Consider the following 115,343-nt stretch of genomic DNA (forward strand, 5'->3'; position numbering starts at 1 on the left):
GCTCGTGCGCGCGACCGTCAATCCGCATGCGAAGGTACGCGTCGCCGGCCATGTGCTGCGCGTGGGCCCGCGCGGCGGGATCGTATTCGGCGTCGGACGCGACGAGCAGGGGCCCGTCACGATCGAGGTCACCGAACGCGACGGCCAGCGCGAGCGCATCGCCATCCCGGTGACGCCACGCGACTGGCCGATCGAGCGCATCGAAGGCGTGCCGCCAAAGACGGTCGAGCCACCACCGGAGATCGCCGCGCGCATCCAGCGCGAACAGGCGCGGGTGGTCGCCGCGCGCCGGCGCGACGATGCGCGCGAGGACTACGCGCAAGCGTTCACGTGGCCCGTCGAAGGACGCATCAGCGGCCGCTTCGGCAACCAGCGCGTCTACGTCGTCGACGGCAAGGACGTGCCCAAGTCGCCGCATTCGGGCATGGACATCGCCGTGCCGCAAGGCACGCCGGTGAAAGCGCCCGCCGCCGGCGTCGTCACCTTCGCCGACCCCGACCTCTATCTCACCGGCGGCACCGTCCTGATCGACCACGGCCACGGCGTGAGCTCGAACTTCCTGCACCTCTCGCGCATCGACGTGAAGGTCGGCCAGCGCATCGCGCAAGGCGACGTCATCGGCGCCGCCGGCATGACCGGCCGTGCGACCGGACCGCACGTGCACTGGGGCATGAACTGGTTCGACGTGCGCGTCGACCCGCTGCTCCTGCTGGAGCCGCACGAGCCCTGAGCCGGAGGCTCGCCCGAACCGCAGCGCGACGCCCCGCTTCCGTTCGCGGTAGCCCGACATGACCGGTCGCACGCAGGGTGCGCTCCCATCTGCCGCGGCATGGTGCCCGTACCGGGCTACGCCTCAGCGCAGCGCTTGCACGAGCAGCCCCGCGCCGACGCCGACAAGCGCGATGCCCACGCCCTTTCGGGCCTGCGCCGCGCACGGCGCGAGCCGCTCGGCCGTGATCGCCGCGGTCACGAGTAGCATCGCCCGCAGATCCATCAGCCCGAACACGAGCAGCACCGCGGTGAGGTTCGCACACGCGGCATTGCAATGGAGCCCGAGTCGCACGCCGCTGCGCCAGGCATCGAGCACGCGCACGACGCAATCGTCCGGCGTGAACGCAGCCGTGCACCACGCGAGGTGACGCTGCTTCCATCCGCTGAACTGTGCCACGCCGGCGAGCAGCACCACGGCGCCGCCCACGACGGGCATCGCGCCCGACCACGCGGGACGCCGCAACAGCGCGGCGCCCGCGGCGTCGCCGAGCACGCCCAATGCGATGCCGACGAGCAGCCACGTCGCGAAGTAGCCCGCGGCAGCGACCGCGACGCGGCGATCCGCATGGCGCACGCGTGCGCAATCGAGCATCGAACGGTAGCGCCACAGCGTCGGCGCGAGCGACGGCAGCATCATCGCGACCATCATCGCGAGCCACATCACGGCGAACGCGTGCACGGCGCCGGGCACGCCCTGCCCGCACATCGGCATCGCCGCCGTCGACAGCGCCCAGCCGCCCGGCATCGGCTGGGCCTGCGCGGCCATCGCCGCGCAGCCCAGCACCGTCACCGCGACGGCCGCCGCGAACAGCAGTGCGATGCCGGCGGCGAACCGCATTCCGGCGCGACCGGGATGCGCGCACTGCGGTGCATCCCGGTCGGCGCCGGCGATCGCGCGCGTCAGCCGCAGCACGTCGCCGCCTGCGCCGGAGCGGGCGCGCCATACGCGTCGCGATGGCGCCACCACATGCCCGACTCGTTGCGTCCCTTCGGCGCACGGTCGAGCCACTGGTACGCACCCCAGAGGCCATCGAGGCCGCGCGCGTAGGTCGAATACGTGTGATACACGACGCCATCCTCGAGCACGAACGCGCTCATGCCCGGGCGTTCGCGCGTGAACGTCGCGGCATCGGTGCCGGTCGACGCGGCCACCTGCCCGACCACGCCGCCCTCGCCACGCGCCGACGGCGGCAGCGGCGCTTCGCGCCGCCAGTTGTACTCGATGCCGCCATCGCGTTGTTGCTGCTCGGTGAACAGCACGCCGAAGTCGGCGTTGAAATCACTACCGGACGACGACGCCCACGGAAAGCGCCAGCCCATGCGGCGCTTGAACGCCTGCAACTTCGCCAGCGGTGCGCGCGACACCGCCCACAGCATCGTGTCGTGGTGCGCGAGATGCACCGCGAAACCGTCGAAGCCGTCGGCGATCATCGAACACGACGGGCAACCCACGTCGTAGTCGGGGCCGAACATGAAGTGATAGGCGAGCAATTGCGAACGCCCCTCGAACAGCGCGGCGAGCGGCACCTTGCCCGCGTCGGTTTCGAGCGTGTACGCCTTGTCGAGGCGCACCCACGGCAGCGCCTGGCGCCGTAGCGCGAGTTCGTCGCTGCGGCGCGTGTGTTCCTTCTCGGCGGCGAGCAGGTCGAGGCGTGCGGCGAGCCACTGTTCGCGCGTGCCGATCGTGTGCATCGGGCTCATGGTCCATCTCCTCCATTCCGGCTCGCCACGACGGCTGCCGTTCGTGCGGTAGATTGGACGCGGCGACGGCGAGGCAGGGAGTGACAATCGTGGCGGGATTCGGATGGATTCGCTGATCACGGCGGCGGCGCGCTCGCTCGCGTCCGGTGATCCACTCGGCGCGCTCAAGCGCGTCGCGCTGCGCGATGATGCGCACGCGCTCGCGCTGCGCGGCCTCGCGCTCGCGCAGCTCGGCGATTTCCCGCGGGCGAAGGCGCTGCTGCGCGCGGCGCACCGCGCATTCGGGCCGCGCGAAGCGGTCGCGCGGGCGCGCTGCGTCGTCGCCGAAGCGGAGATCGCACTCGTCTCGCGTGATCTCGGCGGCGACACGAAGACGCTCGACGTCGCGCGTGCGGTGCTCGAGCGCCACGGCGACCGCGCCAACGCCGCGCACGCGCATCATCTGGCGATCCGCCGCCTCGTCCTGCTCGGTCGCGTCGACGAAGCGGAACGCCGCCTCGACGCCGTCGATTCCGACGCGCTCACGCCGGCGCTGCGCGCGGCCCACGAACACGTCGTCGCCGGCATCGCGTTGCGGTGCGTGCGCACCGGGGTAGCGCGCGCGGCGCTCGCGCGCGCGGCGGCCGCGGCGCGCGAGGCGCGCATCGCTGCGCTCGTGGCCGAGATCGACGCGACCGCGCGCCTGCTCGACGAACCCGCCGCGCGCCTCGTCGCGAACGGCAACGAACGCGTCCTGCGGCTCGCCGAAGTCGAGGCGCTGCAGGCGTCGGACGCCTTCGTCGTCGACGCCTGCCGCCACGTCGTGCGCGCAGCACCGACCCGCGTGCCGCTCGCGACGCGGCCGGTGCTGTTCGCGCTCGCACGCGAACTCGCTCAAGCCTGGCCCGGCGACGTCGCACGGACCGCGCTGATCGAACGCGTGTTCCGCACGCGCCATGGCGACGAGTCGCACCGCGCACGCTTGCGCGTCGAGATCGGGCGGTTGCGCGCGGCACTGCGCGGCCTCGCCGACATCACGGCGACGAAGGGCGGTTTCGCGCTCGTGCCGTCGCGCGCTCGCGCCGTCGTGGTGCTGCTGCCGCCGCTCGACCTCGCGCACGCGGACGTGCTCGCCCTGCTCGCCGACGGCGAGGCCTGGTCGAGCTCGGCGCTCGCGCTCGCACTCGGCGTGAGCGCGCGCACCGTGCAACGCGCGCTCGATACGCTCGCTGCCGATCGCCATGTGCAACCGGTCGGCCACGGCCGCGCGCGGCGCTGGATGACGCCGCCGGTACCGGGATTCCCGACACTGTTGTTACTCACGGCGGCGCCTGGCGGCGACTAGCATCCATCCGCATCGCTCGCTTGGCGTGTGGGCTCGCTTCGTGAATGGCGACAGGTACGGTTTTCCAGCAACCCCCATCCGGAGATGAACATGAAGAAGGCGCGGGCCGAAGTCATCCGCGAGTACGGACCCTTCCCCGGCGTAAAGAACGTCGGCGGCGTCAGCTACGACGGCGAGCGTGTCTGGCTCGCCGGCGGCGGGCAGCTGCGCGCATTCGATCCCGCCAGTGGCGAAACGGTGCGCTCGATCGACGTCGCCGCCCATGCGGGCACCGCGTTCGACGGGCGCCATCTCTACCAGATCGCCGAAGCGGTGATCCGCAAGATCGACCCGCACAGCGGCGACGTGCTCGCGACGATCCCGGCGCCCGCCGGCGGCGGCGACTCCGGGCTTGCCTGGGCCGAAGGCTCGCTCTGGGTCGGCGACTACCGCGGGCGGCGCATCCACCAGATCGACCCGGATACCGGCGCCGTGCTGCGCACGATCGAATCGAACCGCTTCGTCACCGGCGTCACCTGGGTCGACGGCGACCTCTGGCATGCGACCTGGGAGGGCGATGAAAGCGAGCTGCGCCATCTGGACGCCGCCACCGGAGAAGTCGTGGAAAGCCTCGCGCTGCCGCCCGGCGTGCTCGTCTCCGGGCTGGAGTACGACGGCAACGACCGCTTCTACTGCGGCGGCGGCGACAGCGGCAAGGTGCGCGCGGTGCGCCGCCTGAAGCCGCGCTGATCCGCCAGCACGCGGCGCCACCGCGCGCGCACGCGGCGACGCAGCGACCCGCGCGCGCGTCCTCATGCAGAACGCATCGGATCGTGATCGAACGCGCATGCGCGCGCATGGTCGCACGCGCACGCTCGAGGCTCGTCGATCCGATGCCTGAACGGAGATGCGAACGTGCTGCGACCCTTGCTTCCCTACGCCGCCGTACTGGCGACGAGCTTCACCCTCCCCTGCTTCGCCGCCGATGGCGACCCCGACCCCGGCTTCGGCAGCGGCGGCGTCTCCTACGTCGCCGTCGACGACGTCGCCGCGCGCGAAATCTATCCGCGCGAATCGATCGCGTTACCCGACGGCAAACTGCTGTTCGCCGGCGCGCGCAACAAGATCATCCCGCCCGCGCCGTTCTTCGAGCCGCAGATCCGCGGCATGCTGCTGCGCCTCAATGCGGACGGCAGCCCCGACGCCGGTTTCGGCAACACCGCCATCCCCGGACTCGTCGAGCTGCCCGATCTCGCGGCGGGCCAGCGCATGCAGGGGATCGAGTCGATCGCGCGCTTTGCCGACGGCTCCTATGTCGCGGTCGGCACCGCGATGGTCAACGGCCCGCTGATGGGTTACGTCGTCAAGCTCACCGCGAGCGGCGATCTCGACGGCAGCTTCGGTGGCGGCGGCATCGTGCTGCTGCCGTCGCATTACCTGCATGTGGTCAGGCTCGACAGCCAGCAGCGCGTCGTCGTCGGCGGCGAACATTTCGACGGCGGCACGTTCGTCTCGACGAGCACGATCGTGCGCTTCGACGGCACCGGCGCGTACGACGCCACGTTCGGCGACGCGGGCGTCGCCCCGATCGCGTGGACGGACGCCGCCTCGTCCGGCTACGTGCACGACCTTGCGATCGTCGAGGGCGACAAGATCGTCGTCGGTGGCGGCTTCGAGGCGAACGGATCGGGCCTCGGCACCGACTATGCGCTCGCGCGCCTCGACGCGGATGGCAGTTTCGACACGTCCTTCGCATCGGTCGGCTGGCGCGTGTTCCACGATCCGTCCGAGACGTCGATCGTCAACGCGGTCGAGCGCCTCGCGCCACTCGCCGACGGCCGCATCGCGTTCGCGGGCTACCACAACACCGGCGAGAACATCACGGGGCTCGTACTCGGCCGCGTCGCCACCGATGGTTCCACCGATGCCACCTTCGGCGACATCGCCAACCCCGGCTACTTCAAGCCATCGATCCTGCCCGCCGCGGAGACCGCGAACGTGACCGGCCTGGTCATGCAGTCCGATGGCAAGCTCGTCGCGTCGGTCGCCTACTACACGAGCGGCAAGGAGAACTTCTTCGCCGTACGCAGCACCGCCGACGGTGCGCTCGACACCCATTTCGCAGCGGCCGGCATCTACGACGCCGACCTCGCGCCCGACGGCCCGTACAGCGAGATCGGCACGCTGTTGCTGCAGCCCGACGGCAACATCGTCGCCGGCGGGCGTGCGCAACGGACGAGTGCGTCGCCACTCGTCGACTTCGCCGCGACGCGCCTGCTGGTGACTGCCGACGTCATCTTTGCCGACGGGTTCGATTGATTGCGCGAGGGCGACGCTGCGCCGCGATGCTTGGTCTGAGGGCTGAGGGCTGAAGAGCATCGCGGGTTCCGTCGCTCCCACACACGCGCGGCGCACGCACGTGCAGGAGCGCACCCCGCGCGCGACCGTCGCGCCTCGGAGCAGCGCCGTGCGAGGGAGAGCATCGCGGTTTCAGCCGCGACGCTGCTCGAGGCATTACTCGGGCAGGTGCGCGCGGATCAGCGCTGCGGTCTGCGCCATCTGCGCAGCGGAAACGCGGACCCGCTCGCGGCGCGCCGCGTCGCCGCCCGGATCGTGCGCCGTGCCGCGTTCGCGTCCGGCGCCGTCGAACGTCGCGAGTTGCGGCGGGCCGATGCCCCAGTCGCTGCCCTTCTGGCGCGGTACGACGTGGAAATGGAAATGCGGCGTCTCCTGCCCGCTGTAGACGCCGTTGTTCTGGAACGTGAGGATGCCGAGTGGCTGGTACGCATGCGCGAGCGCATGTGCGACACGCTGGGCGTGGAGCATGATGGCCACGCATTCATCGCGCGAAAGATCGAGCAAGGTCGCGACGTGCCGGCGCGTGATGACGCAGCACTGGCCGGTTTCGAACTGCCATGGATTGAGCACGGTCAGCGTGTGCTCGCCTTCGTCGATGACGGCCCATCGTTCTTCGCGGCCAGCCATGCCTTCGCAGAGGTCGCATGGGTCCCGCACCGGAAGTTCGATCACGTGCCATCCCCGATATGCCCGTGGTTCGGCGAACCCCGGGCCACCACGTCGTCATTCCCGCGAAAGCGGGAATCCATTCTGCTCTCCACGGCACCGTAGCGACCGAGCATGCACCGGGTAGGATGCGTACGCACGCCGCTCCGGTCAACCGCGGGCCGGCGAACTCATCTCGATGCCAGATCGGCATCGCCGCTACGCCTTGCCAGCAGCGCCGACAATGTCTCGGGCGCACCCGGGATGCGTTCGAGATGCGGATATCGATGTCCCGTCCTCGCGTCGATGTCGGCAGCGAACTCGCCGCCGTCGAAGGTGATGCCCATGCGCAACCGCATACGCGATGCGATCGCCTGGTCGAGCGCTTCCGGCGTGAACGGCGCGCCGTCGATGGTCTTCACGCGTGCGCCGGGGACGATCCCTGCGGCGAAGGCGGCGCCGTTCCAGGCGACGGATTTCACCTGGCCCGAGGGCGTGATCGTGAGGCCGATCGACCAGGTGAGGTCGCGCACGCCGTCGGCCGCTTCGGCGAGGCGGAAATACGCGCTCGGCGTATCGCGAAACACGAGGCGCCAGCCATGCGCGGCGAGGCCGTCGAGCACGCCCTCGTCATCGTGCGCATCGAGCTTGCGGTGCAGGATCGCCGACCAGTCCGCCGCGCAGAGGCCGTCGAGTGTGGCGACGACGTCGCGTTCGGTGTAGGTGCGGTATCGCTCGCCGTGTTCGCGGTTCGCGGCGCTGAAGAACGCAGCGGCGAAATCGTCGATGCCTTTCGCGCCGTCACTGCAGCGGCGCAGGCGTGCGTCGATGTCGAGCCAGAACAGCACGCCTTCGACGTAGTAGTCCTCGCGTCGCTGCCAGTCGCGCCAGTCGGCGCGACCGCTCTGGATCAACGGGTCGTTGCTGCTGTCGGCGAGCGATTTCCAGCGGCGGCCTGCGCGTGAGTGCACGACGGCGGCGTCGAGTGCGAGTGCGTCGAGCGTCTGCTGCACGCTGCGCAGGCCCGCACGCGCGGCGACGATGCGCGACCAGAACTCGGTCTGTCCCTCGTAGAGCCAGAGCAGCGTGCCCGTGGCCGGCTCGTTCGGCGTCGCCGTCGCCATGTCGGCGGGAACGCGCCAGAGGCCGTTCCAGGCGTGGATGAATTCGTGCGGGATCACGTCGATCCACGGTACCGCAGCGTCGCGGTGCGCGAGGAAATCCGTCGGCAGGAACACTTCGCCGGAGTCCGCATGCTCGATGCCGCCGGGGCCCGGCAGGCGATCGTCGAGCCCGAACAGGAAGTCGTAATGCGCGAACGGCGACGGGCCGAACAGCGCGCCGACTTCGTCGACGACCGCGCGCAGCGGCCGGTCGAGCTCGGCCGCGCGTTCGACCGACGCGGCGTCCACGGCGATCCACTGCGCGCGGACGGGCGCGGCGCCGCCGGCGATCGCGCGCGTCTGCACATGGCGCGACGCGAATACCGGAGAGTCGATCAGGCGATCGAGCGACACGGGCGCGAACCGCACGGCCGAACCCTCGCGCCCGCCTTGCAGCGTCGTCGCCGCCGACATGCCTTCGGGCAGCGTGATCGTTGCCTGCACCGGGATCTGCCGTGCGGGCCAGCCGTCCGGATAGACCAGCACGCGGTTCCACGACAGCCCGATGAAACCGTCGAACACGGTCGCCGAAGCCTCGTGGCCGAGCGGCGCGAGGTACTGGAAGCGCGCCTCGAGTTCCTTCGCGCCGGCCGGCACGTCGATCTCGAACGCATGCACGCGCGCAGGATCGCGCCGCCACGTCAGCGCCACGCCGTCGGCGCTGACCGCGAGCCCGGCGAGGCGATGCGCGGAGATCGATGGCGCATGGCTCGCGGCGTCCCATTGGGGATAGAACAGCACGGTCCTTCCGGCATGCTGCACGGGCATGCGCTCGCGCACCGCGACGATGCGCCGACGCATGTCGGTGAGGTCGACATCGAGCGCGATCGTGCCGCGGAAGGCGGCCGCAGGCGCGGCCTGCGCGGGCGAACGATTGCGCGTCGCGGCACACGCGGCGGTGGCGGCGAACGCCACTGCGACGAGGACGTGCGCGATCGCGCGTGGGGTATCGCGGAAAAATGCAGGCATGGACACATCCGGTCGCGAAGGCTGTCGACCGGATGCTACGCGAGGCGCCGCGGTCATGTGCACCGGCGCAGGCCTCGCCAGGGAAGCTCGCCTGCGGGGCTTCCCTGGCGGCGCGCGGTGGCTTCAGCCCTTGATGAACTCGAGCAGGTCCGCGTTGACGCGCTCCTTGAGCGTCGTGCACATGCCGTGCGGGGCGCCCTTGTACAACTTCAGGGTGGCGTTCCTGATGATCCTGGCGGACAGCACGGCGGAGTCGGCGTACGGCACGATCTGGTCGTCGTCGCCGTGCAATATCAACGTCGGCACGTCGACCTTCTTCAGGTCCTCCGTCAGGTCGGTCTCCGAAAACGCCTTGATGCAGAAGTACGAAGCGGGGAATCCGGCCATCATGCCCTGGCGCCAGAAGGATTCGCGCACGCCCTCCGAGGCCTTCGTGCCTGGACGGTTGTAACCGTAGAATGGAATGCTCAGGTCCTTCCAGAATTGCGAGCGATCGGCCAACACGTTCGCGCGGATCTGGTCGAAGACCTCGATCGGCAGGCCGCCGGGATTGGATCCGGACCTCACCATCACGGGCGGGATCGCGCCGATCAGCACGGCCTTCGCCACGCGCTGCGTGCCGTGGCGGGCCATGTAGCGCACGACTTCGCCGCCGCCGGTCGAATGCCCGACGTGGATTACCTTGTCGAGATCGAGTGCGTTCACGAGCTCGGCGAGATCGTCGGCGTAGGTATCCAGATCGTTGCCGTCCCAGGGCTGCGACGAGCGGCCGTGCCCGCGGCGATCATGGGCGATGCAGCGGTAACCATGCGAGGCGAGGAAGAACATCTGGTCCTCGAACGCGTCGGCGCTGAGCGGCCAGCCATGGCTGAAGACGATGGGCTGCCCCGCCCCCCAATCCTTGTAGTAGATCCGCGTGCCGTCGTTGGTGGTGATCGTGTTCATGGGTGCTCCGTCGTGCGAATGCGTGGAAGGTCGTGGCCGCATGGCCGCTGTCGCCACGTCTCAGTGGCCTTCAACCGCGAACAGGATGTCGGCGAAACCGGCCGTGGTCGCTGCCCGATTCCAGTCGCGCTGCAGCTCGCAGATGAGCTGCACCCAGCCGATCGGCTTGGCGCCGGCCTGGACCAGCCGCTGCACGGCAAGTGCATGCGCTTCCGGCGATGTCCCGCCGACGCAGTCGATCACCGCGTGCACGTCGAAGCCGTCCCGCAATGCATCGAGCGCCGGGTGCACGAGGCACACTTCCGTCCAGAGCGCGGCCATGACGAGCTTGCGGCGGTCCGTAGCCTTCACCGCGCGCACGAAGTCCTCGTCTTCCCAGGCATTGATCGACGTGCGATCGATCGGCTGGACATCCGCCAGCACGTCGGTGATCTGGTGGATGGTCGGCTGGTTGCGTCCGGTGCCCACGTTGACCGTGGAGAGCACCACCGGCAATCCGTACAGCTTGCCGATGCGCGCGAGTGCCGTGATGTTCGCGACGAGCTCGCGCTTGGAACGCGACTGGATCGATGCGACCTGCACGGGCTGGAAATCGATGATCACGAGCGCGGCGTTCTGCGGCGTGAGGAGATGGTCGGCGACGGGGTCGCGGATGGCCTTGTACGACGTCATGGCTGCGCCTCCCCGGCGATCGCGGCGACATCCCTGGAGTAGCGCGTATCGGTCGGTCCGACGCCGGTGATGTAGACGACGGTCGGCAGGTCGCCGGTGTAGGCGAAATGCGCCTGCCCCGCGGGCTCGGTGTAGAAGCTGCCCGGACCCAGCGTCCGCGCGGTCGCCGCGCCGGCCTGGTCGCCATAACCGAAATGCCATTCGCCGGAAACGACGAGCGCGGTCCGATCGTCGCGGTGGCTGTGCGCGGCGATGCGCTGGTGCGGCGGAACGCGGATCTCGATGGCATAGGGACCCGCGCCTGCAGGATCGCCGGACAGCACGGTGGTCTGGATGCCCTCGAGCCCGGAGGTGCCGGCCCCGGCGCCGCCGCGGGCATGGCGTTCCACCTCGTCGGCCGTCAGTCGCGTCGGCGCGAGTGGCGCCGTCGCATCGAGGAATGCGCGGATCGCGGCGACGGTCGCCGCGGGTTGTTCCTCCATGAGCCAGTGGCCGGCACCGCTGATCACCGCCTGGCGTACGTCGTCCGCGGCGAAACGCATCACGAACGCCATCGTCGCGCCGAACGAATGATCGCCACCGACGGCCAGCAGCGGCATCTGCAGGCGCCCGTTCGCCAATGCCGCGCGATTGTCGATCGCGTCCTGGTCGAACGCGGCGAACTGGCGGAAGCCGGCGTGCATGCGGCCCGGCTGCGCGTACAGCGTTGCGTAGTGGCGACGCGCCGCCTCGGGGAAGTGCGCCGGATCGGCCGAGAATTCGTTCCAGAAGCGATCGAGGTAGATGCGCTCGCGCCCGGCCACCAGGCGCTCCATGTCGGGACCGCCGAAGCGGAAGTGCCACAGCAGCGGATTCTTCAGGATCTCGTCCCACGGGCCCACGCCGGGCACGGGCGCATCCATCACCACGAGGCGCGCGGTGCGTCCCGGATGACTCATCGCGAACGCGAACGCGACCATGTTGCCGATGTCGTGCGCGACGACATCGGCGCGATCGACATGCAAGGCGTCCATCACGCCGGCGATGTCCTCGGCCTGGTTCTTCTTGCCGAAGCCGTCCAGCGCGGTCGCGGAGAGCCCCATGCCGCGCAGATCCGGTACCAGCACGGTGTGGTCGCGCGCGAGTTCCGCGGCGAGCGGCGCCCACATGTCGCCGGTTTCGCCATAGCCGTGCAGCAGCACGACCGCCGGGCCCGAGCCGCCGACGCGCACATGCAGGGTCGTTCCATTGCTGGCGATGTCCTGCGTGCGAAAGCCGGCGGGAAACTCGAACGTACCCGCCCATGAAGGTGCGGCGGACGCGACGACCGCGCCGACGAGCCAAATGAATCCACACAGCGAATTGCGAATGCCCATGACGCCTGCTCCTCTGGCCAGTGACGTGCGCTGCGCGCGAAGCGGAACGTCGCGCGAAGCTCGTCGCAGAGGGTAGGAAGACGGCCGCGACGGCGCGCCCTGCATCGCAAGGAGTGGCGACCTGCAGTTTTCTACAGGGACGCGCGGTGCATCACTCGTGACGGGCGTCGCGACCCCGAAGGCGCCGCCACCTGCCGCGCAGGCCGCGCGGTCGCGCGCCGCTGCCGCGGTAGGCCGCCGCAGCGGGAACGACGAGCGTCACCTCGGTTCCCACCGCCGCCGCGCGCTCGATCCGCAGCTGCGCGCCGATCCGCGCCGCGCGTTCGCGCATGCCTTCGACGCCGAAATGGCCCGGGCGGCTCACCGGATCGAAGCCGATGCCGTCGTCGCGCACGACGATGCGCAGGTCGCCCGGATAGGCGAGGCCGACGTCGAGCTGCGTGCCCCGCGAATGCGCGCACGCGTTGCGGATGGCTTCATAGCCGATGCGATAGATCTCGTCGCGCACGATCGGGTGCATCTCCCGTGGCGCGCCCAGCACCTCGAAGCGCAATTGCATGCCTGCGCGCGCGCAGCATTCGTCGGCGGCGCGACGCAGGCTCGCGGCGAGGTCGTTGGTCTGCGTCGTCGAAGCACGCAGCGTGTGCAGCGCCTCGCGCCCTTCCCTCACGGCAGCACCGAGCCACTCCGACAGGCGCCCCATCGCGTGTGCCATGCGCTCCTTGTCGTCGACGTGGTCGAGGGCATCGTCAGCGACCATCTTGCTGCTCTGGATCGTCTGCAGCAGCGTGTCGTGCAGTTCGCGCGCGAGGCGCGTGCGCTCGGCGAGGCGTTCGTCGAAACGCGCCTTGAGCGCGGTGGCGACCCGGCGCACGCGCATGCGATAGAGCGCCGCGAGGATGGCCATGCCGGCCAGCACGCCGAGCAGTCGCACCTGCGGCATCTGGTGCCACGTCGCATCGACGCGCAACGACAGCGGTTCGGCCTCGGTCCACGACACGCCATCGCTGCTCGCGGCGACACGAAACCGGTACGTCGCCGGCGGCAGGTCGCTGTAGAACGCCTGGCGCCGCGCGCCGGCCTCGTTCCAGTCGTCGTCGCGCCCTTCGAGCCGATAGCGGAAGCGCGCACGCTGCGGCACGCCGAGGCCCGCCGCGGTGTAGTCGATCCGCACCTCGCGCGGATTGGGCGGAAGCGCGATATCCAGGCCGCTGCCGAAATCGCGTCGATCGGCGCCCGTGTTCTCTATCAGCACCTGCATGGCGGGCGCCGGGGTGCGCCGGAGTTCCGCCGGATCGAGCATTTGCAGGTTCACCGAATTGCCGAGCCAGAGCCTGCCGTCCGGCGCGAGCGACAACGCGCGAAACGCGGGCCGGCCGACGCGGACGCCGTCGAGCGCATCGAGGACGCGCGGCGTCACGACGGTGCTGCCGTCCGCCCACCAGCGATCGAGGTCGGCTGCCGCGATGCGCAGCAGGCCGCACTCGGTGAATACCCACAGATCGCCGGCGTCGTCGAACGCCAGTTCCGTGGAGAACTCGCACGGCAGGCCGTTCTGCGCACCGAGCACGCGCTGCCTGCCGTCATGCCAGCCGAATACGCCGGCATCGGTGGCGAACAGCAAGGCGCCGCTGCCACTCGTGACGGCCTGGCGCATGCGATGGGCCTTGCGTGCGAGCGTGAACCGGTCGACCGTGCCGTCGTGGAAATGCGCGAGCGCGCCGTCCGCGGAAGCGGCCCATACGCCGGCGATCCGGTCCGCCGTGAGCGTGGCGGCGCCGACCGCGAATTCCTCCTGCACGCGGCGGTCGCGGATGCGCACGAGCTTCTTCTGGAAGCGCGCCCAGACATTTCCCTGCCGATCCTCGGCGAGCGACGCGATCGGTCCCATCGGTTGGCCATCCGCCGCATTCACGGGCGTGAAGCGACCGTCGTCGAACACGGTCAGGCCGGCGTCGATGCCGATCCATACCTGGCCCACGTGGTCTTCGAGCATCGACGTCACCTGGTGTCCGGGCAGGCCCGCGCCGGCCTTGTACGACGTGAACACGCCGTGGTCGAGGATGTCGAGTGCATTGCTGGAGCCGGCCCATACACGCCCGTCACGCGTGGCGAGGACCGAGTCGGCTTCATCGGAACTGCGCCCTTCGCGCTTGGAGAACGTCGACACCGGCAGGTCGCGGAAGCGGTCGACACCCTCCGAGGTCGATACCCACAGGTCGCCGGCGGCGTCTTCGAAAAACCAGTAGATGCAATCGCTGGACAATCCATCCACCGCGCGGATGTGATCCACCTTGTCGCCGCGAATGCGATAGATGCCGTCGTCCAGCGTGCCGACCCAGAGCACGCCGGCGCGATCCGCGAACAAGGCCTGTACGGAGACCTCCGAACCCCGCAACGGTACCTCCACGGGCTTGACGGCATCGCCCTCCACCCGCTGCAGGCCGAGTCCTTGCCCGCGCGCGTCGACGCCGACCCATGGCGTGCCGCCGGCCATGGCGAAGACGATGCGGCCCGGTGTCGCGGCTTCGATCTTCGCCGGGACGGGCAAGACCTGCGCTTGCGTTCCCTTCCGCCAGCGCGCGACCGACCATTCGGTCGCGAACCAGAACGCGCCTGCGGCGTCCTCGTACAACGAGCCGGCGCCGACTTCGCCATGGCTGAAAACGATGCCGTCCTCGCGCGCGAAACACCGCGCGGAATCCGCCTCGACGGAACACAACGACAGGTGCCGCGAACCGTCGCGGTTTCCCTCGATCGTGGCCCATATCGTCCCGCTACGGTCTTCGAGCAGCGAGCTCGGTGCACCCATGCCGGGAATGGTCGTGAGCACATTGCCGTGCCAGTGGCTGAGTCCCTGCGTGCTGGCGATCCACAAGCTGCCATCGCGCACTCCGTGCAGCGCCGTGATGAACTTCGCCGGCAACGGCGTGGTGGAGAGGCGATCGAGCGGGGTGAAGCGCACGCCGTCGAAACGCAGCACGCCCGCCTGCGTTCCGATCCACAGGTAACCGTCGCGGGTCTGCGCGATCGGGTAGGCCGGGGCCGGCAGCTCGCCATCGCGCAGGCGCCAGGCCACATGGCCGTACTGGGACAACAGGCGCTCGGGGTCGAGTGCCCACGCGTTCGATGAAGGCGTGAGTTGCGCGACGGCGAGCATCACCACCAGGCTTGCGGCGCGACACGCGCGTTCCCGGCCCCGGAATCTTCGCCCACGTGTCCGATCCATCCGATGGCTCCGTACGTATGGCGACCGAGGCACGCCTACAGTTCGATGAGTCCGCGCTTGAGCGCGATGACGACCGCGTGCGTGCGATCGTTCGCCTGCAGCTTGTCGAGCAGGTTCCGGATGTGGAAGTTGATCGTGGTTTCGGAAATGGCGAGGCGATCGGCGATCTGCTTGTTGCGCAAGCCGCCGCCGATCAGCTGCAACACTTCGAATTCGCGCGGAGTCAGGTCGTCGTCGCCGAGGTGCTCCGCCAGCCGCGCGGCCACCTCCGCGGGGACGCGCTTCTTGCCGTCGTGCACGCAGCGGATGATTTCGAGCAATTCGTTCCTCGGCATGCTCTTGAGCACGTACGCCGCGGCGCCGGCGCGCAACGCGCGCTGGATCTCGCCGTCGGAGTCCGACGTGGTGAGCATGATGATGCGTGCATCGGGGAATTCACCCCTGATGGCGACCAGCGCATCGATGCCGTTGACGCCCGGCAGGCGCACGTCCATCAGCGTCACGTCCGGTCGGTGGGTGCGATAGCCGGCGATCGCTTCGGCCGCGTTCGCGGCCTGCGCAACGATGCGCATGTCCGGCAGCGCGTCGATGATCATGGCGAGGCCTTCCCGGAAAACGGGGTGGTCCTCGACGCTCAGGATGTGGATCACTGACGTACGCCCCTGCAACGCGCGGCGCGCCGGAACCGGCGTACGTTACCATTACGCGCGGTGGTACGGATGCCCCGCGCTGATCGACACCGCGCGATACAACTGCTCGACGACGACGAGTCGCACGAGCATGTGCGGCAGGGTGAGCGGGCCGAGCGACCAGGCCTGGTTCGCGCGCGCGAGCACGTCGGCGGCGTGGCCGTCGGGACCGCCGATGAGCAGGGCGAGGTCGCGGCCATGCATGCGCCAGGCGTCGAGTTGCTGCGCGAGCTGTTCGCTCGTCCACGGCTTGCCGCGACCGTCGAGGGCGACCACGTGCGCGTCCTTCGGCAGCGCGGCGAGCACGGCGGCGCCTTCGTCGGCGATCGCGCGCGCGGGGTCGCGGCCCTTGCCGCGGTTGCCGAGCTCGATCTCGACGAGTTCGAGCGGCAGGTCACGCGAAAGGCGCTTGCGGTATTCCGCGACGCCGTCGGCGACCCAGGCGGGCATGCGTTCGCCGACGGAGATGAGGCGGGCTTTCATCGCTGGACGAAGGCGTGTGGCCGTTGGCGGTGGAGCATCGCGGCCGAAGCCGCTCCTGCACAGTGATGATGCCCCTGCCAGGATCAGCCCGCGAGCATTTCCGGTTGGCTGTCGCCGACGGTCCACAGTCGCTCGAGGCCGTAGAACTCGCGCGTGCGCGGCAGCATCACGTGCACGATCACGTCGCCGAGGTCGACCAGCACCCATTCGGCTTCGCGCTGGCCTTCGACGCCGATCGGCGGGTTGCCGGCCTGCTTGGCCTTCTTCACGACTTCGTCGGCAATCGACTTCACATGGCGCGACGAGGTGCCGCTCGCGATCACGAGCAGGTCGGTGACGCCGCTCTTGCCGCGCACGTCGATTTCGGCGATGTCCTTCGCCTTGAGGTCGTCGAGCGCATCGAGCACGACCTTGCGCAGGCGCGCGGCCGCATCGAGCACCTTGGCGACTTTCGGCTTCGCCGCCTTGCCCGGGCCCGCCTTGGCGGCGGCTTTCGCGCTCGGCAGCCGGGGCGTTGCAGCCCGTTTCGTCGCAGCGGCCTTCTTCGGCGGCGACTTCTTCGCGGGAGCCTTCTTTGCCGGGCCCTTGGTGGCGGGCGCCTTCTTCGCCGGCGACTTCGTCGCGGCGGCGGACTTGCTGCGCGATGCAGGGGCCTTGGCGGCCTTGGGGGTTCCGGCCTTGCGCGGCCGGGCGCGCGTTTCCGACGTAGCCAAGTGGACGTGACCTCTTCGTGATCCGGGCGCCACCAGCGGCGCGGCCGCAGTATAGGCGCAATCAGTCGCAGGCGCCTGCGCAACCGGTTGGGGGGCGCCCGCATGTGACGGTCGAGCCGGCGCCTGCAGGCACGAATCCGAGGCGCGTTCATCCGGCGCCCAGGTACGCGAGCCAGCTCATGCGTGCCGCGCGGGCAGCGAACACGGTGCGGTACACTAAGCCGCCCCCTCCTCGCGGCGCGGCCGCTGCAAGCGCATGTCGAACGCCGACCGCGAAACCACCACTACGCCTCCCCCGTTCCGCGACCTCGGCCTGGCCGCGCCGCTGCTTGCCGCGCTCGACGAGGTTGGTTACGAAACGCCGTCGCCGATCCAGGCCGCGACGATCCCGCCGCTGCTCGAAGGCCGCGACGTGCTCGGCCAGGCACAGACCGGCACCGGCAAGACGGCCGCGTTCGCGCTGCCGGTGCTCTCGCGCATCGACCTTGCGAAGACCAGGCCGCAGGCGCTCGTGCTCGCGCCGACGCGCGAACTCGCGATCCAGGTCGCCGAGGCGTTCCAGCGCTACGCGGCGCAGTTGCCCGGCTTCCACGTGCTGCCGATCTACGGCGGGCAGAGCTACGGCCCGCAGCTCGGCGGGCTCAAGCGCGGGGTGCACGTCGTCGTCGGCACGCCGGGACGCGTGATCGACCATCTCGAGCGCGGTTCGCTCGACCTGTCGCAGCTCACCACGCTCGTGCTCGACGAAGCGGACGAGATGCTGCGCATGGGCTTCATCGACGACGTCGAGAAGGTGCTGCAGAAGACGCCCGAGACGCGCCAGGTCGCGCTGTTCTCGGCGACGATGCCGCCGCCGATCCGGCGCATCGCCCAGACCTACCTGCGCGAGCCGGTCGAAGTGCGCATCGCCGCGAAGACGACCACCGCGGCGAACATCCGCCAGCGCTACTGGTACGTGAGCGGCGTGCAGAAACTCGACGCGCTCACGCGCATCCTCGAGGCCGAGCCGTTCGAGGCGATGATCATCTTCGCGCGCACCAAGTCCGCGACGGAGGAACTCGCCGGCAAGCTCAAGGCGCGCGGTTTCGACGCGGCCGCGATCAACGGCGACGTCGTCCAGGCGCAACGCGAGCGGCTGATCCAGCAGCTCAAGGACGGCAAGCTCGACATCCTCGTCGCGACCGACGTCGCCGCGCGCGGCCTCGACGTCGAGCGCATCAGCCACGTGCTCAACTACGACATCCCGACCGACACCGAAGCCTACGTGCACCGCATCGGCCGCACCGGCCGCGCCGGGCGCAGCGGCGAGGCGATCCTGTTCGTCGCGCCGCGCGAGAAGCGCATGCTGATGGCGATCGAGCGCGCCACGCGCCAGCCGATCGCCGAGATGCAGTTGCCGAGCGTCGAGGCGGTCAACGACCAGCGCATCACCAAGTTCAAGCAGCGCATCGCCGACGCGCTCGGCAGCGACGACCTCGGCGTGTTCCGCCAGCTGGTCGAGGCGTTCGAGCAGGAGCACAACGTGCCTGCGGTCGAGATTGCGGCCGCGCTCGCGCGGCTCGTGCAGGGCGACCAGCCGTTGCTGCTGGCGCCGCCGCCGCGGATGGAGCGCGCGTTCGAACGCGGCAGCCGCGAACGCGCGCCGCGCGACGCGCGTTCCGAACGCGAGCATCGCCGCGATGGGGAGTCGACGAAACCGCGCGCGGGCGCATTGCGTCCCGGCGACGATCGTGCAGCACCGCGCGACACGCGCGAGCATCGCCGGCACGACGAGCGGCCGGCGCGCGACCATGGCGACGCGCACGCGCCGCGTGAAGCGCGCGGCGAGCGCCCTGCACCACGCGCGGAACGCGAGGCCGCGCCCCGCCGCGCGCCGCGTGAAGCCGGCTCGCACGTGCCCGAGGAAGGGTTCGAGACGTTCCGCATCGAGGTCGGCCACGACCACGGCGTGAAGCCGGGCAACATCGTCGGCGCGATCGCCAACGAGGCCGGTCTCGACAGCAAGCACATCGGCCGCGTCGACATCCACGACGACCACAGCTTCGTCGACCTGCCCGCGGGCATGCCCGCGGAGATATTCAGGCATCTCAAGAAGGTGTGGGTGTCCGGGCAGCAGCTGCGCATCACGCGTGGCGGCGAGGGCGACGGCGAACACGCGCGCAAGCCGAAGCCACGCAAGCCGCCGTCGTTCGGGCGCAGCGGCTTCGCGCCACCGAAGCGCCACGACGCGCACAGGGGCCACGATGCGAAGCGGCGGCCCAAGTGAGCCTCCGGCCGCCGCGCTGATCCGCCGCGCGACGCGCGCCGATGCGGCGGCAATCGCGGCGGTCTACGACCACTACGTGCGCTCGACCCACGTCACGTTCGAAGAAGCGGGCGTCGACGCGCACGAGATGGAAAGGCGCATCGCCGACGTCGAAGCGCGCGGCCTGCCCTGGCTCGTCAGCGAGTGCGATGGCGAGGTCGCCGGCTATGCGTACGCGGGGCCATGGAAGGCACGCAGCGCGTACCGCCACACGGTCGAAAGCACGATCTACCTCGCGCACGGGCGCACCGGGCGCGGCCTCGGCCTGCCGCTCTGCCGCGCGCTCATCGAGGCACTGCACGCGTGCGGCGCGCACGCCGTCATCGGCGGCATCGCGTTGCCGAACGCGGCCAGCATCGCGCTGCACGAAAAGGCCGGGTTCCATGCGATCGGCCGCTTCGCCGAGGTGGGTCGCAAGTTCGACCGCTGGATCGACGTCGGCTACTGGCAGCGCCTGTTGTAAAGGGATGGCGCCGCTGCAACCGGGCGCCGCGCACGCGGTACCCACTCCACGATGGTTCCCCGCTTCGTGGAGACAGCCATGCGCAACATTCCCGGCCGCGGCCTCGCGTGCCTGCTCCTGCTGACCGCCCTGCCCGCGACCGCGACCGAGCACCACGTGAGCGTCGGCGGGCAGTCCTACAGCAACGGCTACTACTACGCCGACCTCAGCTTCAGTCCGCGCCAGCTCACGATCCGGGCCGGCGACACGATCGTCTTCGACAATCTCGGGGGCGCGCACAACGTCGCCGCGGATGATGGTTCGTTCCGCTGCGCGCAGGGCTGCGACGGCAGCGGCGGTAACGGCAATCCGAGCAATGCCCAATGGCATGCGTCGGTACGCTTCGATACGCCGGGCACGTACGGCTACCACTGCGAAGTCCATCAAGGCATGGGCATGACCGGCACGATCACCGTCGAAGGCACGGCGCCGCCCGCGTTCCCGATGAACCAGCACGGCATCGCCGGTTCCTGGGCCAATGCCGCGACCGAGTCGCAGGGCGTCGTCATGGACGTCTTCCCCGACTTCTACGCCGCCGGCACCGGCCTGCTCTTCGGCGGCTGGTTCACCTTCGACACCACTGCCGCCGGCGGCCTGCGCTGGTACACCGTCCAGGGCCAGGTCGGCAACGACGACTCCGCCACCATGGCCGTCTACCAGACCCTCGGCGGCAGCTTCGATTCCGCCCAGGCCACCACCACCCACCCGGTCGGCGAAGTCACCTTCCACTTCGACGACTGCGACCACGCAAGCCTCGACTACAGCTTCACCGACGGCTCCGGCCGCCACGGCACGATCCCGCTCACCCGCCTGCTCGGCAACCTCGCCTGCACGCCCAGAGGCAGCACGCCCGGCAACCCCGGCAACTACCTGCTCGGCGGCACCTGGTACGACCCGGCCAGCAGCGGCCAGGGCCTCGTCTTCGACGTCAACGCCACCCAGGGCGTCCTGTTCGCCGCCTGGTACACCTACCTGCCGAACGCCGCCGCCGATGCGGGGGCGCCCGCGCAGAGCTGGTACACCCTCCAGGCCGCGGTCAGCCCCGGCTTCACCCACGTCGAGGACGTCGGCATCTATGAGTCCACCGGCGGCCTGTTCGACCAGCACGCCGACACCACCACGACGCGCGTCGGCACGGCCAGCCTCGTCTTCAACAGCTGCACGTCGTTGACGATGGACTACACCTTTACCGCCGGCCCGCATGCCGGCCTCTCCGGCACGCTCGACCTCGCGCGCCTCGCCCCGGTCCCGGCCGGCTGCACGCTCTGACGGCCACGCCGGCGCGCGCCGGTGCGGACGACGCTCGGCCAGCGGTGTCAGCGCTGGCGATACGGCGCGAGCAGGCGCGAGTCGGCGAACAGCGCGTCGGGAACGAGCCAGCGCGGATCGCGCCCCGCTGCGAGCAGCGCGCGGACCTGGCTCGCGGAAATCTCCAGTGGGGTCACCGCGATCGGCAGCACGCGCCCGGCCGGCGACTCGCGCAGGCTCGCCGCGTCGGCGCAGCGGCGCGAGGCGATCTTGGTGCGCAGCTCGGTCGGCAAAGTGCCGCCTTCGTGGCCAGGCCGCGTCAGCACGCCGATGTGCGCGAAGTCGAACAGTTCACGCCAGCGATGCCAGTCGGCGAAGCCGGCGAATGCATCGGCGCCGACGAGCAGGACGAGTGGCCGTTCGGCGCCGATCTCCGCGCGCACTTCGGCCAGCGTGTCGATGGTGTACGAAGGCCCCTCGCGCTGCAGTTCGCGCGCGTCGAGCACGAGCCGCTGCTGCCCGGCGAGCGCGGCGCGCACGAGCGCCGCGCGCTGCTCCGCGCTCGCGCGCGGCTGGTCGCGGTGCGGCGGCACGCTCGCCGGCAGCAGGCGCACGTCGGCGTCGAGCAGTTCGGAGGCTTCCCAGGCCACGCGCAGGTGCGCATTGTGGATCGGATCGAAGGTGCCGCCGAAAAGCGCGAGCGGTCGCATCAGGGCCCCTCCGCTCCGCGATGCCGCTCGATGGGTCGCACGGTCATGCGCGTTCGAGCAGGAAGGCGGCGCGCCGCGTGCCGGCGATCGCGGCGACCAGGCGCTCGAGTTCGCGCCAGCCGTTCGCCTCGCGCCAGGCGGTGAGGTCGGGCAGCTTGCCTAGGGCGGCGTAGATCGGCTGCAGTTCGTCACGGCCTTTGACGATGCGGTCGATGCGCCCGGCCTGCTCGAGGCAACGTTCCCAGTGCGAGCGGTCGGAATTCTTCAGCGCGCGGCGGAACACGCCTTCGCGCGCCTGCGGCCAGATGCGCTCGCTGCGCAGCGCGGCATCGACGTTGGGCGCGGACGCGAGGCGCAGCAGGATGCGCAGCTGCGTGAGCAGCCAGCCGAGCAATGGAACGAGTTCCTCGCCCTCGGCGCGCAGGCCCGCGACGATGTGCAGCGCGCGCGCGGCGTCGCCGGCGATCGCCGCATCGGCGAGGCGGAACACGTCGTAGCGCGCGTCGTCGGCGACGCTCGCCTCGAGCGTGTCGGCGTCGACCGCCTGCCCCGCGTGCAACAGGGCCAGCTTGTCGATCTCCTGCGCGGCGGCGAGCAGGTTGCCTTCGACGCGATCGGCGAGCAGCGCGATCGCGTCGATCGACAGGCGCAGGCCGCGTGACGCGGCGCGTGCGCCGATCCAGTCCGGCAGCTCCTCGCGCTTGAGCGGCCACACCGCGACCAGCACGCCCGCGCGCTCGACCGCCGCCGTCCAAGCACCTTCGTGCTTGCGGCTCCAGTCGTTCGCGGTGACCAGCAACACGGTGTCGGGTGGCGGTGCCGCGCAGTAGTCGACGAGCGCCGCGGCACCGTCCTTGCCGGGACGGCCGCTCGGCAGGCGCAGGTCGATCAGGCGGCGGCTCGCGAACAGCGACATCGAACGCGCCGCGTCACCGAGCCGGTTCCAGTCGAAACCCGCCTCGACGTCGAGCACTTCGCGCTCGAGATAGCCGAGTTCCTTCGCGCGCGCGCGCAGCGCATCGGCCGCCTCGATCACGAGCAACGGTTCGGCGCCGGCGATGAGGTAGACGGGTTTGAGTCCGGGGCCGGCCAACTGGCGGCGCAGGGCGGCGAGCGTCGTCGACATGGGTCGATTCTACATGCCCCGATCCGCGGGCGAGCGCACGGACTTCATCCGTGGGAGCGGCGCAAGCCGCGATGCCCGTAGGGCGGTACGCGCGCAGCGCGTGCCGCCGATCAATCACCCCACTCCCGGAAAAGCATCGCGCCTTCCGGCCTCCGACAGCGGCGTCAGTGCGCCGCCTGCGTGCGCGCCTCGAGGCGGCGCAGCACGGTCTGCACCATGTCCTGCTGCAGCTCCTTCGTGAGCAGGTCGGTCTGCGCGGCGACGCCGAGTGCCTGGCTTGCATCGAAGGTGAAATCGCGGCTGAGTTCGATCGTCTGCTTCGGGACGATCACGCTGCCCGTGCCATCGAGCACCTCGAATTCGACGTGGTAGCGCAACGCGTATTCGGTCGCTCGCGCGTTGCCGCCGACCGAAAGCACGTCGGTCGAGAACGTGTTCGCATCGAAGCGCAGCGTGGCGACGTCGGGGCCCTCCGTATCGACGACTTCGCTGCCCGAGCGCGGCAATGCCTTGGCGAGGCCCTTCGCCAGCGCGCTCGACGCGTCGGCGATCCGGATGTGCACGCGCTTCATGCTCGGTGGCAGCTCGGCCTCGCGGCGAAGGTGGAAACCGCACGCGGCGAGCGGCAGGGCGAGCAGGGCGAGCAGGGCGACGAGGGCGAACGGCGTGCGACGCAGGGTCATGTGCGGGTTCCGGCGGCAATCGGAGGGCTGGCGACGAGCAGATCATACGGTGCGAGCCAGCCCGGCAGCGAGCGGATGCGCTCGAGCCAGGCGACCAGCGCGGGCCACGGCGCGAGGTCGACGCCGGCCTGGTCGGTCCAGAACAGGTAGCCGCAGCATGAGATGTCGGCGATCGTCGGCGCGTCGCCGGCGACGAACGGGCGCGCCTGCAGTTCCAGTTCGAGCCGGTCGAAATCCGCGTGCATGCGCTGCGCCCACCACGCCTCCAGCGCGGGGTCGGCGCGCGTGAAACGGCGCGAGAAACGCAGGTGCGGGAAGCTCATCGCGAGGCGGTTCGCCTCCCACGCGAGCCATTCGCGCACGCGCGTGCGCTGCGCGGGCGTGCGCCCGTCGAGCTTGCCGTAGCGGCGCGCGGCGTGGTCGAGGATCACGTTGGACTGGCACACCGCGAGGCCGTCCTCGTCGACGAGTACGGGCACTTCGCCGAACAGCGATACCGCTCGGAACGCTTCGTCGCGCTGCTCGCGCGGCGCATTGAGGTCGACCGCCCGCTGCTCGAACGGCACGGCCATGAGGCGCAGTGCCAGCGCGACCTTGTAGCTGTGGCCCGATTCACGATGGCAATGGAGGACGGGTACGGTCACGGCGGTTTCCTGTGCGAACGCCCGCTCCGCGTGGCAGGCACGAAGCGACGGCGACGCCCGCTCGCGCGGGCGTCGCCTCCGGTGATCGCGGGTCAGACGACGATGTTGACGATCTTGCCGGGCACGACGATGACCTTCTTCGGCGCCTGCCCCCCGGTGTACTCGGCGACCTTAGGCTCGGCCAGCGCGAGGCGCTCGATCTCGTCCTTGCCGGCCGACACCGCGACCTCGATCGTCGCGCGCAGCTTGCCGTTGACCTGCACCGCGAGCGTGACCGCATCGCGCACGAGCGCGGCCGGGTCGGCCTTCGGCCACGGCTGGTCCTCGATCAGCGTCTCGCCGTGGCCGAGCGCCTGCCACAGCGCATGCGAGACGTGCGGCGTGACGGGATTCATCAGCAGCACCATCGACTCGAGCGCCTCGTGGCGCACCGCGCGGCCCTGCCCGCTCGCGTCGTCGAACTTCGCGACCGCGTTGAGCAGCTCCATCAGGGCCGCGATCGCGGTGTTGAAGGAATAGCGGCGGCCGATGTCGTCGGACACCTTCTGGATCGCCTCGTGCACCTGCCGGCGCAACGTCTTCTGCCTCGCATCGAGCGCCGCGGGATCGAGCGCGGGCGCGGGGCCTTGCTGGACGTGCGAGACGACCTCGCGCCAGAAACGGCGCAGGAAGCGCGCCATGCCCTCGACGCCGGCCTCGTTCCACTCCAGCGACTGGTCCGGCGGGGCGGCGAACATCGAGAACAGGCGCACGGTGTCGGCGCCGTACTTGCCGACCATCGATTGCGGGTCGACGCCGTTGTTCTTCGACTTCGACATCTTCTCGGTGGCGCCGATCTTCACCGGCTGGCCATCGGCCTTCAGCAGCGCGCCGACCACGCGCGCGCGCTCGTCGCGCTGGATCTCGACGTCGGCGGGGTTGATCCACTCCCTGGAGCCGTCCGCGTTGTCGCGATAGAACGTCTCGGCGATGACCATGCCCTGGCAGAGGAGATTGGTCGCCGGTTCGTCCGAATGGACGAGGCCCGCGTCACGCAGCAGCTTGTGGTAGAAGCGGAAGTAGAGCAGGTGCAGGATCGCGTGCTCGATGCCGCCGATGTACTGGTCGACCGGCAGCCAGTGGTTCGCGCGCGCGTCGACCATGTCGGTCGCGCCCGGGCTCGTGTAGCGCGCGTAGTACCAGCTCGACTCCATGAACGTGTCGAACGTGTCGGTCTCGCGCTCGGCCGGGCCGCCGCACTGCGGACAGGTCGTCCGGCGCCATTCGGGATCGGCCTTGATCGGCGACTGCACGCCCATGAACTGCACGTCCTCGGGCAGCACGACCGGGAGCTGCTCTTCCGGCACCGGCACGGCGTCGCACTTGGGGCAGTAGATGATCGGGATCGGGCAGCCCCAGTAGCGCTGGCGCGAGACGCCCCAGTCGCGCAGGCGCCAGTTGACGCGGCGCGCGCCCCTGCCTTCGCGCTCGAAGCGCGCGGCGAGCGCGTCGAACGCGCCGCGGTAGTCGAGCCCGTCGTATTCGCCTGAATTCACCAGCGTGCCGTACCCGGTGTAGGCACCCTTCTCGATGATGTCGCGCTCGAACTGCTCGACGATGCTCTCCGCCGCGGCCGGCTCGTAGACGTCGATCGCGCGGCTCTCGCCGAGCGCGGCGGACATCGGGTCGGTGTTGCGTGCGGCGTCGTCACCGAGCGCGCGGATCGCGTCGCGCACCGCGTCGCTGACCACGACCATCTTGATCAGCAGGTCGTACTTGGTCGCGAATTCCCAGTCGCGCTGGTCGTGCGCAGGCACCGCCATGACCGCGCCGGTGCCGTAGCCCATCAGCACGAAATTGGCGATCCACACCGGCACGCGCTCGCCGGTCACCGGATGGATCGCGGTGAGGCCGGTGTCGATGCCCTTCTTCTCGGCGGTCTCGATGTCCGCCTCGGCGGTGCCGCCATGGCGGCAGTCCTCGATGAACGCGGCGACGAGCGGCTTGTGCTGCGCCGCCTTCAGCGCGAGCGGATGCTCGGCCGCGATCGCGAGGTAGGTCACGCCCATCAGCGTGTCCGGGCGCGTCGTGAACACGGTCAGCGGTTCTTCCTCGCCCTCGACCGCGAACGCGATCTCGAGGCCCTCGGAACGGCCGATCCAGTTGCGCTGCATGGTCTTGACCGCATCCGGCCAGCCCGGCAGGCGGTCGAGGCCGTCGAGCAGTTCCTGCGCGTAGTCGGTGATCTTGAGGAACCACTGCGGGATCTCGCGCTTCTCGACCAGCGCACCCGTGCGCCAGCCGCGGCCGTCGATGACCTGCTCGTTGGCGAGCACGGTCTGGTCGACCGGGTCCCAGTTGACGACCGACTGCCTGCGGTACGCGAGGCCCTTCTTGAACAGGCGCACGAACATGCGCTGCTCGTGCACGTAGTACTCGGGCCGGCAGGTCGCGAATTCACGCGACCAGTCGATCGCGTAGCCGAGCGTGGCGAGCTGGGCACGCATGTGCTCGATGTTGGCGTAGGTCCACTTCGCCGGCGCGGTGTTGTTCTTGATCGCGGCGTTCTCGGCCGGCAGCCCGAATGCGTCCCAACCCATCGGCTGCAGCACGTCGCGGCCGTTCATGCGCTGGTAGCGGCTGATCACGTCGCCGATCGTGTAATTGCGCACGTGGCCCATGTGCAGCGCGCCGGAAGGGTACGGCAGCATCGACAGGCAGAAGAACTTCGGCTTCGACGGATCTTCCTTGACCTCGAAGGCGCGCGTCGCGCTCCAGTAGGCCTGCGCGGCCGCTTCGACCGCCTTGGGTTCGTAGTTTTCCTGGATCGCCATGGATGCTCGCGCGGCGTCGTGCCGCTTCGGTTCGCGGATGAAAGGACGACGAGCCTAACGCAGCGCAGCAATCGAGGAAAGGCGCCGCCCGCCGGACTCGCTGGCGCCACCGATGGCGGCTCGCGCCGCCGGCCGGCGTAAGGGCAGACGGGGAACGACCCCTGATCATCCGCAGCGAGGAAAATCGTATGAACCGCTTGACGGTGTGCGTCGCGCTGGCCGTGGCGCTCGGAACGGGGATGGGCGCGTCGATCGCCCATGCGGACGGTTTCACCTACCACGGCAGCCTGCAGGATGCCGGGGAGCCCGCCAACGGCCGCTACGACCTGCAACTCACGCTCTATTCGGCGCAGGACGGCGGCCATGTGCTCGCAGGCCCGGTCACCCTCTACGGTGTCGACGTCAAGGATGGCAACTTCAGCACGAGCGTCGATTTCGGACCGATGAGCCTCGCCACGCAGGGCTGGGTCGGCGTCGCCGTGAAATCCGCGGGCGGCGGCTCGTTCGTCGCGCTCGATGCGCGATCGCCGGTCGCGCCGGATGGCGGTTGCCCCGGTTCGTGGGCACTCGACGGCAATGCCGGGAATCCGTCCGGCAGCTATCTCGGTACGTCGGATGCGACCGACCTCGTCGTGAAGTCCAACGGCGGCACCGTCGCGATCTTCGGCACGAATGGATCCAGCCGCCTTTCATTCCCGTACGCCGCAGTGGGCGCGTATTCCACCGCGATCGGCTACAACGCCGGCACGAACTTCGAGGGTTCGATCGTCACGGGCGGTCGCAACGACGCGACATTCGGCACCAACATCCGCGATACGGGCCCCAACCAGGTCATCCTCGTCGCGCAGAACGGCGTTGGCATCAATACCAGCCACGCACCCGACAACAACGCCCTGCGCGATGAACTGACGATCGCGCCTTCGGCGCACCTGCCGGGCGCCAATGCCGATCTCACGTTCGAGACCTCGACCACGGCGACCGGCTACAACGGGTTCAACTTCAGCGCGATCCCGGGCGGCTATTTCCAGTTGAACGGGCTGCACGACGACAACAACGTGCTCACTTACCACTCGCTGATGTACATCAACTACTCGACCGCGTTCGGCGGCTACGGCGTGTTCCAGTTCAACGGCGCGAACGGCCCGGGCGTCTTCAACGTGGGCCACAACGCCCAGACCGGCAACGGCGCCTATCTCACCGCCGGCGGCGTCTGGACCAATGCATCCAGCCGCAGCTTCAAGGAAGCGTTCCAGAAGGTGGACACCGTCGACGTGCTCGGCAAGCTCGTCGCGCTGCCGGTGCAGACGTGGTTCTACAAGGGATCGCACGGCGAAGGCCGGCACATGGGACCGGTGGCCGAGGAATTCGCGGCGGCCTTCGGCCTCGGCAATGACGAGACACACATCACCACGGTCGACGAGAGCGGCATCGCGTTCGCGGCGATCCAGGGCCTCAACAAGAAGGTCGAGCGCGAGAACGAAGTGCTGCGCCGCGAGAACGCGGACCTGCGCGGTTCGCTCGAGCGCATCGTCGCGCGCATCGAACGCCTCGAAGGCCGCAAGGGGGACTGACCATGGCCACCTCCACCCCGGTCATCCGTGGCGGGCCCGTGCTCGCCGCACTTGCACTGCTCGCCGTCGCATCGCCAGCGGGCGCCGGCGATGCGGCACGCCGCTACACGATGCATGCGAGCCTGCGCCCGGTCGTCACGAAAACCACCGCCCGCGGCGACGCCCTGTCCATGCAGGCGAGCCTGGTCGCGAGTCGATCGTACGTACCCGTGCAGGAAGGCGGCGACCTCGCCCTGATCGGCAAACTCGCGCACGTCGTGCTCGGCTGCGCGGACGACACGATCTTCGCCAACGGCTTCGACGGCCCCATCTGAGCGCGACGTGGCGCGGGTCCGCGATGCGGCGGATCCGCGCTGCGCGACGTTTCGATGCAGGGCGGCGTTCCAAACGCGCAGCCGCGCGCTAGGATCGCCCTTCCACATCGAAGCGAAGGGGTCATCATGGGCATGCGCGTACTGTCGCTCGCGGTTCTCGCCGTTCTCGCCTCGCCGGCGTTCGCCGCCGACGAACCGGTTGCGTCCGTCTTGCACTGCGGCCACCTCGTCGACACCGCCGCGGGCAAGGTGCTCGGCGAGACCAGCATCGTCGTCGACGGCAAGCGCATCCGCGAGGTGAAGCCCGGCCGCGTCGAGATCAGCGGCGCCACGACGATCGAACTCGGCGACGCGACCTGCCTGCCCGGCCTCATCGACAGCCACACCCACCTCACCGGCGAAACGAGCCCGACCGGCTACACCGACCAGTTCCGCTGGAACGTCGCCGACTACGCGATCCGCTCGACCGTCTACGCGCGGCGCACGCTCGAGGCGGGCTTCACGACGGTGCGCAACCTCGGCGACAACGAGGGCGAATCGGTCGCGCTGCGCAATGCGATCGACGCCGGCATCGTGCCCGGCCCGCGCATCTTCACCGCGGGCGTCGCGATCGGCTCGACCGGCGGCCATGCCGACGGGACCGACGGCTACCGCAAGGACCTCGCCGGCGATCCCGGCGCGAAGCAGGGCATCATCAACGGCGTCGACGACGCCTGGAAGGCGGTGCGCCAGCACTACAAGGACGGTGACGACCTCATCAAGATCATGCCCTCGGGCGGGGTGCTCGACGAGAGCAGCAGCGTCGACAACGCGCAGATGACGCTCGAGGAGGTGAAGGCGGTCGTCGCCGCCGCGCACGACTACGGCTTCACCGTCGCCGCGCATGCGCACGGCGCCGAAGGCATCCGCCGCGCGATCGTCGGCGGCGTCGATTCGATCGAGCACGGCACCTTCATGGACGATGCCGACATCAAGCTCATGAAGGAACACGGCACCTGGTACGTGCCGACGATCATCGCGGGCAAGTACGTCGAGGAGAAGGCGAACGTGCCCGGTTATTACCCGCCCCAGGTCGCCGCGAAGGCGAAGCAGGTCGGACCGCTGATCCAGCGGACCGCGGCGCGCGCATACAAGGCCGGCGTGAAGATCGCGTTCGGCACCGACGCGGCGGTCTATCCGCATGGACAGAACGCGAAGGAATTCCAGTACATGGTCGAGGCCGGCATGCCGGCGATGTTCGTGCTGCAGGCGGCGACGACGCACGCGGCCGAACTGCTGCACAAGACCAAGGACCTGGGCAGCGTCGAGGCCGGCAAGTTCGCCGACGTGATCGCCGTCGACGGCAGCCCGCTCGACGACATCATGCGCATGCAGAAGGTGACGTTCGTGATGAAGGAAGGAGTCGTCTACAAGGGCACGGGCGCGGCGGCGCCCTGATTCCGCTCATTCCGCGACCGTCGCAAACGTCCTGTGGGGGCAATTGCTTCGCTCGCCGACACACCATGAGGTCCGGTCGCGCTTCGACTCCGCCCCCTTCGCGGGCTGCGCCCGGCGCGAACGGAATTCTCGAAGTGTCGACCGGCGAAGACAGTTGCTCCCACGAGGCTGCCGCAGTCGCGCCTAGGACTCGCCCGCCCACTGGAACACCTCCTCGATCCGCACTTCCAGCGCATGCGCGATGCGGAACGCGAGTTCGAGCGACGGCGCGTAGCGGCCCGCTTCGAGCGCGATCACGGTCTGGCGCGTGACGCCGCAGGCGTCGGCGAGCGCCTGCTGGGTCATCTCGCCGCGCTCGAAGCGCAGGCGGCGGATCGCATTGGTGACCGGCGTGCCGTTGCCCATCGCTGTCAGCGCCGGTCGCGCCAGTAGCCGAGGCCGACGACGAGATACTCGAACGCGCACGACACGATCAGCGCGAGGACGAGCAGGTGGCCGAGCAGCGGCGGGACCGCCCATTCGAGCCGTTCCGTCGGCGAGAACGACAGCAGCAATGCGTAGCCGACGAGGATCACGACGAGCGCGAGGCGCGCCGCGCCCGCGCCGCGCGCCTCGATCTCGCGATCGCGTTCGTCCTGCCGCACGCCGCGGCGCCAACGCGCATCGAGCACGCGCGCGAGGAGCATCCAGGCGACGAGCAGCATGACGATGTTGCGACCGATGCGGTTCGCATCCGGGTTGTGCCACAGCGGTGGCCCGTGGAACACCGGCGCATGCACGATCGCGTACGCCGCGATCACGAGCGTGAAGGCGAGGCCGAGCCAGGCGCGCCATTCGCCCGGCGACATCGACTCGCCGATGCCCCCGTCGGGGATGCGCGAGATCGCGTGGAGCGAACCCCAACCGACCGCCATGAGCAGGACCATGCCAGCGTTGCCGGCTTCGATGCCGAACACGCGCGCCGGCCCCGCGAGCAGCAGCCAGGTCGCCAGTGCGGCGACGACGGCGAGACCGATGAAGCCGAGGCGAGGCAGCGACATGCGTCATCTCCAGCAGACATCATGTAACTTACACATTACATTTTCGTCAGGCGATGTCAAGTATTTTTTACCCCAACTTGCGATTCATGGCCGCTGGCACAATCTGCGACCGACCCGATCAGGAGCCACCGAATGTCCGCCACTGCGCCCTCTCCCTACGTGTTCGACGCGACCGAAGCCAACTTCCAGACCGAAGTGCTCGACGCGTCGTTCGATCAGCCGATCCTGGTCGACCTGTGGGCGACGTGGTGCGGCCCGTGCAAGGTGCTCGGCCCGCTGCTCGAAAAGGTCGTCGGCGAGTTCAACGGCGCCGTGCGCCTCGCCAAGATCGACTGCGACAAGGAACAGGCGCTCGCCGCGTCGTTCGGCGTGCGCAGCATCCCGACCGTCGTGCTGATCCGCGAGGGCCAGCTCGTCGACGCGTTCACCGGCGCGCTGCCCGAAGGCGCGATCCGCGAGTTCCTCGCGCGCCACGTGCAGCCGAACGAGGCTGCACCGGAAGGCGCCGCGGCGCCCGCGCGCGACGAAACGCCGGAACAGGCGATCGCGCGCATCCAGCAGGCGATCGCCGCCGAGCCCGACAAGGCCGAGCTCAAGCTCGAACTCGCCGTTGCGCAGATGCAGGTCGGCAACGCGGCCGCGGCCGAAGCCGAACTCGACAGCCTGCCCGCCAACCTCGCCAACGACGACCGCGCGCGGCGCCTGCGCGGCCAGCTCGAATTCGCCCGTTCGCTCGAAGGCGCGCCCGGCGCGGCCGAACTGCGCGCGCGCATCGAGCGCGATCCGAACGACCACGCCGCACGCGACCTGCTCGGCGTGCGCCTGCTCATCGACGGCGAAGCGGCCGCGGGACTCGACCAGTTCCTCGCGATCCTGCAGGCCGACCGCGGCTGGAACGATGGCCAGGCCAAGAAGCGCCTGGTCGCCGCATTCAGCGTGCTCGACGACGCCGACCTCGTCGGCACGTATCGCCGGCGCATGTCCTCGCTGCTGTTCTGACGCGTCGCACGTAGGGCGGTACGCGCGTAGGGCGGTACGCGCGCAGCGCGTGCCGCCGTCGACCAGGGTGCGCTCCCACAGCCGGTCCACGTACACCGTGTAGGCCGGTACGCGCGCAGGGCGGCGGAATAACCGCGATGCCCTTCAATTCGGCATTCAGCCCTCGGCCGTCCGTCGAATCAACGCCCGATACTCCCGCGGCGCGAACCCTGTCACCTGGCGGAACTGCCGCGACAGCGCGCTCTGGTCGGAAAACCCCGTCTGCTGCGCGATCGCCGCGATTGCCACCGTGCCTTCGGCGAGCAGGCGCGCCGCGTGGCCGATGCGCGTCTTGATGAGGTGCTGCGACGCGGACAGCTGGAAGATCTTCTTCATGCGCCTTTCGAACTGCGCCACCGACACCCCGGCGCGGCGCGCGAGCTGCTCGACACGCAGCGGCCGATCGTAGTGTTCGAGCATGAAGTCGACCGCATCGGCGAAACGGGCGTCGACGATGCCGCTGCGACTCGGCTCGGCGAGGTCCTTGGAGATGCAGGCGAGCCCGATCACCGCGCCCGAGCGGTCCCGCAGCGCTTCCTTCGTGGTCAGGCACCAGCCGGTGCTGCCGTCGCGATACACCGTCAGGTCGAGGTTGTCCGCGATCGGCCGGCCCGAGCGGAACACGCGGTCGTCCTGGCGTGCGTAGCGCTCCGCCATCGCGCGCGGGAACAGGTCGAAGGCGGTCTTGCCGATCGCGTCGCGCTTGCTCCTGAGCCCGCAACGCTGCACGCAGGCTTCGCTCATCAGCACGTAGCGGCCGTCGCGGTCCTTCATCGAGAACACGATGTCGGGCAGGCGGTCGAACAGTGCCTCGATGTAGTCCGGCGAGGCGATGCTGGCGAGGAAGCGGTCGCGCCAAGCCCCCCTGTCGATGCCCATCGCCCGGCCACCCCGCTGTATCGATTATGCAATTCCCGCGGCACGCGCGCGCCGATGTGACAAGACGGTGGCGCCCGGGCGTTCCTAGCATGCCTGCGTCGTCACCGCCTCCAGCGCCCCTTCGCGCCGGACGCGGCACGGCAGCCCCGCGCATCGAAGCACGCGCACGAACCGAGGAATCCAGCATGTCGCCATTCCATCGCCTGTTGCAAGCCAGTGCCGCGTCCGCCCTCTGCCTGTGGTGCGCGATCGCCCAGGCGGGCGCAGACCGCAACGCGGCGCTGCCGCCGCAAGGCAGTCCGCTCGCCGATGCTCGCGCGCCCCACGTGCAAGCCCGCCGCATCGATGCCGGCCACGTCGCGCCGATCCATCCGCTGCGCGAGCAGCGTTACGTCGATTACGACACGGGTGCATTCGACCGGCGCGCACCGCTCGGCGAGCCCTCGCGCCGTGCCGCCGGCGGTGGCTGTCCCGACTACGCGAACCTGGGCGGCGCGGCGCTGGTGGGTGCCGTCAAGGCCTCGGACCTCGCCGGCTGCCTGTATCCGCTGTTCGACCTGACCGGCACGGTGGCGGGCCAGACCTTCGACGAAGCCAAGATGGTCACGATCGCGAACGCGATACTCGCCGACGCTCCGGCCTATCCCGGCGACAACGGCGCGCGCATGCTGCAGCTCATCATGTTCCTGCGCGCCGGCTACTACGTGCAGTGGAACGATCCGGCGGCGGTCGGCGCGTACGGCACCGCGCTCGCCAACGCGATCCGCCCGGCGCTCGACGCGTTCGTCGCCAATCCCCACTTCGCCGACGTCGACGAGGACCACGGCGCGGTGCTCGCCGAATTCGTCACCCTGATCGACAGCGCGGGCGAGAACGCGCACCAGCTCCAGACCGGCGCGCTGCAGGGCATCCTCGAGCGCTACGACGGGCCGGCCATGGCCTCGATGTACTGGATGAAGGCCGCGACGTTCAACGTGTTCAACGTGTTGTTCCGCGGCCACGGCAACGACGATTTCCGCGCCTGGGTCGTCACCCAGGCAGGCAGCGCCATCACCGCCACCCTGCAGGGCTTCATCGCCGACAACAAGGCCAGCGACGTCGGCACCGATCGCGAATACCTGCTCGTCGACGCAGGCATGGAACTCGCGCGCTTCCTGCAGTACCCGAACGCCTCCGGCGGCTTCCAATTCCACGATGCGCTGCACCCGCGCGTGAAGTACGTGCTCGACGAATTCCCGCTGGCGAGCAGCGCGAGCCCGGGCGCGGCGATCTACGTCAACACCGCCTCGACCGCGGACTGGTTCGACCATGCGCACTGCAGCTACTTCGGCACCTGCGACCTCGCCGGCACGATCGAGCCGATCATCCTGCCGCCGGCGAACGCACGCGAGTGCAGCCCCACCCTGAAGGTGCGCAGCCAGGCCCTGACCTCGCAGCAGCTCGACTGGGTGTGCAACCGCGTCGGCGCCGAGGAGACGTACTTCCACGACACGCTGCCGGGCCAGACCGACACGCCGGTGCCGGACGACCACAACACGCAGCTCGAGATGGTCATCTTCCACTCGAGTGGCGACTACGGCACCTACTCCGGCGTCCTGTTCGGCAACGACACCAACAATGGCGGCATCTACCTCGAAGGCGACCCGTCCGATCCGTCGAACCAGCCGCGCTTCCTCTGCTACGAGGCCGAATGGCTGCGCCCCACGTTCGACGTGTGGAACCTCACCCACGAGTACATCCACTACCTCGACGGCCGCTACAACTGGTGGGGCGGATTCGGCGACCTGCCGCAGGCCGCGCCGGCATCGGCGATCTGGTACGTCGAAGGCTTCGCCGAATACGTGTCCTACACCTTCCGCGGGCTCGTGTACGGCAACGCGCTCGCCGACGCGCAAGGCACGCCTGACCGATGGGCGCTGTCGCAGCTGTTCGACACCGAATACAGCACCGACTACGACCGCACGTATGCCTGGGGCTACATGGCCGTGCGCTACATGTTCGAGCGCCATCCCGACGACATCACGACGTTGTACGCGACGGTGTCGCGTCCGGTCGACGCGTACGCCGGCTACCGGCCGTGGCTCGACGCGTTCCGCACGGCCTACGACGCGGACTTCCGCGCCTGGATCGATTGCTATGCGACGCACGATGGCGACACTTCGTCCTGCGGCGGCGCGCCGACGGACGCGATCTTCGCCAGCGGCTTCGACGGCGCGCCTTCGCAGCCGCCGACCGAATGCCCGATCGTCGGTGGCAGCGACCAGACCCTCGGCAACGGTTGCATCCGCAGCGGCATCGCGCAGGCGAATCCGGGCTGGTACCGCTACTACGCACTCGCCGTGCCGGCCGGCGCGAGCAACCTCGTCGTCACGACGAGCGGCGGCAGCGGCAATGCCGACCTGTTCGTCAGCGCCGGCAACTGGCCGAGCAGCAGCGACTACGACGTCGCCTCCACCCAGCCCGGCAACGAGGAAAGCGTGAGTGTCGCCACGCCGACGGCGGGCTGGTACTACATCGCGCTGCAGGCGACGCAACCGTTCAGCGACGTGGTGCTGCGGGCGCAGTACGACACGCACTGAGCGGCGTGCACCGGCGCGGCGATGTCGCCAGGCACTGGATCCCGGCTTTCGGCGGGATGACGGAGACAGGAATGCGGCGCGCCGACCACGGCGCGCCGCGAAGAGCCGGACGAGTGCCTCCGCTACACGGACGAGCCCCGCAGCATCACGCGCAGCAGCAGGCCGATCGCGATGAACAGCACCGCGGCACTCGCCGCGAGCGATCCGTGGATGCCGATGCTCGCGCCGGCGAGCCCGACCGTGATGCCGCTGAAGGTGCGCATGCCGAGCGCGAACATCGTGAACACGCCGATCGCGCGACCACGCATCTCCGGCGGTGCATCGAGCTGCACGAGCGTCTGCGCCATCGCGTTGAAGGACAGCTCGACGAAGCCCGCGACGAACAGCAGCGGGATCGCCAGCGTGTAGCTGCGCGTCAGCGCGAAGCAGCCGAGCGCGACGCACCAGGCCATCGCGAGCAGGCAGGCCGTGCGTGCGCGCGGCTGCAGCAGGCCGCGGCTTTCGAGCACGATGCCGGCGGTGAGCGCACCGGCCGCGTCGGCGCCGAGCAGCAGGCTGTAGTAGAAGTCCGCCTTGGCCTGGCCAAGGTCGTGCGCGAAGCCCGGCATCTGCGCCTGGTAGGCGTTGCCGACGAACAGCGAGGCAAGCCCGGCCAGCAGCGTCATCGCGAGGATCACGCGATGATGCGAGATCTCGCGCAGCGCACGCCCGATGTCGCCGAGCGTGCGCACCGCACGCGTCGCCACCGCGGCGCCGGCGGCGCGGAACTTCGGTCCGTAAGGCGCTGCCGCGAGCCAGGCGATGAACGGCAGGTAGAGCAGCGCATTGACGAGGATGCCGCGTTCGGGGCCGAGCCAGAGCAGCAGCGCGCCGCCGATGCCGGGGCCCATGAGCATGCCGAGCTGGCGCGCGGTCGCGTTGAGCCGCACCGCGCTCTGCAGGTGCTCGCGACCGACGATGTCGTGCAACAGCAACTGCGACGGCGGCCCCCACAGCACGCCTGCCATGCCGTGCACGACGAGCAGCGCGGCGGCATGCCAGACCTGCAGCGCCCCGGTCACGAACAGCACGCCCCAGGCGACCGACACGCCCGCGAACAGCGCCATGCCGAGCTGGATCATCCGGCGCGGATCGACGCGATCGGCGAGCGCACCCGAATACACCGACAGCAGCAGGAACGGCAGCCAATGCGAGACGACCGCGAAGCCTCCGAGCGCGGGCGAATCGAAGCGCTCGTGGATGACCCAGTAGCTGATCACGTGCTCGATGTTGTCGGCCATCATCGCGAGGGCCGACAACAGGAAGTACGCACGGAAACCGCGGTGCCGCAACGCGGCGAATGAAACCGGCACGGCCGGCGGAGGGGAAGCAGCGTTCATGGATGTCCTTGTGGATTTTCCGGTCAAGCGAAGGCGCCTCGTGTCCGCCTTCGGGCGGAACCACGATGAATCCGGCAACACCGGAGACGTTGGCGCGTTGATTGACGTGAACGCTTACGGCAGCCCGCAGCAGGAGCGCGGCGCGGATACTACGACGCGGGTACGCCCGCGGCAAGGAACTCGACGCGGAAGCAGGAGATGAAACGCGAAGAACAGCTTTCCTCCGGTATTCCGTGCACCCGGTGTTTCAAGCTCGGAGTCCTTGCTTGCTTCGCGTGAACCGTGTCCTTCGTGTTTCAATCTCTGGAACGCCCCTCGGGACCATCGCCCGCATGAAACCGACGACGATGACGCCGCGCGCGCTGCGCCTGGGCATGAACCTGTGGCCGCCGTTCCTGTTCGCGGGGATCCGCGTGCTCGACATCGGCGCGGACTGGCGCAGCGCGCGGGTGACGTTGCGCCTTCATTGGTACAACCGCAATGCGGTCGGCACGCAGTTCGGCGGCAGCCTGTTCGCGATGACCGATCCGTTCTGGATGATCCTCGTCATGCGCGGCCTCGGGCGCGACTACATCGTCTGGGACAAGGCGGCCGAGATCGAGTTCGTCGCGCCCGGGCGCGAGAGCGTGTACGCCGAGTTCCACGTCGACGACGCCCTGCTCGAGGAGATCCGCAGTGCGACGGCGGGTGGCGCGAAGTACCTGCGCTGGTGCGAGACCTCGGTGTGCACGGCCGATGGCGAGGTCGTCGCGCGCGTGCGCAAGCAGATCTACGTGCGGCGCAAGGCCGGGACCTGAGGCGGACCGCAAGCGGGGCGGCCCGGCATCGGCGAGGCCGAGGGGCGCGTAGCCGGCGTCCTCCGATGTAATCTTCAGCGACGGCGCGGCGCGGCGGAGATGCCCACCCGGCCGCACCGGGATCACGCTGCGTACCCAGGGAGGACGTCGCACCATGACCATCGACGAAGCGAACCCCACCTCTTCCGCGGCAGCCGAGCGCCGCTTCGAGTTCATCGTGCATTGGCCCCTCGTCGACGAGGACGCCAAGGTGGCGATCGCCGCGTTCTGGCGCCGCGAAGGCGCGCTCAACGACGACGCTGCGATCCAGCAGCGCCTCACGCAGGTGGTCATGCACGCGCGCACGCATGACGGCGAAGTCGCCGGCGTGTGCACCGCGGTGCCCGTGACGCCGCCACGCCTCGGCCAGCCGATGTACTACTGGCGCACGTTCGTCGGCGCACGCTGGCGCGCCAGCCCGCTCGTGATGTCGCTGCTCAAGCGCTCCTGCGTGCTGCTCGAGGAGCATGCGCGCGCGCACGACCATCCGTGCATCGGCGTGCTGCTCGAGCTCGAGAACGATCGTTTCCGCGAACGCGGCCGCATGGCGACGTGGTTCAATCCACGCTTCGTCTACCTCGGCCGCAGCGATCGCGGACTGGACCTGCGCGCGCTGTACTTCAAGGGCGCGCGCCTGAAGGATCCGCCGGCCAAGGCATGAGGGCGCGCAGCCCGCGCCGCGTGTGGCACGATCCCATCCCCGCAAACGCCGACCCGCCATGACCAGCTACGACACCCCCGCCGCCCACGCCGACGCCACGCCCGCGCCCTCCGTCGCCGAGGTGCTCGGCAGCGTGCACACGACGAACTTCCCGGACCTGCTGCGCCAGCTCGGCGGCTGCCTCGTGGTCAGCACCTACCAGGCCGGCAAGCTCGTGATCCTGCGGCCCGACGGCGCCAGCATCAACACGCATTTCCGCAACTTCGTGCGGCCGATGGGCATGGCCGCGGACAACCAGCGCCTCGCGCTCGGCACCGCGCTCGAGATCGCCGAGTTCCGCAACATGCCGGCGGTAGCCAGGCGCCTGCAGGACCCGCCGCGCCACGATGCCGTCTACATGGCGCGCCGCGTGCACCTCACCGGCGCGATCGACATCCACGAGATGGCCTGGGACAAGCACGGCGACCTCTGGTTCGTGAACACGCTGTTCTCGTGCCTGTGCACGCTCGACACCAAATCGAGTTTCGTGCCGCGCTGGCGCCCGTCCTGCGTCACGCATTACGCACCCGAGGACCGCTGCCACCTCAACGGCCTGGCGATGCGCGACGGCCGTCCGCGCTACCTCACCGCGCTCGGCGAAACCAACGAGCCGCAGGGCTGGCGCGTCAACAAGCGCGACGGTGGCGTGCTGTTCGACATGGCCGGCAACAAGGTGATCGCGCGCGGCCTGTCGATGCCGCATTCGCCGCGCTGGTACGACGAGCGCCTGTGGGTGCTCGAGTCCGGCCGCGGCAAGCTCGTCACGATCGACCCGAAGACCGGCGCGAAGACCGATTTCGCGAGCGTGCCCGGCTTCGCCCGCGGGCTGGACTTCCTCGGCCCGATCGCCTTCATCGGCCTGTCGCAGCTGCGCGAGACGAACGCGTTCACCGACATCGAGATCACCGAGGACAACCGCGACCGCCAGAGCGGCGTCTGGGCCGTGCACATCGGCACGGGCAAGACCATCGCGCTGCTCAAGTTCACCGGTGGCGTGCAGGAGATCTTCGCGGTGCAGGCGCTGCCCGGCGTGCTGTTCCCGGAGATCATCCACGAGGGCGAACTGCTCGCGAGTGCCTACGCCCTGCCGGATGAAGCGCTACGCGAAGTCGCGTTCACACCGGCGCCGGCCGCGGCGCAGGCGCCCGCCGGCGGTTGACGTCAGGCCGGCGCGCCGCTCAGGCGCGCGCGCACCGCGTCGACGGCGCGGCGGCACATCGCGTCGGCCGGCAATGATGCATCGATGCGCACCGCATCGGCGGGTGGCGCGTCGAATCGCGCCGCCACCGCGTCGACGAGTTCGGGGCTGCGGTCACGCGCCGGGTGCGCGCGCCGCAGCACGTCGTCGGCGACGCGGCGGCGCGCGAGCGCCGGCGTGCATTCGAGCACGAGGGCCATCGCGGAGAAGCGCTGCCGGTGCGCGAGCTCGCGCAGACGTTCGTAGTCCTCGCGCCGCGAGAACGTCATGCCGTCGATCACGCTCGACGCGCCGAGCAGGGCGTTGATCTCGATCGCGAGCAGCACGCCGCGATAGGCCGCGCGCTTCTCGATGAAGCTGTACTCGCATTGCGGGAACATCGCCGCGCGGACTTCGTCGCGGCAGACGCGGCGCAGGCCGAGTTCGGCCACCAACGCGCGCGCGACCGTGCTCTTGCCCGCGCCGGGCAAGCCGACGAGGGCGACCGCGAGTGGCGGCGCACCGGTCCTCGCTTCAGGCGCGGGTGGGTCGTCGTCGTTCACCGGTCCGTTCGTCCACGTCCAGCAAGGGGCACCGGCGCAGCGGTCGCAGCCTCGATAATGTGGCGCGCGCCGCGTTTTCCGGCGGCGCGATGCGCGGCGCCGCCGCCGGTTCGCTAGAATTGTGGCCCTGACGCCATGCGATTGCCATGACCTACCTCAAGCAACCGTTCACGATTCCGGGCTATCGGCTGATCGGCCGTCTCGGCGTGGGCGGCATGGCGACCGTCTATCTCGCCAGCCAGGAATCGCTGTCGCGACTCGTCGCGATCAAGGTGCTGGCGAACGACCACTCCGGCGACGAACTCGTGCGCCGTTTCGAAAACGAGGCGCGCACGATCGCGCGCCTGGACCACCCGCACATCGTGCAGATCCATGACGTCGGTCGCACCTCGACCGGCCAGATCTACTACACGATGCCGTACCTTTCGAACGGCGACCTGTCGACGCGCAACATCCGCGACGATCCCGAACGCATCCTCGCGGTCATGCGCGCGCTGGTCGAGGCGCTCGGCTGCGCGCACGACCACGGCATCGTCCACCGCGACGTCAAGCCGGAGAACGTGCTGTTCGACAAGCTCGACCGGCCGATGCTCGCCGACTTCGGCATCGCGCTCACCGGATCCAAGCAGCAGCGCGTCACGCGCGAGGGCGCGACGATCGGTTCGTCCGGCTACATGAGCCCGGAGCAGGCGCGCGGCCAGCCGATCGACGGCCGCTCGGACTTCTACAGCCTCGGCGTCCTCTGCTACGAACTGCTCACCGGCGAAATGCCGTTCCAGGGCGGCGATGCGCTCGCGGTCGCGCTCGCCCACATCGAGAAGCCGGTGCCGCGCCTGCCGGTCACGCGGCGCATCTGGCAGCCGCTCATCGACAAGGCCCTGGCCAAGCATCCCGACGCGCGTTTCCAGAGCGCCGAGGAAATGCTCGCCGCGCTCGACATCGTCGCACGCCGCATGCGCGCGACCACGCCCAGCGGCCTGGGCCGCCGCTTCAAGGCGCTGGTCGAACGCATCGTCGCGATCCCGCGTCGCCGCCGCGCGCTCGCGCTCGGCGGGCTCATGGCGGCGACCCTGGTCGCGCTGGTCGCGCTGTCGCCGCACGTCGCCCAGCGCACCGCTTTGCACGCGGGCGGCGCCGCCGGCACGCCCGCGGCGGTCGCCGCGCGCGATGCCGATCCGCTGGCGGGTGCACGCGCGCAGCACCTGCAGCAAGCCGACGACCTCATGTCGATCAACCGCCTGGTCGAACCGGCCGGGGCGAGCGCGGCCGACGAATACCTCGCGGTGCTCGCGGCCGAACCGCAACAGGACGATGCACGCAAGGGCCTCGCGCGCATCTTCGAACGACTCGGCGCGCAGGCCCGCCAGGCGATCGCCGACGACCACGCGACCGAGGCGACGCACGCGATCGACCAGGCCGACGGGCTCGCGTCGCGCGCCGGTGCGGTGGTCGCGGAGGCGCACGCCGCGTTCGCGAAGGCCGTCCATGACGCAGTCGAGCAGCGCCGCGCGCGCACCCGGGATCCGCTCGACCCGAGTGCGCTGCACGCGCTCAAGCCGCTGCTGCCCGCGCTGGCCCGCGTCGATGCGGCGCAGGCGAAGGCGATCGAGGCGGCGCTCGCCCAGTCGAAGGCGCGCCTGCGCGTCGGCGCCGTGATCCGCGACGATGGCGGCCCCGAGATGGTCGTCATGCCGGCCACGCGCGGCTCAACGCCGTCGATCGCGATGTCGGTCGACGAAGTCACGCGCGGTGCATACGCCGCCTTCGCCAGGGCGGCCGGCCGGCCGGTGGCACGCTGCCGCGCATCGCAGAACCTCATCGCGCTCGTCGCCTCGCGCGGGATCGACTGGCGCCACCCCGGCTTCGAGCAGGGGGACGACCACCCCGTCGTCTGCGTGAGCTGGGCGGACGCGAACGCCTATGCACGCTGGCTCGGCGAACGGACCGGCGCACGCTATCGCCTGCCGAGTTCGAACGAATGGCTCGCGGCGGCGCGCGCCGCCGGCAGTGGCAAGGGCTGTCGCGCGGCGAACATCGAGGCACGGCGTGGCTGCAACGACGGATACGAGCACACGGCGCCGGTCGGCCGCTTCGGCACGAGCGCGCCGGGCCTGCACGATCTCGCCGGCAACGTCAGCGAATGGGTCGACGTGTGTGCGAATCGCGGCCGCGGCGGCGAGGATTGCGGCGAACACCGCTTCCGCGGCCTGTCGTGGCGCGACGACGACGAGGAATCGAACCTCGACCGCATCGACAGCGCGCCGGCCGACGTCGGCTACGCGAACGTCGGCTTCCGCCTCGTGCGCGAGCTGCCCGCCGTGGACGCGGCGCAGTGAAGCATCCGCGCGGCGCGCCGCACGCGCCGATCCGCTACGCTCCATCCTGACACCGACCGCGCCTCCATCATGCGACCGCTCTACGTCCAGCGCTACCTGCTCACCGGCCTTCTCACCTTCATCCCGGTCTGGTTGACCTGGATCGTCTTCAAGTCGATCTTTTCGCTGCTGTCGCAGTTCAACCTGCCGTGGGTGTCGGCATTGTTCGAGGCATTCCCGGACACGCTCGGCCGCCTGCACCAGGAATGGCTCATGTCGCTGCTCGCGTTCATCGTGACGGTGGTCGCGCTGTACGTGACCGGCTTCGCCGCCAACCGGGTGTTCGGCCAGCGCCTCATCGGCGCGTTCGAGAGCGTCATCGAGCGCATCCCGGTCGCGCACAGCATCTACGGCGGCGCGAAGAAGCTCATGACGATGCTGCAGCACAAACCGAGTGGGACGCAGCGCGTCGTGCTCATCGACTTCCCTTCGCCGGAACTGAAGTCGATCGGTTTCGTCACGCGCGTGTTCCGCGACGCCAGCGGTATCGAGTTCGCCGCCGTCTACGTGCCGACGACACCGAACCCGACCGGCGGCTACCTCGAGATCGTGCCGCTCGACCGCCTCGTCGCGACCGACTGGAGCGTCGACCAGGCCATGGCGTTCATCCTGTCCGCCGGCGCCGCCGGCCCCGACCCGCTGCCGTTCGAACTGGGCCGCAAACCGCGTCACGCCCCGGCTGAGGCTGCATCCCCGCGCCCGTCAGGAAAGGACTGAAACACCTAGGAGACGAAGGAAAGGGGAAAGCTCGAGACACCGAGCGCGCAGAGAAAGGCACGATCCCTCTCGTTTGAAAAGCTCTTCCTCGTGTGCTCCGGGTTTTAATCCGGATCATCGGTTTTTCCTTCGTGTCCTTCGTGTTTTCAGGCTCTGCTCTTCCGCGCGAGCGGGATCCCCCGTCCAGTCGCAGGCCGAGACGGAACCGGCTTGGCCCTGCCCTCCGGCGGCGCCGAAACCGGCGGTCGGCCGGACCCGGCGCGTAAACCATTGTAAAGTGCGCGCCGCCCGCCGCAGTGACCTTAGACACTAGGCGATCCTGCGGTCGGCACCCTAGCCTGACTGCCTTTCCCCGTACCGGAGCGACGCATGCCTGCATGCAGGATCCGCGTGCTGGCCGCCGCCCTCGCCCTGGGGACGGCGGGCGCGCACGCCCATACCAACGAGCGTGGCCTCGACGCGCAGAACATGGACGTGGCGACGCCTGCGTGCAGCGACTTCTTCCAGCACGCCAACGGCGGCTGGCTCGCGTCGAACCCGATCCCCGCCGAATACAGCCGCTGGAGCCTCGACGACGAACTGCGCGAGCGCAACCTGGCGCTCCTGCGCGGCGTGCTCGAAGATGCCGCCGCGCACCCGGGCGAGGCGGGCAGCACGACGCAGAAGGTCGGCGACTTCTACGCCTCGGCGATGGACGAGGCCGCGGCCGAGGCCGCCGGTTACGGGCCGATCAAGCCGGACCTCGCGCGCATCGCGGCGCTGAAGACCGGCGCCGACGTCGCCGCGCTCGTGCGCAGCTGGCACGCGCAAGGCATCCCGGTGCTGTTCGACTTCGGCCCGCAGTCCGACATGAAGGACGCGAACCGCATGATCGGCTACGCGATCCAGGGCGGCCTCGGCCTGCCCGATCGCGACTACTACACCCGCACCGACGCGAAATCGAAGGAACTGCTCGGCAAGTACCGCGCACACGTCGCGCGCATGCTCGCGCTGGTCGGCGACGCGAACGCCGAGGCCGAAGCGGGCTGGGTCGTCGACCTCGAGACGACGCTCGCGCGCGCCTCGCTCGACCGCGTCGCGATGCGTGATCCGCAGACCTACTACCGCATCGCCACGCTCGCGCAGGCCGACGCGCAGACGCCGCATTTTTCCTGGACCACGTTCTACAAGGAGATCGGCCGCGCGGACGTCACGCGCTTCTCGCTGCCGCACCCGAAGTTCTTCGCGGCAATGGACGGCGCGCTCGCCAAGGTGCCGGTGTCGCACTGGCAGGCGTACCTGCGCTGGCACCTCGTCGATTTCGCCGCGCCGTCCCTGAGCAAGGCGTTCGTCGATGCCGACTTCGACTTCCACGGCCGCACGCTGCGTGGCACGCAGGAACTCAAGCCGCGCTGGAAGCGGGCGATCGACGCGACCAATGACGCGCTCGGCTTCGCCGTCGGCGAGACCTATGTCGCCAAGGTGTTTCCTCCCGAGGCCAAGCAACGCGCGCAGGGGCTGGTGAAGAACCTCGCCGTCGCGCTGCGCGCACGCCTCGCCAAGCTCGACTGGATGGGCGAGGAAACCAAGAAGGCCGCCTACGCCAAGCTCGACACGCTGGTGCCGAAGGTCGGCTACCCCGACGTCTGGCGCGACTACTCCGCGCTCACGGTCCGCCGTGGCGACCATTTCGCCAACGTGCGCGCCGCCGCGGCATTCGAGGCCAAGCGCCTCGCCGCGAAGATCGACAAGCCGGTCGACCGCAGCGAGTGGGGCATGCTGCCGCAGACGGTCAACGCGTACTACGACCCGCAGCAGAACGAGATCGTTTTCCCCGCCGCGCAACTGTTGCCACCCTACTTCGACGCGCAGATGGACGATGCGGTGAACTACGGCGGCATCGGCTCGGTGATCGGCCACGAGATGCTGCACGGTTTCGACGACGAGGGCAGCCAGTTCGACGCACAGGGCAACCTGCGCGACTGGTGGACGAAGCAGGACCGCGAGCGCTTCGTCGCGCGCACCGGCAGGCTCGTCGAGCAGTTCGACGCCTACGTGCCGATCGACGACCTGCACATCAACGGCAAGCTCACGCTCGGCGAGAACATCGCCGACCTCGGCGGTCTCGAGGTCGCCTGGGATGCGTGGAAGCTCACCGACGACGGCAAGGCGAATGCGAAGCGCGACGGCCTCGACGGCACGCAACGCTTCTTCCTCGCGTTCGCGCAGGCGTGGCGCACGCAGCAACGCCCCGAAGCGCTGCGCCTGCAGGTGCAGTCGAACGAACACGCGCCGGCGAAGTACCGCGTCAACGGGCCGGTGAGCAACATGGCCGCGTTCGCCCGGGCGTTCGCGTGCAAGGCCGGTGATCCGATGGTGCGCGACGCCGCACGCCGCGTCGACATCTGGTGAACAACATGCCGCGGCCGGCGTCGCGGCGACGAATGTCCTTGGAGAAGAGAAACATGCGCAAGCAGCTGAACAAGACCCTCGCGACGGCGATCTTCGCCGCGCTTTCCACCACCGCGATCGCGGCATCGAGTGCGCCCTCGTTCGACGTCAACGAACTCGACGCGAAGATCGCGCCGTGCGCCGACTTCAACGGCTTCGTCAATGCGAAGTGGGTCGCCGCCAATCCGATCCCGTCCGACCGCACGCGCTGGGGCGCGTTCGACCAGCTGCGCGAACACAGCCTGCAGACCCAGCGCGCCATCGTCGAAGCGGCCGCGCTCGGCGCGAACAAGGCCGAGGCCGGTTCGATCCAGCAGAAGATCGGCTGGTTCTACCGCTCCGGCATGGCCGAAGGCGCGATCGAGAAGGCGGGCCTTGCGCCGGTGAAGCCCGAGATCGCCAAGATCGACGCGCTGAAGACGCCGGCGGATATCGCCGCCTACATCAACGATTCGTCGTCGCGCGGCCAGAACGGCCTGTTCGCGATCTTCACGTCGCCGGACTTCAAGAACTCGAAGATCCAGATCGCCTACGTCGCCCAGGGCGGCATCGGCCTGCCGACGTCGGAGTACTACACCAAGCCGGACTACGCGGAACTGCGCGCCGCCTACCAGGCGCACGTCGCCAGGGTGCTCGAGCTCGCCGGCGACAAGCCGGACGCGGCGAAGAAGGCGGCCGAGCAGGTGCTCGCGTTCGAAACGCGCCTGGCCAAGGCCTCGCTCGCGCCGGTCGAGCTGCGCAAGCCGGAGAACCAGTACCACTTCGTCACGCTCGCCGAAGCGGACAAGGCGAGTCCGAACTTCTCCTGGACGAAGTTCTTCGTCGCGCAGCACGCCGACATCCAGGGCGGCTTCTCGCTGTCGCAGCCGGGCTTCTTCGCCGAAGTCGACAAGATGATCGCCGACGTGCCGGCTGGGGAGTGGCGCACCTACCTGCGCTTCCACGCGATCGACTCCGCCTCGCCGTACCTGTCCAAGCCGTTCGCCGAGGCGCACTTCGCGTTCTACAACAAGACGCTCAACGGCCAGAAGGAGCAGGAACCGCGCTGGAAGCGCGTGCTGTCGACGATCAACGACGCGATGGGCATGGCGCTGGGCCAGCTCTACGTCGAGAAGACCTTCCCGCCGGAGTCGAAGAAGCGCGCGCTCGAGCTCGTCAACAACGTGAGTGCAGCGCTGAAGACGCGCATCGAGAACCTCGACTGGATGAGCGAAGCGACCAAGCAGAAGGCGCTCGAGAAGTGGTCCACGTTCCTGCCGAAGATCGGCTATCCGGACAAGTGGCGCGAGTGGTCCGGCCTCGAGGTGAAGGCCGATGACTACTACGCCAACGTGCTCGCCGCGAGCAAGTTCAACTACGACTACGAGATCGCCAAGGCCGGCAAGCCGACCGATCGCCTCGAGTGGGGCATGACGCCGCAGACGGTCAATGCCTACTACAACCCGACCGACAACACGATCAACTTCCCGGCCGCGATCCTGCAGCCGCCGTTCTTCGACGCCAATGCCGACGACGCGATCAACTACGGCGGCATCGGCGCGGTGATCGGCCACGAGGCGACGCACGGCTACGACGACGAAGGCAGCCAGTTCGACGCGCAGGGCAACAATGCCAACTGGTGGACGAAGGAGGACCGCGAGAAGTTCGACGCGCGCACCGCCAAGCTCGTCGCGCAGTTCGACGGCTACGAGCCGCTGCCGGGCAAGCACGTCAATGGCCAGCTCACGCTCGGCGAGAACATCGCCGACCTCGGCGGCATCAACGTTGCCTACGATGCGCTGCAGATGGCGCTGAAGCAGAGCCCGGCGGAAGCGGCGAAGAAGATCGACGGCTACACGCCGCAGCAGCGCTTCTTCCTCAACTTCGCGCGCATCTGGCGCGGCAGCATCCTGCCCAAGCGCCAGGAAGTGCTGCTCAACGCCGACCCGCACGCGCCGGCGAAGTACCGCGCGATCGGCGCGCCGTCGAACATGCCTGCGTTCGCGCAGGCGTTCTCGTGCAAGGCGGGCGACGCGATGGTGCGTGGCGCGGATACGCAGGTGAAGATCTGGTGATGGCACGCGGCTGACCGCGATGTCCACGACGGCCGCGCGCGAGCGCGGCCGTTTTTTTTCTGGTACCCGTCGTAGCGCTGCCCTCGGGTGCGATGTTCCGCCAGCTGCACGTCGATCTGCGCGAATACGGCTGGGATCGCGATCCGCGCACGCCCGCGCGACGCGAACCGTTCAGGCTGGTCTAACGGATTCTTCGTGCCCGATCCGCTATGGTCGCGGACGCGCCGGACAGCGGCGCTTCACCCCTGGGTCATCCACGATGAAGGCATGTCATCTCGCGATCATCACGCTGTTCGCCGCGCCCGGCCTGCAGGCGGCGCTTCCGTCCTATGAAACCATCGAGCTGCAGGCGCGCAGCAACCTGCTCGTCAACGACAAGGGCTGGAACCTGCCGCCGGGCTCCTCGTTCAACAGCATCAGCGCGTCGATCAACGCGAACGCCGAGGTCGCGTTCCGCGTCCAGGTCGTGCCCGACGCGGGCGATCCGGGCTTGTCGCGGCCCGGCGTCTGGCTCGGCGCGCATGGCGACGGCGGCCTCGTCTACGTCGGGGACATCGACGCGCTCATCGACAACGACGCCTGCATCAACGACGCGGGCGACATCGCATTCACGATTTCGGCGACCGGTTCCGGCAACGCGCTGTACCTCTACGATGCCGCTACCGGCAGCGCCAGCGCGGTGAACACCCTGCCGGTGATTCCGAATTCCTACCAGGCGCCGTGCGTCAACGCGAGCGGCGCCATCGGCTTCCAGGCGAGCTTCTCGGGCGGCCGCGCCTACGCGGCGCGACTCGGCGGCACGACCACCATCTACGCCCGCGACGCCGCGGTCTCGCCGGGCAGCCCGTACACCTACCTCTACACCCCGTCGTTCAACGTGGCCGGCACGATCGCGGCGAAGGTCGCGACGTCGGCGGACCAGTTCACCGAGGTCGAGATCCGCACCTTCGCGAGCGACGGCGGCTCACGGCGCCTGCTCGCGAACCAGGCGACCGACGCCACATCGCCCTATTCCAAGTTCGACAACAGCCTCGCGCTCGCCGACGACGGCACGATCGCCGTCATCGCGACGCGCGCCGCCGACAACCGCCGCGTCGTGCTGCGCAGCGACGGCACGACGACGACCGAGATCGCCGCGGTCGATCCGGCGGGCACGATCCTCGAACTCGACTCGTTCCCGCCCGCGATCAACAGCGCGGGCTGGGTGGCGTTCCGCGCGCGCGACGCGCAGGGCCAGGCGATCTACCTCGGCGACGGCCAGACGCTGCTGCGCGTCGTCGGCAACGGCGACGTCGTCATGACCGACCAGGGACCGGCGCAACTCGGCCAGCACGACAGTTCGCCCGTGTTCTCCGGGCGCCCGTCGATCAATGCGCGCGGCGACATCGCGTTCGTCGCCGGCGTGTATCCGCAGGGCGACAACTCGGTCGAATGGGGCAGCGGCGTGTTCGTCGCCTACGCGACACCGACGGTCAAGGATCTCATCTTCGCCGACGGTTTCGATCCCCTGCCCGGCCGCTGAACGTGGCCCGGGCTCCGGCACGCCGGGTAACGGCGACCGGGCCGCGCCGCGAGCACTGCAACGCCGCAAATCCTGCTGCCGGCGCTTGTGTCGACGGGGCGGGACCGGTGCGGCGCTGCGGCACGTTGCCGTGCCGGAAAGCGCCGGGAGACTATGCTTCGCGGGCCGCGGCCGCGATAATCGCACTCCCTTTGCGCTGCTCCGTCCATGGCTTTCGTTCCCGGTCAACGCTGGATTTCAAACGCCGAGCCCGAACTCGGCCTCGGCACCGTCGTGCGCCTGGACGGCCGCACGGTGCAGGTGCTGTTCGCGACCGCGGGCGTGCTGCGCCACTACGCCAAGCAGGCGGCGCCGCTCGCGCGCGCGGAGTTCCGCGTCGGCCAGAAGGTCAGCGGCCAGAAACAGGCCTTCGTCGTCGAACGCGTCAGCGAGGCGGGCGGCCTGCTCACCTACCACAATGGCACGCGCGCCCTCGCCGAGTCCGAGCTCGACGATGCGCAGCCGGTGTCGCGCGCGGACGAGCGCCTGCTGTCGACGCGCGTCGATGCACCGGACCGCTTCGATTTCCGCCTCGCGGCGCTGCGCCGCCGCGCCGCCGCGATGCGCTCGCCGGCATGGGGCCTCGCCAGCGCGCGCATCGACCTCATCGCGCACCAGTTGCGCGTCGCCGCGATCGTCGCGCAACGCAGGCCGCCACGCGCGCTGCTCGCCGACGAAGTCGGCCTCGGCAAGACGATCGAGGCCGGCATGGTGATCGCCCGCCTGCTCGCCAGCGGGCGCGTCGCGCGCGTGCTCGTGCTCGCCCCGCCGAGCCTCACCGCGCAGTGGTTCGTCGAACTGCTACGCCGTTTCAACCTGCCGTTCGCGCTCTACGACGAGGAACGTTGCGAGGCGATCGAAGTCGCCGATGGCGCGCGCAATCCGTTCGACGACGAGCAATGCGTGATCGCCGACGTCGACTGGCTCGCGGATGCCCCGAAGCGCGCGGCGCAGGTGGTCGCAGCCGACTGGGATCTCGTCGTCGTCGACGAAGCACACCACCTCGAGTGGTCCCCGGACGCGGCCAGCCCCGCCTATGCGCTGGTCGAACGCCTCGCCGCGCGCGCGCCGGGGCTCGTGCTGCTCACCGCGACGCCGCAGCAGCTCGGCCGCAGCGGCCACTTCGCGCGCCTGCGCCTGCTCGATCCCGCGCGCTACACCGACCTGGAAAGCTTCACCGCCGAGTCCGACGGCTATGCCGCGCTGTCGGCGGTCGCGACGAGCCTGCTCGAGGCGGCGCCGCTCGACGCCGGCGTGCGCAACGCGCTCCCGGCACGCTTCTCCGGCGACGCGGAACTCGCGCGCCTGCTCGCACGCTACGACGAGGACCGCGCGGCGACCGCGCCGCTGCTGCTCGACGCGCTGATCGACCGCCACGGCACCGGCCGCGTGATGTTCCGCAACCGCCGCGCGCAGATCGGCGGCTTTCCCAGGCGCGTCGCGCGCATCGACGTGTTCGACGGTGCCGAACTCGACGACGCCGCGCGCCAGCGCCTGCTCGCGGAATTCCACGCCGACGCGCAGGCCCATCCGCCCGCCGGCGAGATCGACTACGCGAACGACCCGCGCCTGCCGTGGCTGGTCGCGTTGATCGACCGGCTCGCCCCGGCCAAGCTGCTGCTGATCTGCCGCACGCAGGCGAAGGTGCTCGCGCTCGAAGAAGCATTGCGCACGCGCAGTGGCGCCAAGGTCGCGCGCTTCCACGAAGGGATGAGCATCCTGCAGCGCGATCGCAACGCGGCGTTCTTCGCCGAGGGCGACGGCGCGCGCGTGCTGCTGTGTTCGGAGATCGGCTCGGAAGGTCGCAACTTCCAGTTCGCCCACCACCTCGTGCTGTGGGACCTGCCGCTCGACCCGGACCTGCTCGAGCAGCGCATCGGCCGCCTCGACCGCATCGGCCAGCGCCACGACATCGAGATCCACGCCGCCGCGTTCCACGGTACCGCGCAGCACGCATTGTTGCGCTGGTACCACGAAGGCCTCGACGCCCTGCACGGCAGCCCGTCCGACGGCCGCGAGATCCTGCGCCGCTTCGGCACGCGCCTTCTCGCCGAGGCGGAGCGGCACGCGCTCGGCGGCGAGGACCCGGACGTCGAGATCGACGCGCTGATCGGCGAGACCGCGGCAACGCACCGCGAGCTGTCCGCCATCGTGCAGGCCGGGCGCGATCGCCTGCTCGAGCTCGCGACCGAGCGCCAGGCGCGCGAACTGCCGCTTGCTGACGCCTTGCGCGAACAGGACGCCGACGTGGGCGCCGACGAATTCATCCTCGCGCTGTTCGAGCAGTTCGGCATCGACGCCGAGGAAACCGGACCGCGCACGGTCGTGCTCGATCCCGAGTACCTCAGCACCGACGGCTTCCCCGGCCTGAAGGATGGGCCGCAGCAGGTCACGTTCGACCGCGCGACCGCGCTCGCGCGCGAGGAACTGCCGCTGCTGCGGCTCGACCATCCGCTCGTCATCGGCGCGCTCGACCTGCTTCTCGAGAGCGAACAGGGCAATGCGGCGATCCTCATGGACGCGGCACTGCCGCCGCGCACGGCGCTGCTCGAATGCGTGTTCACGCTCGAGTGCGTCGCGGACCGCGCGCTCGACGTGCGCCGTTTCCTCCCGCCGCTGCCGCTGCGCACGGTCGTCGACACGCGCCTCAATGCTCGCACCGACTACGTGCCGAACACGACGAGCCTCGCGCGCGCGCGCGAGCAGCCGATCGACGCCGCGCGCCATCGCCCGTTGCTCGCCAAGCTCGTGCCGCCGATGCTCGCGGCCTGCGAGACCGAAGCGCGGCGCCTCGCCGCGACCGAAGTCGGCCACGCACTCGCCGCGGCGCAGCGCGAACTCGAGGCGGAGCAGGCGCGCCTCGCCGCGCTGGCGAAGGTCAATCCGTCGGTGCGCGAAGGGGAGATCGCCGCGATCGCGAAGGAACTCGACGACCTGCGCCACGCACTCGCGACCGCCGCGCCGCGCCTCGACGCGATCCGCTTCGTGTGCAGCGCGGACATCGCCGCGCGCTGAGCCATTGCGAGCAATCGCCGGGTCGCCGACACGGACGGTCGCGGCCGACGTGCATGGCAGACCGCCCCCGATGGTGATATGCGCCGCGCTTGTGTGGGGCGGAGGCCGCGATGCTCTCGCGACGCGTGGCTCGCGTTGCCGGGCTCAACGCGACCGGTTCGCCGCGTCGACCGCGCCGCGCAGGACCGCCGGCGACGGCGGCGCGCATTCCTGCGCAGGCGCGGATTGCGACGAAGCGAGGCTGCCCTCGTCCGGATGTGCGTCCTGCCAGCGCACGCGGCAGGTTTCCGGCAACGGATCGGGCACATGGGCACGCTCGTCCGTGATCGCCCGCGCAAGCACGGCCGCGGCGACCCAGGATCCCGCCGTATCGGGATGGCCGTCGTCGAGCCATGGACGCACGCGGCTGCGCGCGATGAAGCGCTGCATCGCCGCGCCGACGTCGGCGAATGGCATGTCGCAGTCCTTCGCCGCGCGCGCACCGGCCTTGCTGAGCGCGGCCTGCGCGTCGGCGGCCCCCTGCCAAGTTCCGAACCAGACCGGTCGGGCGCCGGCCTTGCGCACGAGCGCCGCGGCTTCGCACATCGCCGCGGTGGAACCGGCGCACTCGCGGTCCTCGCGACCGCACAGCGGATAGCCGCCGCGATCCTGCAGCACGACCGCGTCGTAGTGCGTACGCGCGAGTTCCTGCTGCATCGTGCCGCGATCGAGGTGCTCGCGCATCGTCGTGCCCGCGCCGGCGATCATCGAGGTATCGAGCACGACGTCGCCGGCGGCGGCGAGCGCCGCGGTCATGCGCGGCAGGTCGTTGTAGTAGACGAGGCTGTTGCCGACGAACAGTACGCGGCGCGGCGCCGGCGCCGCGGTGGCGGCGACGGACGGGATGCCCGCGAGCAACGCCCACAGCAGCGCGCGCAGGGGGCGCGCCCGTCGCACGCTCAGGCGGCCGCCTTCGGCTGGCGCATGAGCAGCGCGAGCACGGCGGCGAGCTTGTCGCGCATGTCGCGGCGGTCGACGATGAGGTCGATCGCGCCGTGTTCGAGCAGGAATTCCGAGCGCTGGAAGCCTTCGGGCAGGGTCTCGCGCACGGTCTGCTCGATCACGCGCGGGCCGGCGAAGCCGATCAGCGCCTTCGGCTCGCCGACATTGACGTCACCGAGCATGCCGAGGCTCGCCGAAACACCGCCGGTGGTCGGATGCGTGAGCACCGACACGAACGGCACGCCCGCATTGCGCATGCGCGCGAGCGCCGCCGACGTCTTCGCCATCTGCATCAGCGAGAACAGGCCTTCCTGCATGCGCGCGCCGCCGGTCGCCGAGAAGCAGACGAGCGGCACGCGCTCGGCCAGCGCGAGCTCGGCCGCGCGCGTGAACTTCTCGCCGACCACCGAGCCCATCGAGCCGCCCATGTAGGAGAACTCGAACGCGCACGCGGCGAGCGGATTGCCCTTGAGCGTGCCGCGCATCGACACGAGCGCGTCCTTCTCGCCGGTCTGCTTCTGCGCCGCGGCGATGCGATCCTTGTACTTCTTCGAATCGCGGAACTTCAGCGGATCGGTCGGCTCGAGGCCGGCATCCAGTTCCTGCGTGCTGCCTTCGTCGAAGAACGCGGCGAGGCGCACGCGCGCGCGGATCGCATGGTGGTGGCCGCACTTGGGACACACCATCAGCGCGGCTTCGAGCTCCGGCTTGTACAGCACGGCGCCGCAACCGTCGCACTTCTCCCACAGGCCTTCAGGCACCTTGCCCTTGCCGGTGGTCGACGAGCGCGCGCGTGGGCCGACCAATTTCTGCAACCAGTTCATAGGTCATCCTCGGCCGTCTTCCGTGACGGCAAAGATCAAACCGGCATCCATGCCGAGGGGATTCTTGTCGTCCTCCATGACGACGAAGACAGACCGGCATCCATGCCGGACATCTCGAGTGGAGCAAAAAACCTAGGTCCGCCTGTCCAGGGCGGCGCGGATCGGGGAGAGGAACGCGCGGGCGCGTTCGGCGGCCTCGTCCGCATGCGCCGCACCGGCGAGCCGCTCGACCAGTGCGCTGCCGATCACCACCGCGTCGGCGAACTCGCCGATCGCCGCCGCCGACGCCGCGTCGCGGACGCCGAAGCCGACCGCGACCGGCGTGCTCGCCTGGCGCCGGATCGCCGCGACGCGCTCTCGCACGTCGCCGGTGCTGAGTCGGTCCGCGCCGGTGATGCCGGCGAAGGACACGTAGTATAGGAAACCCCGCGCAGCCGCGCAGACTCGCGCGAGGCGCTCCCCGGTGGTGGTCGGGGCCGCCAGGAAGATCTGGGCCAGGCCCGCGTCGCGCAAGGGCGCGGCCGCGGCGATCTCCTCGACCGGGCAGTCCACCAGCAGCACGCCGTCGACGCCGGCCGCGACCGCGTCCGCGGCGAAGCGCGCGGCGCCGTGGATCTCGACCGGGTTCATGTAGCCCATGAGCACGACCGGCGTCGCCGTGTCGCGCAGGCGGAACTCGCGCACCCAGTCGAAGATGCGCGCAAGCCCGACGCCCTTGGCGAGCGCACGCTCGCTGGCGTGCTGGATGACCGGACCATCCGCCATCGGGTCGGAAAACGGCACGCCGAGCTCGATGAGGTCGGCGCCCGCCTCGACCAGCGCGTGCATGACCGGTACCACCGCCTCCGGTGACGGATCACCTGCGGTGAAGAACGGAATGAGGCCGGTCCGCTCGCGCGCGGCAAGCTCGACGAATCGGGCATCGATGCGGCTCACAGCGAAATCCCCTCGCGCGCGGCGATCGTATGCACGTCCTTGTCGCCGCGCCCGGACAGGTTGCACAGGACGAGGCGATCGTGCGGCAGCTCGCGCGCGAGCTTGATCGCCTGCGCGACCGCGTGGCTCGATTCGAGCGCGGCGAGAATGCCTTCGCTGCGCGCGAGGCGGTGGAACGCGGCGAGCGCTTCGTCGTCGGTGACGCCGACGTAGTCGGCGCGACCACTGTCCTTGAGGAAGGCGTGTTCGGGGCCGACACCCGGATAGTCGAGGCCGGCCGAGACCGAATGCGTTTCGGTGATCTGGCCGTCGTCGTCGCACAGCACGTAGGTGCGGTTTCCGTGCAGCACGCCCGGCCTGCCCGCGGCGAGCGACGCGGCGTGGTGTCCCGTCGCGATGCCTTCGCCCGCGGCTTCGGCGCCGACGATGCGCACGTCGCGGTCGTTGAGGAATGCATGGAACAGGCCGATCGCGTTGGAGCCGCCGCCGACGCAGGCGGTGATGACGTCGGGCAGCCGGCCGTACTGCTCGAGCATCTGCGCGCGCGCCTCGCGACCGACCACCGCGTTGAAGTCGCGCACCATCTGCGGGTACGGATGCGGGCCTGCGACCGTGCCGATGATGTAGAACGTGTCGGCGACGTTGGTCACCCAGTCGCGCATCGCTTCGTTGAGCGCGTCCTTGAGCGTCTTCGAACCCGACGTGACCGGCACGACTTCGGCGCCGAGCAGCTTCATGCGGTAGACGTTGATCTTCTGCCGCTCGATGTCGGTCGCGCCCATGTAGACGACGCAACCGAGGCCGAAGCGCGCGCACACGGTCGCGGTCGCGACGCCGTGCTGGCCCGCGCCGGTCTCGGCGATGATGCGGCGCTTGCCCATGTGGCGCGCGACCAGCGCCTGGCCGATCGTATTGTTGATCTTGTGCGCGCCGGTGTGGTTGAGGTCCTCGCGCTTGAGCAGGATCTGCGCGCCGCCGACTTCGCGCGACAGGCGCTCGGCATGGTAGATCGGCGACGGGCGACCGACGTAATACTTGAGGTCGCGCTCGAACTCGGCGATGAACGCGGTGTCCGTGCGCAGGCGCCGGTAGGCCGCATCGAGTTCCGCCAGCGGCGCGATCAGCGTCTCCGCGACGAACGAACCGCCGTAGTCGCCGAAGCGGCCGCGCGCGTCGGGATACATCGAGTAGTCTTCGATCCTTTGCATGGCTCTCACTTGCCGATGGCCGCGTCCGCGTTGCGCACCGCCTCGACGAAGCGGCGCATGCGCGCGGGATCCTTGATGCCGGGAGCGGTCTCGATGCCGCTCGACACGTCGACCGCATAGGGTCGCACGAGCGCGATTGCCTGCGCCACATTGTCGGCGGTGAGGCCACCGGCGAGGATCGTCGATCGGCCGAGGCGCGGCGCGCGCCGCCAATCGAAGGTCTCGCCAGTGCCACCGAGCGCACCGAGCGCATGGCTGTCGAGCAGGAAGCCGCTCGCCGCGGGATGCAGGCCGACGTACGCGACCGCATCGTCGACCGATGCCATCGGCACCGCCTTGACGTAGCGGCGCGAGAAGCTCGACGCGAACGAGCCCGGCTCGGCGCCGTGGAACTGCAGCAGGTCGGGTTGCACGCCGGCGATCACTTCCTCGATCCAGCCCGGATCGTCGTCCATGAACAGCGCGACCGCCATCATGAACGGCGGCAGCATGCGGCGGATCTCGCGCGCCTGGCTGATGCCGATGAAACGCTGGCTGCGTCGCGTGAACACGAGGCCGATCGCCTCGATGCCGAGATCGACCGCGAGCCGCGCATCCTGCGGACGCGTGATGCCACAGAACTTGATGCGCGTGCTCAACGGGTCACCTCGGGAGGAAGATTCCATTCTGCGGGGTAGCATGGCGCGAGGAACGTCAGCCCCGACGCCGGCGCGGTAGGGCCCGCGACGCTGCGGTCGCGCCCCTGCAGCAACTCGGCGAGCCACGCCTCGCTGCGCTCGCCGCGGCCGATCGGCAGCAGCGAGCCGACGATGTTGCGCACCATGTGATGGAGGAACGCATTCGCCTCGATGTCGATCGCGACTTCGTCGCCGTCGCGCGCGACGGCGATCGCGTGCACGTTGCGCATCGGCGAATTCGCCTGGCACGCGACGGTGCGGAATGCGCTGAAATCATGCTCGCCGACGAGCACCTGCGCCGCGCGGTGCATCGCCGCGACGTCGAGCGGAACGCGTTCCCAGGTCACGAAGCGCGCGGCGAGCGCCGCGCGCACGGTGCGGTTGAGGATCGTGTAGCGGTAACGCCGCGCGCGGGCGCCGAAGCGCGCATGGAAGCCGTCCGCGACCGGCCGCGCCCACAGCACGGCGACGTCGCGCGCGAGCCGTGAATTTGCGCCGAGCACCCAGGCGCGCTGGCTGCGCGTCGCGTCGGTGTCGAAGTGCACGACCTGGCAGCGCGCGTGCACGCCGGCGTCGGTGCGCCCGGCGCACGTCACTTCGACCGGGTGCGCCGCGACGAACGAAAGGGCCGCTTCTACCTCGCCCTGGACGCTGCGCCCGTGCGACAGGCGCTGCCAGCCCGAGAAGTCGGTGCCGTCGTATTCGATGCCGAGGGCGAGGCGCATGAGAAGCCGTGATTGGTGATTGGTGATTGGTGATTCGTGATGGTGATTCGGAAGAGCGTAGATATCGCTGCGTGCAGTGTTCGCGGGGACCGGCCGCTGATCGAAAAAAGGGGAGCCGGGCTCGCCCGGCTCCCCTTGGATGAATGCGGGTCCGTGGTTCTAACGAATCACGAATCACCAATCCCGAATCACGGCTCTAGCGCAGTTCCGAGATCAGGCGATGCGCTTCGGCCTTCTGCGCGTCGTTGCCTTCGGCGACCACTTCCTCGAGCATCGAGCGTGCACCGTCCGGATCGCCCATGTCCATGTAGGCCTTGGCGAGATCGAGCTTGGTCCCGATCGCGTCCTCGCCGGCGAAGAAATCGTCGTCCAGGGTCGTTTCCTTCATCGCGGGCGCGGGCTCCTTCGCAGCGGGCATGGGCGCCGGTTCGGGCACCTTGGTCGCCGGCGCCTCCAGCGGCGGCAGGTCGTCGAACGTGAACGCGTCCGCAGCCGGTGGCGGTGGCGGCGTGTGCGCATGCGTGGCCGGCGGCGCATCGGCGAAGCCGAAGCCGTAGTCGTCCTCTGCCTGCGTGCCCGCCGCGGTCGCGGGCGCGACCGGCGTGTCCGCGTGGCCGAAGCCGTAATCGTCGGTGTCGAGCGCCGGGCGCTCCGCGGTGTCGGCGAATGCGGACCCCGAATCGTATGCATGGCTCGTCGCGAACAACGGATTGTGCGGCGCGAGCTCCTGCCCCATCGCCTGCGCCTCCTGCCATTCCGGCTGGTTCGGATCGGTGACATAGGCGTGCATTTCGGCCGCCGTGTCCTCGAACCGGGCCACGTCGCGCTCGGCGTAGTAGAGGCTCAGCAATTCCAGGTACAGGCCGACGTTGCCCGGCTCGCGCTCGATCTGCTCGCGCAGCGCGGTGGCTTCCGCCTCCATCACGTCGCTGGTCGCGCCGCCGCCGACCGGCGAGTCGCCGAAGGCGTCGGCGATCGAGGGCCGGTTGCCGTTCGTGTCGGCCGGCACCGCCTTGCGCTTGCGCATGCCGAAGAGGCCGAGCAGCACGAGCAGCACGCCGCCGCCGAGAGCCGCGGGCTTGACCCATGGCGCGTCGTACCAGGCCGGCTCCGGCTGCGTCGCAGGGGCCGGCTTCTTCGCCGTCGAGGCGGGCGTCGGCTTGGCCGAAGTCCCGGTCGTCGCCGTGGTCGGCGGCGTGGCCGGCAACGGCGTCACCGTCGCGCCACTGGCCGGCGCAGCCGTCGGCGGCGTCGAAGCGGGCGTCGTCGATGCGCTGGGCGCCGGCGTCGACGCCGGCGTGGTCTTGCCGTCCGCGGTCGACGTGGCCGTCGCGGGCACCGCCGCGGTCGTCGCATCAGGCGTCGATGCGGGGGGCGTCGAACCCGACGCCGGCGCCGACGGAGACGATGCGGGCGCCGCAGGCGACGCCGTGCTCGTCGTCAACGGCGTCGCCGCGTGCGTGTCGGTCTTCGCGACGTCGGTACCGGGCGTGGTCGCCTTGCCGGCATCGCCCCAGATGTCCTTCTTGTCGATCGCCGTGTCCTTGGCGCTCGACGCCGGAGTCGTCGGCGCCGTCGCCGCGACCGGCGTCGCCGTCGTGGTGCCGGCCGGCTTGCCCGCGTTCTTCGCGGCGGCGTCGGCCTTGGCCTGCAATTCCTTGAGCTTCTGCTGCAGGTCGGCGATCTCGGAGTCCTTGAGGCTGATCAGGCGGTCGTTCTTGCCCTTGAGGTCCTCGAGTTCCTTCACGCGCGACTTCAATTCGGTCGCTTCCAGTTCGCGCGCGGCAAGGGCTTCCTTCGTGCGCGCGAGTTCGCGCTTGGCTTCGGCGTTCGCCGCCGCGCCGCTGCCGCTGCCGGGCTGGTCGGCCATCGCGACGCTGCCCTTGCCCGACTTCGGCGGCACGAGTTCGAGGCGCTCGCCACCGCCCCTGGCCTCGGCGCCAGCCGTGCTGGTCTTGGCAAGCTTCGTTTCCTTCGGTGCCGCCGTCACGGGTGCCGGCGCTTCGCTGCTCGACGCGACGCGCGTCGGCGCCGCGCGGCCACCGCGCCAGTCCTCGACTTGCGCGCGGACCTGCGCGGCCGCCTCGCTCGCCGAGCCGATCGCCTTCGCCTCGTCGGCGCTCGGGATGCGCAGGATCGCTCCCCGCTTGAGCGCGTTGATGTTGTCCTTGTAGAACGCGTCCGGATTGTTCTTGAGCAGCGCGAGCATCATCTGGTCGAGGTTGACGCCACCGTCCGGGCGCGCGGCGCGCGCGATGCCGGACAGCGTTTCGCCTTCCTTGACCGGGCCGTATTCGCCTTCCAGCACCTTGCGCGGCGCGGCAGCGACCGGCGCGGGCTTCTCGCGCGGCGTCGCGGCCGGTTTCTCGGCGACGGGCGGCTTCTCCGCCGCGGCGACCGGTTCCTTCTCGCGCCGCGGCGTCGCGGGCGCGCGCGTGGCCGGCGTCGGCGCGGCTGCGACCGCTGCCGGGGCGCTGCGCGAAGGCGCGGTCACCGGCGGGTCGAGCAGCACGGTGTATTCGCGCAACAGGCGTCCCTTCGGCCAGTTCGCCTCGACGAGGAAGTCGAGGTAGCTGTCGTGCACGGGTTCCTTGCTCGTCACGCGGATGACGACCTGGCCGCTCGCACTCTTGCCGACCGAGAAGTCGAGCGGCACGTTGAGGTGGCTGCGCGAGATGCCCACGCGCTCGAAATCCTCCGCGGCGGCGAGGCTCACGAGCAAGCCCTCCGCTTCGCCGGCCGTGCCCTGGATCACCGGGATCTCGGCGTCAAGCGGCTGATTGAGCTTGGATTTCACATGGACGGGGCCGAGGCCCAGCGCGAGCGCGTTCGTTCCGCCCAACGCGAGCGCGATCGCAAGCGATAGTTGCAGCGGTCGTTTCATCTAGGCATGCCCCCCGGAGGCGTAGGGACCCGTTTCGGGCCATCTCGAAACGGGCTTATAACACAATCGTAACTATAGATCACACATACCATTTCGCAAACACCGAGGGCCGTCACAGATGGTTTTTGGCGAGCAGCTCGGCGACCTGCACGGCATTGAGCGCGGCGCCCTTGCGGATGTTGTCGGACACGACCCACAGATCGAGGCCGCGCGGATGCGAGATGTCCTCGCGGATGCGGCCGACGAACACCTCGTCCTTGCCCGCCGCGTGCTGCACCGGCGTCGGGTAGCCACCCGGCCTGTGCTCGTCGACGACGACGACGCCCGGGGCGGCGCGCAGCAGCTCGCGCGCACGCTCCGCATCGATCTTCTTGCGCGTCTCGATGTGCACCGCCTCGGAATGGCCGTAGAACACCGGCACGCGCACGGCGGTGGGATTCACCCGGATCGACGCGTCCTCGAGGATCTTGCGCGTCTCCCACACCATCTTCATTTCTTCCCTGGTGTAGCCGTTGTCCTGGAAGTCGTCGATCTGCGGAATGAGGTTGAAGGCGATCTGCGCCTGGAACTTCGCAGGTGCGGCATCCTGGAAGTTCAGCAGCGCGGCGGTCTGCCGGCCGAGTTCCTCCATGCCCGAACGCCCGGCGCCCGACACCGACTGGTAGGTCGCGACGTTGATCCGCTCGATGCCGACCGCGCGATGGATCGGCGCGAGCGCGACGAGCATCTGCATCGTCGAGCAGTTCGGGTTGGCGATGATGCCGCGGTTGACGTACTGCGCGATCGCGTGCGGATTGACCTCGGCGACGACGAGCGGGACGTCGTCCTGGTAGCGGAACTCCGACGTGTTGTCGATGACGACGGCGCCGGCAGCCGCCGCACGCGGCGCATGCACGCGCGAAACCGAGCCGCCGGCCGAGAAGAAGGCGATGTCGATGCCGTTGAAATCGTAGTCGGCGAGGTTGCGCACGACGAGTTCGCGGCTGCCGAACGACACCTTGCCGCCGGCCGAACGCTCGCTGGCCAGCGGCACGAGTTCGCCGACCGGGAAATCGCGTTCCTTGAGGATCGACAGCAGGGTCTCGCCCACGGCGCCGGTCGCGCCGGCGATGGCAATGTTGTACGTGGTCGTGCTCTTCGTCATGGTCGATGCCGGTGCTGGGCTTAACGGAAAGGGGTTCGAGCATCACGCGGAACGGCCGTCGCGCGCCAATGACGCGTCGGCATTAAGCGGGTTCGCCGGCCGGCCCGCATGGGGTCCGGCGCCGAGCGCCGCGGTCAGGTTGTCGACCGCGAGCGCGACCATCGCGCGCCGCGTCGCCTCGCTCGCGCTGGCGATGTGCGGCGTGAGCACGACGTTGCGGCAGGCGAGCAGGCGCGGATGCACCGCCGGCTCGCCCTCGTAGACGTCCAGCCCGGCCGCGGCGATGCGCCCGGCGGCGAGCGCGTCGGCGAGAGCGGCGTCGTCGACGATGCCGCCGCGCGCGATGTTCACGAGCGTCGCGCCCGGTTTCATGCGCGCGAGTTCGGTCGCGCCGATCGCATGATGGGTCTGTGCCGAATGCGGCAGCGCGAGCACGAGATGGTCGCTGTGCACGAGCAGCTCGTTCATGGCGACATGGGCCGCCGCGCAGTCGCGCTCGACGTCCGGCGCCAGGCGCGAGCGGTTGTGGTAGAGCACGCGCATGCCGAAGCCGCGCGCGCGGCGCGCGATCGCCTGGCCGATGCGCCCCATGCCGAGGATGCCGAGCGTGCTGCCGTGCACGTCGCGGCCGAGCATGAGTTCGAACGACCACGTCGTCCAGCGGCCTTCGCGCAGCCAGCGTTCGGCTTCGGTCACGCGCCGTGCGGTCGCGAGCAGCAGCGCCCAGGCGAAATCCGCGGTCGTCTCGGTGAGCACGTCGGGCGTGTTCGTGGCGACGATGCCCGCGGCGGTGAGCGCCGCGACGTCGAGGTTGTCGTAGCCGACGCCGACATTGGCGATCGCGCGCAGGCGTTTCGCACCGGCGATCACCGCCGCGTCGATGCGGTCGGGAATGAACACCAGCGCGCCGTCGACGTCGCGCAGGCCGGCGCGCAGCTCGTCCGCGCTGCGCGGCGCGACCTCGGCTTCGACGCACACGTCGAAATGGCGCTCGAGGCGCGCCAGGATGTCGCCGAAGACCGGCTGGGTCACCCAGACGCGTGGTCGCGCGCTCATTCCACGCGACCCGGCACGCGCGGCTCGACCGCCCCCACGTCGCCGCACTGCGCGCGATGGCGCAGCGCCTGGTCCATCAGCACGAGCGCGACCATCGCCTCGGCGATCGGAGTCGCGCGGATGCCCACGCAGGGATCGTGGCGGCCCTTGGTGACGACTTCGACCGGCTCGCCGGCGAGGTTCACGCTGCGGCCCGGGACGAGGATGCTCGAGGTCGGCTTCAACGCGATCGACGCAACCAGCGCCTGCCCGGTCGAGATGCCGCCGAGGATGCCGCCGGCATGGTTGGAGAGGAACCCCTGCGGCGTGATCTCGTCGCGATGCGCGCTGCCGCGCTGGGCGACCGCGGCGAAGCCGTCGCCGATCTCGACGCCCTTGACCGCGTTGATGGACATCAGCGCGGCGGCAAGCTCGCCGTCGAGCTTGCCGTAGATCGGCTCGCCCCAGCCCGCCGGCACGCCGTCGGCGACGACGGTGACGCGCGCACCGACCGAGTCGCCGGACTTGCGCAGTGCATTCACGTACGCCTCGAGTTCCTCGACCATCGCGGCGTCGGGCCAGAAGAACGGATTGGTCTCGACCGCGTCCCAGTCGAACGCGCGCGGCACGAGGTCGCCGATCTGTACGAGATGGCCGCGCACGCGCACGCCGTGGCGCTCGGCGAGCCACTTCTTGGCGATCACCGCGGCGGCGACGCGCATCGTCGTCTCGCGCGCGGACGAACGACCGCCTCCGCGCGGGTCGCGGATGCCGTACTTCTGCCAGTAGGTGTAGTCGGCGTGGCCGGGACGGAACGTATCGAGCAGGTCGCCGTAGTCCTTCGAACGCTGGTCGGTGTTGCGGATCACGAGCGCGATCGGCGTGCCGGTCGTGCGGCCCTGATACACGCCCGAGAGGATCTCGACCTCGTCGGCCTCGTGCCGCTGCGACGTGAAGCGGCTGCGCCCGGTCGCGCGCCGCTCGAGGTCGGCGCGGAATTCCTCCGGCGCGAGCGCGAGCCCCGGCGGGCAGCCGTCGACGACGCAGCCGATCGCCGGGCCGTGGCTTTCACCGAAGGTCGTCACCGTCAGGAGCTTGCCGAAGGAATTGCTGGACATGTGGTTCGCTGCTGGCTGGTCGTGATGCGGATCGCGAACTCCGCGACGTCATTGCGCGAAAGCGGTAAACCATCTTGCGCGTCTGGAGGGGCGCGCCTTCCAATACCCGACCAAGGCGCTCGCTGACCACGACGCCGGGGCCGGCGTGACCCGGAGCGACGGAGGTCCGCCCCCCCTACTTGCGCGCACTCGCCGCGCGATGGATCTCCGCGGCATGCTCGACGAGGTCGCGCCGGTCGAGCAGGAAAACGCCCATCTGGCCGACGTTGAACTCGATCCAGTTGAACGGCACGTTCGGCAACGTCGCGACGAGCGCGCGTTCGCTCTCGCCGACCTCGACGATGAGCACGCCGTCCTCGGTGAGATGGTCCGGTGCCGCCGCGAGGATGCGCAATGCGAAATCGAGCCCGTCGTGGCCCGCGGTCAAGCCTAGTTTCGGCTCGTGGCCGTACTCGGGCGGCAGTGCGGCGAATTCCTGTTCGGTCACGTACGGCGGATTGCTCACGATGAGGTCGTAGCGCTCGCCGGCGAAGCTGGCGAACAGGTCCGACTTGATCACGCGCACGCGCTCGCCGACGTCCTGGAATTCGACGTTCTCGCGCGCGAGCGCGAGCGCATCGTCGCTGATGTCGGCGAGATCGACCTGCCAGTCCGGGTTGTGCGCGGCCATCGCGATGCCGATGCAGCCCGAACCCGTGCACAGGTCGAGCGCGCGCTCGACGTGGCGCTCGTCGAGCCACGGCGAGAAGCCGCCCTGGATCAGCTCGGCGATCGGCGAGCGCGGCACCAGGGCGCGTCCGTCCGACTTGAACTTGAGGCCGGCGAACCACGCCTCGCCGGTCAGGTAGGCGACCGGGCGATGCTCGTCGACGCGGCGGTCGATCAGCGCGAGCACGGCGTGCTTCTCCGCTGCGGTGAGCTTCGCCTGGCCGTAGGCGGGCGAAAGGTCATGCGGCAGGTGCAGCGCGTGCAGCACGAGGTGGGTGGCCTCGTCGAGCGCGTTGTCGTAGCTGTGGCCGAAGGTGAGGCCGGCGGCGCCGAAGCGGCTCGCGCCGTAGCGGATGAAATCGACGATCGTCGCGAGTTCCTGCGTCACGTTGGCGTCCGCCAATTCGAAGGGTCGAGCAGTATAGGGCATGCGCCGCCGCGGCCCCGCGATACGCGGCCGCATCGCGCGCGCGCGGGCCGCCGCGTACGGTGCCCGGCGCCCGTATAATCGGCGGATGGCCCGCCTTCGCAACGCCGGTCGCATTTCCGCGAACTGGCTCATCATCATCGCCGCCTTCGCCGCCGCCGCCGGCCTCTGGCTCGGCATGCGCGTGCTCGCGCCGGCACGAGGCCCTGCCCTCGCGACCGTCGTGATGTATCCCGCGCCGCGCGAACTGCCCGCGTTCGAACTCGATCGCAGCGACGGCGGCAAGCTCAGGCTCGACGACTGGAAGGGACGCTGGACGATCGTGTTCTTCGGCTACACGAATTGCCCCGACGTCTGCCCGACGACGCTGTCGGATTTCAAGCAGGTGTGGAAGCGCCTGCCGGCGGCGACGAAGCAGCGCGTGCGCTTCGACTTCGTTTCGGTCGACCCGCAACGCGACACGCCGGCCCAGCTCGCGCGCTACGTCGGCTTTTTCGATCCGGACTTCGTCGCCGCGAGCGGCAGCGACGAGCAGCTGACGCGCCTCACCCACGCGCTCGGGCTCGTCTACGCGCGCGGCGAACCCAGGGACGGCACCTACGAGGTCGACCACAGCGCGTCGGCCGTGCTCATCGATCCCGAGGGCCACCAGGCCGGCGTGATGCGGCCGCCGTTCGACGCGGCGAAGATCGCGGCGGACCTCGTCGCGCTCGCGGGAACACGCTGATGCGCGCGTCCGTCGCCCTGCAATACGTGCTGCCGCATCGCTTCCTGTCGCGCCTCGTGCTGTGGGGCACGCGCTGGACGTTCGCGCCGTGGAAGGACTTCCTGATCCGGCGCATCGTCAAGGCCTATCGCGTCGACCTCGGCGAAGCCGAACAACCCGATCCGGCCGCATACGCGCACTTCAACGCGTTCTTCACGCGCGCGCTCAAGCCCGGCGCGCGCCCGCAGGCCGAGGCTGCCGATGCGGTCCTCTGCCCCGCCGACGGTCGCATCAGCCAGGCCGGACCGATCCGCGCCGGCCGCGTGTTCCAGGCCAAGGGGCAGGATTTCAGCGTCGCCGAACTGCTGGGCGACGAGGCGGCCGCAGCGCCGTACGCGGACGGCCGCTTCGCGACCGTCTACCTGTCGCCGCGCGACTACCACCGCGTGCACATGCCGCTCGCGGGCGAACTGCTCGAGACCGTGCACGTGCCCGGCCGCCTGTTCAGCGTGGCGTCGTTCGCGGTCGCGGCGGTGCCGCGCCTGTTCGCGCGCAACGAGCGCCTTGTCTGCCATTTCCGCGGCGCAAACGGGCCGTTCGCGGTGGTGCTCGTCGGCGCGATGCTCGTCTCCGGCATCGAAACCGTCTGGGGCGGCGTCGAGGTGCCGCCCTATGCCTCGCGCATCACGCGGCGCGACTGGCGCAGCCGCGGCGTCCGCCTCGCGCGCGGTGTGGAGATGGGCCGTTTCAACATGGGTTCGACGGCGATCGTGCTGCTGCCTGCGGCCGCGACGCTTGATCCCGCCCTGTCGCCGGAGCAGGCGGTACGCGTCGGCGAGCCGATCGGATCGCTCGCGGGAGCGAATCTCCTCCCCGGCATGGGTTGAAATCCCTCTTCCCAAGCCCCCGCACATCAGTCACAATGTGACGCGATTGGGCAATTTGTGACGCACTGGGCGGTCTCATGGGGTAGACCTCGCCTAGTATCGGCGCCACGGATTCGACGAACCATCCAGATTGGCCCCAGGGATGGGCAGGGGGAAAAAGCCATGCAGATCATGACCCGTTTGATCGCCCTCAGCCGCGCGATGCAGCTGCGCCGGCAGTTCCGGGAGATCAACAAGACGCTCGAACTGTTGCCGCCGGCAGCTCGCCGGCAGCTCGCCGGGATCGCCCTGCGCGAGTTCACGAGCGCCTCGAAGAGCGAATTCCCGCATCTCTACGCGACCCCGCCGGAAGAAAAATACCGGCCCTGGGGCAGCGGCACCGATATCGGCCTCGAGCGCCTGCGCTCGGACAATCTCCAGGTGCGCCTACGCGGCGTCGCCCTGTGGCTTACCGTCGTCTTCCACGAGACGAAGGATTCGCCGTTCGGCGAGCAGCAGGAACTGCACCGCCAGGCGATGCGCTGCCTGCGCTCGCTCAAGGAAGGCGTGCCGGCCGACGACCTCAGCCGCTGGATGATCGAAGGCGCCGAAGCCGCCTGATTCACACGTGCACGTCACGCCGGCGTGCAGGCGGAACGGATGCCGCACAGGGCCATCCGTTTCCGCAGGGCCGGAGCAACCCGGCTCGCAGGCATCGGGATGATGCTGCCGGGTGGACTGGTGCGGTCCACGGACGGACCGCAATTCGCATCGACGATTCACAGGACGGGACCTGGCGCACGGAAGCGCCAACTCCGCCGTTCCTTCAGCGCGGGCACTCCGGCACCTTCAGCGCCTGCCCCGGCTTGATCGGATAGTGCGGTCCGCGCAGGCCGTTCGCCGCGGCGATCTCGCGGATGCCGCAATGGCCGCTGCGACGCGCGATCGCCGCGAGCGTGTCGCCCTTGCGCACGATGTACGTCCGGTCCTTCGCCCGCGCCTTCCCCGGCGAACGTGATTGCGCGAGTGCGACCGGCGGCGGTGCAGGCACGATCGCCTCGTGCAGTTCCGCGGCGAGCTCCGGCCACCGGCCAGCCGCGCAGTCGCGTTCGTACACCTTCTCCAGCCGCTGCGGCACGACGAGCCGCGCGCCGACCGGCTCCTGCTGCTGCGGATCGAGCTGTGGGTTGAGGTTGCGCAAGGTGCGGAACCAGCCGTCGTGGGCATTGCCGTCCTGGCCGAGGCAGACGGTGAGTTCGGCGATCGACGCCGGCCGCTTCAGCGTGATGCTGCCCGGCTTGGCCGCGATCTTCGGGAATTCGAGGTTGTAGCGTTCCGGGTGCATGAACAACCATGCCGCCGCGAGCACCATCGGCACGTATTCGCGCGTCTCCTGCGAGATGCTGCCGTAGACCTCCGGGCTCCAGAACCCCGACGCATTCTCGCCCCGGCCCGCACGCCGCTGCATCGCGCCTTCGCCGCCGTTGTACGCGCCGATCACGAGTTCGAGGTTGTTGTTGAAGATCGCGAGCTGCTCGTTGACGTAGGCGGCATTCGCGCGCGCGGCGAGGCGCGGATCGAAACGCCGGTCGAAACCGTCGACCGTGGTGAGGCCGAAGCGCAGGCCCGTCGCATACATGAACTGCAGCGGGCCCGATGCGCCCGAGCGCGACACCGCATGCACCTTGCCGCCGGATTCCTTGGCGAGCATGCCGAACAGCAGGGCTTCGGGCAGGCCCGCCTTCTCGTATTCGGGCCACATCTGGTAGCGCAGGTACTGGTAGTTCTCGTACGCCGTCATCAGGTTCGGCCGGTACTGCGTGAGCCATTCCTCCAGCGCGGCCTTGACCGGCCCGTTGAGCGCGATGATGTCGCCGAGTTCGCGTCCCTTGAGCAGGGTCACCGAGCGGCCGAGCTGTGGCAGCGCGGTCACCACCGGCGAACCTTCGCCGACTTCCCCGGTCGCTTCCGGCGTGGTGGCGCTGGTGTCGCCTTCGACCGCGAGGTCGGAAGGACTGCCTATGCCCGCGCGCAGCAGCGAATCGAAGCCCGCGACGAAGCGCTGCTCATCGCACTCCTTGACCTGCGCGCACTGCGTCGCCGCGGCACGCAGGTCGTCGAGCGCCGCCTTCATCTCGGCCTGCGCGCGCGCGGTCTCGCCCGAGCGCGCGAGCGCGAGCCCGGCTTCGTAGCGCCGGCTGTCCTCGTCGAGTCGCTGGTAGAGCGCGTTCGATTCGTCGTCGGCCTTCGCCTGCGCCGCGCCCGGGCCGCCACGCGGTGCGTTGCCGGCGCACGCCGCGAGGGCTGCCGCGGCGGCGGCGATGCAGAAGGTGCGATGTCGAAGCATGGGCGTGCAGCCGTACGTGGAAACGCCGCAAGTTAACCCCATGCGCCAGCTGCGGCAACCCGCGCGCCGACGCGATGCGCCGCTGCGTCGGCGCGATTCGTCGCTACAATCGGCCGTCATGGCTACGCGTGGCGTGCATCCGGGGAGAATCTCTTGAGCGACATCCTGATCGGCAAGGGCGACAAGGACGTGTTCCTGCTCGCCAAGTACGCGAACCGCCACGGCATGGTCGCCGGCGCGACCGGCACCGGCAAATCCGTGTCGCTGATGCTCATGGCGGAAGGCTTTTCGAAGCTCGGCGTGCCGGTGTTCCTCGCCGACGTCAAGGGCGACCTCGCCGGGCTGTCGCAGCCCGGCGCGATGAACGACAAGCTGAAGGCGCGCATCGACAAGCTCGGCATCGACTGGGCGCCGAGCGCGAGTCCGGTCGTGTTCTGGGACATCTGGGGCAAGCTCGGCCACCCGGTGCGCACGACCGTGTCGGAGATGGGCCCCAACCTGCTCGCGCGCCTGCTCGAACTCAACGACACGCAATCAGGCGTGCTCGAGATCGTGTTCAAGGCCGCCGACGACGACGGCCTGCTGCTGCTCGACCTCAAGGACCTGCGCACACTGCTGTCGTTCGCCGCCGACAACGCGAAGGAACTGTCGCAGCACTACGGTCTCGTCTCGACGCAGTCGATCGCGGCGATCCAGCGCGCGCTGCTCTCGCTCGAGCAGGCGGGAGGCGACCAGTTCTTCGGCGAACCCGCGCTCGACCTCGCCGACTTCATGCGCCAGGACATGTCCGGTCGCGGCATCGTCAACATCCTCGCCGCCGACCAGCTCATCCTCAAGCCGAAGCTGTACACCACGTTCCTCTTGTGGATGCTCTCCGAACTGTTCGAGAAGCTGCCGGAAGTCGGCGACCTCGACCAGCCCAAGCTCGTGTTCTTCTTCGACGAGGCGCACCTGCTGTTCGACGATGCGCCTGCCGCGCTGCGCCAGCGGGTCGAACAGGTCGTGCGCCTGATCCGCTCGAAGGGCGTCGGCGTCTACTTCTGCTCGCAGAATCCCGACGACGTGCCCGACGTCGTCCTCGGCCAGATGGGCAACCGCATCCAGCATGCGTTGCGCGCGTTCACGCCGCGCGACCAGAAGGCGGTCAAGGCCGCGGCGGAGACGTTCGCGCCGAACCCGAAGATCGACGTCGCGCAGGCGATCACCCAACTGGGCGTCGGCGAGGCACTCGTCTCGACCTTGCAGGCCGGCGGCATACCGATGCCGGTCGAACGCGCGCTGGTTTCGTCGCCCGGCTGTCGCATCGGCACCATCACCGACGCCGAGCGCGCGATGATCCGCTCGCGCTCGCCGATCGGCACGAAGTACGACACCATGGTCGATCGCGAATCGGCGTTCGAGAAGCTGTCGCAACGCGCCGAACAGGAGGCTGCGTCGGCGCCCGCCGCGACGAAGGGCGGCAAGGCGCAGCCCGACGAAGGCAGCGGCTGGACGCAGGCGGCGAAGGACATGGTGTTCGGCACCAAGCGCCGCCAGGGCATGATCGAGGCGTTCGCGAAGTCCGCCGTGCGCAACGCGGCCGGCCAGCTCGGTCGCTCGCTGCTGCGTGGCGTGCTCGGCTCGTTGATGAGGCGCTGAGCATGGCGACGTCGCACCGCCCCGGCGTACCGCCCGCGCACGACCGCATCGTTCCGTTCTGGAATCGCCTGCGCGAGATCTCGCTGTACCCGACGCGCTCGGGCGCACTCACGACGATCGTCGTGCTCGCCCTCTGCCAGCTCATCGGTTTCCTGCCGCTCGGCTTCATCGGCTGGCTGTTCCAGCTCCTGATCTGGGTCGGCCTGTACAAGTATGCCTTCGAATGCCTGCGTGCGACCGCGGACGGCCGCCTCGAACCGCCCGAGGTCGCGGTATCCGTGGAGGACAACCTCGGCTGGTCGCAGATCTGGCTGCAGGTCGCGTTCTTCGCCTTCAACGTGGCCGGCTTCGTGCTGCTCGGGCCGGTCGGCGGTGCGCTCGTGGCGATCTTCCTCGCCATCGCGCTACCGGGCGCGATCATGTCGCTGGCGATGGAGCAGAACCTCGGCCATGCGCTCAATCCGCTCACCTGGCTCGAGATCATGGGCCGCTTCGGCTGGCCCTACATCGCGGTGGCCGCGCTGTACGCGGTGTTCAACTTCAGCCAGCACTACGCGCAGGCGCTCGTGGTGCCGATGCTGCCGCCGGTCATCTCGACGCTGGTGTTCCATTTCATCACCAACTACGTGGTCGTCGCGACGTTCCACCTCATGGGTTACCTGATCTACCAGTACCACGACGAGATCGGCTACGAACCCGCGGCGAAGACCACCCCGCTCGCGCCGCGCCTGCGCGACCCGGACCAGGACCTGCTAGACGAAGCCGCGCGACACGTGCGCGATGGCCAGCCCGAGGCCGCGGCGGAGCTGCTCGGCGGCCAGCTGCGCGCACGCGGCGGCACCGAGGCGGTCCACGTGCAGTACCGCAAGGTGCTCGGCGTTCTCGGCCGGCACGACGAGTTGCTCCGGCACGGCCGCGAATGGGTCGCGGTGCTCGTCGCGCAGGACAAGGACCGCCGCGCGGTCGACGTCGTGCGCGATTGTCAGGAGATCGATCCCGCGTTCCAGCCCGCCGATCCCGACGACGTCGCGCGCATCGCGCGCACCGCCGTCGAGGCGGGCCAGAGCCAGGTCGCGCTGCGGCTCGTCTCGAGCTGGTACAAGAGCCATCCGAAGCACCGCGACGTACCCGCGAACTGCCTGCTCGCCGCCAAGCTGCTGGCCGAGCGCATGGGCAAGGACGACACCGCACGCGCTCTGCTCGACCGCGTGCTGCAGGCGTTTCCGCAGGCGCTCACTGGCGAGGTGGGTGCCTACCGTCGCTTCCTCGACACGCTCGGCGCGCCGCCGGCGCGGGCGTGACCGCTCAGGCTCCGGCAGCGAGGAGCAGCCTGGCCTTGTCCGCTTCGGCCGAACCCGGCCAGAGGGTGGCGACCTGCGCGAGCGCCGCGCGCGCGGGTCCGTTTTCACGGCGTTCGTGCAGGTCGCGTGCGACCTGCAGCATCGCCGCCGCGAGGCCGGGCGTCGCCGGCGCACGCGCGGCCAGCCCGCCGAGCAATTCGACCGCGGCGGCACCCGCACCGATCGTCGGCCAGCAGCGCGCGAGCGCGACCTGCCGTACCGGCGCCAGCGGCAGGCCACGGCCCGGGGCCGCCTTCACGTAGTCGTCGTAAACGGCCTTCTGTTCGCGCAGGTCGGCTGCCGCCCGCAGCGCGAGGCCGAGCACCGCGCGCGCCGCATCGTCGAGCCGCGGCATGCCCGGTTCGTAACGCGCGCAGCGGTACAACGCGACGCGTACCGCGAGGTCGTCCGGACGCCGCCCCGCAAGCGGCTCGAGCAAGGCGCGCGCCGCGCCGATCTCGAGTCGGCCGACGTGCGCCTGCGCCTGCGCGAGCAGCGCATCGTCCGCGTCCGCCGCTTCGGCGATCGCATCCTCGTCGAGGAACTCGACGCGCTCCCAGCCGAGCCGGCGCACTGCGAGCGCCAGCACGGCGCCGCAGACGATGCCGCCCGCATGCGCCTCGAACGCGACATTGGAGCCGTGCACGAACGCGAGTTGCAGCACTTCCCAGCCGAGCCATGCGGGCAGCAGCACGAGCGCCGGTGCCTTGACGTAGTCGAACACGACGAAGAACCACCAGAAGAAGCGCACCTTGCGCCTGCCCCAGAGCACGCAGTACGCGCCCATCAGCGAGGCGATCGCGCCCGATGCGCCGACCAGCGAACCCGACTCGCCCCAGTGCCAGGCGAGGCTCGCGAGTGCGGCGCCGGCGCCACCGAGCAGGTAGACGGCGAGGAACAGGCCATGGCCGAGCGCGCCTTCGACGAGCAGGCCGAGCAGCGCAAGGAAGAGCATGTTGCCGAGCAGGTGGCCGATGCTGCCGTGCAGGAACATCGAACCGAGGATGCGCGCGGGCGCGATTTCCGACTGGCGCAGCTTCCAGCGCTCGGTGAAGGAGCGGTCCCATAGCCGGTCGAATTCGGCACGCGCCTCGCGCCACTCGTCGATGCCTCTCGCGTCGGCCGCGAACGCCGTGCCGTCGTGCAATGCGGCGACGAAGGCATCGTCCGATTGCAGCACCGCGGCCGCCCGGCGCGGATCGCGCCCGTCGGACGCCAGCCGCTCGAACATGCCGCGGCGTCGATCGTCGACGTGGCGTGCAAGCCAGTCCCGATAGGCAGGGAACTCCCATTGCGGCAGGCCACGCTCCATGTAGGTGTCGAGCGCGTGCGCCTGCCGCGCGTCGTCGCGCTGCTGCAGGGCGAGGAACACGAACGCATTGACGAGGACCAGCGCGAGCGTGACCCAGGGGAAGTTGGCGCGGGTCGGCGCGCGGTGCAATGGCAGGATCAACACACCGCGGCCCCTTCCCGAACAGACGAACGGCGATTCTAACGCCGCACCCCGTGGCACGCGGATGCGGCGATGGTAACGTTCGCGTTTTGCACGGGACGACACTGCAATGAGCCGATGGCGACCACCCGCACCGGCTTCGACCGCGATGATCACGCCCGAGGGTCATGCGCGCCTCAAGGCCGAACTCGACGAACTCTGGCGCGTGCGCCGACCCGAAGTCGTGCGCGCGCTCGCCGCCGCCGCCGCCGAAGGCGACCGGTCCGAGAACGCGGAATACACCTACCGCAAGAAGCAGCTCGGCGAGATCGATCGGCGCGTGCGTTACCTCGGCAAGCGGCTGGAACACCTGCGCGTCGTCGATACGCCCCCCACTGATCGCGGCGCGGTGTTTTTCGGCGCCTGGCTGCGCCTCGAGGACGAGGATGGCCACGAACACGCCTATCGCATCGTCGGTCCGGACGAGACCGACGCCGCGCGCGGCTGGATCAGCATCGACTCGCCGCTCGCGCGCGCGGCGCTGAAGCGGCGCGCAGACGACGAGTTCGAAGCGGAATTGCCGGGGGGACGTCGTTCGTTCGTCGTGCTCGAGGTGCGGTACGGCGCGCCGCTCGACTGAGCGCTCACGTCACCGTATCTCAGGCATTGCCTGCGCTTCGTGCGGTGTGGGCTTGGCGGCCCACCTGGTGCCCTGCCCGCCCCCGGCGGCGCACGGACGACTTCCAGGCACGCGGCCGTCATTCCGCGAAAGCGGGAATCCATCGCGCTCTGCTCTTGAAGCCGCCAGAAGAGCGAAAAGAAAAAGGCTTCCGGCTTTCGCGGAAATGACGCCGGGTAGGCGTCGTGTTGCCGCCGCGGCGTGCGGAGGGACCCGCCGCCATGCGGCCGCGTCCCGCCCCGCGGCTCCAATGAAAAGGGCGGCCGAAGCCGCCCTTCATCGTTCGCTGCGATCGTGCTCAGCGCGTGATCGGCAGGTACACGCGATAGACCTCCTGGTCGACCGGCGTGTCGGGCTCGGACATGAACTCGTCCCAGAAGCGACCGACGCCACCTTCGCTGTAACGGTAGCCGTGCGTCTCCGCGTACGCCTTCTGGTTGAGGCGGATCAGCGGCAACTGCGCCGCGCTGCCCGTGTACTCGGTGTAGAGCGCCGTGCCCTGGTACCACAGCGCCGCGCGCACGTTGCCGTCGACCACGAGGTAGCCCTTGTTGTCCTTCTCGCCCGGGCCGTAGGTCTTCGGCTGGCCGCTCTCGTCGACGCCTTCGTCGCTCTGGTTCGGCACCGGCGTCTCGATGTTGTAGGTCTGCCCGTCGAGCGTGAACGAGGTCGCGCTGACCGGCACGGCGACGCTGAAGGTGTAGTCTTCTTCGCCCCACTCGGTCGTGATCGTCATGCGCGGGCCCGCGGCGGTGAGGCCGGCCTTCTTGAGCGCCTCTTCGATCTCGGTCATGGCCGTGCTCGTCGCGTCGGCCACTTCCTCGAGCGAGCGCTTGGCCTTCGTGTTGACGAGGAACACCGGCTTGGCCTCGACGTTGACGACGTCGATCTTCTGGTCCTTGTAGTCGGTGTTCGGGAAGCCGGCGAGCATCGCCGACAGGCTGGCGAGGTTGCCCTGCACGATCGCCGACGGTTCGCCGTTGATGTAGAGGCCGCCGAAGCGGTGCACGAGGTTCCAGCCGTAGTCGACGTCGTAGGACTCGGTGACCTTGACCGTCTTGCCGTTCGCGGTCGGCTGCAGCGTGATCTTGTAGGTGCGGTTGGTGCCGATCCAGTCGTTGTCCAGCGCCATCTCGACGCTGCTGTCCTGCTCGGTCTTGGTGATCGTGAGCGAGCCGTCACGCACCTTCGGCGAGGCACTGGTCCAGCTCACCTTCGCGCCGACGCCGGCTTCCGGGCCGGAGAGCGTCATCTTGATGTTCGGGTCGAACGCGCGCATGCCGGTCCACTGGGGGAAGCGGCGGAACGAGTTGACCGAGTCGTAGACCTGCCGCAGCGGGCTCGGCACCTCGACGGTACGCTCGATGTGGCCGTGATCCGGCAGCACCACGCCGACCAGGACGGCGAGCAGGAACACGATCAGCAGAGCGATCAGAATTTCGAAAATACGAATCATCCGAGGTATCTCCAGAACCCAGCCATTGGCTGCACGCGCGGCGAGCGACGCCCGACCGGATTCGGCCACGCCGTCCCCTTGTGCCCGCGCATGCACGGTCCCGCGCTGGCGGGACAAGGAACGGATGGTACTGGAGTCCGGGGCGCATGCGCTACGACCCCGGCGCGGCCGCGGCGGCGGCGCGCCGGCACCGCGCGCCCCGCCGGCGTGCCCCGGCGCGCGCTTTCGCCCGCCAATGCGGCGGCCGGGCGCGCGCCCGGCGGCCCAAGAGCGCAATCGGCGCAACACGCCACGACGGCACTTGCGCCGGACGGCGCCTCAGACGATACCGAGTTCGAACGCCTTCAGGACCGCGCGCGTACGGTCGCGCACGCCGAGCTTGGACAGGATGTTGGAGACATGATTCTTCACCGTTCCCTCGGCGACGCCGAGCGAATTGGCGATCTCCTTGTTGCTGTAGCCGCCGGCCATGAGTCTCAGGATCTCGGTTTCCCGCTCGGTCAGCGGGTCGGGCCGGTCCAGGCTCGTGAACTCGTTGTGCATCCGCTCGAGCCCGCTGAGCAGGCGCTGCGTGACCATCGGCGCGACCAGCGAGCCGCCGTCGGCGACGGTCCTGACGGCGTCGACGAGCTGGTCGAGGGAGACGTCCTTGAGCAGGTAGCCGCGTGCACCGGCCTTGAGGCCGGCGAGCACGAGCTGGTCGTCGTCGAACGTGGTCAGGATGATCGTCGGCGGCAGCTGGTTCTTCGCCGCGAGCGCATTGAGCACGTCGAGGCCGGACATCCCCGGCATGCGCATGTCGAGCAGGACCACGTCCGGCTTCACGCGCGGGATGGTTTCGACCGCCTGCGCGCCGTCGCCGGCCTCGGCGATGACGCGGATCGAATCGGACAGCTCGAGCAGCGAGCGGATGCCCTGGCGCACCAGGGTCTGGTCGTCGACCAGGCAGACTTGGATCACGAGGTTCCCTCCAGTGGCAGCAGGGCATCGAGGGCGAAGCCCCGCCCCTTGCCGGTGACGATGTCGACGCGCCCGCCGAACTGCGCGAGGCGCTCGCGCATGCCGGTGAGGCCGTTGCCCTGCCGCAGTTCGCTCGCGCCCTGGCCGTCGTCGCGCGCGTGGATCGCCATCTGGCGGTCCGCACTGCGCTCGAAGGTCAGCCACAGGTTGCGTGCTCCGGCATGGCGCACGGTATTGGTGATGATCTCCTGCGCGCAACGCAGGAGCACCTGCGCGCGCTTGGGATCGTCGACGCTGAAGCGCGGCGGCAGCTCGAGGTGGATCGCGAGGCCGGGCACGCCTTCGGTGAGGTTGCGCAGTGCCTGGGTGAGATCGATGCTGTCGCCCTCGCGCAGCTGGCTGACCACCTCGCGCACGTCGCTGAGCAGCAGCCTGGCGACCGACTGCGCCTGGCGCACGTGCTCCTGCGCCTGCCCCTGCACGAGGTGGCTCGCCACCTCGAGGTTGAGACTGAGCGCGGTCAGGTGGTGGCCGACGAGGTCGTGCAGCTCGCGCGAGATGCGCATGCGTTCGGCGAGGCGGCTCGATTCGGCGAGCAGGGTGCGCGTCGCGCGCAGCTCGGAATTGAGGCGGCGCTGTTCCTCGCGCGCCTCGACCTGCTGCTTGGTCACCAGCGCGGTGACGAACGCGAGCACGATGAAGCCCGAATAGAGGCTCGACTGCAGGAACGCGTCACTGAGGCTGAAGGCCGGTTCGCGGATGCTCGCGAACACGGGCACGAGCGAGAAGTTCTGCAGGACCATCCAGGCGATGCCGATGCGCAACGGCAACAGCCACGGCAGGACGACCGCGACGACCGCGAGCAGCAGCGCCGAGATGCCGCTCTGGCTGAACCAGCCGATGGCGACCGCCATGCCGTTGAGCACGACCAGCAGGCCGATCTGCAACGCGCGCCGCAGCGGCGTGCGGCGGCGGTCGCCGAGGTCGTGCGTGAGGTACCAGTAGACGACGCCGAACACGATGTAGCAGGCGAGCCACAGGTGCACGTAGCTGCCCGGCAGCTGCTTCTGCGCGAGATCCTCGACGACGGTCTGGTAGCGCAGGAACGGCGTGCCGACGCTCGCGTACTGGAACAGTCCCGCGTAGCGGAGCAGCTGGATGTGGTTGAACTGCGGCCAGGACATGCCCTCATGATATGCCGGCGCGCCGGTAGCCGACCTGCCCGGAAGTCATTGTCGGCCCGCGGCCGCCATTCGCCGCTGCTGCCGCTGCTGCAGGGCCGCTAACGATTCCCTAACCAACGCGCCCGCACCGCGCCATGACCGCATCGCGGGCCCATGCGATAATCGGCGCCGGTGGCCGCGGCCCTGGAGTCGCACGCCCCACGCCATCCCCCACGGAGCAAGCAATGGCCCTAAGCATCCGCGACGTGCAACCGCACGATCTGGATTCGGTGCTCGCACTCAACAACGCCGCCGGTTCCACGATCCTGCCGCTGGATGTCGCCGGTCTGCGCGGGCTGTACGAGGAAGCGAGCTACTTCCGCGTCGCCGAAGTCGACGGGCACATCGCCGGTTTCCTCATCGCGCTGCGCGAGGACGCGCGTTACGCGAGCCCGAATTTCCTCTGGTTCCGCGCGCACTACCCGGAATTCGTCTACATCGACCGCATCGTCGTCGCGCGCCCGTACCGCGGCCTCGGCCTCGGCCGCGTGTTCTACGCGGACGTGACGAGCTACGCCGAAACGCACGTGCCGCAGCTCGCCTGCGAGGTGTTCCTCGAGCCGCGTGACGACGTGTCACTGCTGTTCCACGGCACCTGGGGTTTCCTCGAGGTCGGCCAGCAGACGATGCCGAGCAACGGCCGTCGTGTCGCCCTGCTCGCCAAGACCCTGTGCAGCTACCCGTTCGTGCGCGACACCTACCTGCACGGCCCGACCGGGCGCCTGCCCGACCTGCCGTGGCTCGGCGAGCGGGTTCGCCCGAACGTGGCGGTGCGCGGCGCGCGTGCCGCCGGCGGCGCATGACCGTGGCGATGACCGCGGCGGAACTCGCCAGCCTCGAGCCGGTCGCCGAGATCAAGTTCGGCCAGGTCGGCATCGCCAACCTCAAGCTGAAGCGTCTCGACCCCGACGCGCTCGCGGCCGAGTTGCGCGGCAAGGTCGAGAACGCCGGGAAGCTGTTCCTTCGCGCGCCGGTCGTGCTCGACCTCAGCCACCTGCCGAGCCTGCCCGACGTCGAGGTCGTGCGCGACCTGCTCGAGCGGATCCGCGCGTCGGGCATGCTGCCGGTCGGCCTGTCGTACGGCACGAGCGAGAACGAACGCATCGCGCAGGAACTGGGCATCCCGGTGATCGCGAAGTTCCGCGCGTCGTACGAACGCGCCGGCGAGCCGGCCGCGGAAGCGCAGGCCCGCGCGACGCCACCGCCGCCCTCGCGCGAGCCCGTCGCCGAACCGCGTGCGGCCGCGCCTGCGGGCATGAATGCGAGCGCGGGCTTGGGCGGCCTCCTGCACGACAAGCCGGTCCGTTCCGGCCAGCAGGTCTACGCACGTGGGCGCGACCTCATCCTGACGGCGCTCGTCGGCAATGGCGCCGAGGTCATCGCGGACGGCTCCATCCACGTCTACGGCGCCCTGCGGGGGCGCGCGCTCGCCGGCGCCCAGGGCGACGAGGCCGCACGCATCTTCTGCCAGGAATTCCACGCCGAACTCGTTTCGATCGCGGGCCAGTATCGCGTGTTCGAGGACATCCCGAAGGACCTGCGCGGGCAAAGCGTGCAATGCTGGCTGGAAGGCGACAAGCTGATGTTGAAGAAGCTGTGATTCGTGATTCGTGATTCGTGATTCGCAAAAGCACGGCGGTGATCCACTCCGCGAACCGTTTTTCACCACTCACCAATCACGAATCACCAATCACGAACCCAGGGAGATACGCCATTGACTGAGATCATCGTCGTCACGTCCGGGAAGGGCGGCGTCGGCAAGACCACGACGAGCGCCTCGCTCGCTGTCGGCCTCGCCAAGCGCGGCAAGAAGGTCGCGGTCATCGACTTCGACGTCGGCCTGCGCAACCTCGACCTCATCATGGGTTGCGAGCGGCGCGTGGTGTACGACTTCGTCAACGTGATCCAGGGCGAGTGCACGCTCAAGCAGGCGCTCATCAAGGACAAGCGCATCGATTCGCTGCACGTGCTCGCCGCCTCGCAGACGCGCGACAAGGACGCGCTGAGCAAGGAAGGCGTCGAACGCGTGCTCAACGAGCTCACCGAGGACGGCTTCGACTACGTGATCTGCGACTCGCCGGCCGGCATCGAGAAGGGCGCGAGCCTCGCGATGTACTTCGCCGATCGCGCGATCGTCGTGGTCAATCCGGAAGTATCCAGCGTGCGCGACTCCGACCGCATCCTCGGCCTGCTGGCGAGCAAGACGCGGCGTGCCGAACAGGGTGGCGGCGGCGTCGAGCAGCACCTGCTGCTCACGCGCTACAACCCCGAGCGCGTCGCCAACGGCGACATGATGGGCATCGCCGACGTCAAGGACATCCTCGGCATCGAAGTGCTCGGCGTGATCCCCGAATCACCGGGCGTGCTGACCGCGTCGAACGCCGGCGTGCCCGTGATCCTCGACGAAGGTTCGGATGCGGGCCAGGCGTACGCCGACGCGGTCGCGCGGCTGTGCGGCGAGGATCGGCCGATGCGCTTCATCGACGCGACGAAAAAGGGTTTCCTCGCGCGCATCTTCGGGAGCTGAGCCATGGGACTGTTCGACTTATTCCGCTCGCGCCCGAAGAACACCGCATCGGTCGCCGCCGAACGGCTGCGCATCATCGTCATGCAGGAGCGCGCGGCGAACGGCCGCCCCGACTACCTGCCGATGCTGCGCCGCGAACTGCTCGAGGTGATCCGCAAGTACGTCAACGTCGATCCGGACGCGATCGACATCCACGTCACCCACGAAGGCGAAGGCGAAGTGCTCGAGCTGACGGTCGCGCTGCCGGAGAAGCACGTCGCGCCGCCGGCGCCGGCCACCGGCGAGACGTGACCGCAGCCGGAGCGATGCCCGCCGAGGGTGCCGCGCCGCACGGCAGCGCCACCTCCGTGCTCACGCTCGCCGACATCGGCTTCGCCGCACCGCGCGCGTTGCTTGCGCGCCATGGCCTGGTCCTGGTCGAAGTCGCCGCGGGCGAGCCCATCCCTGGCAGCTACTGGGGCGACAGCGAAGCAGGGGTGATCGCGCACGAGGTCTACGCGCGCGTGGATACGCCGGTGCATTCGCTGTTGCACGAGGCCTGCCATCTGATGGTCGCACCCGCCGAACGGCGCGCGTCGATCCATACCGATGCCTCCGATTCCCAGGCCGAGGAAGACGCGACCTGCTACCTGCAGATCCTCCTCGCCGACACTCTCGCAGGCGTCGGCCGCGAGCGGCTCATGGCGGACATGGACGCATGGGGCTACAGCTTCCGCCTCGGCAGCACGCGCGCCTGGTTCGAACACGACGCCGACGACGCCCGCGAATGGCTCGCCGCCCGCGGACTCCTGCCGCCCGCGGACTGACCGATCCGGGCGGAATCGCCGAAAGCCTGAAACACGGAGCACACGGAAGAAAAGCGTCCCGCTTCCGCTTCTGCATTCTGCGTGCTCGTTGTTTCGAGCTTCAGCCTTCCAGACTGCTTTCCTTCGTGTGCTTCGTGTTTCAGTCTCCGATCTTGAGTCTTGACCCCGGCCTCCTCTTGGTCGATCCTGATCGGATTCGCGCGCCGCACCGCGTCGCGCGTCAGCTTCGATACATCTGGCACGCACCAGACTCGGCCTCTTGCCACGGAGAGACGCCTGCCCCGATGCGACGGGGCCACCGGGACGATGATTCTCGCGACGGAAACCACCACCGCCCTGCCCGTGCCACCGCTACCCGCGGTGCCTTCCGCGATCGCGCTGTTCCTCGACGTCGACGGAACGCTGCTCGAATTCGCGCCACGTCCCGATGGCGTCGTCGTCGATGCCGCCTTGCCTGCGCTGCTCGAACGCGTCGAGCATTCGCTCGGCGGCGCACTGGCCGTGCTGAGCGGCCGTTCACTGCAACGCATCGACGAATTGCTCGGACTGCCGCAACTCGCCGCCGCCGGTTCGCACGGTGCCGAGCTGCGCCGTGGTGGCGGCACGGTCGTGCGTGCGGTGCGCGACTCGCACGGCATGAGCGCATTGCGCGCGTACGCCGCCGCGCTGCTCGCCGAAGTGCCCGGCGTCGTCATCGAACACAAGCCCGACGCGATCGCGCTGCACTGGCGCGCCGCACCTTCGATGGAGGCGGTCGTCGAAGAAACGGCGCAACGGCTCGTGCGCGCAGGCGGCAGCGGATACCGGCTGCAGCACGGCGATTGCGTCGTCGAGCTGCGCGGCGCCGGCGCCGACAAGGGCGATGCATTGCGCGGGCTCATGCAGCACCCGCCCTTCGCAGGACGCACGCCCTGGATGATCGGTGACGACCTCACCGACGAACACGCATTCGACGCGGCGGAGCGCGCCGGCGGTTACGGCATCATCGTCGGTGCGCGACGACCGACGCGCGCGCGCTACGCGCTCGCCGACCCCGCGGCCGTGCACCGCTGGCTTGCCGCGCTCGCGGCCCATTCACCGGAGGCGAGCGCATGAGCGACGGCAAGGCGGCGAGCCTCGACCTCGGCGTGATCGGCAACGGCACGCTCGGCGCGCTCGTCGACGCGCGCGGCCGCATCGTCTGGTGCTGCCTGCCCGCATTCGACGGCGACCCCGCGTTCTGCTCGCTGCTGTCGCCGCGCACCGGCGATGCCGGCTGGTTCGACGTCGCGCTCGAAGGCGAACGCCGCTCCAACCAGCGCTACGTCGACAATTCGGCGATCCTCGTCACGCGCCTCGACGCCGAGGACGGCAGCGCGATCGAGATCACCGACTTCGCACCGCGCTACAAGCAGTACGGGCGAGTGTTCCATCCGATGGCGATCGTGCGCACGGTGCGTCCGCTCGCCGGCACGCCACGCATCACCCTGCGATTGCGGCCACTGACCGGGTACGGCGCGCGCGCGCCGGAACGCACCTCCGGTTCCAACCACATCCGCTTCCTCCTCGACGACGGCACCGTGCTGCGCGCGACCACGGATGCGCCGCTGCCGATGCTGCGCGACGAGCTGCCATTCCTGCTCGACCGCGAAATCCACCTGCTGCTCGGCCCCGACGAGACGCTGACCGAATCACCGGCCAAGCTCGCGCGTTCGGCCTACGAGGCGACGCTCGACTACTGGCGCGAGTGGGTGCGCTACCTGTCGATCCCGGCGGAGTGGCAGGAGGCGGTGATCCGCGCGGCGATCACCCTGAAACTCTGCCAGTACGAAGGCACGGGCGCGATCGTCGCCGCGATGACGACATCGATACCCGAAGCGCCGCACACCGTGCGCAACTGGGACTACCGCTACTGCTGGCTGCGCGATGCCGCGTTCGTCGTGCGCGCGCTCAACCGCCTCGGCGCGACGCGCAGCATGGAAGAGTACCTGCGCTACCTCTACAACCTCGCCGCCGGCGCGGATGGCGACCTCGGTCCCGTCTACGGCATCCATTTCGAACGCGAGCTGCTCGAACGCGAGGCCGACCATCTCGCCGGCTACCGCGGCATGGGCCCGGTGCGCATCGGCAACGACGCCTGGCGGCAGTTGCAGAACGACGTGCCCGGCAGCGTCGTGCTCGCCGCGGTGCAGTTGTTCTTCGATCGCCGCCTCGAGTCGCCCGGCGATGCCGGCGCGTTCACGCGCCTCGAGGCCGCCGGCGAGGCCGCCTGGCGCGTGCACGACCAGCCCGACGCGGGACTGTGGGAGTTCCGTGGCCGCTCGCACGTGCACACCTATTCCGCCGTGATGTCGTGGGCGGCGTGCGACCGGCTCGCGCGCATCGCCACCCACCTCGGCGTAGGCGGCCGCGCCGCGTTCTGGGCCGAGCGCGCGCAGCGCGTGCGCGAACTCGTGCTCGCGCGCGCGGTGCACCCGCGCCACGGCTGGTTCGTCGATGCGTTCGACAGCGAGCGTCTCGACGCGAGCCTGCTGCTGCTCGCCGACCTGCATTTCGTCGATGCGCGGGATGCGCGATACGTGGCCACGGTCGAGGCGATCGGGCGTGAACTGCGCCGCGGCGACTACGTCTACCGCTACGCGACCGCCGACGATTTCGGCATGCCGGAGACGAGCTTCACCATCTGCAGTTTCTGGTACGTCGAGGCGCTCGCCGCGATCGGCCGCGCCGACGAGGCGCGCGCGTTGTTCGAGCAGTTGCTCGCGCGACGCAACCCGCTCGGCCTGCTGTCCGAAGACGTGCACCCGGAAACCGGCGAGTTGTGGGGCAACTTCCCGCAGACCTATTCGCTGGTCGGTCTCATCAACGCGGCCTCGCGCCTGTCGCGCAGCTGGGAGAGCCTGCTGTGAACCGGCTCGTCGTCGTCTCCAACCGCGTCGCCCAACCGCGCGAGGCGCGCGCGGGCGGGCTCGCTTCGGCGATGCAGGCGGCGCTCGAGCAGTGCGGCGGCCTCTGGTTCGGCTGGAGCGGTCGCATCGTCGACGAGGCGGACGCCACGCCGCGCATGGAGCGCGCCGGACGCATCGATTACGCCCTCGTCGACCTCACGCGCAGCGACCACGACGAGTACTACCTCGGCTTCGCCAATCGCACGCTGTGGCCGCTGCTGCATTTCCGTCCGTCGCTGCTCGACTACCATCGCGGCGATTTCGCCGGCTACCAGCGCGTCAACGCGGCCTTCGCGCGCCAACTCGCGCCGCTGCTGCGCGACGACGACGTGGTCTGGATCCATGACTACCACCTCATTCCGCTCGGTGCGGAACTGCGCGCGCTCGGCGTCGGCGCGCGCATCGGCTTCTTCCTGCACGTCCCGGTGCCGCCGCCGGCGCTGCTCGCGGTGCTGCCGCATCACGAACAGTTGTTCCCCAAGCTCGCCGCGTACGACCTCGTAGGACTGCAGACCTGGCGCGACCGCGATGCGCTGCTCGCCTATTTCCGCGAGCGCGACGCGTCGACGGGCGCCGACGGCAACGTCGAGCTGCCCGACGGCCGGCGCTTCGAGATCGCCGCGTTCCCGATCGGCATCGACGCGGTGAAGGTCGCCGAGCAGGCACGCAAGGCGGCCGGCAGCCCGGCGACGGCGCGGCTCGTGCGCAGCCTCGAGGGCCGCAAGCTCGTGATCGGCGTCGACCGCCTCGACTATTCGAAGGGCCTGCCGCAACGCTTCGAGGCATTCGGACGCTTCCTCGCCCGCCACGCCGCGTGGCGCGCGCGCGTGTCGTTCCTGCAGATCGCGCCGCCGTCGCGCGAACAGGTGCAGGAATACCGCGACCTGCGTTCGCGCCTCGAACGCCTCGCCGGCGCGACCAACGGCCGCTACGCGGAACCCGATTGGGTGCCGATCCGCTACGTCAACCGCAGCTTCACCCAGGGCACGCTCGCCGGCTTCTACCGCGTCGCCGACATCGGCCTCGTCACGCCTCTGCGCGATGGAATGAACCTCGTCGCGAAGGAATACGTCGCATCGCAACCGCCCGAAGACCCGGGCGTGCTCGTGCTGTCCAGCTTCGCCGGCGCGGCCGACGAGCTCGCCGAAGCGATCATCATCAATCCACTCGATCCGGAAGACATCGTCGAGAGCCTCGAACACGCGCTGTCGATGCCGCTCGCCGAACGGCGCGAACGCTGGGCGGCGATGTTCGAGCGCGTGTCGCGCAACGACATCGCGGCGTGGCGGCAGGCATTCCTCGAGCGGCTCGCGGGCTGAAGGATTCTTCGCCGGGCGTCCGCGGCTCTCGTCCCGCGGGAGTGGGACAACAGCGGCGGGAACGCCCCGCGCATGCAGGACGCGCGACCGCGAGCCCACCGGGTTCTACGAACGCCCGTCGAGAGCGGCGCGGCCCAAGCAGAACCCACGACAAGCCGGTTCGCAAGTCAAAAGCGCTCGGTGTCTGTGGGAGCTTCGCCGGCCGGCGCACGGCAGGATTCCGTTCGCGCCGAGCACAGCCCACGGCTTCCGCCGGAATGTCGGCATTTGCCGCGTCGTGCGAAGGAAGCCCTTGCACCGTGGCGCGCAAACCAAGAAAAAAGGCCGCGCGGCGAACCGCGCGGCCAGGACGCCCTCAGGAAGCGTCAGCTCAGAACTTCACGGTGATGCGGCCCCAGTAGTAGCGGCCCAGCAGGTCGAAGTCGCTCGGGTCCGTGTTCGCGTTCAAGGTGTTGTTCGCGTACAGGAACGGCGGCTGCTTGTCGCCGACGTTGTTCACGCCGATGTCGAAGCGCGTGTTGAGCGACTCGAGGTTGTAGCCGAACTGGATGTCGTGGTAGACGGTCGAGCCGTAATCGGTGTACAGGCCATCCAGCGACGGATTGCCCGTGCCGTACGGATGCGTGTCCTGCGACGGCGAGGCCGAACCCATGCGGAAGCGATGGATGTAACGCATCGCCCACGACGCGTCGAACGGACCCATCTGCCAGCCGACCGAGCTCTGCGCACGCCAGCGCGGGAACAGGCAGACGCCACCGCCAGCACCCGGGCACGCGCCCGCCTGCGCAGAACCGTAGTTCATGAAGTGGCCGGCGTAGTGGTACGTCGAGCCGCCCTCGAGGCCAGGCGCCGTCTGCAGGTCGTAGTTCTTCAGGTAGGTCGCGTTGACGCCGACGTTGAAGCGCCCGAACGAGAACTCCGGCAGGCGGTAGTTCAGCGCGAAGTCGACGCCACCCACGTCCACGCGACCGAGGTTGCCGGTCGGCTCGATGAGGGTCTGGATCTGGCCCTGGTTCGGGCCGCTCGCATAGCGACGGATGAGCGGGCAGTAGGCGGTCTGGCCTGCAGCGCAGAGGTCGATCACGCTCTGCGCGCGCACGGTCGTGATGTTGTCGTTGAGGTACAGGCGCCAGAGGTCGGCGCTGACCGACAGGCCTTCGAGCCAATGCGGGTCGTAGACGATGCCGAAGTCGAACGACTTGCCCTTCTCAGGGCCGATCGGGAAACCGGCATACGCCGCGCCCGACAGGATCGCATTGAGCTGCAGGGCCTGCGCGACGTTCTGGTTGCGGAAGCTGCCGTCGGTCGGCACGTTGACGCAGGCCGGGTTGCCACCACCGGTGTAACCGTCGCACGGATCGCGCGAGATCTTCGGCGCATCGCTGCCGGCGCCGCCGAAGATGTTGGCGACGGTCGGTGCGCGGAACACCTTGGACATCGTGCCGCGCAACAGCAGGTCTTCGATCGGGCGGTACTCGAGCGCGATCTTCGTGTTGTTCGTGCTGCCGAAAGTCGAGTACTTCGACCAGCGGTCACCGACGGTCAGGTTCAGCGCGTGCAGGAACGGCAGGTCCTTGACGATCGGCACGAACAGCTCGGCGTAGGCTTCCTTCACGTTGTAGCCGCCCTGCAGTGCCGAGCCGCATTGGCTGCCGAGCGTGCAGTTGCCGTTGAAGTCGACGATGAGGCCGGTGTCGACGTTCGAGTGCGTGTACTCGGTGCGGTAGTTGTAGCCGACCGCGAGTTGCATCGCGCCGGCCGGCAGGTCGAACAGGCCGCCGTTGAGATCGAGGCGCTTGACCGTTTCCTTGGTCATGAAGTTGTTCACGCCCGGCGAAGCCGCGGCGCGCAGCACGGCGATGCTGTTCGGATCGTCGAGGTTGAACGGATTGAACGGCGTGCAGCCATCGATGATGTCGTCGGGGCCGGTGCCGCAATGCACGACGCCGTCGTCGCCGAGGAACGACGGACCCGTCGCCTGGTTGAGCACGGTCATGTTCGGCAGACCGTACGTCGTCGTGCTCAGATGCACGTGGCCGTAGTCGAAGCCGAGTTCCCAGTTCCACTGCTGGTCGTTCCAGATCGAGAACGAACCCTTGAAGCCGGTCGACAGCTGGTCGTTGGCGGTGCCGTTGGACGCGCGGCGGTTGCCGAGCGAAGACAGGCGCGCGGTGAACGAGTTCGCACCCGGCGCGAAGTCGACGCCGAACGGGTTGTAGTAGCTGTCGGCCGAGATCACGGTGCCGTACGGCGTGCCGTACACCGCCGGTGCGAGCTGGAACGATGCCGAGGTCTTGTTGTGCATCACCGACAGGTACGCGTCGATGCTGTCGGTCAGCTTGTAGTTGCCGTTGAGGAACAGGCCCGAGCGTTCCTGCGGCGTCATCACGAGGTTGACCGTCGCGTAGTTGTACTTGTCGCTCGGACCGTCCGGACCCGCGTTGTTGCGATAGCAGTGGTAGTCGGTCGCTACGTTGAGGCCGCTCGCGCCGGGATTGCGCGCGAGGAAGCCCGAGCTGCAGCCCGGGAACAGGTCGGCCATGCCCGCGGGGATCTGCACGTGGCCGAACGGCGACGAGGACGAGCCGCCGACAAACGTGCCGATCGGGCTGCTCGTCGAGCCGAGGCGCGACACCGCGTTCTTCGAGAACTCGCGGTGTCCGGACAACACGCCATCGATCTTCTTGTAGTTGACGCCGGCCATGATCGAGCCCTTGTCGGAGCTCTGGCCGAACGTGAAGGAGTAGCCCTTCGAGGCGCCGTCGTCACGGTCGGAGATGCCATAGTCGGCCGAGAACTCCGCACCCTGGTAGTCGCTGCGCAGGATGAAGTTGACGACGCCCGCGATCGCGTCGGAGCCGTACACCGACGACGCGCCGTCGGTCAGCACTTCGATGCGCTCGATCATGTTCGCCGGGATCGCGTTCGGATCGCCGGACAGGTAACGGTGGCCGTTGATCAGCACGAGGGTACGCGGCGAGCCGAGGCCGCGCAGGCCGATACTCGAGAAGCCGGTGCCGCCGGAGTTGTTGACCTGCGGGTTGGTGTTCGGGCCAGTGACGGCCGGGAGCTGCTGGACGAGGTCGCCCAGGGTCAGCTTGCCGGTCTTCTCGATCGCGGCGCGATCGATGGTGACGACCGGGTTGGACGTTTCGATATCGACGCGACGGATGTTCGAACCCGTCACCGTGATCGTCTCGAGCTTCTGGCTGTCGTCGGCGCTCTGCGCGTGCGCCGTCGCCATCGCACCGAGGCCGGCCGCCGCGGCAAGCGATGCTACGCCGAACGGTCGCGCGTATCCCGGCATCACGACGAGCGCGCGCCGGATCGCCTGTCGAAGCTGCATGTGTCGCATGGTGTTCTCCTCTGTTCTCGTAGTGTCCCCGCGCCGCCGGAGAAACCGTCGGCCTTCGCGAACATTAGGAAAACGTGAAGACGGAGCCTTGGCCTGTCTTTTCAGGTTAGGTTGCAGAAATTGAGCAACGAATCCGCAACCGCCGGACACGCTCGCGCCGTCCGTCGCGCGCCCGGCGCGCAACCGTCGTCACGCGGCGGCGCGGCCCTGTTCGCGCAGGCCGCTCGCGGTGATGCCGAAGCGACGCTTGAACGAACGCGCGAATGCGCAGCGGTCTTCGAACCCGCTCACGCGCGCGACTTCGGTGATCGCCAGGGCACTCGCGTTGATGAGGCGGTGCGCGCGGCGCAGGCGCTGCTCGACGAGTACCGCATGCGGCGTCTCGCCGAAGACGCTGCTGAAAGTGCGGATGAAATGGCACGGCGAATAGCTCGCCATGCGCGCGAAACCGGCGATGTCGAGATCGAGGTGGCAGTTGGCCGCCATCACGTTGCGTACGCGCTGCAGGCGCAGGAACACGCTGCGTCGCTGCGACGCGGTGCGCCCCGGGCAGCGTTCGATGAACGGCTCGAACCCGGCCTGCAATTCGGTCATCGCTGCGACGAAGTTGGCCAGCGCGAGCGTCGCCGCGTTGCCGTGCGACGCGACGCGCGCGAGTTCGATCACGGTCGAGCGCAGTGCGCGGCTGGCCGGGTGCAACGCCGGCAGCAACACCGGGTCGGACGGCATGTCCGCACCGGCGCAACGACGCCATGCGCCGCTGCCGCAGCCGAGCGCCACCCACAGCGCCGCGCCGCGTCCTATCGCCTGCACGCGTTGGCCCTGTTCGACGACGAGCAGCTCGCCGGGCAGCAAGGTGTGCAGGTTGTCGCCTTCGGCGAGCTGCAGGCGTCCGCGCAGGGGCACGAGCACCATCGCCGCCGGCGCCGTACCCTGCATCACGCAGCCTCGCCCGGCGCCGACCACCACGCGCAGCAGCGACGACGCGCCCGCGCCATCGCCACCACCCAGATCCAGCCTGCCACCGTTCGCCAGTCGTTCGTACTCGATCCGCATTGCGCCACCTGTCGTGAGGGCCCGTGTGGCCCGTAGTAGCGTCAATACGCGGCAGAGTCAGGAAGCGTCGCCGACTTTTCGCCGAAGCGTGGCCGTGCAGCGACGAATTCGTGGTGAATCCGCTGCGTCCTGGACGGTGCATGCGACGGCAGGCGCGGCCCGCTCACGCTTCGTCGCGCGACCGCAACGCCTGGGCGCATGTGCTCGTGGCGGGGGTGGGGATCGGCTAGTCGATGGCGTCGCGGCGCAGGCGTACCGCGCCGACGTCGGTGTCTTCGGCAACGACCCGCGCGACATAGATGCTGCGCCCGTCATGGCCAACACTGAACGCGAGATCGGCGATCTGGGTCGGCAGCGAGAGCACGGTCCGGGGCTCGCCGCCCGCGAGCGGACGCGCCATGAGCTCGCTGGGACCGGCCGCCTTCAGCGCGATGTAGTAGAGCTCGCCGCCGTGCACGCGCCAGCCGTCGAGGTGCGACGGCGACAGCTCGCGCGTGACCTCGGTTTCCTCGCCGCTGGCAGGGTCGAGGCGGAACAGCCCCGGCGCGGTGATCCGGGTGAAGTGGATCACCCCGCTGTCCGGGTCGAAATCCGCGCGGCCGACATCCTGGGCGAGTACGCGCCGGTTCGCCTCGCGCCCGCCGACCGAGTCGAACTCGATGAGCTCGCTGCGTCGTTCACGTGCGTTGACGACCGCGACGAACGTCCCCTCGCCGCGGCCGTAGGTCCCGCTGCGCACGTCCTCGTCGGCGACGTCGGTCAGCGCGTGCACGATGCGCGACGCGACCTCGACTTCGATCAGCCGCCCGCCGAACGGGCCACGCGCGGTGACCAGCACGCGCGTGCCGTCGGCTCGCCAGGTCGGATGCAGCAGGGTCGGCTCGGGCAACGCGGTGAGTGCATGGGCCTCGCGCGCGCCGCGCGGCAGGATCCAGAGCTCCTGCGAGCCGCTGCGATCGGATACGAAGACCACGTCGTCGTTGACCGGCGACGCGGCGGGTGCACCGTCGCTGCCCGTCGACGGCACGAGGTCGACCGCACTGGCGGGCGCATCGACGTCGATCCGCGAGAGCTGCTGGCGCACGCGCGGGATCTCGTAGACGACCGTGTCCGTCGCGCGTGCGGCGCTGGGAAACTCCGCCGGCTGCACGCCGAGCGCATCGATGCGGCCGTCCGCGATATCGACGACGTACAGCGCCTGCTGGCCCCCCTGCCCGGACGAGAACACGAGCGCGCTGCCGTCGCGCACCCAGTCGTAGCCGCGGATGCGCGTGGCCAGGCGCGTCAGCTGGCGCACTTCGCCGCCTGCCGCGGAGACGAGGAACAGGTCGCTGTTGGGGTTGGCTCCGCGGCGGAAGGCGATCCAGCGACCGTCGGGCGAATAGCGCGCGTCGAGGTCGGTGTCGTTGAGCGCGTGCGAGTATTCGAGCCGCTGTCCGTGGCCGCCGTCGATCGGCCATGAGACGATGCTCATGTCGTCGACGCCGTCCTGCGACGGTGCCGTACTGACCAGGCCCTTGCCGTCCGGGGTCCAGGCAAACGGATTGACGAGACCCGCGTAGCATTCGTCGTCGACGACGCGTTCGGAACCGCCCAGCGGCGGCACCACGACGAGCCGGCAGTGTTCGCCCGAGAAGCGCATGAACGCGACCGCGCGGCCGTCGGGCGACCACACCGGGTAGTACTCGTTGCCGTCTTCGCTCGCGCTGAGGCGCACGGCGCCGGACGCGTCGAGCGCCTTCTGCACGATGCGCGTCGAATGCGTCGCCGGGTCGCCGATCGAATAGGCGATCCGGCTGCCGTCGGGCGAGATGCGCGGGAAGCTCTCCGGCCCCGGCTCGGACGTCAGGCTGCGTTGCTCGTCGACCTGCCAGCGCAGCACCTTCGGCAGCGGGGGTGGCACGAACGTGCGCACGAGTGCGGCGACGGCGAGGACGAGGGCGACGGTACAAAGCAGCATCGCCGTCGCGTCGAAGCGCGTGCGCGCGGCGGGGTCCGCCGGCGGCGGCGCCACGGCAGCCGCCGGTGCGGATGGCAGAGGCCATGCATCGAGGAATCGCGCGGCTGCCACCAGTCGATACCCGAGCCGCGGCACCGTTTCGATGTACTGCGGCGCCTGTGGGTCGTCGCCGAGCGCGCGCCGCAGGTCCTTGATCGCCTGGGTCAGCACGTCGGGCGTCGGGCAGGTGCCGCGCCAGACGTCGTCGAGCAGTTCGTCGCGGCCGAGCGTCCGGCCGCCCGCATAGGCGAGCCGCACGAGCACGGCCACCGCCTTCGGCGGCAGCTTGACCTCCGGCGACGTGACGAGCCGCAGCGTGTCCGTATCGAGGATGTGCGCACCCACCTCGAGGAAACGCCCGGCCTCGAGCCGGACTTGCGACAGCGCATTCATGCGATCGGACTCCGCCGGCCATGCCCGCCGATGTACGACCAGCATCGTATTTACATTCGCGCGCGAATACAAATCGCCGCCGCGGCGCAGCTTGCGCGGGCCCGGGCCTGCCACTAGCCTGCGACGCATCCCGTCCGCCCGGAGTATCCCGATGCGCACCCTGCCGGCATCGCTCGTTGGCCTTTCCCTCGCACTGCTGTCGCCTGGCCTGCCGGCCGCGGAGAAGCCGAAATCGCCGCCCGTCCCCACCGCCGCCGACGCGCATGCGTTCGTCGAGGCGATGAACGCCGAGTACAAGGCGCAGTATCTCGTCGCCAATGCCGCCGAGTGGGTCGCCGAGACCTACATCACCGGCGACACGGAAATGCTCACCGCGCGCGCGAACGAGACGATGCTGAAGTGGCTTTCAGGGAAGATCGACGAGTCGCGCCGCTTCGACCACGTCGCGGGCATCGACCCGAAGGACCGCCGTGCACTCGACCTGCTCAAGCTGCAGACCGCGATGCCGGCGCCGAAGGACCCGGCGCACCTGACCGAGGCGACCAACCTCGCCTCGAAACTGACCGCGGCCTACGGCTCCGGCAAGTACTGCAAGGACGAGAAGGACCCGGCGAGCTGTCGCAACCTCGACCAGTTGTCCGAAGTGCTCGCGACCGATCGCGACTGGGACCATGCGCTCGACGCATGGAGCGGCTGGCATCGCGTCGGGCGCGGCATGCTCAAGGATTACCAGCGCTTCGCCGAACTCCTCAACGAAGGCGCGCGCGACCTCGGCTACGACAATGTCGGCACGATGTGGCGCGCGGGCTACGACATGCCGCCAGCCGCGTTCGCGCAGGAGACCGACCGCCTGTGGGGCCAGGTGCAACCCCTGTACGGCCAGCTGCAGTGCTATGCGCGCAACAGGCTCGCCGAGAAGTACGGCGATCGCATGCCGAAGGACGGCACGATCCCGGCGCACATCACCGGCAACATGTGGGCGCAGGACTGGTCCAACCTCTACCCCCTGCTGCAACCGTACCCGGGCGTCGGCGACCTCGACGTCAACGAACATCTCGAGGCGCAGCGCAAGGCGCAGCTCGAAGCGCTGCGCAAGGCGTTCAAGGGCAAGCCGACGCCGCTCGACCTCGCCGCGCTCGAGCACGACGCGGACATGAAGAGCGCCGTGTCGATGGTGCGTCGCTCGGAGGACTTCTACACCTCGATCGGCTTCCCGTCGCTGCCGGCGTCGTTCTACGAGAAGTCGATGCTGCTGCGCCCGCGCGACCGCGATGCGCTCTGCCATGCGAGCGCCTGGCCGATGGACCTCGGCAGCAGCGACATGCGCATCAAGATGTGCATCAAGCCGACCGAGGAAGACCAGTACACGATCTACCACGAGATGGGCCACATCTATTACTACGTGGCGTACAAGGACCTGCCGCCGATCTTCCAGGGCGGTGCCAACGACGGCTTCCACGAGGCGATCGGCGACACCATCCGGCTCAACATCACGCCGGCCTACCTCGCGCAGATCGGCCTCGCCGGCAAGGCCGGCAGCGACGACAAGGCGGTGCTCAACGCGCAGATGAAGCTCGCGCTCGAGAAGGTCGCGTTCCTGCCGTTCGGCCTGCTCATCGACAAGTGGCGCTGGGGCGTGTTCGACGGTTCGATCGCGGCCGACAAGTACAACGAAGGCTGGTGGCAGCTGCGTCGCAAGTACCAGGGCCTGTCTTCGCCGGTCGCGGCTGCACCCGGCGACTTCGATCCGGGCGCGAAGAACCACGTGCCGACGAACGTGCCGTACATGCGCTACTTCCTCGCCGACATCCTGCAGTTCCAGTTCTACCGTTCGCTGTGCGACGCGTCCGGCTACAAGGGCCCGCTGTCGCAATGCTCCATCTACGGCAACAAGGAAGCGGGCGCGAAGTACTGGAAGATGCTTTCGCAGGGCGCGCAGCAGCCGTGGCAGCAGACGCTGAAGGAACTCACGGGCAAGGAGGAGATGGACGCGAGCGCGATCATCGACTACTTCGCACCGCTGTACGCGTGGCTGCAGGAGCAGAACAAGGGCAAGAGCTGCGGCTGGCAGTGAGACGGCGGGGATTGGGGATTCGGGATTGGTGATTCGGGATTCGGATTGATTGGGATTGGGGATTGTCGAAAGCGAAATGCCCGTAGCGTCCAGCTCCGTACCGAGACCGAATCACGAATCGCGAATCACAAATCACGAATCACCAAATTTGCTAGACTCCACCACGGGTTGCCGCTTTCGCGAATCCCGAATCCCGAATCCCGAATCCCGAATCCCGAATCCCGAATCCCGAACCACGGTCCCCCCAATGCAACGCTGGATCAAGCTCCCCGATGGCCGTTTCGTCGACGCCGGCGCGATCGTCTACATCAGCCGGCCCGAAACCTATGCGCGGATCGACGAGGACGGCAATGACCTCGGCATCGGCTACTCGGTCAATATCGGCACCGGGATCCAGCGCGAGGCGCAGATCAACGTGACCGGCAGCAAGGACGAAGTCTTCGCGGTGCTGCGCGCGATCCTCGCTGGCGGCGGCCAGGCCGCCCCGGCACCGACGGAATAACCCGCCCGGCGCGTGCGCGCCGCCCCGCGTCAGGCCGCCGCGCGCTCGCGCCGCGTCAGCGAGCGGTACACGTGCCAGCCTGCGAAGCCGAGCAGCGTCGCCAGCAGCGCACCGAGCGCGAGCCGCACCGGGTTCGCCGACAGCACCGGCGCAAGCACACCGGCGATCGTGGCGCTGATGACGAGGCTGATGAAGGCCTGCACCGACGACGCGGCGCCGCGATGGTGCGGGAAGCGGTCGAGCAGGAGCAGGGTCAGCGTCGGGAAATTCATGCCGATGCCGATCGCGTGCAGGCCGATCGGGATCACCGACCATGGGACGCGCGGCTGCGGCAGCCACCACGCGCACAGGAGGTTGAGCGTCGATGCGCCGAGCATGATCGCGTAGCCGAGCCGCACCGTCGTCGCCGGCGAGAGCCGGCCAGCGAGGCGACCGGAAAGGAATGCTCCGGTCATCATGCCGCTGATCGCCGGAACGAACAGCCACGCGAAATGCTGCGCGTCGAGCTTCAGCAGGTCGAGCACGAAGGCCGGCGCGGACGAGATGTACACCCACAGCGCATTGAAGTTGAGCGAGCCGGCCAGCACGAGCGGCACGAAAGCGCGGTCGCGACCGATCAGGCGGTAGGTCGTGGCGAGTTCGCGCAGTGACAACGGGACGCGCCGCTCGCGCTGGTGCGTCTCGGGCAGCAACGCGAGGCAGGCAAGCCACAGCGCCGTCGCGAACGCGGCGAGCAGCGCGAAGATCATGGGCCAACGCGCGAACGCGATGACCCAACCGCCAACGATCGGCGCCATCGCCGGCGCGATGCCGAAGATCATCGATACCGTCGACATCAGTTTCTGTGCTTCGACGCCGTCGAAACAGTCGCGGATGATCGCGCGGCCGACGATCAGCCCCGCCCCCGCCGACATGCCTTGCAGCGCACGGAACGCGAGCAGCTCGCCGATGGAGTTCGAGAACGCGCAGCCGAGCGAAGCGAACGCGAACACGAGCACGCCGGCGAGGATCACGCGGCGGCGACCGAGCGCATCGGAGAACGGCCCGTGCAGCAGCGACATCAGCGCATAAGCAACCATGTACACGCTGATCGTCTGCTGCATCGCGAACGGGCTCGCATGCAGGTCGGCCCCGATCGCCGGGAATGCCGGGAAGATCGTGTCGATCGAGAACGGGCCGAACATCGCCAGCGCGGCGAGCAACGGCGCGAGCAGGCGGCGGCGTGGAGCGATCGAAGCGTTCATGGCTCGTCGACGGGGCGGCCGGGCATGCTACAGGAAGTGCGGGGCGTTGGTGGCGATGCTCCGTGCCAGCCTGGCTTGAGGCATGGTCCGTGAGACGGCGCCGCCCTCACGGAGGCCAGGCAGTCGTGTCGCGCGCTGCTCCGCTCGCCTCGGCGGCGAGCACCACGCCGTCAACCCGGCGCGGCGAAAAAAAAGGGCCGGTCGCACGACCGGCCCCGGTAGAAACGCGCTGGTGCGCGGATTTACAGCTCGTCGAACCCGTCGGCGAAGATCGTGTCGTCGACGTCGTCGACGCAGGCGACGCCGACATCCGTCACGTTCGCGGCCGATACCGTGCCGCTGCCATTGGCGACCGAGCAGGTCTGGCCCGCCGGCTGCGTGCCGACCGTGACCGCGTACGCCGCACCATCGGCGAGGCCGGTCGGGAACGTGAACGCGCCGTTCGCGGCAACCGGAAGCGTCTGCGCACCCGCATTGAGCGAGAGCACGAGGCCGCTGCCGGTGAGACCGCCGACGTTGCCGCCGATCGTGTAGGTCGGCGTCGCCGCGCAGGTGACGGTGACATTGGTGACGTTCGCACCGCTGATCGTGCCGCTGCCGTTGGCGACCGAGCAGGTCTGGCCGGCCGGCTGCGTGCCGACGGTGACCGCGTACGCCGCACCGTTGGCGAGGCCGGTCGGGAACGTGAACGCGCCATTGGTGGCGACCGGAACCGTCTGCGCGCCCGCATTGAGCGAGAGCACGAGGCCGCTGCCGGTGAGGCCGCCGACCGTGCCGCCGACCGTGTAGGCCGGATCGCCGCCCACCGTGATCGTGTAGTCCTCGGCCTGGCCGTAGCCATCGGTGTTGCACGCGCCCGGATAGTTGACCGAGCTCGAGTACTTCTTGATCACGCGCATGCGCGTCGCGCCGGACAGCGCGCCCGAAGGCACCGTGATCGTGCCGACCGCCTGCTTGCCGTCGGTGCCGGTCGAATTGGTGATCGAGCCGACATTGGTACCCTCGCCCGCATCGAACGTGCCGTTGTGGTTCCAGTCGATGTACGCCGAGATGTAGGTCGTGAAGTTGCCGTCCGTGTTGCCTTCGACCTTGATCGACGCGGTCGAGCCGGCGGCGACGTTGCCGACGGTCGCGGTGAAGTCCTCGAGCGCCGGAGTGCCGTTCAGGATCGGGCTCGTGGTCTTGTCGATGCCCGCGACGAGCACGTGCGTGATCGGCTCGACGTTGTTCGGGAACGCGACGCTGCAGTACGGCTCGGGGAACGTCACGCCGGTCGTGAACGAGAACACCTGCGACGTCGTGCTGTTGCCGCACGGGCTGTTGGAGCGCACGCGCCAGTAGTAGGTCGTCAACGGCTGCAGCGGGTTCGTCGGCGTGTAGGTCGCCGCGGTCGGCGTGCCGGTGTCGACGATGGTCGTGAACGCGGCGTCCGTCGCGATCTCGATCGTATAGCCGACGGCGACCGGATCGGCGCCCCAGGTGAACACCGGCTGGCGCGGCGTGCCGGTCGCGCCATTCGCGGGCAGGGATGGCGATGGCGTGCCCGGCTGGCCGGCGGCGATCTGCACGGCGAAGCTCACGTCCTTGACCACCGGGGGAGCCTGGTTGTCGGTGCCACGCACGGTGACCGTGTAGGTACCCGTTGCGGCACCCGGCTGCGTGCCGAGCGTCAGCACCGACGTGGTGCCGCCATTGGTCGGCGGCGTGACCGGATTCGGAGCGAACAGGCCACCCGTGAACGCCGAGCCGTCGAGGCCCGGCAGGCTCAGCGTGACCGTGCCCGAGTAGCCCGCGAGCGAATTCACGCCGACCGAAACCGGATCGATCGCGCTGCCGGCGCAGGCGTACTGCGTCGTCGTCGGCACGCCGAGGCGATAGTCCGGCTCGGGCGCGTCGGCGAAGCCACCGACGCCCCACACGTCGCCGTTGTTGACGGCGCGGTTGTCGGTGTAGATGGCGATGATGTCGTTCATCGCCATGTCCATGCCGTTGTAGTCGCCCCATTCCATGGACGTATTGATCTTCGGCGACGTCACGGTGGTCAGGCGGCGCGGCGTTTCCCAGGTCTGGGCGCCGTCGAGCGAGACCGAGTAGTAGAGGTCGACGCCGGTGCGGTTGCTGCTGTGGCGGGTGTCGTAGTAGACGACGTGGACGCGGCCCCAGTCGTCGACCTTGAGCCACTGCTGGTAGCGGTCGACGGTCTGGCCGTCCGAGGTCGGGTGCGGCGTCGTGACGTTCCAGGTCGCGCCACCGTCGCGCGAATAGGCAACCTGCACGCGCGCATGGTTGTTCGCCGCGGTACCGCTCTCCGCATTGTAGGTGTCCGGCCAGGCGACGTAGATGCTGTTGCCGTACGGGCCATTGCTGAGATCGGTGTCGGCCGCCACGTAGATGAACGCGTTGCGCGTCGACATCGACGGCAGCGGGAAGTCGAACGAGGCGACGGTATTGGCCACCGTGACGCCGCTGGACGCGAACGTCGCGCCACCGTCGGTCGACTTGACCACGCGGATGTTGCTGCCCGTTGTGGACGGGAAGAAGTAATAGACGTTGCCCTGCTTGTCGGTGGTGATGTCGCTACCGATGCCCTTGAAGGCGGTGTCGAGCGTGAGCGGCGTGCTGAACGTCAGGCCCTTGTCGGTCGAACGCGCGAACTTCTGCACGTTGGCCTGGTGCCAGGACACGTAGATGTTGTCCTTGTACGGCGATCCCGGATAGGAATCGACGTGCAGGTATTCCTTGTCGGAGCCGCTGGAGACGAGGCCGGCGCTGCGCGTCCAGGTCGCGCCCTTGTCGAGCGAGCGGAAGAAGTCGACGCCGCAGCTGGCACCGCAGTTCACCAGCGACGCCGTGTAGGCGATCTGGCCGTCGGTGGACCAACCGACCGTGGCGTCGCAGCAGGTATTGCCCGGCAGGCTGATCGCGGTGCTCCAGGTCGCGCCGCCGTCGGTCGAGCGCCACATCTTCTGGCCACTGCCGGGGCCGTTGCTGCCCGCGATGACGAAGTTGGTGTCGACGGGATTGACCGCGATCGCGGTTTCCTCGGCACCGACCGGCGTGGTGATCTTCACTTCACCGGTCACGAACCTCGGCCAGTTCTCGCCCATCTCCTCGAGCTCTTCCTCGTCGAAGACCTCGAAGCGGTTGCCATCGATGCGGTTGATGCCACGGTAGATGTGGCCGTCGATCTGGATGCCCTCGAAGCGCTGCAGGAACGTGTTCACCGCGCTGCGCGGATACTGCGCCGGGCCACTGGTCGGCAGCGGATGCCCCTCGGCGATCGCCGTCTTGCGTATCCAGACGCGGAAGAACGCAGGCAGCGGATCGCGCGCCTCGGTTTCTTCCTTCGGCAGGTAGGCGAGATCGGCCTGGGTGAGCGCGTAGTTGCGGTCGTCCCAGGGCCCGTATTCGACCAGGCGCGCATAATCGACGTTCGTGTCGACGCCCTTGGCCTGGTTGATCTCGATCGTGACGATGCGCGCGTGCGCGAGCACGGGAATCGCCGTTGAAAGTAGTACGGCGAGGCCGACGAAGGCCCGCAGTCGATGGCAAACTCGCATGATTTCCCCAGTGGTTTCGAGCGGAAGGAGTCCAGTGGAAGCGCGCCCCGAGAAGCGCCCGCCTGAAGTTCCTGCTGCGGGAGCACCGCAGTACGCCCGCAGGCGGAGCGGACAATCCTTGGGATTTACACCAGATCCGCCCCCGGACGCAAGCACTACGCCGCCGGGATGAGACGCAGCAGGCGTCCTGTGCCTGCTACGATCCGCACCCGCATGCCGCGAAGCCCCCACGACAGGAGCATCAACGCCACGCATGAATGCCGCTTCCGTCTTCGCCGTAGGCTTCGGCGCCTTCGCCGGCGCGGTCGTGCGCTGGTTGCTCGGCCTCGCGCTGAACCCGCTGCTGCCGCACATCCCGCTCGGCACGCTGGTGGCGAACCTCGCGGGCGGACTGGTCATGGGCTTGGCGATGGGCCTGTTCGCGCATTTCGACACCGTGCCGCTCGCCTGGCGCCTCGCGCTCACGACCGGTTTCCTCGGCGGCCTCACGACGTTCTCGTCGTTCTCGGCCGAGACGACCAATCTCATGCTGCGCGCGCAATGGGGCTGGGCAGCGGCGATCATCGGCGCGCACGTGGCCGGATCGATCGCGATGACCCTGGCCGGCTTCGGGCTCGTGCGCCTGTTCCTGCGTGGCTGAACGGTCGGGGTTGATTCAGGCGCGGCATGTCCTGATTTCGCGTCGAGGTCGCGGCCAACCTGATCGAGCATGAGCAACGCACGCGCGCAACAACGCATCGCCTCCCTGCTGGAAGCGGCCGGCGTGCGCATCGGCGGCCCCGCGCCCACCGACCTCACCGTGCACGACGACCGCCTCTACGCGCGCGTCCTCGCGCATGGTTCGCTGGGCCTCGGCGAGGCGTACATGGAAGGCTGGTGGGACGCCGATTCGCTCGACGGCTTCCTCTTCCGCCTGCTCGACGCGCGCCTCGACGAGCGCGTCGCCACGCTCGACGATGCCTGGCTGTTCCTCAAGGCGCGCATCGCCAACCCGCAGCGCGGCAAGCGGGCCTACGAGGTCGGCGAACGCCACTACGACCTCGGCAACGACCTGTTCCGCGCGATGCTCGGCCGGCGGCTCGTCTACAGCTGCGGCTACTGGAACGACGCGATCGGCCTCGATGCCGCGCAGCTCGCCAAGCTCGACCTCGTGCTGCGCAAACTCGGCGTCGAGCGCGGCATGCGCGTGCTCGACATCGGCTGCGGCTGGGGCGAGGCACTCAGGTACGCCGCGGAACGCTACGGCGTGGGCGGGGTCGGCGTGACCATTTCGCACGAGCAGGCCGAGCTCGCGACGGAGATCTGCGCCGGCCTGCCGGTCGAGATCCGCGTGCAGGACTACCACGCGCTCGACGAGCGCTTCGACCGCATCTTCTCGATCGGCATGTTCGAGCACGTCGGCGTGAAGAACTACCGCCGCTATCTCGAGGTCGTGCGCCGCTGCCTCGCCGACGACGGCCTGTTCGTGCTGCACACGATCGGCTCCAACGTGTCGACCAACCACACCGACCCGTGGATCGAGAAGTACATCTTCCCCAACTCGATGATCCCGTCGGCCGCGCAGATCACCCAGGCGGTCGAGGACCTGTTCGTGATCGAGGACTGGCACAACTTCGGCGCCGACTACGACCGCACGCTGATGGCATGGCGCGCGAATTTCGACGTCGCCTGGCCGCGCCTGCAGGCGCGCTACGACGAGCGTTTCCGCCGCATGTGGCGCTACTACCTTTCCGCTTCGGCGGCGACGTTCCGCGCGCGCCGCAACCAGCTCTGGCAGATCGTGCTGTCGCCGCGCGGCGTGCGCGGCGGCTATCTCGCGCCGCGCTGAAGCGGCGTCATTCGAAACCGTCCTCGAAGATCACGTCGAACGCCGTCGACAGCTCGCTGGTGCGCCCGCCGGCGTCCGTCGCGGTCGCGACGAACGGGATCGCACGCATGCCCGCGGGAACGAGCAAGGTGACGGTGCGCTGCTGCTGCGCACTCGCCTCGGGGTAACTGTCCTGGGTCAGCCATGCGCCCGCGCCACCGGCTACGTCGGCATGGAAATCGACGCGCAGTGGATAGGTCGCGTTCGCGACGTCGCTGTCGACGCGATACGTCACGGTCAACTGGTTGCCGCTCTGGCTCGCGGCGATGATCTCCGGCGCGTTCTGCACGCCGTTGCTGCCCGTGTCGGCGTCACCGGAGTCGTTCGGTGTCGGGCCGGGCGGCCCGATGTCGATGTTCGCGCGGCCGGCGCCACGATTGTGGTGGACGAGGTTCGCGCGGCTGTCGAACGCCGCCGTGGACACGTTCGTGCCGGCGATGATGCCGGCGCCCGTATTGAACGCGATGAGGTTCGCTTCGCCCTCGCCGAACCCGCCGATCGGCAAGGCGCTGCCGTCGCCGCCCTGCACCTGGATGCCGCCGCCGGCCTGCGCCGCGCCCAACTGCGGGAAGCCGTTCGGCAATGGCTGCCGGCCGCTCCAGTCGGTGCCGATGTAGTTGCCCTTGATCTCGAAGCTGCCGACGGATCCGCCCGGCCCGAAGCTCGCCCACAGGCCGATGCCGATGGGGCGATTGCCCGAGATCACGTTGCGTGCGGCTGCATCGGTGCCGCCGATGCGCACGCCCGTGCGCGACCCGACGATGATGCCGCCCCAGTTGTTCGCCATCCCGTTCGGAATGGCGAGCGTGCCGCTCGCATCGGTGCCGATGAGGTTGCCTTCGACGACGACCGGCCCATTGGCCAGCACGCCCGCGCCGCCGTTGCCGGACAGCAGGTTGCGCTGCCACGGCTGCGTGCCGCCGACCTGTGCGCTGCTGAAACCGCAGCGCACCGCACTGCCGGTGTTGCCGACCGACGGCAGCGCGCTGCCGTCGACCTGCGTGCCGATGTAGTTGCCGTAGAGCGTGAGATGCGATGCATTGGGCCCGCCGTTGTTGCCGATGATCGCGTCGCTGAAGCCGTGCATCGCGAGCCCCTGCAGCGTCAGCGAGACCTGCCCGCCCTGGATCGTGAAGCCGTGGCTGCCGCTGCCGACGAGTTCGATCATCAGTTGCGCGTCGAGCCCGCCCTGGTCGGGCGAGCGTGTGTTCGGCACGCTGCCCGGCTGGCTGTAACCGTCGACGGTGAGGGTGCCGCCCACGGCCGGCAGCGGACTCGCCAGCGCGATCACGTGAGGACCGTCGCCGGGGATGGCGAAGGTGATCGTGTTGCTGCCGCCCGCGGCGTTCGCGTCGCTGATTGCCGCGCGCAGCGAGCCCGTCCCGCTGTCGTCGACATTGACGACGGTGAAGGTGGCCGCCCCCGCAGTGCCCGCGGCCAATCCGGCGGCGAGGGCGAGGGCGAGCGGCGCCGGGTGCCATTGCTCGGGATCATTGCGCACAGGCGTCACCCTCCGCGTCATCCACGCCGTTCCTGAAGATCACGTCGCACAGGTAGGGCGCGCTGAAGGAAAATTCCGAAGTGTTTCCCGCCGAATCGATCGCGGTGAGCGCGATGCGCCGGCCGGCGAGCGCCACGTCGGGACTCGCGAACGCGATTCGGAAGTTCGTGTTGCCGTTCTGCCCCGGCGGCGCGTCGAAGATGGTCGCGATGCCGGTGCGCAGGTAGACCTCGCCCTCGCCGTTCGGCTCGTTGTCGGCGGTCGCCGAGGTGAACACCTGGATCTGGTACGAATCGGGGATCGATGCGAGCGAGCCTTCCACCCAGCCGATGCGGGAGCCCCCGTATGCGCGTGCGATGGCCGGGTAGTTGAGGCCGCGATCGGGCAGGTTCGCGGCGCCCGCGTCCGCGTCGTTGTCGTTCAGGCCCGAGCCGTCGAGGTCGATGCCGTAGAACCGGCTCGCATATACGGAATTCGCCGACAGGCGGTTGCCCTTGCCCGTGCCGCCCACCGAGATGCCCATCTGGCCGCTGTTCCACACCGAGTTGCCCGAGGCGACGTTGTCGTGCGCGCCGCCCTCGAAACGGATGCCGTACCGCTGGTTCGGTGCGGCGTCGGGGAAGCAGAACGGCACGGGAACGGGAATGCACAGGGTCTGCGTCCGGCCGATGCGGTTGTGATCGACCGTGTTGCCGGTGGCGCCGGCACCGGCCAGCTGCACGCCATCGAGCGTGTTGTCGACGATCACGTTGTCGCGCACGACGTTGCCCGAGGTCGCGAGCCGGATGCCGACCTGGTTGCCTGCCGCAGTCGCGCCAGTGCCCCAGGCGCCGATGAGGTTGCCGACGATCTCGTTGCCGGTCGAGGAGAACAATCCCGTCGAGCGAACCGAAATGCCGGTGCCGGGGGATCCCGCGATGACGTTGCGCTGCACGGCTGCCTCGCCGCCGATCGACGCGGAATGCGCGAACACATCCAGGGTGATGCCGGTGCCGTTGCCGGCGAGCATGAGGTTGCCGACCTTGCCGCCGAACTGGTTGCCCCAGACCAGATCATCGGTGCCGCCCGACAGGCGCAGGCCGGACCCGGTGAAGCCGCCGATCGCGATGCCCTGGAGCCAGAACTGCGTCGTGGTGGCGCCGGTGAAGTCGAGGCCGGTCGCGATCACGTTGCCGCCGTCGAGGATCACGCAGCGCACCGCGTCGTCGCCGAACGTGCGCGTGTTGGCCGCGCTGCCGGGCTGGCTGTAGGCGTCGATGCGCGCGCCCTGGGTGATGGCCGGCAGCGCACTCGACGGCGCGATGACGTGCGGGCAGGCACCGGGGATGGCGAAGTTGATGAACGAATAGTCCGGGTTCGCGTTCGCATCGAGGATCGCCTGGCGCAGCGAACCGGCGCCGCCGTCCGCCGTGGTCGTCACGGTGAGCGTCGCCGGTATCGTGTCGTCGACCTGCGCCTCGTAGGCACCGCGATCAGGCGCGGAGCCGATCACGCGCGCGTGCCCGTCGAGGTCGACGCTCGCGACCGGGTTGACCACCGCGCCGGAATTGACGCCGGGCGACGCCGGCTGCAGGCGGAAATTGCCCGCGCCGACGAACAGCGGGTCGGAGTGCAGCGTGCCGTACGATCCGGGCGCTTCGTCGCCGTAACGATCGCCGTACAGGTTGTCGTAGTAGCGTGCGCTGCCCGGGTTGCCGTCGGTGTCGCCGTCGACCCAGATGTCGCGCGTCGGGTTGTTCCACACCACGTTGTCGGCGAACGTGTTGATGCCGTCGCTCTGGACATGGATGCCGCGCTCGCCGCTGCCGACGATCGTGTTGTTGGCTGCATAGACGTAAACGTCGTCGCTGTAGCCTTCGAGCGCGCCGAAGCCGTCGCTCGGCGCGCCGCTGACGAGGTTGTTGACGAACTGCACTTCGACGCCGTCGCAGTCGTAGCAGCTCGTGAACACGCCGATGCCGAGGAATTCGTTGCTGAAGATCGAGATGTCCAAATCCTCGGTGCCGTCCCAGGTATCGATGAACAACTCGCGGTTGCCGCCCACGTGCTGGAAGCGCAGGCCTTCGATGCGCAGGTCGCCGTGCATGCGCAGGCCTTCGAGCCCGCCGCCGTCGCCGTCGATGACCGTGTTGGACGGCCGGACGGCGCGTCCCGAGCAGTCGGCGTCGTAGCCGCCGAGCAACTGCATCGCGTGGTACTCGTGCCACTGCGCAAGGAAGGAACCACCGACGTGGTAGACGCCCTGCTTGAGCTTGATCACGAAGGTCTGCCCGGTCGGCGCGGTCGCCAGCACGAGCGCGGTGGCCAGCTCGTCGACGGTACCGACGCATTGCTCGATCGCGGCCGACGCGTGGCCCGCGTGCAGCAGCCCGAGGATGATCGCCGAGGCGCCGATCACGCCCACGCCGCGTAATGCCGCCCTCGCCCTCGCCACGATCGCCGCGGCGATCATGCCCGGCTGGCGGAATGCTCCGCCCATGCACATGCCCATGCCCGTGCTCCCATGGCCTCTATCGGAGGGAAACGGGAGGCCGCGGCGTCCCAGACACGTCGACGCGCGATCGATGCGCTATGCTTCGGCCAGCGCAGCGTGCCGCTCGCGCGCGGGGAACGAGCCGACGTGACCGAAGAGCAGTCGCCACTCACCGAATGGCTGCGTGCGGCGGGCAGCGGCGACCGCGATGCCGGCGGTCGCGCCTATGCCGAGATCTATGCCGAACTGCGCCGCATCGCCGCGCGCCAGCTCGGCCGCGCCGGTGCGCAGGCGACGCTGACGCCGACCGCGCTCGTCAACGAAGCCTTCCTCAAGCTCGCCCGTGGCCGGCTCGAGTCGATCAACGACCGCCGCCATTTCTTCAATCTCGCCGCGCGCGCCATGCGCCAGACCGTGGTCGACTACGCGCGCGAGCGGCTCGCCGAGAAACGCGGCGGCGACCTCGTCCGCACCGAACTCGACGACGGCCTGCCGGACATGCACGCCGACGCGCAGCGCGCGCTCGCGATCGACCAGGCCCTCGGCGTGCTCGAACGCCAGGACGCCGAACTCGCCGAGACCTTCACCTGGCGCATGTTCGGCGGCCTTTCCGCCAAACAGATCGCCGACCTGCGCGGCGTCACCGAACGCACCGTGCATCGCGACCTCGACCTCGCGCGCAACTACCTGCGCCTCGCGCTCGGTGGCTCGCCGTGAATACGCCTCCGGGCGAGCCGTTGTTCGCACCGGAACGCTGGCGCGAAGTGCGCCGCCTGCTCGCCCGACTGGAAGCGCTCGACGACGACGGGCGCGCGGCCGAGCTCGCGCGCATCGCCGCCGGGGACGCCGAGCTCGCCCACGCGGTGCGCACGCTGATGGACGACGCCGGCGCGGCGACCGAGCGCCTGTCCGGCGATTTCGATCGCCTGTTCGCCGGCGAGTCGGAAATGCCCGCGGCCGTCGGTCCGTTCCGCCTGCTGCGGCGACTCGGCGAAGGCGGCATGGGCACGGTCTACCTCGCCGAACGCCACGGCGCCGATTTCACCCAGCGCGTCGCGCTCAAGCTGCTCGACCGCGTCGCGTCCGCGCCACGGCTCGCCGCACGCGAGCGGCGCATCCTCGCCGCTCTCGCCCACCCGAACATCACCGCGTTCGTCGACGCCGGCACCGACGACGGCCGCGCCTGGCTCGCCATGGAGTACGTCGACGGCGAGCCGCTGCTCGAAGGCTGCGAACGGCGCGCGCTCGATGTCCGCGCGCGCGTCGCCCTGTTCGACCAGGTCTGCGCCGCCGTCGCGCATGCCCACGCGCAACTCGTCGTGCATCGCGACCTCAAGCCGTCCAACGTCTACCTGAGCCGCGCCGGCGTCGCAAAGCTGCTCGACTTCGGCATCGCCCAGGTACTCGACCCGAGCGACGAGAAGACGCCGGCGACGCGCGTGTTCACGCCCGAATACGCCGCGCCGGAGCAACTGCGCGGCGAGCGCGTCACCACGGCGACCGACGTCTACGCGCTCGGACTGCTGTTGTACGAACTCGTCGTCGGCCATCGCCTGCCGGCCGCCGCGCGCGAACGCGCGACGGACTGGACGACCGCCGAACTCGCGCGCCAGGCGAGCACCGACACGCGCGAAGCGGAAACGGGCCCCGACGGCAGGACGGTCGCCCGCCTGCTGCGCGGCGACCTCGGCCGCATCATCGCGCACGCACTCGAGCCGTCGCCGGACCGGCGCTACGGCTCGGTCGAACTGCTCCGCGAGGACCTCGCGCGCTGGCTCGGGCATCGCCCGCTCACGCTCGCGCGGCCGGGCCTCGCCTACGCCCTCGGCCGCTTCGTGCGCCGCAACCGGCTCGCGGTCTCGATCGCCGCGATCGCCGTGCTGGCGCTCGTCGCCGCCACCACGATCGCACTGTGGCAGGCGCGCGCGCGTGCCGACGAAGCGCGGCGCGCGCTGGCCCAGGCGCGGCGCGCCGAGGCGATGCAGCAGTTCCTTTCCGACGTGATCCGCCAGGCGAGTCCCGACGAAAACGGCGGCGAGCCGATCACGCCGCACCAGTTGCTCGAGAAGGGCGAGCGCCTCGCCGATGGATTCGCCGGCCAGCCCGAGCTGCAGGCCGAAGTGCTGGCCCAGCTCGGCGAGCTCTACCTCGCCCTCAGCGACCCGGACAGCGCGGGGCGCGCACTCGAACGCGCGCGGCAACTCGCGGACGCGCCGTCGATGCCCACCGGCGTCCGCGCCCGCGTGCTGCTCGCGCTCACGCAGTGGGAAGCGGTGGTCGCCCGGTTCGACGACGCCCTCGCGCACGCGCGCGAAAGCCTCGCGTTGTACCGCGGCGAACCGGACACGCAAGCGAAGACGATCGCCGAAGTCGACATCTCGATCGCGCAGGCGCTCGACGGCAAGGGCGATGCGGCCGAAACGGAAAAGTTCCTGCGCGAAGCGGTAGCGCGCGACAGCGCCGCGCTCGGCGACCATGACGATTCGGTCGCCGAGCTGTGGCTGCTGCTCGGCTATACGCTCGCCGTGCGCGGCGAACTCGACGAAGCGGAGCGCGCCTCGCGCAAGGGCGTGGAAGGCTACCGCGCAGTGTACGGCGACGACGGCTTCGAGGTCGCGCACGCGCTCAACGAACTCGCGCTGGTGCTCTCCTGGCGCAAGGAAGGACTTGCGGCAGCCGAGGATGCGCTGCGCGACGCGGTGCGCATCTTCCGCAAGCTCGTCGGTGAAACGCACCAGAAGACCCTTTCGGCCGAGCGCAACCTCATCACGATGATGGAGCGACGCGGACGCTACCTCGAGGCGCTGCCGGAGCGCGAAGCGCTCGCCGCGCGCGCGGCGCGCCCGGGCGTGACCACCCCGCGCGAGCTCGCGACGCATTATCTGGCGCTGGCGATGGACTATGCACAAGTGGGCCGTTTCGCCGATGCGGAGGAAACGCTGCGGCGCTCGCTCGCGCTCGGCGAACAGGCGCAAGGGCCGCGCAGCGTGGCCGACCAGGGCGCGCGCAACGAACTCGGCGACGTACTCCTGCTGCTCGGGCGCGACGGCGAGGCCGAGCGCGTGCTGCGCGAGGCGATCGCGATCCAGCAGGATCAGCAACCCGACGACACCGCCAGGCTGAAACGCCTGCAGGCCTCGCTCGGCGAGGTGCTGCACATCGAAGGTCGCGACGGCGAGGCATTGCCTCTGCTCGTCGAGGCGACGACGCTCGCGGCATCGGTGCCCGAAACCGATGTCTCACGACCGCTCGCACTCGCGTGCCTGGCGGAAGTGCAGCTCGGCGTCGGCGATGCGACCACGGCGGCGGCGACCGCCCGCTCGGCGCTCGATTACGCGCGCAAGGCGTACCCGCCCGGCCATCCGAAACTCGGGTTTGCGCTGTACGCGCTCGCCCGTGCCGACCTGGCCCTCGGCAAGCCGCAGGAGGCCGAAAGCCTGTTGCGCGAAACGCTGAAGCTGCGCGCCACCGTGCATGCGGCAGCGCATCCACGCATGCTCGAAGCGAACGTGGCCTTGGCCGAGGCCCTCACTGCCGAGGGCAAGGCGGACGAGGCCCGCATGCTGCGCGACGGCGTCGAGCCGCTGCTCGACGCCGCCCTTCCCTATCACCGCGCTCTCCGTGCGCGGCTCGCGCAACGCTGAAACGGCGGCCGCGATCCCTGCGACCGTCGCGCTCCACCCTCAGGCGGCGGCGAGCGTGCGGCCCGGCGGGTTGCCGAAGCGGTTCGGCCCCGGCGTGCCGGGGATGAAGCCGTTGAAGACCAGCGCGATGAGGCCGCCGACGACCGGCACGAGCGCGATCAGGATCCACCACGCCGACTTGTCGACGTCATGCCAGCGCTTGGCGCAGATCGCGAGGCTCGGCCAGAGCAGCAGCAGCGACACGACCGGCACGATCGTCATTGCGCCGCCGCCGGACGACAACGCGTTCGCATCGCCGAGGCTCGCCGCATTGAACATCGATGCGCCGGCATAGGCGAAGAACGCACCGTACAGCACGGTGACCACGAGCACGAAGTACCAGTACGGCGCGCGGCCGATGCGGCCACGGAACGAAAACAGCAACTCTGTCCAGCTCATGACTCTCTCCCGTTATCCAACATGATGACGCCCGCGGCCCCGCGCCGCGGGCGGGCTTGCCACTTCGGTACTACTGCAACGTCGTCTTCGAGGATTCCTTCTCGACCTTCCACGCGCCGCCTTCGCGCAGCATGGACACCGTGTTCGTGACCGCATTGCCGTCGGCGTCCTTGCCGGTGTATTCGAGCGTCGCGCGATCGCCCCTGGCGTTGCCCTTGACGTACTTCGGCTCGCGCAGGGCCTGGCCCTGGATGAAGCCGAACATCATCTTGAACTCCGCGTCGTTGCGGTGCGCGAGCAGTTCGTCCGCGCGCGCCTTCGTCATCGATTTCGCGAGCGCGTCGATGTCGCCCTTGCGCAGCGACGCGAGATGGGCGAGGTAGGCCTTGCCCGGCTCGCCGCCGTCCGCGGGCAGCACGGCGCCGGGGTCGGGCGCGCCGGGGAGGTCCAGCGCGAACACGAGGTCGTAGTAGCGACCGATGTTCTTGTCTTCCTCGTCGTTGCTGCGGAAGCTGCCCTCGACGCGCTGGTCGTCGTTGCGCTTCAGCGACAGCGTGTACCAGCCGCTGCCGCTCTGCGAGCCGCTCGAATAGCCGATGCGCGTGTTGACGTTCTGCACGCTGCCGTCGGGCTCGAGGTTGAGGTCGACGCGGGTGGCCTCGCGCAGCTGGTCGTCGATGGCGCCGTCGCGATCGCTCGCGCCCGCGAGCGCGGCGTCGTCGATCGGCTTGTCGGCGAACACGATGCGCGTGATCTGCTTGTCCTTGTCGAACGGATCGGGCATGCGGTACGCGTAGGCATGCTTCAGCGCGATCGGCTTGCCGCCCTCGTAGAGCGTACCGGACCCGTCGGCGAGGGCAAGCCCGGTCGCGAACGCGAGGCCGGCGGGCAACAGGCGCAGGATGCTGTTCATGGCGTCAACTCCTCCCGTGTCTTCCAAACACCCTTGCGGGGCGCTACCGGACGGGCCGCGGCCGGCCCCATCCTGTCGAAACGGATTCCGGCGATGGATCGGACACGCACCGGTCCACGACGGAGCGCACGCTAAAGGGCCATCCACGCCGGTTCCAATGAAAGATGTGGATCGGCCGATGCCGGCTGCTTATCGCGATAAGGCGCGGTAATCGCCGGATAACGCAGGGTTATACTGGCACCGGCCCCCGGGGAGGCGCGGATGGGTACACGGCTGTCGTCGACGCAGATCGAGTCGTTCATGATGCTCGCGCGGGAACTCAATTTCTCGCGCGCGGCCGAGCGCCTGCACATCACCCAACCGGCCCTGACCAAGCGCATCCAGAACCTCGAGGAGACGCTCGGCCAGGTGCTGTTCGTGCGCCTGCGCGGCGGGCTCGAGCTCACCGAGTCGGGACGCATCCTGCAGCGTCACGCCGCCTCGATTGAACGCCAGGAAGAGGAACTGCTCGACAGCCTCGTCGGCGCCGCCGGCGGCATCTCGGGCTTCTTCCGGCTGGTTTCGTTCTCCTCATGCCTGCGCTCGGTGCTGATCCCCGCGATCGGCGGCCTGCTGCGCGAACACCCACGCCTGTCCTGCCAGTTCATCAAGGCCGAGGTGCACGAGCTGCAGGACCTGCTGATCGAGGGCAAGGTCGACTTCAGCGTGTCCTTGTCCGAGTGCGAGCGCATGGGCATCGAGAACGTGCAGCTCGGCATCGAGCGCAACGTGCTGATCGAGTCGGCGCGTTACGAGGGGCGCGAGGACTGCTACGTCGACCACGAACCGCGTGACAACTTCACCGAGCGCTTCTTCCTGATCCAGACCGGGGCGACCGTGCCGAAGATGCTACGGGCGTACTTCGACGACATCTACGGCCTCATCGACGCCGTGTCCGAAGGCATCGGCCGCGCAGTGGTGCCGCTGCACCTGATCCGCCCCGAACACCACGTGCGCATGGTGCCCGGCTTCCGCCCGTACGAGGTCCCGGTGTTCCTGCACTACCACGCCCAGCCGTACTACACGAAGCTGCACCGCGCGGTCATCGACACGCTCACGCGCGAATGCGCGCGCCATTACGACGCCTACCAGCTCGGCCACGAAGGCAAGGCTGTCGCCGATGATGCGCTCATCGCGGCGAACCGGCGCTTGATGGCGCAACGGCGCGGCAACACCTGACCCGGCGCGACGTCGTTCGGTCGAGGCTCCGAAATCCGCCGAAGGCGGTCACGCGCGGGCCGGATCCAGCCGCGCAGCGGCGGATCCGCCTGCATGCCCGTCGCGGCTCGCGTCCCGGACACCATCACCCAACCTATCCCCCGAACGGGGAAGACCGGTTTGCTCCCGTGACGAGGGGCGGCAGCGGGCGCGGCTGGAACGGAAAGGCCGTGGACTGGAAACCGTCCGCGAACAGGCGGTCGAGTTCGTAGGCGCCGATGTCCACGTGCGGACCGACGACGCGCGGCACGCCGAGCGCGTCCGTGGCGGGGAGTCCGCCGGGTGGCGCATCGTTGCCGGCGTCGACGAGCGGCGACGTGCGCTTGAGTGGCTTGTCGAAACACAGGAAGCCGCAGCCGTCGAACTGCGGGTCGACCGAAACGTTGCCGCCGCTGGCCGCGCCGAGCGGAACGGCGGAATACGAGCCGATGTCGTTGGAGACGAGGTCGTACGTTCCCTCGTCGTAGAGGGAGAGATCGTACTGCGCGTTGTCGTTGCCCCAGAAGATGTTGTCGCTGAACCAGAAGTGCGAGGCGCCGAGCGCGTTGGCGTAGAAGATCGGGCGCGCCTCGGCTCCTTCAACGATGTTGCCGGTCACGGTGTTGCTGGTGAAGTGCAACGGGCCGTTCAGGTTGATCGACGCGGCCGGCGACTGGCCGGCCGCATTGCCGGCGAACAGGCTGTTGGTCACGACGACCGTGCCCCAACCGGTCACGTAGAGGCCGCCCGTGTTCACCTCCGCATTGCCGTACAGGAAGCGCACCGCGTCGATCGTGAGTTTGGCGCCGCCGGCCTGGTCGTACATGTACACCTGCAGGTTGCCGCCGTAGTACGAGCCCGCTTCGGTCATGCCGCGAAACAGGGTCAAGTGGTCGAGGGTAACGGCGTCGGCGCCGGTGAAGGAAAGCCGCAGCGGCTGTACCTGTTCCTGGCCGTCGAGGAACGTCGCGCCCGTGCGTGCCGTGCAGCCGGCGTTGAAGCCACCGCTGAGGACGAGCGCCTTGTGGTCGCTGCCCGCTTGGTTGGTCGCATAGTCGAGGCCGGACGTGAGCGCGTACACGCCGGATACGAACTTGATGCTGTCGGCCTGGCCATTCACGCGCGCCGCATCCAGCGCGGCTTGCGCACTCGCCTCCGAGTCGACGCAGAACACCGCCGCCATCGACGGCGCGGCGACCGTCGCGCCGAGCAGCGTGACCAGCGGCGCCAGCAGCGTCCGCCTTCGTCCGCGTGTCTGAACGATCCGATACCTCATCTCGCATCCTCCGTCATCCTGGGCGGCGCACCGTAGCGGCATGGACGCCGGCACTCCAATGAATGAATGTGATCGTGCGATGCACCGCGCGACTCGTCATCGAGCGGCGTTATCGCGCCATAGCACGCGGTTATCGTCCTCATGAAGAGAAACGGATTCGAGCCGGGCTTGCGACGCGGCCCGGCTCGATCGGGCAATGCTTGTCGCCGCGGGTGCCCGGGCCGCGCCCGCGCGAGGCCCTGCCTGCCGCGCTACCTGCGTCGCCGCGCTTGCGGCACAATGCGCGGCTGGCCGCCGGAAGCTCGGGCGGCGCATTGTTTTCCCCGGATTTTCATCGATGAACCTGCAAGCGACCCACGAACAGATCCCACTGAAGGACTACGCCGAGCGCGCCTACCTCGACTACTCGATGTACGTCGTGCTCGACCGCGCCCTGCCGTTCGTCGGCGACGGCCTCAAGCCCGTGCAGCGCCGCATCGTCTACGCGATGAGCGAGCTCGGCCTCGACGCCGCGGCGAAGCCGAAGAAGTCGGCACGCACGGTCGGTGACGTGATCGGCAAGTTCCATCCGCATGGCGACAGCGCCTGCTACGAGGCGATGGTGCTGATGGCGCAGCCGTTCTCGTACCGCTACCCGCTCATCGACGGCCAGGGCAACTTCGGCTCGCAGGAAGACCCGAAATCGTTCGCGGCGATGCGCTACACCGAATCGAAGCTCACGCCGATCGCCGAACTCCTGCTCGAGGAACTGGGCCAGGGCACCGTCGACTGGGTGCCGAATTTCGACGGCACGCTGAAGGAACCATCGTGGCTGCCGTCGAGGGTGCCGCACGTATTGCTCAATGGCTCGACCGGCATCGCGGTCGGCATGGCGACCGACATCCCGCCGCACAACCTGCGCGAGATCGCGAGCGCGTGCATCCGCCTGCTCGACGAGCCCGAGGCGAGCATCGCCCAGCTGTGCGAACACGTGAGGGGACCGGACTTCCCGACCGCGGCGGAAATCATCACGCCGGCGAGCGAACTGGCCGCGATGTACGCGACCGGCAACGGCTCGGTGCGCGCCCGCGCGGTGTGGAAGAAGGAGGATGGCAACGCCGTCGTCACCGCGCTGCCGTACCAGGTGTCGCCGTCGAAGATCGTCGAGCAGATCGCCAACCAGATGCGCGCGAAGAAGCTGCCGATGCTCGAGGACATCCGCGACGAGTCGGACCACGAGAACCCGATCCGCATCGTCCTGATCCCGCGCAGCAACCGCATCGATCTCGACGAGATGATGCAGCACCTCAACGCGACGACGGACCTCGAGAAGAGCTACCGCGTCAACCTCAACATGATCGGCCTCGACGGCAAGCCGCAGGTCAAGAACCTCAAGCAGATCCTCGTCGAATGGCTGCGCTTCCGTTCCGAAACGGTGACCAAGCGCCTGCAGCATCGCCTGGCCAAGGTCGAGCGCCGCCTGCACCTGCTCGAAGGCCTGCGCATCGCCTACCTCAACCTCGACGAGGTGATCCGCATCATCCGCACCGAGGAAGAGCCGAGGCCAGCGCTCATCGCGCGCTTCCGCCTGAGCGAGGAGCAGGCTGACTACATCCTCGAGACGCGCCTGCGCCAGCTCGCGCGACTCGAGGAGATGAAGATCAACGAGGAACGCGACCAGCTCGAGGAGGAGCGCGCGCGCATCAACGTGATCCTCAATTCCAAGGCACGCCTCAAGACGCTGATCAAGGACGAACTCAAGGACGACGCGAAGAAGTACGGCGACGCGCGCCGCTCGCCGCTGGTCGAGCGCGCGGCCGCGCAGGCGCTCGACGAGACCGCGCTGGTCGCGAGCGAGCCGGTCACGGTCGTGCTGTCGGCGAAAGGCTGGGTTCGCGCCGCGAAGGGCCACGACGTCGACGCGAGCGAACTCGGTTACCGCGAGGGCGACACGTACCTCGCGAGCGCGCGCGGACGCACGACGCAGCAAGCCGCATTCATCGATTCGACCGGGCGCAGCTACTCGACGCCCGCGCACACGCTGCCGTCCGCGCGCGGCAACGGCGAACCGCTGACGGGGCGTTTCTCGCTGCCCGCCGGGGCTCGTTTCGACGCGGTCGCGATCGCCGACCCGGCGACGCGGCTCGTGCTCGCCTCCGATTTCGGCTACGGCTTCGTCACGAAGTTCGAGGCCCTGCTCGCCAACAAGAAGGGCGGCAAGCAGGTGCTCAACATCGACGACGGCGCG

Annotated in this window: 90 protein-coding genes (2 of these 90 cut by a window edge); 43 read left to right on the forward strand and 47 right to left on the reverse strand. The window is 69.4% G+C overall.

What is annotated here, in order from left to right:
- Positions 1-730, forward strand: the 3' portion of a protein-coding gene (locus EV148_RS14340; RefSeq protein WP_131999443.1) for a M23 family metallopeptidase. The gene continues 101 nt to the left of window position 1, outside the view; the window shows 730 of its 831 coding nt (coding positions 102-831); its start codon lies beyond the left edge, outside the window; it ends in the stop codon at positions 728-730.
- Positions 731-853: 123 nt separating this feature from the next.
- Here EV148_RS14340 and EV148_RS14345 read toward each other — a convergent pair whose 3' ends face one another.
- Both EV148_RS14345 and EV148_RS14350 read right to left on the reverse strand, forming a co-directional pair.
- Positions 854-1,684: a DUF2182 domain-containing protein gene (locus tag EV148_RS14345; protein ID WP_199222792.1), complete on the reverse strand. Its 831-nt coding sequence runs from the start codon at positions 1,682-1,684 to the stop codon at positions 854-856.
- A complete protein-coding gene (locus EV148_RS14350) occupies positions 1,672-2,472 on the reverse strand; it encodes a DUF899 domain-containing protein (RefSeq protein WP_131999445.1) in 801 nt (266 codons plus the stop codon). The genes EV148_RS14345 and EV148_RS14350 overlap by 13 nt, the downstream gene beginning before the upstream one ends.
- Positions 2,473-2,575: 103 nt before the next feature.
- Between EV148_RS14350 and EV148_RS14355 the strand changes: the two genes are divergently transcribed.
- The 3 genes from EV148_RS14355 (at position 2,576) to EV148_RS14365 (ending at position 6,094) form a co-directional block, all read left to right on the forward strand.
- The gene (locus EV148_RS14355; protein WP_131999447.1) at positions 2,576-3,796 is read left to right on the forward strand and encodes a MarR family transcriptional regulator; all 1,221 of its coding nucleotides are present in this window, start codon (positions 2,576-2,578) and stop codon (positions 3,794-3,796) included.
- A gap of 90 nt (positions 3,797-3,886) precedes the next feature.
- A complete protein-coding gene (locus tag EV148_RS14360; RefSeq protein WP_131999449.1) occupies positions 3,887-4,525 on the forward strand; it encodes a Vgb family protein in 639 nt (212 codons plus the stop codon).
- A gap of 165 nt (positions 4,526-4,690) precedes the next feature.
- The gene (locus EV148_RS14365) at positions 4,691-6,094 is read left to right on the forward strand and encodes a hypothetical protein (protein WP_131999451.1); all 1,404 of its coding nucleotides are present in this window, start codon (positions 4,691-4,693) and stop codon (positions 6,092-6,094) included.
- 195 nt (positions 6,095-6,289) lie between these two features.
- Here the strand turns inward: EV148_RS14365 and EV148_RS14370 are convergent, their stop codons facing one another.
- The 9 genes from EV148_RS14370 to rsfS form a co-directional block, all read right to left on the reverse strand.
- A complete protein-coding gene (locus EV148_RS14370; RefSeq protein ID WP_131999453.1) occupies positions 6,290-6,805 on the reverse strand; it encodes an HIT family protein in 516 nt (171 codons plus the stop codon).
- A gap of 164 nt (positions 6,806-6,969) precedes the next feature.
- A complete protein-coding gene (locus tag EV148_RS14375) occupies positions 6,970-8,910 on the reverse strand; it encodes a M61 family metallopeptidase (protein WP_158287481.1) in 1,941 nt (646 codons plus the stop codon).
- Positions 8,911-9,033: 123 nt separating this feature from the next.
- Positions 9,034-9,855, reverse strand: a complete 822-nt coding sequence (locus tag EV148_RS14380; RefSeq protein WP_131999457.1) for an alpha/beta fold hydrolase — start codon at positions 9,853-9,855, stop codon at positions 9,034-9,036.
- A gap of 60 nt (positions 9,856-9,915) precedes the next feature.
- Positions 9,916-10,527, reverse strand: coding sequence for a hydrolase (locus tag EV148_RS14385; protein WP_131999459.1), 612 nt, complete (start codon positions 10,525-10,527; stop codon positions 9,916-9,918).
- Entirely contained in the window at positions 10,524-11,882 is a 1,359-nt protein-coding gene (locus EV148_RS14390) for an alpha/beta fold hydrolase (protein WP_131999461.1), read from the reverse strand. Before EV148_RS14390 ends, EV148_RS14385 begins: the two co-directional genes overlap by 4 nt.
- Before the next feature lie 151 nt (positions 11,883-12,033).
- Positions 12,034-15,042, reverse strand: a complete 3,009-nt coding sequence (locus EV148_RS14395; protein ID WP_241988110.1) for a sensor histidine kinase — start codon at positions 15,040-15,042, stop codon at positions 12,034-12,036.
- A 104-nt stretch (positions 15,043-15,146) separates the two neighbouring features.
- Positions 15,147-15,761, reverse strand: a complete 615-nt coding sequence (locus tag EV148_RS14400) for a response regulator (protein ID WP_277871161.1) — start codon at positions 15,759-15,761, stop codon at positions 15,147-15,149.
- 51 nt (positions 15,762-15,812) lie between these two features.
- Entirely contained in the window at positions 15,813-16,283 is a 471-nt protein-coding gene (gene rlmH, locus EV148_RS14405) for a 23S rRNA (pseudouridine(1915)-N(3))-methyltransferase RlmH (protein WP_131999467.1), read from the reverse strand.
- 83 nt (positions 16,284-16,366) lie between these two features.
- The gene (rsfS, locus tag EV148_RS14410) at positions 16,367-16,723 is read right to left on the reverse strand and encodes a ribosome silencing factor (RefSeq protein ID WP_131999469.1); all 357 of its coding nucleotides are present in this window, start codon (positions 16,721-16,723) and stop codon (positions 16,367-16,369) included.
- Positions 16,724-17,252: 529 nt separating this feature from the next.
- Between rsfS and EV148_RS14420 the strand changes: the two genes are divergently transcribed.
- From EV148_RS14420 to EV148_RS18735, 3 genes are all read left to right on the forward strand, one after another.
- Positions 17,253-19,262 (forward strand): DEAD/DEAH box helicase, encoded by a 2,010-nt coding sequence (locus EV148_RS14420; protein WP_131999473.1) that lies wholly within the window; start codon positions 17,253-17,255, stop codon positions 19,260-19,262.
- Positions 19,240-19,764 (forward strand): arsinothricin resistance N-acetyltransferase ArsN1 family B, encoded by a 525-nt coding sequence (locus tag EV148_RS14425; protein WP_199222793.1) that lies wholly within the window; start codon positions 19,240-19,242, stop codon positions 19,762-19,764. The genes EV148_RS14420 and EV148_RS14425 overlap by 23 nt, the downstream gene beginning before the upstream one ends.
- A gap of 78 nt (positions 19,765-19,842) precedes the next feature.
- Complete coding sequence (locus EV148_RS18735) at positions 19,843-21,072, forward strand: plastocyanin/azurin family copper-binding protein (RefSeq protein WP_199222794.1); 1,230 nt, start codon at positions 19,843-19,845, stop codon at positions 21,070-21,072.
- A 47-nt stretch (positions 21,073-21,119) separates the two neighbouring features.
- On the opposite strand, the gene nadD is transcribed toward EV148_RS18735, so the two are convergent.
- The 5 genes from nadD to leuS all read right to left on the reverse strand — a co-directional run bounded on the left by nadD (position 21,120) and on the right by leuS (position 27,027).
- The gene (nadD, locus tag EV148_RS14435) at positions 21,120-21,761 is read right to left on the reverse strand and encodes a nicotinate-nucleotide adenylyltransferase (protein WP_131999475.1); all 642 of its coding nucleotides are present in this window, start codon (positions 21,759-21,761) and stop codon (positions 21,120-21,122) included.
- 43 nt (positions 21,762-21,804) lie between these two features.
- Positions 21,805-22,887 carry a DNA polymerase III subunit delta gene (gene holA / locus EV148_RS14440; RefSeq protein WP_131999477.1) on the reverse strand — a complete coding sequence of 361 codons (1,083 nt, stop codon included), beginning with the start codon at positions 22,885-22,887 and terminating at the stop codon, positions 21,805-21,807.
- A gap of 164 nt (positions 22,888-23,051) precedes the next feature.
- On the reverse strand, positions 23,052-23,570 hold the full coding sequence (locus tag EV148_RS14445) for an LPS-assembly lipoprotein LptE (protein ID WP_131999479.1): 519 nt from the start codon (positions 23,568-23,570) through the stop codon (positions 23,052-23,054).
- Complete coding sequence (locus tag EV148_RS14450) at positions 23,567-24,214, reverse strand: glutathione S-transferase family protein (RefSeq protein ID WP_199222795.1); 648 nt, start codon at positions 24,212-24,214, stop codon at positions 23,567-23,569. Before EV148_RS14450 ends, EV148_RS14445 begins: the two co-directional genes overlap by 4 nt.
- A gap of 92 nt (positions 24,215-24,306) precedes the next feature.
- Positions 24,307-27,027 carry a leucine--tRNA ligase gene (gene leuS / locus EV148_RS14455; protein WP_131999481.1) on the reverse strand — a complete coding sequence of 907 codons (2,721 nt, stop codon included), beginning with the start codon at positions 27,025-27,027 and terminating at the stop codon, positions 24,307-24,309.
- A 188-nt stretch (positions 27,028-27,215) separates the two neighbouring features.
- Between leuS and EV148_RS14460 the strand changes: the two genes are divergently transcribed.
- The 3 genes from EV148_RS14460 to EV148_RS14470 all read left to right on the forward strand — a co-directional run bounded on the left by EV148_RS14460 (position 27,216) and on the right by EV148_RS14470 (position 30,349).
- Positions 27,216-28,598 (forward strand): tail fiber domain-containing protein, encoded by a 1,383-nt coding sequence (locus tag EV148_RS14460; protein WP_131999482.1) that lies wholly within the window; start codon positions 27,216-27,218, stop codon positions 28,596-28,598.
- Between the two features lie 2 nt (positions 28,599-28,600).
- The gene (locus EV148_RS14465; RefSeq protein WP_131999484.1) at positions 28,601-28,912 is read left to right on the forward strand and encodes a hypothetical protein; all 312 of its coding nucleotides are present in this window, start codon (positions 28,601-28,603) and stop codon (positions 28,910-28,912) included.
- Between the two features lie 126 nt (positions 28,913-29,038).
- Positions 29,039-30,349 (forward strand): metal-dependent hydrolase family protein, encoded by a 1,311-nt coding sequence (locus tag EV148_RS14470; RefSeq protein WP_241988105.1) that lies wholly within the window; start codon positions 29,039-29,041, stop codon positions 30,347-30,349.
- Positions 30,350-30,532: 183 nt separating this feature from the next.
- On the opposite strand, the gene EV148_RS14475 is transcribed toward EV148_RS14470, so the two are convergent.
- Together EV148_RS14475 and EV148_RS14480 are read right to left on the reverse strand one after the other, a co-directional pair.
- A complete protein-coding gene (locus EV148_RS14475; RefSeq protein ID WP_131999486.1) occupies positions 30,533-30,754 on the reverse strand; it encodes a helix-turn-helix transcriptional regulator in 222 nt (73 codons plus the stop codon).
- Positions 30,755-30,759: 5 nt separating this feature from the next.
- The gene (locus EV148_RS14480) at positions 30,760-31,389 is read right to left on the reverse strand and encodes a hypothetical protein (RefSeq protein ID WP_131999488.1); all 630 of its coding nucleotides are present in this window, start codon (positions 31,387-31,389) and stop codon (positions 30,760-30,762) included.
- Between the two features lie 132 nt (positions 31,390-31,521).
- On the opposite strand from EV148_RS14480, the gene trxA reads away from it, so the two are divergent.
- Positions 31,522-32,388, forward strand: coding sequence for a thioredoxin (trxA, locus tag EV148_RS14485; RefSeq protein ID WP_131999490.1), 867 nt, complete (start codon positions 31,522-31,524; stop codon positions 32,386-32,388).
- Between the two features lie 156 nt (positions 32,389-32,544).
- Here trxA and EV148_RS14490 read toward each other — a convergent pair whose 3' ends face one another.
- On the reverse strand, positions 32,545-33,306 hold the full coding sequence (locus tag EV148_RS14490) for an AraC family transcriptional regulator (RefSeq protein WP_131999492.1): 762 nt from the start codon (positions 33,304-33,306) through the stop codon (positions 32,545-32,547).
- A 185-nt stretch (positions 33,307-33,491) separates the two neighbouring features.
- Between EV148_RS14490 and EV148_RS14495 the strand changes: the two genes are divergently transcribed.
- On the forward strand, positions 33,492-35,885 hold the full coding sequence (locus EV148_RS14495) for a M9 family metallopeptidase (RefSeq protein WP_158287483.1): 2,394 nt from the start codon (positions 33,492-33,494) through the stop codon (positions 35,883-35,885).
- A 122-nt stretch (positions 35,886-36,007) separates the two neighbouring features.
- Here the strand turns inward: EV148_RS14495 and EV148_RS14500 are convergent, their stop codons facing one another.
- The gene (locus EV148_RS14500) at positions 36,008-37,264 is read right to left on the reverse strand and encodes an MFS transporter (protein ID WP_131999496.1); all 1,257 of its coding nucleotides are present in this window, start codon (positions 37,262-37,264) and stop codon (positions 36,008-36,010) included.
- A gap of 347 nt (positions 37,265-37,611) precedes the next feature.
- Between EV148_RS14500 and EV148_RS14505 the strand changes: the two genes are divergently transcribed.
- The 3 genes from EV148_RS14505 to EV148_RS14515 all read left to right on the forward strand — a co-directional run bounded on the left by EV148_RS14505 (position 37,612) and on the right by EV148_RS14515 (position 39,959).
- Complete coding sequence (locus tag EV148_RS14505; protein ID WP_131999619.1) at positions 37,612-38,061, forward strand: DUF4442 domain-containing protein; 450 nt, start codon at positions 37,612-37,614, stop codon at positions 38,059-38,061.
- A gap of 154 nt (positions 38,062-38,215) precedes the next feature.
- Positions 38,216-38,761 carry a hypothetical protein gene (locus tag EV148_RS14510; protein ID WP_131999498.1) on the forward strand — a complete coding sequence of 182 codons (546 nt, stop codon included), beginning with the start codon at positions 38,216-38,218 and terminating at the stop codon, positions 38,759-38,761.
- A gap of 58 nt (positions 38,762-38,819) precedes the next feature.
- Positions 38,820-39,959, forward strand: coding sequence for a TIGR03032 family protein (locus EV148_RS14515; protein WP_131999500.1), 1,140 nt, complete (start codon positions 38,820-38,822; stop codon positions 39,957-39,959).
- Between the two features lie 2 nt (positions 39,960-39,961).
- Here the strand turns inward: EV148_RS14515 and EV148_RS14520 are convergent, their stop codons facing one another.
- Positions 39,962-40,540 (reverse strand): P-loop nucleotide/nucleoside kinase family protein, encoded by a 579-nt coding sequence (locus tag EV148_RS14520; protein WP_158287484.1) that lies wholly within the window; start codon positions 40,538-40,540, stop codon positions 39,962-39,964.
- 146 nt (positions 40,541-40,686) lie between these two features.
- Here EV148_RS14520 and EV148_RS14525 point away from each other — a divergent pair, with 146 nt between their 5' ends.
- The 6 genes from EV148_RS14525 (at position 40,687) to rapA (ending at position 52,692) form a co-directional block, all read left to right on the forward strand.
- The gene (locus EV148_RS14525) at positions 40,687-42,876 is read left to right on the forward strand and encodes a bifunctional serine/threonine-protein kinase/formylglycine-generating enzyme family protein (protein ID WP_131999504.1); all 2,190 of its coding nucleotides are present in this window, start codon (positions 40,687-40,689) and stop codon (positions 42,874-42,876) included.
- 69 nt (positions 42,877-42,945) lie between these two features.
- Positions 42,946-43,632: a DUF502 domain-containing protein gene (locus EV148_RS14530; RefSeq protein WP_131999506.1), complete on the forward strand. Its 687-nt coding sequence runs from the start codon at positions 42,946-42,948 to the stop codon at positions 43,630-43,632.
- A gap of 369 nt (positions 43,633-44,001) precedes the next feature.
- Positions 44,002-46,023, forward strand: a complete 2,022-nt coding sequence (locus EV148_RS14535; protein ID WP_131999508.1) for a M13 family metallopeptidase — start codon at positions 44,002-44,004, stop codon at positions 46,021-46,023.
- 53 nt (positions 46,024-46,076) lie between these two features.
- On the forward strand, positions 46,077-48,116 hold the full coding sequence (locus tag EV148_RS14540; RefSeq protein ID WP_131999510.1) for a M13 family metallopeptidase: 2,040 nt from the start codon (positions 46,077-46,079) through the stop codon (positions 48,114-48,116).
- Between the two features lie 259 nt (positions 48,117-48,375).
- On the forward strand, positions 48,376-49,638 hold the full coding sequence (locus EV148_RS14545; protein WP_131999512.1) for a choice-of-anchor tandem repeat NxxGxxAF-containing protein: 1,263 nt from the start codon (positions 48,376-48,378) through the stop codon (positions 49,636-49,638).
- Between the two features lie 207 nt (positions 49,639-49,845).
- On the forward strand, positions 49,846-52,692 hold the full coding sequence (gene rapA, locus EV148_RS14550; RefSeq protein WP_131999514.1) for an RNA polymerase-associated protein RapA: 2,847 nt from the start codon (positions 49,846-49,848) through the stop codon (positions 52,690-52,692).
- Positions 52,693-52,836: 144 nt separating this feature from the next.
- Here rapA and EV148_RS14555 read toward each other — a convergent pair whose 3' ends face one another.
- From EV148_RS14555 to prmB, 11 genes are all read right to left on the reverse strand, one after another.
- Positions 52,837-53,628, reverse strand: a complete 792-nt coding sequence (locus EV148_RS14555; RefSeq protein ID WP_131999516.1) for an SGNH/GDSL hydrolase family protein — start codon at positions 53,626-53,628, stop codon at positions 52,837-52,839.
- Positions 53,629-53,630: 2 nt separating this feature from the next.
- Positions 53,631-54,497 (reverse strand): acetyl-CoA carboxylase, carboxyltransferase subunit beta, encoded by an 867-nt coding sequence (accD, locus tag EV148_RS14560; protein ID WP_131999518.1) that lies wholly within the window; start codon positions 54,495-54,497, stop codon positions 53,631-53,633.
- A gap of 132 nt (positions 54,498-54,629) precedes the next feature.
- On the reverse strand, positions 54,630-55,433 hold the full coding sequence (gene trpA, locus EV148_RS14565) for a tryptophan synthase subunit alpha (RefSeq protein WP_131999520.1): 804 nt from the start codon (positions 55,431-55,433) through the stop codon (positions 54,630-54,632).
- Positions 55,430-56,641, reverse strand: coding sequence for a tryptophan synthase subunit beta (gene trpB, locus EV148_RS14570; protein ID WP_131999522.1), 1,212 nt, complete (start codon positions 56,639-56,641; stop codon positions 55,430-55,432). Before trpB ends, trpA begins: the two co-directional genes overlap by 4 nt.
- A 5-nt stretch (positions 56,642-56,646) precedes the next feature.
- Positions 56,647-57,279, reverse strand: a complete 633-nt coding sequence (locus tag EV148_RS14575) for a phosphoribosylanthranilate isomerase (protein ID WP_241988107.1) — start codon at positions 57,277-57,279, stop codon at positions 56,647-56,649.
- A complete protein-coding gene (gene truA / locus EV148_RS14580) occupies positions 57,276-58,043 on the reverse strand; it encodes a tRNA pseudouridine(38-40) synthase TruA (protein WP_131999526.1) in 768 nt (255 codons plus the stop codon). Before truA ends, EV148_RS14575 begins: the two co-directional genes overlap by 4 nt.
- A gap of 196 nt (positions 58,044-58,239) precedes the next feature.
- Positions 58,240-60,927, reverse strand: coding sequence for a FimV/HubP family polar landmark protein (locus EV148_RS14585; RefSeq protein WP_131999528.1), 2,688 nt, complete (start codon positions 60,925-60,927; stop codon positions 58,240-58,242).
- A gap of 112 nt (positions 60,928-61,039) precedes the next feature.
- A complete protein-coding gene (locus EV148_RS14590; protein ID WP_131999530.1) occupies positions 61,040-62,071 on the reverse strand; it encodes an aspartate-semialdehyde dehydrogenase in 1,032 nt (343 codons plus the stop codon).
- A gap of 42 nt (positions 62,072-62,113) precedes the next feature.
- Positions 62,114-63,127 (reverse strand): 2-hydroxyacid dehydrogenase, encoded by a 1,014-nt coding sequence (locus EV148_RS14595; RefSeq protein ID WP_131999532.1) that lies wholly within the window; start codon positions 63,125-63,127, stop codon positions 62,114-62,116.
- Positions 63,124-64,224: a chorismate synthase gene (aroC, locus tag EV148_RS14600; protein ID WP_131999534.1), complete on the reverse strand. Its 1,101-nt coding sequence runs from the start codon at positions 64,222-64,224 to the stop codon at positions 63,124-63,126. Before aroC ends, EV148_RS14595 begins: the two co-directional genes overlap by 4 nt.
- Before the next feature lie 175 nt (positions 64,225-64,399).
- Positions 64,400-65,362 carry a 50S ribosomal protein L3 N(5)-glutamine methyltransferase gene (prmB, locus tag EV148_RS14605; RefSeq protein ID WP_182518659.1) on the reverse strand — a complete coding sequence of 321 codons (963 nt, stop codon included), beginning with the start codon at positions 65,360-65,362 and terminating at the stop codon, positions 64,400-64,402.
- Positions 65,363-65,447: 85 nt separating this feature from the next.
- On the opposite strand from prmB, the gene EV148_RS14610 reads away from it, so the two are divergent.
- The 3 genes from EV148_RS14610 (at position 65,448) to EV148_RS14620 (ending at position 67,552) form a co-directional block, all read left to right on the forward strand.
- Positions 65,448-66,086, forward strand: a complete 639-nt coding sequence (locus EV148_RS14610) for an SCO family protein (protein WP_158287485.1) — start codon at positions 65,448-65,450, stop codon at positions 66,084-66,086.
- Entirely contained in the window at positions 66,086-66,952 is an 867-nt protein-coding gene (gene asd, locus EV148_RS14615; protein ID WP_131999538.1) for an archaetidylserine decarboxylase, read from the forward strand. Before EV148_RS14610 ends, asd begins: the two co-directional genes overlap by 1 nt.
- Before the next feature lie 171 nt (positions 66,953-67,123).
- A complete protein-coding gene (locus tag EV148_RS14620; RefSeq protein ID WP_241988108.1) occupies positions 67,124-67,552 on the forward strand; it encodes a hypothetical protein in 429 nt (142 codons plus the stop codon).
- Positions 67,553-67,757: 205 nt separating this feature from the next.
- Here the strand turns inward: EV148_RS14620 and EV148_RS14625 are convergent, their stop codons facing one another.
- Complete coding sequence (locus tag EV148_RS14625) at positions 67,758-69,278, reverse strand: transglycosylase SLT domain-containing protein (RefSeq protein WP_131999542.1); 1,521 nt, start codon at positions 69,276-69,278, stop codon at positions 67,758-67,760.
- A 153-nt stretch (positions 69,279-69,431) separates the two neighbouring features.
- On the opposite strand from EV148_RS14625, the gene EV148_RS14630 reads away from it, so the two are divergent.
- Positions 69,432-70,916, forward strand: coding sequence for a helicase HerA-like domain-containing protein (locus EV148_RS14630; RefSeq protein ID WP_131999544.1), 1,485 nt, complete (start codon positions 69,432-69,434; stop codon positions 70,914-70,916).
- A gap of 2 nt (positions 70,917-70,918) precedes the next feature.
- Positions 70,919-72,217 (forward strand): tetratricopeptide repeat protein, encoded by a 1,299-nt coding sequence (locus EV148_RS14635; protein WP_131999546.1) that lies wholly within the window; start codon positions 70,919-70,921, stop codon positions 72,215-72,217.
- Between the two features lie 4 nt (positions 72,218-72,221).
- On the opposite strand, the gene EV148_RS14640 is transcribed toward EV148_RS14635, so the two are convergent.
- Positions 72,222-73,712 carry a rhomboid family intramembrane serine protease gene (locus tag EV148_RS14640; RefSeq protein WP_131999548.1) on the reverse strand — a complete coding sequence of 497 codons (1,491 nt, stop codon included), beginning with the start codon at positions 73,710-73,712 and terminating at the stop codon, positions 72,222-72,224.
- A gap of 106 nt (positions 73,713-73,818) precedes the next feature.
- Between EV148_RS14640 and greB the strand changes: the two genes are divergently transcribed.
- Positions 73,819-74,328, forward strand: a complete 510-nt coding sequence (gene greB / locus EV148_RS14645) for a transcription elongation factor GreB (RefSeq protein ID WP_131999550.1) — start codon at positions 73,819-73,821, stop codon at positions 74,326-74,328.
- A gap of 337 nt (positions 74,329-74,665) precedes the next feature.
- Here the strand turns inward: greB and EV148_RS14650 are convergent, their stop codons facing one another.
- The 3 genes from EV148_RS14650 to EV148_RS14660 all read right to left on the reverse strand — a co-directional run bounded on the left by EV148_RS14650 (position 74,666) and on the right by EV148_RS14660 (position 77,967).
- On the reverse strand, positions 74,666-75,823 hold the full coding sequence (locus tag EV148_RS14650) for an SRPBCC family protein (RefSeq protein WP_131999552.1): 1,158 nt from the start codon (positions 75,821-75,823) through the stop codon (positions 74,666-74,668).
- Positions 75,824-76,141: 318 nt separating this feature from the next.
- Complete coding sequence (locus EV148_RS14655) at positions 76,142-76,783, reverse strand: response regulator (protein ID WP_131999554.1); 642 nt, start codon at positions 76,781-76,783, stop codon at positions 76,142-76,144.
- Positions 76,780-77,967, reverse strand: a complete 1,188-nt coding sequence (locus tag EV148_RS14660; protein ID WP_131999556.1) for a sensor histidine kinase — start codon at positions 77,965-77,967, stop codon at positions 76,780-76,782. The genes EV148_RS14655 and EV148_RS14660 overlap by 4 nt, the downstream gene beginning before the upstream one ends.
- Before the next feature lie 224 nt (positions 77,968-78,191).
- On the opposite strand from EV148_RS14660, the gene EV148_RS14665 reads away from it, so the two are divergent.
- The 8 genes from EV148_RS14665 to otsA all read left to right on the forward strand — a co-directional run bounded on the left by EV148_RS14665 (position 78,192) and on the right by otsA (position 85,585).
- Positions 78,192-78,809 (forward strand): GNAT family N-acetyltransferase, encoded by a 618-nt coding sequence (locus EV148_RS14665; protein WP_131999558.1) that lies wholly within the window; start codon positions 78,192-78,194, stop codon positions 78,807-78,809.
- Positions 78,806-79,606 carry a septum site-determining protein MinC gene (gene minC, locus EV148_RS14670; RefSeq protein WP_241988109.1) on the forward strand — a complete coding sequence of 267 codons (801 nt, stop codon included), beginning with the start codon at positions 78,806-78,808 and terminating at the stop codon, positions 79,604-79,606. Before EV148_RS14665 ends, minC begins: the two co-directional genes overlap by 4 nt.
- Positions 79,607-79,720: 114 nt before the next feature.
- Positions 79,721-80,533, forward strand: coding sequence for a septum site-determining protein MinD (minD, locus tag EV148_RS14675; RefSeq protein WP_131999560.1), 813 nt, complete (start codon positions 79,721-79,723; stop codon positions 80,531-80,533).
- Between the two features lie 3 nt (positions 80,534-80,536).
- Positions 80,537-80,824: a cell division topological specificity factor MinE gene (gene minE, locus EV148_RS14680; RefSeq protein WP_131999562.1), complete on the forward strand. Its 288-nt coding sequence runs from the start codon at positions 80,537-80,539 to the stop codon at positions 80,822-80,824.
- 14 nt (positions 80,825-80,838) lie between these two features.
- Positions 80,839-81,339 (forward strand): hypothetical protein, encoded by a 501-nt coding sequence (locus tag EV148_RS14685; RefSeq protein WP_131999622.1) that lies wholly within the window; start codon positions 80,839-80,841, stop codon positions 81,337-81,339.
- 306 nt (positions 81,340-81,645) lie between these two features.
- Positions 81,646-82,434, forward strand: coding sequence for a trehalose-phosphatase (otsB, locus tag EV148_RS14690; RefSeq protein ID WP_131999564.1), 789 nt, complete (start codon positions 81,646-81,648; stop codon positions 82,432-82,434).
- The gene (locus EV148_RS14695; RefSeq protein WP_131999566.1) at positions 82,431-84,227 is read left to right on the forward strand and encodes a glycoside hydrolase family 15 protein; all 1,797 of its coding nucleotides are present in this window, start codon (positions 82,431-82,433) and stop codon (positions 84,225-84,227) included. The genes otsB and EV148_RS14695 overlap by 4 nt, the downstream gene beginning before the upstream one ends.
- Positions 84,224-85,585, forward strand: a complete 1,362-nt coding sequence (otsA, locus tag EV148_RS14700) for an alpha,alpha-trehalose-phosphate synthase (UDP-forming) (protein WP_131999568.1) — start codon at positions 84,224-84,226, stop codon at positions 85,583-85,585. Before EV148_RS14695 ends, otsA begins: the two co-directional genes overlap by 4 nt.
- 370 nt (positions 85,586-85,955) lie before the next feature.
- On the opposite strand, the gene EV148_RS14705 is transcribed toward otsA, so the two are convergent.
- The 3 genes from EV148_RS14705 to EV148_RS14715 form a co-directional block, all read right to left on the reverse strand.
- Positions 85,956-88,940 carry a TonB-dependent receptor plug domain-containing protein gene (locus tag EV148_RS14705; RefSeq protein ID WP_131999570.1) on the reverse strand — a complete coding sequence of 995 codons (2,985 nt, stop codon included), beginning with the start codon at positions 88,938-88,940 and terminating at the stop codon, positions 85,956-85,958.
- A gap of 189 nt (positions 88,941-89,129) precedes the next feature.
- Positions 89,130-89,996, reverse strand: a complete 867-nt coding sequence (locus tag EV148_RS14710) for a helix-turn-helix domain-containing protein (RefSeq protein WP_131999572.1) — start codon at positions 89,994-89,996, stop codon at positions 89,130-89,132.
- Between the two features lie 226 nt (positions 89,997-90,222).
- A complete protein-coding gene (locus EV148_RS14715; RefSeq protein ID WP_158287486.1) occupies positions 90,223-92,388 on the reverse strand; it encodes a winged helix-turn-helix domain-containing protein in 2,166 nt (721 codons plus the stop codon).
- Positions 92,389-92,539: 151 nt separating this feature from the next.
- Here EV148_RS14715 and EV148_RS14720 point away from each other — a divergent pair, with 151 nt between their 5' ends.
- Together EV148_RS14720 and EV148_RS14725 are read left to right on the forward strand one after the other, a co-directional pair.
- Positions 92,540-94,462 (forward strand): M2 family metallopeptidase, encoded by a 1,923-nt coding sequence (locus EV148_RS14720; RefSeq protein ID WP_158287487.1) that lies wholly within the window; start codon positions 92,540-92,542, stop codon positions 94,460-94,462.
- Positions 94,463-94,709: 247 nt separating this feature from the next.
- Positions 94,710-94,964, forward strand: a complete 255-nt coding sequence (locus tag EV148_RS14725) for a hypothetical protein (RefSeq protein WP_131999578.1) — start codon at positions 94,710-94,712, stop codon at positions 94,962-94,964.
- A gap of 29 nt (positions 94,965-94,993) precedes the next feature.
- On the opposite strand, the gene EV148_RS14730 is transcribed toward EV148_RS14725, so the two are convergent.
- Positions 94,994-96,208, reverse strand: a complete 1,215-nt coding sequence (locus tag EV148_RS14730) for a multidrug effflux MFS transporter (RefSeq protein ID WP_131999580.1) — start codon at positions 96,206-96,208, stop codon at positions 94,994-94,996.
- Between the two features lie 242 nt (positions 96,209-96,450).
- Positions 96,451-99,768, reverse strand: coding sequence for a GEVED domain-containing protein (locus EV148_RS14735; protein WP_131999582.1), 3,318 nt, complete (start codon positions 99,766-99,768; stop codon positions 96,451-96,453).
- 253 nt (positions 99,769-100,021) lie between these two features.
- On the opposite strand from EV148_RS14735, the gene crcB reads away from it, so the two are divergent.
- Together crcB and cfa are read left to right on the forward strand one after the other, a co-directional pair.
- A complete protein-coding gene (gene crcB, locus EV148_RS14740) occupies positions 100,022-100,408 on the forward strand; it encodes a fluoride efflux transporter CrcB (RefSeq protein WP_131999584.1) in 387 nt (128 codons plus the stop codon).
- Positions 100,409-100,477: 69 nt separating this feature from the next.
- Complete coding sequence (gene cfa, locus EV148_RS14745) at positions 100,478-101,596, forward strand: cyclopropane fatty acyl phospholipid synthase (protein WP_131999586.1); 1,119 nt, start codon at positions 100,478-100,480, stop codon at positions 101,594-101,596.
- Between the two features lie 7 nt (positions 101,597-101,603).
- Here the strand turns inward: cfa and EV148_RS14750 are convergent, their stop codons facing one another.
- Both EV148_RS14750 and EV148_RS14755 read right to left on the reverse strand, forming a co-directional pair.
- Positions 101,604-103,136: a hypothetical protein gene (locus EV148_RS14750; protein WP_131999587.1), complete on the reverse strand. Its 1,533-nt coding sequence runs from the start codon at positions 103,134-103,136 to the stop codon at positions 101,604-101,606.
- The gene (locus EV148_RS14755) at positions 103,126-105,627 is read right to left on the reverse strand and encodes a right-handed parallel beta-helix repeat-containing protein (protein ID WP_131999589.1); all 2,502 of its coding nucleotides are present in this window, start codon (positions 105,625-105,627) and stop codon (positions 103,126-103,128) included. Before EV148_RS14755 ends, EV148_RS14750 begins: the two co-directional genes overlap by 11 nt.
- A 129-nt stretch (positions 105,628-105,756) precedes the next feature.
- Between EV148_RS14755 and EV148_RS14760 the strand changes: the two genes are divergently transcribed.
- Together EV148_RS14760 and EV148_RS14765 are read left to right on the forward strand one after the other, a co-directional pair.
- Entirely contained in the window at positions 105,757-106,326 is a 570-nt protein-coding gene (locus tag EV148_RS14760; protein WP_158287488.1) for an ECF-type sigma factor, read from the forward strand.
- Complete coding sequence (locus EV148_RS14765; RefSeq protein WP_131999593.1) at positions 106,323-109,253, forward strand: serine/threonine-protein kinase; 2,931 nt, start codon at positions 106,323-106,325, stop codon at positions 109,251-109,253. The genes EV148_RS14760 and EV148_RS14765 overlap by 4 nt, the downstream gene beginning before the upstream one ends.
- A gap of 39 nt (positions 109,254-109,292) precedes the next feature.
- Here the strand turns inward: EV148_RS14765 and EV148_RS14770 are convergent, their stop codons facing one another.
- Together EV148_RS14770 and EV148_RS14775 are read right to left on the reverse strand one after the other, a co-directional pair.
- The gene (locus EV148_RS14770; RefSeq protein WP_131999595.1) at positions 109,293-109,691 is read right to left on the reverse strand and encodes a DUF805 domain-containing protein; all 399 of its coding nucleotides are present in this window, start codon (positions 109,689-109,691) and stop codon (positions 109,293-109,295) included.
- Between the two features lie 70 nt (positions 109,692-109,761).
- A complete protein-coding gene (locus EV148_RS14775; protein WP_131999597.1) occupies positions 109,762-110,604 on the reverse strand; it encodes a nuclear transport factor 2 family protein in 843 nt (280 codons plus the stop codon).
- Between the two features lie 261 nt (positions 110,605-110,865).
- On the opposite strand from EV148_RS14775, the gene EV148_RS14780 reads away from it, so the two are divergent.
- Complete coding sequence (locus EV148_RS14780) at positions 110,866-111,822, forward strand: LysR family transcriptional regulator (RefSeq protein WP_131999599.1); 957 nt, start codon at positions 110,866-110,868, stop codon at positions 111,820-111,822.
- Positions 111,823-111,955: 133 nt separating this feature from the next.
- Here EV148_RS14780 and EV148_RS14785 read toward each other — a convergent pair whose 3' ends face one another.
- Positions 111,956-113,116, reverse strand: coding sequence for a choice-of-anchor Q domain-containing protein (locus EV148_RS14785; RefSeq protein WP_131999600.1), 1,161 nt, complete (start codon positions 113,114-113,116; stop codon positions 111,956-111,958).
- A gap of 337 nt (positions 113,117-113,453) precedes the next feature.
- On the opposite strand from EV148_RS14785, the gene parC reads away from it, so the two are divergent.
- A protein-coding gene (gene parC, locus EV148_RS14790; RefSeq protein WP_131999602.1) for a DNA topoisomerase IV subunit A crosses the window boundary here: on the forward strand, positions 113,454-115,343 show its 5' portion. 351 nt of this gene lie beyond the right edge of the window; only the first 1,890 of its 2,241 coding nucleotides appear in the window; it begins with the start codon at positions 113,454-113,456; its stop codon lies off the right edge, out of view.

Origin of the sequence: Dokdonella fugitiva (assembly GCF_004342425.1) — a bacterium.
Taxonomy (GTDB): domain Bacteria; phylum Pseudomonadota; class Gammaproteobacteria; order Xanthomonadales; family Rhodanobacteraceae; genus Dokdonella_A; species Dokdonella_A fugitiva.

Bases quoted from the DNA above. Each gene is read 5' to 3' on its own strand.
- minE (WP_131999562.1), top strand. From the start codon at position 80,537: ATGGGACTGTTCGACTTATTCCGCTCGCGCCCGAAGAACACCGCATCG.
- EV148_RS14475 (WP_131999486.1), bottom strand. From the start codon at position 30,754: ATGGGCAACGGCACGCCGGTCACCAATGCGATCCGCCGCCTGCGCTTC.
- EV148_RS14725 (WP_131999578.1), top strand. From the start codon at position 94,710: ATGCAACGCTGGATCAAGCTCCCCGATGGCCGTTTCGTCGACGCCGGC.
- EV148_RS14710 (WP_131999572.1), bottom strand. From the start codon at position 89,996: ATGCGGATCGAGTACGAACGACTGGCGAACGGTGGCAGGCTGGATCTG.
- EV148_RS14720 (WP_158287487.1), top strand. From the start codon at position 92,540: ATGCGCACCCTGCCGGCATCGCTCGTTGGCCTTTCCCTCGCACTGCTG.
- otsB (WP_131999564.1), top strand. From the start codon at position 81,646: ATGATTCTCGCGACGGAAACCACCACCGCCCTGCCCGTGCCACCGCTA.
- EV148_RS14460 (WP_131999482.1), top strand. From the start codon at position 27,216: ATGAACCGCTTGACGGTGTGCGTCGCGCTGGCCGTGGCGCTCGGAACG.
- prmB (WP_182518659.1), bottom strand. From the start codon at position 65,362: ATGCCCTATACTGCTCGACCCTTCGAATTGGCGGACGCCAACGTGACG.
- leuS (WP_131999481.1), bottom strand. From the start codon at position 27,027: ATGGCGATCCAGGAAAACTACGAACCCAAGGCGGTCGAAGCGGCCGCG.
- holA (WP_131999477.1), bottom strand. From the start codon at position 22,887: ATGTCGACGACGCTCGCCGCCCTGCGCCGCCAGTTGGCCGGCCCCGGA.
- EV148_RS14650 (WP_131999552.1), bottom strand. From the start codon at position 75,823: ATGATTCGTATTTTCGAAATTCTGATCGCTCTGCTGATCGTGTTCCTG.
- EV148_RS14465 (WP_131999484.1), top strand. From the start codon at position 28,601: ATGGCCACCTCCACCCCGGTCATCCGTGGCGGGCCCGTGCTCGCCGCA.
- EV148_RS14510 (WP_131999498.1), top strand. From the start codon at position 38,216: ATGACCATCGACGAAGCGAACCCCACCTCTTCCGCGGCAGCCGAGCGC.
- EV148_RS14420 (WP_131999473.1), top strand. From the start codon at position 17,253: ATGTCGAACGCCGACCGCGAAACCACCACTACGCCTCCCCCGTTCCGC.
- EV148_RS14620 (WP_241988108.1), top strand. From the start codon at position 67,124: ATGACCCGTTTGATCGCCCTCAGCCGCGCGATGCAGCTGCGCCGGCAG.
- EV148_RS14425 (WP_199222793.1), top strand. From the start codon at position 19,240: ATGCGAAGCGGCGGCCCAAGTGAGCCTCCGGCCGCCGCGCTGATCCGC.
- EV148_RS14360 (WP_131999449.1), top strand. From the start codon at position 3,887: ATGAAGAAGGCGCGGGCCGAAGTCATCCGCGAGTACGGACCCTTCCCC.
- EV148_RS14390 (WP_131999461.1), bottom strand. From the start codon at position 11,882: ATGGGCATTCGCAATTCGCTGTGTGGATTCATTTGGCTCGTCGGCGCG.
- EV148_RS14490 (WP_131999492.1), bottom strand. From the start codon at position 33,306: ATGGGCATCGACAGGGGGGCTTGGCGCGACCGCTTCCTCGCCAGCATC.
- EV148_RS14530 (WP_131999506.1), top strand. From the start codon at position 42,946: ATGCGACCGCTCTACGTCCAGCGCTACCTGCTCACCGGCCTTCTCACC.
- EV148_RS14375 (WP_158287481.1), bottom strand. From the start codon at position 8,910: ATGCCTGCATTTTTCCGCGATACCCCACGCGCGATCGCGCACGTCCTC.
- EV148_RS14685 (WP_131999622.1), top strand. From the start codon at position 80,839: ATGCCCGCCGAGGGTGCCGCGCCGCACGGCAGCGCCACCTCCGTGCTC.
- rapA (WP_131999514.1), top strand. From the start codon at position 49,846: ATGGCTTTCGTTCCCGGTCAACGCTGGATTTCAAACGCCGAGCCCGAA.
- EV148_RS14445 (WP_131999479.1), bottom strand. From the start codon at position 23,570: ATGACCCTGCGTCGCACGCCGTTCGCCCTCGTCGCCCTGCTCGCCCTG.
- EV148_RS14730 (WP_131999580.1), bottom strand. From the start codon at position 96,208: ATGAACGCTTCGATCGCTCCACGCCGCCGCCTGCTCGCGCCGTTGCTC.
- asd (WP_131999538.1), top strand. From the start codon at position 66,086: ATGCGCGCGTCCGTCGCCCTGCAATACGTGCTGCCGCATCGCTTCCTG.
- EV148_RS14780 (WP_131999599.1), top strand. From the start codon at position 110,866: ATGGGTACACGGCTGTCGTCGACGCAGATCGAGTCGTTCATGATGCTC.
- EV148_RS14595 (WP_131999532.1), bottom strand. From the start codon at position 63,127: ATGAGCGCGCGACCACGCGTCTGGGTGACCCAGCCGGTCTTCGGCGAC.
- EV148_RS14635 (WP_131999546.1), top strand. From the start codon at position 70,919: ATGGCGACGTCGCACCGCCCCGGCGTACCGCCCGCGCACGACCGCATC.
- EV148_RS14665 (WP_131999558.1), top strand. From the start codon at position 78,192: ATGGCCCTAAGCATCCGCGACGTGCAACCGCACGATCTGGATTCGGTG.
- EV148_RS14515 (WP_131999500.1), top strand. From the start codon at position 38,820: ATGACCAGCTACGACACCCCCGCCGCCCACGCCGACGCCACGCCCGCG.
- EV148_RS14735 (WP_131999582.1), bottom strand. From the start codon at position 99,768: ATGCGAGTTTGCCATCGACTGCGGGCCTTCGTCGGCCTCGCCGTACTA.
- EV148_RS14785 (WP_131999600.1), bottom strand. From the start codon at position 113,116: ATGAGGTATCGGATCGTTCAGACACGCGGACGAAGGCGGACGCTGCTG.
- accD (WP_131999518.1), bottom strand. From the start codon at position 54,497: ATGAACTGGTTGCAGAAATTGGTCGGCCCACGCGCGCGCTCGTCGACC.
- EV148_RS14625 (WP_131999542.1), bottom strand. From the start codon at position 69,278: ATGCTTCGACATCGCACCTTCTGCATCGCCGCCGCCGCGGCAGCCCTC.
- EV148_RS14660 (WP_131999556.1), bottom strand. From the start codon at position 77,967: ATGTCCTGGCCGCAGTTCAACCACATCCAGCTGCTCCGCTACGCGGGA.
- truA (WP_131999526.1), bottom strand. From the start codon at position 58,043: ATGCGCCTCGCCCTCGGCATCGAATACGACGGCACCGACTTCTCGGGC.
- EV148_RS14355 (WP_131999447.1), top strand. From the start codon at position 2,576: ATGGATTCGCTGATCACGGCGGCGGCGCGCTCGCTCGCGTCCGGTGAT.
- greB (WP_131999550.1), top strand. From the start codon at position 73,819: ATGAGCCGATGGCGACCACCCGCACCGGCTTCGACCGCGATGATCACG.
- trxA (WP_131999490.1), top strand. From the start codon at position 31,522: ATGTCCGCCACTGCGCCCTCTCCCTACGTGTTCGACGCGACCGAAGCC.
- EV148_RS14495 (WP_158287483.1), top strand. From the start codon at position 33,492: ATGTCGCCATTCCATCGCCTGTTGCAAGCCAGTGCCGCGTCCGCCCTC.
- nadD (WP_131999475.1), bottom strand. From the start codon at position 21,761: ATGCGACCGCTCGCGCTTTTCGGCGGCACCTTCGATCCGATCCACAAT.
- EV148_RS14775 (WP_131999597.1), bottom strand. From the start codon at position 110,604: ATGAACAGCATCCTGCGCCTGTTGCCCGCCGGCCTCGCGTTCGCGACC.
- EV148_RS14695 (WP_131999566.1), top strand. From the start codon at position 82,431: ATGAGCGACGGCAAGGCGGCGAGCCTCGACCTCGGCGTGATCGGCAAC.
- EV148_RS14525 (WP_131999504.1), top strand. From the start codon at position 40,687: ATGACCTACCTCAAGCAACCGTTCACGATTCCGGGCTATCGGCTGATC.
- EV148_RS14535 (WP_131999508.1), top strand. From the start codon at position 44,002: ATGCCTGCATGCAGGATCCGCGTGCTGGCCGCCGCCCTCGCCCTGGGG.
- EV148_RS14480 (WP_131999488.1), bottom strand. From the start codon at position 31,389: ATGTCGCTGCCTCGCCTCGGCTTCATCGGTCTCGCCGTCGTCGCCGCA.
- rlmH (WP_131999467.1), bottom strand. From the start codon at position 16,283: ATGAAAGCCCGCCTCATCTCCGTCGGCGAACGCATGCCCGCCTGGGTC.
- EV148_RS14590 (WP_131999530.1), bottom strand. From the start codon at position 62,071: ATGACGAAGAGCACGACCACGTACAACATTGCCATCGCCGGCGCGACC.
- EV148_RS14770 (WP_131999595.1), bottom strand. From the start codon at position 109,691: ATGAGCTGGACAGAGTTGCTGTTTTCGTTCCGTGGCCGCATCGGCCGC.
- EV148_RS14585 (WP_131999528.1), bottom strand. From the start codon at position 60,927: ATGAAACGACCGCTGCAACTATCGCTTGCGATCGCGCTCGCGTTGGGC.
- minC (WP_241988109.1), top strand. From the start codon at position 78,806: ATGACCGTGGCGATGACCGCGGCGGAACTCGCCAGCCTCGAGCCGGTC.
- trpB (WP_131999522.1), bottom strand. From the start codon at position 56,641: ATGCAAAGGATCGAAGACTACTCGATGTATCCCGACGCGCGCGGCCGC.
- EV148_RS14545 (WP_131999512.1), top strand. From the start codon at position 48,376: ATGAAGGCATGTCATCTCGCGATCATCACGCTGTTCGCCGCGCCCGGC.
- EV148_RS14470 (WP_241988105.1), top strand. From the start codon at position 29,039: ATGGGCATGCGCGTACTGTCGCTCGCGGTTCTCGCCGTTCTCGCCTCG.
- EV148_RS14380 (WP_131999457.1), bottom strand. From the start codon at position 9,855: ATGAACACGATCACCACCAACGACGGCACGCGGATCTACTACAAGGAT.
- aroC (WP_131999534.1), bottom strand. From the start codon at position 64,224: ATGTCCAGCAATTCCTTCGGCAAGCTCCTGACGGTGACGACCTTCGGT.
- EV148_RS14610 (WP_158287485.1), top strand. From the start codon at position 65,448: ATGGCCCGCCTTCGCAACGCCGGTCGCATTTCCGCGAACTGGCTCATC.
- EV148_RS14705 (WP_131999570.1), bottom strand. From the start codon at position 88,940: ATGCGACACATGCAGCTTCGACAGGCGATCCGGCGCGCGCTCGTCGTG.
- EV148_RS14395 (WP_241988110.1), bottom strand. From the start codon at position 15,042: ATGCTCGCCGTCGCGCAACTCACGCCTTCATCGAACGCGTGGGCACTC.
- cfa (WP_131999586.1), top strand. From the start codon at position 100,478: ATGAGCAACGCACGCGCGCAACAACGCATCGCCTCCCTGCTGGAAGCG.
- crcB (WP_131999584.1), top strand. From the start codon at position 100,022: ATGAATGCCGCTTCCGTCTTCGCCGTAGGCTTCGGCGCCTTCGCCGGC.
- EV148_RS14540 (WP_131999510.1), top strand. From the start codon at position 46,077: ATGCGCAAGCAGCTGAACAAGACCCTCGCGACGGCGATCTTCGCCGCG.
- EV148_RS14755 (WP_131999589.1), bottom strand. From the start codon at position 105,627: ATGGGCATGTGCATGGGCGGAGCATTCCGCCAGCCGGGCATGATCGCC.
- EV148_RS14350 (WP_131999445.1), bottom strand. From the start codon at position 2,472: ATGAGCCCGATGCACACGATCGGCACGCGCGAACAGTGGCTCGCCGCA.
- EV148_RS14505 (WP_131999619.1), top strand. From the start codon at position 37,612: ATGACGCCGCGCGCGCTGCGCCTGGGCATGAACCTGTGGCCGCCGTTC.
- EV148_RS14500 (WP_131999496.1), bottom strand. From the start codon at position 37,264: ATGAACGCTGCTTCCCCTCCGCCGGCCGTGCCGGTTTCATTCGCCGCG.
- EV148_RS14385 (WP_131999459.1), bottom strand. From the start codon at position 10,527: ATGACGTCGTACAAGGCCATCCGCGACCCCGTCGCCGACCATCTCCTC.
- EV148_RS18735 (WP_199222794.1), top strand. From the start codon at position 19,843: ATGCGCAACATTCCCGGCCGCGGCCTCGCGTGCCTGCTCCTGCTGACC.
- EV148_RS14715 (WP_158287486.1), bottom strand. From the start codon at position 92,388: ATGAATGCGCTGTCGCAAGTCCGGCTCGAGGCCGGGCGTTTCCTCGAG.